Origin of the sequence: Microcoleus sp. CAWBG27 (genome assembly GCF_020883145.1) — a bacterium.
Classification (GTDB): Bacteria; Cyanobacteriota; Cyanobacteriia; order Cyanobacteriales; family Microcoleaceae; genus Microcoleus.
In genome coordinates, this window is sequence record NZ_JAHREU010000001.1 from 153,895 (window position 1) to 269,237 (window position 115,343).

96 protein-coding genes, 2 tRNA genes and 2 pseudogenes (1 of these 100 running past the window's edge) are annotated in these 115,343 nt (G+C 45.0%); 56 read left to right on the forward strand and 44 right to left on the reverse strand.

What is annotated here, in order from left to right:
* Positions 1–421: 421 nt before the first annotated feature.
* The 6 genes from QZ938_RS00560 (at position 422) to QZ938_RS00585 (ending at position 6,581) form a co-directional block, all read left to right on the forward strand.
* Positions 422–1,021: a transposase gene (locus QZ938_RS00560; protein ID WP_293143851.1), complete on the forward strand. Its 600-nt coding sequence runs from the start codon at positions 422–424 to the stop codon at positions 1,019–1,021.
* A 161-nt stretch (positions 1,022–1,182) separates the two neighbouring features.
* A complete protein-coding gene (locus tag QZ938_RS00565) occupies positions 1,183–1,899 on the forward strand; it encodes an OmpA family protein (protein WP_293143854.1) in 717 nt (238 codons plus the stop codon).
* A gap of 125 nt (positions 1,900–2,024) precedes the next feature.
* Entirely contained in the window at positions 2,025–2,900 is an 876-nt protein-coding gene (locus QZ938_RS00570; RefSeq protein ID WP_293143857.1) for an ABC transporter permease, read from the forward strand.
* A gap of 110 nt (positions 2,901–3,010) precedes the next feature.
* Entirely contained in the window at positions 3,011–3,868 is an 858-nt protein-coding gene (locus QZ938_RS00575; protein WP_293143860.1) for an ABC transporter permease, read from the forward strand.
* Between the two features lie 51 nt (positions 3,869–3,919).
* Positions 3,920–4,978, forward strand: coding sequence for a spermidine/putrescine ABC transporter substrate-binding protein (locus tag QZ938_RS00580; RefSeq protein WP_293143863.1), 1,059 nt, complete (start codon positions 3,920–3,922; stop codon positions 4,976–4,978).
* Positions 4,979–5,492: 514 nt separating this feature from the next.
* The gene (locus QZ938_RS00585; RefSeq protein ID WP_293346694.1) at positions 5,493–6,581 is read left to right on the forward strand and encodes an ABC transporter ATP-binding protein; all 1,089 of its coding nucleotides are present in this window, start codon (positions 5,493–5,495) and stop codon (positions 6,579–6,581) included.
* Between the two features lie 274 nt (positions 6,582–6,855).
* Here the strand turns inward: QZ938_RS00585 and QZ938_RS00590 are convergent, their stop codons facing one another.
* Positions 6,856–9,012, reverse strand: coding sequence for a protein phosphatase 2C domain-containing protein (locus QZ938_RS00590; protein ID WP_293346691.1), 2,157 nt, complete (start codon positions 9,010–9,012; stop codon positions 6,856–6,858).
* A 357-nt stretch (positions 9,013–9,369) separates the two neighbouring features.
* On the opposite strand from QZ938_RS00590, the gene QZ938_RS00595 reads away from it, so the two are divergent.
* Both QZ938_RS00595 and QZ938_RS00600 read left to right on the forward strand, forming a co-directional pair.
* Positions 9,370–9,801 carry an NfeD family protein gene (locus QZ938_RS00595; protein ID WP_293346688.1) on the forward strand — a complete coding sequence of 144 codons (432 nt, stop codon included), beginning with the start codon at positions 9,370–9,372 and terminating at the stop codon, positions 9,799–9,801.
* A 177-nt stretch (positions 9,802–9,978) separates the two neighbouring features.
* Complete coding sequence (locus QZ938_RS00600) at positions 9,979–10,947, forward strand: SPFH domain-containing protein (protein WP_293346685.1); 969 nt, start codon at positions 9,979–9,981, stop codon at positions 10,945–10,947.
* 286 nt (positions 10,948–11,233) lie between these two features.
* Here QZ938_RS00600 and QZ938_RS00605 read toward each other — a convergent pair whose 3' ends face one another.
* Positions 11,234–11,626: a Fur family transcriptional regulator gene (locus QZ938_RS00605; protein WP_293143880.1), complete on the reverse strand. Its 393-nt coding sequence runs from the start codon at positions 11,624–11,626 to the stop codon at positions 11,234–11,236.
* Between the two features lie 140 nt (positions 11,627–11,766).
* On the opposite strand from QZ938_RS00605, the gene purS reads away from it, so the two are divergent.
* The 6 genes from purS (at position 11,767) to QZ938_RS00635 (ending at position 20,247) form a co-directional block, all read left to right on the forward strand.
* A complete protein-coding gene (gene purS / locus QZ938_RS00610; protein WP_293346682.1) occupies positions 11,767–12,048 on the forward strand; it encodes a phosphoribosylformylglycinamidine synthase subunit PurS in 282 nt (93 codons plus the stop codon).
* 381 nt (positions 12,049–12,429) lie between these two features.
* Positions 12,430–13,131 (forward strand): phosphoribosylformylglycinamidine synthase subunit PurQ, encoded by a 702-nt coding sequence (purQ, locus tag QZ938_RS00615; RefSeq protein ID WP_293346679.1) that lies wholly within the window; start codon positions 12,430–12,432, stop codon positions 13,129–13,131.
* 162 nt (positions 13,132–13,293) lie between these two features.
* A complete protein-coding gene (locus tag QZ938_RS00620; protein WP_293346676.1) occupies positions 13,294–14,118 on the forward strand; it encodes a DUF4058 family protein in 825 nt (274 codons plus the stop codon).
* A gap of 614 nt (positions 14,119–14,732) precedes the next feature.
* Positions 14,733–16,787, forward strand: coding sequence for an ATP-binding protein (locus QZ938_RS00625; protein ID WP_293346673.1), 2,055 nt, complete (start codon positions 14,733–14,735; stop codon positions 16,785–16,787).
* The gene (locus tag QZ938_RS00630) at positions 16,784–19,903 is read left to right on the forward strand and encodes a tetratricopeptide repeat protein (protein WP_293346671.1); all 3,120 of its coding nucleotides are present in this window, start codon (positions 16,784–16,786) and stop codon (positions 19,901–19,903) included. Before QZ938_RS00625 ends, QZ938_RS00630 begins: the two co-directional genes overlap by 4 nt.
* Before the next feature lie 206 nt (positions 19,904–20,109).
* Complete coding sequence (locus QZ938_RS00635) at positions 20,110–20,247, forward strand: hypothetical protein (protein ID WP_293365322.1); 138 nt, start codon at positions 20,110–20,112, stop codon at positions 20,245–20,247.
* Here the strand turns inward: QZ938_RS00635 and QZ938_RS00640 are convergent.
* From QZ938_RS00640 to QZ938_RS00655, 4 genes are all read right to left on the reverse strand, one after another.
* Entirely contained in the window at positions 20,239–20,508 is a 270-nt protein-coding gene (locus QZ938_RS00640; RefSeq protein ID WP_293346666.1) for a hypothetical protein, read from the reverse strand. The genes QZ938_RS00635 and QZ938_RS00640 overlap by 9 nt on opposite strands.
* Positions 20,456–20,794 (reverse strand): hypothetical protein, encoded by a 339-nt coding sequence (locus QZ938_RS00645; RefSeq protein WP_293346663.1) that lies wholly within the window; start codon positions 20,792–20,794, stop codon positions 20,456–20,458. Before QZ938_RS00645 ends, QZ938_RS00640 begins: the two co-directional genes overlap by 53 nt.
* Before the next feature lie 88 nt (positions 20,795–20,882).
* A complete protein-coding gene (locus tag QZ938_RS00650) occupies positions 20,883–21,158 on the reverse strand; it encodes a hypothetical protein (protein ID WP_293346660.1) in 276 nt (91 codons plus the stop codon).
* 97 nt (positions 21,159–21,255) lie between these two features.
* On the reverse strand, positions 21,256–23,781 hold the full coding sequence (locus tag QZ938_RS00655; RefSeq protein WP_367181814.1) for a PhoD-like phosphatase: 2,526 nt from the start codon (positions 23,779–23,781) through the stop codon (positions 21,256–21,258).
* Between the two features lie 287 nt (positions 23,782–24,068).
* Between QZ938_RS00655 and QZ938_RS00660 the strand changes: the two genes are divergently transcribed.
* Entirely contained in the window at positions 24,069–26,237 is a 2,169-nt protein-coding gene (locus QZ938_RS00660; RefSeq protein WP_293346654.1) for a CBS domain-containing protein, read from the forward strand.
* Between the two features lie 281 nt (positions 26,238–26,518).
* Here the strand turns inward: QZ938_RS00660 and QZ938_RS00665 are convergent, their stop codons facing one another.
* Positions 26,519–26,758, reverse strand: a complete 240-nt coding sequence (locus QZ938_RS00665) for a hypothetical protein (RefSeq protein WP_293346651.1) — start codon at positions 26,756–26,758, stop codon at positions 26,519–26,521.
* Positions 26,759–27,389: 631 nt separating this feature from the next.
* On the opposite strand from QZ938_RS00665, the gene bchL reads away from it, so the two are divergent.
* The 5 genes from bchL to QZ938_RS00690 all read left to right on the forward strand — a co-directional run bounded on the left by bchL (position 27,390) and on the right by QZ938_RS00690 (position 32,569).
* On the forward strand, positions 27,390–28,256 hold the full coding sequence (gene bchL, locus QZ938_RS00670; protein WP_293249824.1) for a ferredoxin:protochlorophyllide reductase (ATP-dependent) iron-sulfur ATP-binding protein: 867 nt from the start codon (positions 27,390–27,392) through the stop codon (positions 28,254–28,256).
* Positions 28,257–28,290: 34 nt separating this feature from the next.
* Positions 28,291–29,727 (forward strand): DUF5331 domain-containing protein, encoded by a 1,437-nt coding sequence (locus tag QZ938_RS00675; protein ID WP_293346648.1) that lies wholly within the window; start codon positions 28,291–28,293, stop codon positions 29,725–29,727.
* A 738-nt stretch (positions 29,728–30,465) separates the two neighbouring features.
* A complete protein-coding gene (locus tag QZ938_RS00680; protein ID WP_293143922.1) occupies positions 30,466–31,875 on the forward strand; it encodes a ferredoxin:protochlorophyllide reductase (ATP-dependent) subunit N in 1,410 nt (469 codons plus the stop codon).
* Positions 31,876–31,959: 84 nt separating this feature from the next.
* Positions 31,960–32,229 (forward strand): type II toxin-antitoxin system HicA family toxin, encoded by a 270-nt coding sequence (locus QZ938_RS00685; RefSeq protein WP_293346645.1) that lies wholly within the window; start codon positions 31,960–31,962, stop codon positions 32,227–32,229.
* Complete coding sequence (locus tag QZ938_RS00690) at positions 32,201–32,569, forward strand: type II toxin-antitoxin system HicB family antitoxin (RefSeq protein WP_293346642.1); 369 nt, start codon at positions 32,201–32,203, stop codon at positions 32,567–32,569. The genes QZ938_RS00685 and QZ938_RS00690 overlap by 29 nt, the downstream gene beginning before the upstream one ends.
* A 50-nt stretch (positions 32,570–32,619) precedes the next feature.
* Here the strand turns inward: QZ938_RS00690 and QZ938_RS00695 are convergent, their stop codons facing one another.
* Both QZ938_RS00695 and QZ938_RS00700 read right to left on the reverse strand, forming a co-directional pair.
* Entirely contained in the window at positions 32,620–33,225 is a 606-nt protein-coding gene (locus QZ938_RS00695; RefSeq protein ID WP_293346639.1) for a HEPN domain-containing protein, read from the reverse strand.
* The gene (locus tag QZ938_RS00700) at positions 33,209–34,258 is read right to left on the reverse strand and encodes a ParA family protein (protein ID WP_293346636.1); all 1,050 of its coding nucleotides are present in this window, start codon (positions 34,256–34,258) and stop codon (positions 33,209–33,211) included. The genes QZ938_RS00695 and QZ938_RS00700 overlap by 17 nt, the downstream gene beginning before the upstream one ends.
* A gap of 194 nt (positions 34,259–34,452) precedes the next feature.
* On the opposite strand from QZ938_RS00700, the gene QZ938_RS00705 reads away from it, so the two are divergent.
* The 3 genes from QZ938_RS00705 to QZ938_RS00715 are packed head-to-tail and all read left to right on the forward strand — an operon-like array spanning position 34,453 to position 36,282.
* Positions 34,453–35,511, forward strand: coding sequence for a hypothetical protein (locus tag QZ938_RS00705; RefSeq protein ID WP_293346633.1), 1,059 nt, complete (start codon positions 34,453–34,455; stop codon positions 35,509–35,511).
* A gap of 55 nt (positions 35,512–35,566) precedes the next feature.
* Complete coding sequence (locus tag QZ938_RS00710; protein ID WP_293346630.1) at positions 35,567–35,785, forward strand: DUF5678 domain-containing protein; 219 nt, start codon at positions 35,567–35,569, stop codon at positions 35,783–35,785.
* Positions 35,782–36,282, forward strand: coding sequence for a retropepsin-like aspartic protease (locus QZ938_RS00715; protein WP_293346628.1), 501 nt, complete (start codon positions 35,782–35,784; stop codon positions 36,280–36,282). The genes QZ938_RS00710 and QZ938_RS00715 overlap by 4 nt, the downstream gene beginning before the upstream one ends.
* Before the next feature lie 129 nt (positions 36,283–36,411).
* Here the strand turns inward: QZ938_RS00715 and QZ938_RS00720 are convergent, their stop codons facing one another.
* Together QZ938_RS00720 and QZ938_RS00725 are read right to left on the reverse strand one after the other, a co-directional pair.
* On the reverse strand, positions 36,412–37,899 hold the full coding sequence (locus QZ938_RS00720; RefSeq protein WP_293346625.1) for a DUF5009 domain-containing protein: 1,488 nt from the start codon (positions 37,897–37,899) through the stop codon (positions 36,412–36,414).
* Between the two features lie 142 nt (positions 37,900–38,041).
* Positions 38,042–38,923, reverse strand: coding sequence for a polysaccharide deacetylase family protein (locus tag QZ938_RS00725; protein ID WP_293346622.1), 882 nt, complete (start codon positions 38,921–38,923; stop codon positions 38,042–38,044).
* A gap of 480 nt (positions 38,924–39,403) precedes the next feature.
* On the opposite strand from QZ938_RS00725, the gene QZ938_RS00730 reads away from it, so the two are divergent.
* From QZ938_RS00730 to QZ938_RS00770, 9 genes are all read left to right on the forward strand, one after another.
* On the forward strand, positions 39,404–40,138 hold the full coding sequence (locus QZ938_RS00730; protein WP_293346619.1) for a glycosyltransferase: 735 nt from the start codon (positions 39,404–39,406) through the stop codon (positions 40,136–40,138).
* Complete coding sequence (locus QZ938_RS00735; RefSeq protein WP_293346616.1) at positions 40,131–40,928, forward strand: polysaccharide deacetylase family protein; 798 nt, start codon at positions 40,131–40,133, stop codon at positions 40,926–40,928. Before QZ938_RS00730 ends, QZ938_RS00735 begins: the two co-directional genes overlap by 8 nt.
* A gap of 5 nt (positions 40,929–40,933) precedes the next feature.
* Positions 40,934–42,562, forward strand: a complete 1,629-nt coding sequence (locus QZ938_RS00740; RefSeq protein WP_293346613.1) for a DUF2079 domain-containing protein — start codon at positions 40,934–40,936, stop codon at positions 42,560–42,562.
* A gap of 184 nt (positions 42,563–42,746) precedes the next feature.
* A complete protein-coding gene (locus QZ938_RS00745; RefSeq protein ID WP_293143955.1) occupies positions 42,747–43,415 on the forward strand; it encodes a DUF3318 domain-containing protein in 669 nt (222 codons plus the stop codon).
* 434 nt (positions 43,416–43,849) lie between these two features.
* A complete protein-coding gene (locus QZ938_RS00750; RefSeq protein ID WP_293346610.1) occupies positions 43,850–44,848 on the forward strand; it encodes a sugar transferase in 999 nt (332 codons plus the stop codon).
* 253 nt (positions 44,849–45,101) lie between these two features.
* Complete coding sequence (locus QZ938_RS00755; RefSeq protein ID WP_293183251.1) at positions 45,102–45,302, forward strand: hypothetical protein; 201 nt, start codon at positions 45,102–45,104, stop codon at positions 45,300–45,302.
* A 93-nt stretch (positions 45,303–45,395) separates the two neighbouring features.
* Positions 45,396–45,833 carry an ATP-binding protein gene (locus QZ938_RS00760; protein ID WP_293143993.1) on the forward strand — a complete coding sequence of 146 codons (438 nt, stop codon included), beginning with the start codon at positions 45,396–45,398 and terminating at the stop codon, positions 45,831–45,833.
* Between the two features lie 160 nt (positions 45,834–45,993).
* Complete coding sequence (locus QZ938_RS00765; protein ID WP_293143996.1) at positions 45,994–47,262, forward strand: WcaI family glycosyltransferase; 1,269 nt, start codon at positions 45,994–45,996, stop codon at positions 47,260–47,262.
* A gap of 359 nt (positions 47,263–47,621) precedes the next feature.
* Complete coding sequence (locus QZ938_RS00770) at positions 47,622–49,037, forward strand: transposase (protein WP_293346607.1); 1,416 nt, start codon at positions 47,622–47,624, stop codon at positions 49,035–49,037.
* Between the two features lie 3 nt (positions 49,038–49,040).
* On the opposite strand, the gene QZ938_RS00775 is transcribed toward QZ938_RS00770, so the two are convergent.
* The 8 genes from QZ938_RS00775 to QZ938_RS00810 form a co-directional block, all read right to left on the reverse strand.
* On the reverse strand, positions 49,041–49,670 hold the full coding sequence (locus QZ938_RS00775; RefSeq protein WP_293336848.1) for a pentapeptide repeat-containing protein: 630 nt from the start codon (positions 49,668–49,670) through the stop codon (positions 49,041–49,043).
* A gap of 78 nt (positions 49,671–49,748) precedes the next feature.
* The gene (locus QZ938_RS00780; protein WP_293346604.1) at positions 49,749–50,516 is read right to left on the reverse strand and encodes a hypothetical protein; all 768 of its coding nucleotides are present in this window, start codon (positions 50,514–50,516) and stop codon (positions 49,749–49,751) included.
* Positions 50,517–50,593: 77 nt separating this feature from the next.
* Positions 50,594–51,874, reverse strand: a complete 1,281-nt coding sequence (locus QZ938_RS00785) for a hypothetical protein (RefSeq protein ID WP_293346601.1) — start codon at positions 51,872–51,874, stop codon at positions 50,594–50,596.
* A gap of 642 nt (positions 51,875–52,516) precedes the next feature.
* Positions 52,517–55,633 carry a CHAT domain-containing protein gene (locus QZ938_RS00790; protein ID WP_293346598.1) on the reverse strand — a complete coding sequence of 1,039 codons (3,117 nt, stop codon included), beginning with the start codon at positions 55,631–55,633 and terminating at the stop codon, positions 52,517–52,519.
* 39 nt (positions 55,634–55,672) lie between these two features.
* Positions 55,673–56,497: a hypothetical protein gene (locus tag QZ938_RS00795; RefSeq protein WP_293346595.1), complete on the reverse strand. Its 825-nt coding sequence runs from the start codon at positions 56,495–56,497 to the stop codon at positions 55,673–55,675.
* Between the two features lie 318 nt (positions 56,498–56,815).
* The gene (locus QZ938_RS00800) at positions 56,816–57,025 is read right to left on the reverse strand and encodes an EamA family transporter (protein ID WP_293156834.1); all 210 of its coding nucleotides are present in this window, start codon (positions 57,023–57,025) and stop codon (positions 56,816–56,818) included.
* Between the two features lie 18 nt (positions 57,026–57,043).
* Entirely contained in the window at positions 57,044–58,282 is a 1,239-nt protein-coding gene (locus QZ938_RS00805; RefSeq protein ID WP_367181815.1) for a Na+/H+ antiporter NhaC family protein, read from the reverse strand.
* 92 nt (positions 58,283–58,374) lie between these two features.
* A complete protein-coding gene (locus QZ938_RS00810; RefSeq protein ID WP_293156840.1) occupies positions 58,375–58,650 on the reverse strand; it encodes a BrnA antitoxin family protein in 276 nt (91 codons plus the stop codon).
* 234 nt (positions 58,651–58,884) lie between these two features.
* Here QZ938_RS00810 and yqeK point away from each other — a divergent pair, with 234 nt between their 5' ends.
* The 5 genes from yqeK to QZ938_RS00835 all read left to right on the forward strand — a co-directional run bounded on the left by yqeK (position 58,885) and on the right by QZ938_RS00835 (position 61,959).
* Positions 58,885–59,523: a bis(5'-nucleosyl)-tetraphosphatase (symmetrical) YqeK gene (gene yqeK, locus QZ938_RS00815; RefSeq protein WP_293346589.1), complete on the forward strand. Its 639-nt coding sequence runs from the start codon at positions 58,885–58,887 to the stop codon at positions 59,521–59,523.
* 138 nt (positions 59,524–59,661) lie between these two features.
* A complete protein-coding gene (gene rsfS / locus QZ938_RS00820; RefSeq protein WP_293156846.1) occupies positions 59,662–60,096 on the forward strand; it encodes a ribosome silencing factor in 435 nt (144 codons plus the stop codon).
* On the forward strand, positions 60,093–60,593 hold the full coding sequence (locus QZ938_RS00825) for a CGLD27 family protein (RefSeq protein WP_293156849.1): 501 nt from the start codon (positions 60,093–60,095) through the stop codon (positions 60,591–60,593). Before rsfS ends, QZ938_RS00825 begins: the two co-directional genes overlap by 4 nt.
* 127 nt (positions 60,594–60,720) lie before the next feature.
* Complete coding sequence (locus tag QZ938_RS00830; RefSeq protein WP_293156852.1) at positions 60,721–61,674, forward strand: asparaginase; 954 nt, start codon at positions 60,721–60,723, stop codon at positions 61,672–61,674.
* A 208-nt stretch (positions 61,675–61,882) separates the two neighbouring features.
* Positions 61,883–61,959, forward strand: a tRNA-Met gene (locus tag QZ938_RS00835).
* Here the strand turns inward: QZ938_RS00835 and QZ938_RS00840 are convergent.
* Complete coding sequence (locus QZ938_RS00840; protein ID WP_293281593.1) at positions 61,938–62,066, reverse strand: hypothetical protein; 129 nt, start codon at positions 62,064–62,066, stop codon at positions 61,938–61,940. The two genes, QZ938_RS00835 and QZ938_RS00840, sit on opposite strands and share 22 nt — an antisense overlap.
* Between QZ938_RS00840 and QZ938_RS00845 the strand changes: the two genes are divergently transcribed.
* Positions 62,030–62,106, forward strand: a tRNA-Met gene (locus QZ938_RS00845). The two genes, QZ938_RS00840 and QZ938_RS00845, sit on opposite strands and share 37 nt — an antisense overlap.
* A gap of 226 nt (positions 62,107–62,332) precedes the next feature.
* Here QZ938_RS00845 and QZ938_RS00850 read toward each other — a convergent pair.
* The 3 genes from QZ938_RS00850 to QZ938_RS00860 form a co-directional block, all read right to left on the reverse strand.
* Positions 62,333–63,529 carry a transposase gene (locus QZ938_RS00850; RefSeq protein WP_293156855.1) on the reverse strand — a complete coding sequence of 399 codons (1,197 nt, stop codon included), beginning with the start codon at positions 63,527–63,529 and terminating at the stop codon, positions 62,333–62,335.
* 182 nt (positions 63,530–63,711) lie between these two features.
* Positions 63,712–63,900: a DUF2949 domain-containing protein gene (locus tag QZ938_RS00855; protein ID WP_293156860.1), complete on the reverse strand. Its 189-nt coding sequence runs from the start codon at positions 63,898–63,900 to the stop codon at positions 63,712–63,714.
* 235 nt (positions 63,901–64,135) lie between these two features.
* Positions 64,136–64,519 (reverse strand): hypothetical protein, encoded by a 384-nt coding sequence (locus tag QZ938_RS00860; RefSeq protein ID WP_293346586.1) that lies wholly within the window; start codon positions 64,517–64,519, stop codon positions 64,136–64,138.
* Between the two features lie 508 nt (positions 64,520–65,027).
* Here QZ938_RS00860 and QZ938_RS00865 point away from each other — a divergent pair.
* The gene (locus QZ938_RS00865) at positions 65,028–67,916 is read left to right on the forward strand and encodes a PAS domain S-box protein (RefSeq protein ID WP_293346584.1); all 2,889 of its coding nucleotides are present in this window, start codon (positions 65,028–65,030) and stop codon (positions 67,914–67,916) included.
* Positions 67,917–67,993: 77 nt separating this feature from the next.
* On the opposite strand, the gene QZ938_RS00870 is transcribed toward QZ938_RS00865, so the two are convergent.
* A complete protein-coding gene (locus QZ938_RS00870) occupies positions 67,994–68,584 on the reverse strand; it encodes a rhomboid family intramembrane serine protease (protein WP_293346582.1) in 591 nt (196 codons plus the stop codon).
* Positions 68,585–69,084: 500 nt separating this feature from the next.
* Between QZ938_RS00870 and QZ938_RS00875 the strand changes: the two genes are divergently transcribed.
* Complete coding sequence (locus QZ938_RS00875; protein WP_293156872.1) at positions 69,085–69,462, forward strand: Mo-dependent nitrogenase C-terminal domain-containing protein; 378 nt, start codon at positions 69,085–69,087, stop codon at positions 69,460–69,462.
* A gap of 545 nt (positions 69,463–70,007) precedes the next feature.
* On the opposite strand, the gene QZ938_RS00880 is transcribed toward QZ938_RS00875, so the two are convergent.
* Positions 70,008–70,190, reverse strand: coding sequence for a hypothetical protein (locus QZ938_RS00880; RefSeq protein ID WP_293156875.1), 183 nt, complete (start codon positions 70,188–70,190; stop codon positions 70,008–70,010).
* Positions 70,191–70,370: 180 nt separating this feature from the next.
* On the opposite strand from QZ938_RS00880, the gene QZ938_RS00885 reads away from it, so the two are divergent.
* Both QZ938_RS00885 and QZ938_RS00890 read left to right on the forward strand, forming a co-directional pair.
* Positions 70,371–70,577, forward strand: a complete 207-nt coding sequence (locus QZ938_RS00885; protein WP_293346927.1) for a hypothetical protein — start codon at positions 70,371–70,373, stop codon at positions 70,575–70,577.
* A gap of 199 nt (positions 70,578–70,776) precedes the next feature.
* A complete protein-coding gene (locus tag QZ938_RS00890) occupies positions 70,777–71,418 on the forward strand; it encodes a Uma2 family endonuclease (RefSeq protein ID WP_293156878.1) in 642 nt (213 codons plus the stop codon).
* A 175-nt stretch (positions 71,419–71,593) separates the two neighbouring features.
* On the opposite strand, the gene QZ938_RS00895 is transcribed toward QZ938_RS00890, so the two are convergent.
* From QZ938_RS00895 to bchB, 3 genes are all read right to left on the reverse strand, one after another.
* Positions 71,594–71,884, reverse strand: coding sequence for a DUF1778 domain-containing protein (locus QZ938_RS00895; protein ID WP_293346580.1), 291 nt, complete (start codon positions 71,882–71,884; stop codon positions 71,594–71,596).
* Positions 71,885–71,983: 99 nt separating this feature from the next.
* Positions 71,984–73,591 carry a serine/threonine-protein kinase gene (locus QZ938_RS00900; RefSeq protein ID WP_293346578.1) on the reverse strand — a complete coding sequence of 536 codons (1,608 nt, stop codon included), beginning with the start codon at positions 73,589–73,591 and terminating at the stop codon, positions 71,984–71,986.
* Between the two features lie 100 nt (positions 73,592–73,691).
* Positions 73,692–75,215, reverse strand: a complete 1,524-nt coding sequence (gene bchB / locus QZ938_RS00905; RefSeq protein ID WP_293346576.1) for a ferredoxin:protochlorophyllide reductase (ATP-dependent) subunit B — start codon at positions 75,213–75,215, stop codon at positions 73,692–73,694.
* 590 nt (positions 75,216–75,805) lie between these two features.
* Here bchB and QZ938_RS00910 point away from each other — a divergent pair.
* Both QZ938_RS00910 and QZ938_RS00915 read left to right on the forward strand, forming a co-directional pair.
* Positions 75,806–76,252, forward strand: a complete 447-nt coding sequence (locus tag QZ938_RS00910) for a KTSC domain-containing protein (protein WP_293336802.1) — start codon at positions 75,806–75,808, stop codon at positions 76,250–76,252.
* A 641-nt stretch (positions 76,253–76,893) separates the two neighbouring features.
* Positions 76,894–82,407 carry an ATP-binding sensor histidine kinase gene (locus QZ938_RS00915; RefSeq protein ID WP_293346921.1) on the forward strand — a complete coding sequence of 1,838 codons (5,514 nt, stop codon included), beginning with the start codon at positions 76,894–76,896 and terminating at the stop codon, positions 82,405–82,407.
* A 279-nt stretch (positions 82,408–82,686) separates the two neighbouring features.
* Here QZ938_RS00915 and QZ938_RS32960 read toward each other — a convergent pair.
* The 3 genes and pseudogenes from QZ938_RS32960 to prfC all read right to left on the reverse strand — a co-directional run bounded on the left by QZ938_RS32960 (position 82,687) and on the right by prfC (position 85,332).
* A pseudogene (locus QZ938_RS32960) lies at positions 82,687–83,370 on the reverse strand (Uma2 family endonuclease).
* A gap of 88 nt (positions 83,371–83,458) precedes the next feature.
* Entirely contained in the window at positions 83,459–83,656 is a 198-nt protein-coding gene (locus QZ938_RS00930; protein ID WP_293156100.1) for a hypothetical protein, read from the reverse strand.
* A 47-nt stretch (positions 83,657–83,703) separates the two neighbouring features.
* The gene (prfC, locus tag QZ938_RS00935) at positions 83,704–85,332 is read right to left on the reverse strand and encodes a peptide chain release factor 3 (protein ID WP_293346574.1); all 1,629 of its coding nucleotides are present in this window, start codon (positions 85,330–85,332) and stop codon (positions 83,704–83,706) included.
* A gap of 103 nt (positions 85,333–85,435) precedes the next feature.
* On the opposite strand from prfC, the gene QZ938_RS00940 reads away from it, so the two are divergent.
* Positions 85,436–85,780, forward strand: a complete 345-nt coding sequence (locus tag QZ938_RS00940) for a DUF4870 domain-containing protein (protein WP_293346572.1) — start codon at positions 85,436–85,438, stop codon at positions 85,778–85,780.
* Positions 85,781–86,133: 353 nt separating this feature from the next.
* On the opposite strand, the gene QZ938_RS00945 is transcribed toward QZ938_RS00940, so the two are convergent.
* The 3 genes from QZ938_RS00945 to infC all read right to left on the reverse strand — a co-directional run bounded on the left by QZ938_RS00945 (position 86,134) and on the right by infC (position 90,875).
* The gene (locus tag QZ938_RS00945; protein WP_293156112.1) at positions 86,134–86,610 is read right to left on the reverse strand and encodes a Crp/Fnr family transcriptional regulator; all 477 of its coding nucleotides are present in this window, start codon (positions 86,608–86,610) and stop codon (positions 86,134–86,136) included.
* Positions 86,611–87,031: 421 nt separating this feature from the next.
* Positions 87,032–90,088 (reverse strand): HEAT repeat domain-containing protein, encoded by a 3,057-nt coding sequence (locus QZ938_RS00950; RefSeq protein WP_293346570.1) that lies wholly within the window; start codon positions 90,086–90,088, stop codon positions 87,032–87,034.
* Positions 90,089–90,341: 253 nt separating this feature from the next.
* Positions 90,342–90,875, reverse strand: a complete 534-nt coding sequence (infC, locus tag QZ938_RS00955) for a translation initiation factor IF-3 (RefSeq protein WP_265239585.1) — start codon at positions 90,873–90,875, stop codon at positions 90,342–90,344.
* A gap of 417 nt (positions 90,876–91,292) precedes the next feature.
* Between infC and QZ938_RS00960 the strand changes: the two genes are divergently transcribed.
* Complete coding sequence (locus tag QZ938_RS00960) at positions 91,293–92,324, forward strand: alpha/beta fold hydrolase (protein ID WP_293346568.1); 1,032 nt, start codon at positions 91,293–91,295, stop codon at positions 92,322–92,324.
* 377 nt (positions 92,325–92,701) lie between these two features.
* On the opposite strand, the gene QZ938_RS00965 is transcribed toward QZ938_RS00960, so the two are convergent.
* Complete coding sequence (locus tag QZ938_RS00965) at positions 92,702–92,935, reverse strand: hypothetical protein (protein WP_293156124.1); 234 nt, start codon at positions 92,933–92,935, stop codon at positions 92,702–92,704.
* On the opposite strand from QZ938_RS00965, the gene QZ938_RS00970 reads away from it, so the two are divergent.
* The 4 genes from QZ938_RS00970 to murI all read left to right on the forward strand — a co-directional run bounded on the left by QZ938_RS00970 (position 92,935) and on the right by murI (position 97,869).
* Complete coding sequence (locus QZ938_RS00970) at positions 92,935–93,138, forward strand: hypothetical protein (RefSeq protein WP_293346566.1); 204 nt, start codon at positions 92,935–92,937, stop codon at positions 93,136–93,138. The genes QZ938_RS00965 and QZ938_RS00970 overlap by 1 nt on opposite strands.
* A gap of 622 nt (positions 93,139–93,760) precedes the next feature.
* Positions 93,761–94,846: an RNA-guided endonuclease TnpB family protein gene (locus tag QZ938_RS00975; RefSeq protein ID WP_293156127.1), complete on the forward strand. Its 1,086-nt coding sequence runs from the start codon at positions 93,761–93,763 to the stop codon at positions 94,844–94,846.
* 171 nt (positions 94,847–95,017) lie between these two features.
* Positions 95,018–96,808, forward strand: coding sequence for an N-acetylmuramoyl-L-alanine amidase (locus tag QZ938_RS00980; RefSeq protein WP_293346564.1), 1,791 nt, complete (start codon positions 95,018–95,020; stop codon positions 96,806–96,808).
* Positions 96,809–97,008: 200 nt separating this feature from the next.
* Complete coding sequence (gene murI, locus QZ938_RS00985) at positions 97,009–97,869, forward strand: glutamate racemase (RefSeq protein ID WP_293346561.1); 861 nt, start codon at positions 97,009–97,011, stop codon at positions 97,867–97,869.
* Here murI and QZ938_RS00990 read toward each other — a convergent pair.
* Positions 97,833–97,991 carry a hypothetical protein gene (locus tag QZ938_RS00990; protein WP_293346558.1) on the reverse strand — a complete coding sequence of 53 codons (159 nt, stop codon included), beginning with the start codon at positions 97,989–97,991 and terminating at the stop codon, positions 97,833–97,835. The genes murI and QZ938_RS00990 overlap by 37 nt on opposite strands.
* 204 nt (positions 97,992–98,195) lie before the next feature.
* On the opposite strand from QZ938_RS00990, the gene QZ938_RS00995 reads away from it, so the two are divergent.
* The gene (locus tag QZ938_RS00995; RefSeq protein ID WP_293156136.1) at positions 98,196–98,750 is read left to right on the forward strand and encodes an NYN domain-containing protein; all 555 of its coding nucleotides are present in this window, start codon (positions 98,196–98,198) and stop codon (positions 98,748–98,750) included.
* 552 nt (positions 98,751–99,302) lie between these two features.
* Here the strand turns inward: QZ938_RS00995 and QZ938_RS01000 are convergent.
* From QZ938_RS01000 to QZ938_RS01025, 6 genes are all read right to left on the reverse strand, one after another.
* The gene (locus tag QZ938_RS01000) at positions 99,303–99,551 is read right to left on the reverse strand and encodes a DUF4926 domain-containing protein (protein WP_293346555.1); all 249 of its coding nucleotides are present in this window, start codon (positions 99,549–99,551) and stop codon (positions 99,303–99,305) included.
* 205 nt (positions 99,552–99,756) lie between these two features.
* Positions 99,757–101,442 carry an AIPR family protein gene (locus QZ938_RS01005; RefSeq protein ID WP_293346552.1) on the reverse strand — a complete coding sequence of 562 codons (1,686 nt, stop codon included), beginning with the start codon at positions 101,440–101,442 and terminating at the stop codon, positions 99,757–99,759.
* A gap of 535 nt (positions 101,443–101,977) precedes the next feature.
* A complete protein-coding gene (locus QZ938_RS01010; protein ID WP_293346549.1) occupies positions 101,978–103,183 on the reverse strand; it encodes a glycosyltransferase family 2 protein in 1,206 nt (401 codons plus the stop codon).
* A gap of 472 nt (positions 103,184–103,655) precedes the next feature.
* Positions 103,656–104,969, reverse strand: coding sequence for a precorrin-6y C5,15-methyltransferase (decarboxylating) subunit CbiE (cbiE, locus tag QZ938_RS01015; RefSeq protein WP_293156151.1), 1,314 nt, complete (start codon positions 104,967–104,969; stop codon positions 103,656–103,658).
* Between the two features lie 113 nt (positions 104,970–105,082).
* On the reverse strand, positions 105,083–108,604 hold the full coding sequence (locus QZ938_RS01020) for an AAA-like domain-containing protein (RefSeq protein WP_293346546.1): 3,522 nt from the start codon (positions 108,602–108,604) through the stop codon (positions 105,083–105,085).
* Between the two features lie 29 nt (positions 108,605–108,633).
* The gene (locus QZ938_RS01025; protein WP_293346544.1) at positions 108,634–109,959 is read right to left on the reverse strand and encodes an AAA-like domain-containing protein; all 1,326 of its coding nucleotides are present in this window, start codon (positions 109,957–109,959) and stop codon (positions 108,634–108,636) included.
* Between the two features lie 235 nt (positions 109,960–110,194).
* Here QZ938_RS01025 and QZ938_RS01030 point away from each other — a divergent pair, with 235 nt between their 5' ends.
* From QZ938_RS01030 to QZ938_RS01045, 4 genes are all read left to right on the forward strand, one after another.
* The gene (locus QZ938_RS01030; RefSeq protein WP_293346541.1) at positions 110,195–111,313 is read left to right on the forward strand and encodes a hypothetical protein; all 1,119 of its coding nucleotides are present in this window, start codon (positions 110,195–110,197) and stop codon (positions 111,311–111,313) included.
* A gap of 553 nt (positions 111,314–111,866) precedes the next feature.
* Positions 111,867–112,268, forward strand: a complete 402-nt coding sequence (locus QZ938_RS01035) for a DUF6006 family protein (RefSeq protein ID WP_293363048.1) — start codon at positions 111,867–111,869, stop codon at positions 112,266–112,268.
* A 147-nt stretch (positions 112,269–112,415) separates the two neighbouring features.
* The gene (locus QZ938_RS01040; RefSeq protein WP_293148569.1) at positions 112,416–112,580 is read left to right on the forward strand and encodes a hypothetical protein; all 165 of its coding nucleotides are present in this window, start codon (positions 112,416–112,418) and stop codon (positions 112,578–112,580) included.
* Positions 112,570–113,694 carry a cellulase family glycosylhydrolase gene (locus QZ938_RS01045; protein WP_293346538.1) on the forward strand — a complete coding sequence of 375 codons (1,125 nt, stop codon included), beginning with the start codon at positions 112,570–112,572 and terminating at the stop codon, positions 113,692–113,694. The genes QZ938_RS01040 and QZ938_RS01045 overlap by 11 nt, the downstream gene beginning before the upstream one ends.
* Before the next feature lie 90 nt (positions 113,695–113,784).
* Here the strand turns inward: QZ938_RS01045 and QZ938_RS01050 are convergent, their stop codons facing one another.
* Positions 113,785–114,525, reverse strand: a complete 741-nt coding sequence (locus tag QZ938_RS01050; protein WP_293346919.1) for a DUF1868 domain-containing protein — start codon at positions 114,523–114,525, stop codon at positions 113,785–113,787.
* A gap of 114 nt (positions 114,526–114,639) precedes the next feature.
* Positions 114,640–114,910 (reverse strand): annotated as a pseudogene (locus tag QZ938_RS01055) (RNA-guided endonuclease TnpB family protein); the annotation flags it as partial.
* 163 nt (positions 114,911–115,073) lie between these two features.
* Between QZ938_RS01055 and holA the strand changes: the two are divergent.
* A protein-coding gene (gene holA, locus QZ938_RS01060) for a DNA polymerase III subunit delta (RefSeq protein WP_293148573.1) crosses the window boundary here: on the forward strand, positions 115,074–115,343 show its start. 708 nt of this gene lie beyond the right edge of the window; only the first 270 of its 978 coding nucleotides appear in the window; its start codon is at positions 115,074–115,076; its stop codon lies beyond the right edge, outside the window.

Genomic DNA, 115,343 nt, shown 5'->3' on the forward strand with positions numbered 1-115,343 from the left:
GACTGAAGTCCTGACTACGAACCTCAGATTAAGGTTTGTAGTGAGGACTTTAGTCCGCAAAAAGAAGGACTGAAGTCCTGACTACGAACCTCAGATTAAGGTTTGTAGTGAGGACTTTAGTCCGCAAGAAGAAGGACTGAAGTCCTGACTACAAACCAGGAAGTGAGGTTTGTAGTGAGGACTTTAGTCCGCAAAAAGAAGGACTGAAGTCCTGACTACGAACCTCAGATTAAGGTTTGTAGTGAGGACTTTAGTCCGCAAAAAGAAGGACTGAAGTCCTGACTACGAACCTCAGATTAAGGTTTGTAGTGAGGACTTTAGTCCGCAAGAAGAAGGACTGAAGTCCTCACTACGAACCTGGGAAAGTTATATTTATAATGAGGACTCAAGTCCTTACTACAAAATTTAAAATCAAAATATCATGTACGAGTACCGGACGCTGACACCAGAACAACGTGCTGAATTAGTTCGACAACGCTTAGCCAAAGGCTATCCACCCCACAGACCACCACATTTAATACGCGATCGCACTTTTTACCTGCTGACAGCCACTTGTTACGAACATAAGTATTACATGGTAGATACATCCCGCCGCCAGCAACTCCTAGATCGGCTATTTGAGGCATTTGTAACTAAAGGTATGGAAATACTAGCATGGGTTGTATTACCCAATCACTATCATCTTTTGGTGCAGGTTACGAACTTTAACGACTTAAGTAAATTATTTCATTCGGTTCATGGCGCAACCTCTCGTCAATGGAATCTTGAAGATGGAGCTACAGGTGGTCGAACAGTTTGGTATAGTTACAGTGATAGAGCTATTCGTTCGGAACGCCATTACTATACAACGCTGAATTATATCCACAACAATCCTGTCAAACACCTATGGGTAAAGTCTCCTTATGATTACGAGCAAAGTAGTATTCACTGGTATTTAAAATATTATGGACGGGAATGGCTGCGTCATTTGTGGACTCAATATCCTGTTAGAGACTATGGTCACGCTTGGGATAATATTTAGAAATATATAGGTTGAGGACTCGCATTCCTCACTACAAACGTTCGTAGTAAGGAATGCGAGTCCTTTTAATGCGAGAGGACTCGCAGTCCTCACTACAAACTAATTAACTTTAATGCGAGAGGACTCGCATTCCTCACTACAAACTAATTAACAGTGCAAAAATGAGAAATATATCAGATTTAGACAATGTACCCGAAATAGAAGAAGAGGAAGATTCCAGCGTACTGCTGTCGATCGGCGATTTAATGTCCGGCTTGTTGATGTTATTCGCGCTCCTGTTCATCACCGTCCAAATTCAACTCAGCGCCAAGGCGAAAATGCTCGATGAGAAAATCCTTCAGGTGGAAAAACTGCGACAGGAATTGCAGCAATATCAAAAGGCTTTTGAAGGACTACCGCAAATTATTGTCAATGCTTTAGAGGGGAAAGTTGGAGACAAAGATATTTTTACGGTTGACCCCGGAACCGGAGATGTCAGCATTCGCGATCGCATTTTGTTTGATAATAACAGTTCCGTCCTCAAACCCGAAGGAAAAAAGTTTTTGCAAGCCTTCATTCCCATTTACAGCCAAGTGCTTTTTGCTAACAAACAGTTTGAAAAACAAATTGCTCGCGTTGTCATCGAAGGACATACAAGTTCCGCAGGTTCCGATTCAAAAAATCTGGAACTGAGTTTGCGAAGGGCTTTAGCTGTTTCTAATTATATGTTTTCCAATGAGGTTACTTTTCCTAAAAAAGCTCAACTGGAGCAAAAAGTATTAGTTTCGGGACGGGGAGAATTAGACGCGAATCAGACTCAAAATGCCGCGGGCGATCGCAAAGTCGTTTTCCGCTTCCAATTCCGCCGCGAAAACTTAAATGTTGACCTAAACCGCTAATTACCCTCGCCCGAAGGCAAAAGCCCGAATTCTACCCCTAGATAAATGCTGCGGCTTGACCTGCGGATTTGATATAAAATGTGTGGGATTATTAGTCCTATACGCACGGGTAGCCAGACACCCTTATGAAATCGCTCTTTCCCAATCGAACATCGAACATCGAACATAGAAAACTGTATAACCTGTTGCTGCTATTATTTCCCGCAAGTGCATGGCTAATCGTTTTCTTCATTCTCCCGGTGCTAATTGTACTGTTGTACAGTTTCTTAGAGCGCGGTACTTACGGCGGGATTACTTGGGTATTTACTCTCAGCAACTACCAGCGTTTGTTTAGCTGGGTTTTTTTAGGGGTAATTGGTCGATCGCTCTTTTTGGCTTTTTTGACAACCGCGGCTTGTTTGTTAGTCGGCTATCCCCTAGCATTTTTCATCGCCACCCGTCCTCCCCGCTGGCGAAATGCCTTGCTTTTGCTGATAATTATTCCATTTTGGACTAACTTTTTAGTGAGAACCTACGCCTGGATCATTCTGCTGCGGAGCGAAGGAGTAGTGAACACAGCCCTGCAAAACCTGCAAATAATTACCGAACCGTTAAACTTGCTGTTTACGCCTTTCGCTGTGGCGATCGGTCTGATTTACGGCTATTTACCTTTCATGGTTCTGCCTTTATATTCTAGCATAGAACGCTTTAATTTCTCATTGGTTGAAGCAGCTCAAGATTTAGGAGCAAATGATATTCGCACTTTTTGGCGCGTATTTTTGCCATTGACAACTCGCGGCATTGTGGCGGGTTCTATCCTCGTGTTTGTTCCCGCAGTCGGCGCTTTCATTACACCCGATATATTGGGCGGAGCTAAAACAATTATGGTGGGAAATTTGATTCAAAATCAGTTTATGAAATCTCGGGATTGGCCTTTTGGTTCGGCGCTTTCTATGCTGTTGACGGTAATAATATTAGTTCCTGTTTTAATTTACTTCCGCGTCTCCGACGAAACGGAATAAGTGGTGTGTACTGCGCGCCTTACATTTAGGTTAAGATGAGCTAATGACCAATGACTATTGACTACTAAGAGGGCGGGCACGCACCATCCACCGCCCCTACCTAATGACTGATGACTAAAATAAAACTAGATTTATTTGTTCGGGCGATCGCCAAAAAGTGGCTTTGGGTACAAGCTTCCCTAGCATTTGCCTTTCTCTACTTGCCAATTCTCATCTTAATTATTTACTCGTTTAACAGCTCCAAATTTAACGCAGTTTGGCGCGGTTTTACCCTCGATTGGTACGGCAGCTTGTTTAGCAATGCAGGCGTGAGTCTTGCTACCAGCAGCAGTGCCGGAATTTTGCCAGCACTTAGCAATAGCTTGCTAATTGCAGCTATTTCGACAGCTTTAGCGACTATTTTCGGTACCATGCTCGCGCTAGCGCTTGAACGCTTTCATTTTCCGGGACGCAAAGCAGTAGAAGCTTTACTATTTTTGCCGATTATTATGCCCGAAATTACGATCGGCATTTCGCTGCTAGTTTTCTTTACCCTAGCATTTCGGATCGTAGAAAATCTCACGGGAATCCGCCTCAATCTCGGCTTACCTACAGTAATTATCGGTCACGTTGTCTTTAATATTTCATTCGTAACGATTACCGTCAGGGCGCGTTTGGCGGAACTCGATCCTCAATTAGAACAAGCAGCCTTTGACTTGGGTGCTAACGAGTGGCGGACTTTTTGGCGGATTACTCTCCCTCTAATTTTGCCCGCTATTTTCAGCGCAGCACTGCTGGCTTTTACTTTGTCGCTGGACGATTTTGTCGTGACATTCTTTACCACCGGTGTCGGTTCGATGACGCTCCCGCTATTGGTTTACGGCATGATAAAATTTGCAGTGACGCCAGCAATTAATGCCATCTCAACTTTGATGTTGCTAGCTTCTTTATTGCTGGTTGTATCGTCGCTAAGAGTTAAAAGAAGTTAAAAAACTTGCTTTATGTGTCATAATTAACTTTGCCTACAACCAACAAAACCCATGAAACGCCTGCTGACTTTCTTACTTTTGTTTGTGATGAGTGCAACGATGGTTTTCGGATGCAGCCGCACAGGCAGCAACCAGCAAGTCCTCAGCATTTACAATTATGCAACTTATATCGCTCCCGAAGCGATCGCCCAATTCGAGAAAGAGAACAATGTTAAAATTCAATACGACACTTTCGAGAACAGCGACGCACTCTACGCCAAACTCAAACAGGGAAATCCCGGTTATGATGTCATATTTCCCGCCGATTACATGGTCAGAATCATGGCAGCCGAGAATATACTTGAACCGCTAGATCCTGCAAAAATTGTTAACAAAAATAATCTCGATTCAAAATGGCTAAACCAAACATTTGACCCTGGCAATAAATATTCATTGCCCTATCAGTGGGGAACAATGGGAATTGGCTACAACATCAAAGCAACCAAGGACGAGATTAACAGTTGGGGGGCGATGTTCGATCCTAAATATACTGGAAAAATAGCATGGCAAGATGATGCCCGATACACTTTTGCAGTGGTTTTAATGTATTTAGGATTTGACCCAAATACAACTAATCCCGAAGAAATTAACAAAGCCCGCGACTTGCTGATTAAAAATAAAAATATGATTGCCGCTTTTGTCCCCGACACGGGTCAAACTCTGCTCGATCAAGGAGAAGTCAACCTGACAATGGAATGGAGCGGCGATATTTTTCAGGTGATGAAAGAGAATCCAAATCTCCGCTACGCTATTCCCAAAGAAGGCACAATTGTCTTTTCTGACAACATGGCAATTCCCAAAGGTGCACCGCACAAAGAGTTAGCTGAGAAATTTATTAACTTTATTTTGCAGCCAGAAGTAGGTGCGACAATTTCTAATTTTACCCACTATGGCTCGCCGAATAAAGCAGCAATAGACAAAGGTTTAATTGACCCGAAAGATTTGAAAAATCCCCAAATTTATCCACCGGCTGAAATTTTTGGTAAGATGAAATTCTTGCAGGATGTCGGGAAAGCAACCGCATTGTACGATCGAGCTTCGACGGAAGTTAAAGCAGGAGCAGGAAAGTAAGCATTCGTCGTGCCAACAACCAGGTCAAACTTAACTGGTTCCAAGGAAGAGCATGGTAACGAGTAGAAAGCGAGTAACTAACGAAATGTAGGGTGCGGAGCGGGGGAAAATTATTGAGTATCTCGTCAAAATATTCAGCGCTGACGCACCCTATAATAACTGGGCCAAGGTACGTAGTTGCGATGAAAGCGCTCTTTCCTGATATAAGCGTATAGCGCTCAAGCGCAACTACATACCTAATTTGTGTGACGACAATAAAACCGCTCTGCCTTGTTAAGGGCGATCGGATTCTATGCAAAATGCAAATTCATATAACATTGGTATCAGGGGGAAAATTATTGAGTATCTCGTCAAAACATTCAGCCCGCTCCGCACCCTACAATAACTAAAAATTAAATTATACACAATAGCGAGTAACTAACTGTAGGGTGCGGAGCGGGGGAAAATTATTGAGTATCTCGTCAAAATATTCAGCCCGCTCCGCACCCTACAATAACTACTAGGATAGATCAGAATGCACGCCGTCGAAATTATAGACATTTCCAAAGTATTTAAAAGTGCCCGCAGTCAAGATTTCTTGGCTGTAGACAATATCAACCTGCAAATTAAAGATCGCGAATTCTTTTCTTTGCTCGGCCCTTCCGGCTGCGGCAAAACTACAACTTTGCGAATGATTGCGGGTTTTGAAATGCCCACAGCGGGCGAAATTTACATTCACGGTCAACCGATGCGACATCGCCCGCCATTTCACCGCCCAGTGAATACGGTATTTCAAAATTATGCTTTATTTCCGCACATGACAGTAGCACAAAATGCTGCATTTGGCTTGGAAATGGAGAATTTGCCTCCCCAAACAATTCACGATCGCGTCGTGGCAGCTTTAGCATTAGTACAGTTAACGGATGTAGAAAAACGCTATCCCCGCCAACTGTCAGGAGGGCAGCAGCAGCGAGTAGCGTTGGCGAGGGCGTTGGTTAAAGAGCCTTCTGTTTTGCTGTTGGATGAACCCTTAGGAGCCCTGGATTTGAAGTTGCGAAAAGAGATGCAATTAGAATTAAAAAAGATGCAGAGACTGTTGGGAATTACGTTTATTTATGTAACTCACGACCAAGAAGAAGCGCTCGCGATGTCGGACAGAATTGCTGTGATGGAGGGAGGAAAACTGCAACAAGTCGGGACGCCTGTTGAGATTTATGAATATCCTAAAACGCGGTTTGTGGCTGATTTTATTGGGGACAGCAATTTTTTGACCGGGCGAGTAGTGGAAAAGCAACATGGTAAAATAACGGTGTTGGTTGACCAGCAGTTGCCCGTGTTAGTTGCGACAGCAGAAGATTTGCCGGCTGGGAAAGTTGTTACCCTGGTGTTGCGGCCGGAAAAAGCCACTATTTATCCGGCTAATTATGATGCTGAGCATAGCTGGCCGGGAGTAGTTGAAGAGGCGATTTATATTGGCACTGACACGCGCTATACGGTGCGCCTGACTGCTAAAAGCTCGATCGCCCTTCGCCGACAAAACTTGCACAGAGATGACTTGCAGCGGCACAAAATTGGCGACAGCGTTCGAGTCTCCGTGCCACCGGAAAGTATCTGTATTTTATAGTGACAGGAAGAAGGAAGACACGACAGTCGATTACCATAACAAAAACCGTTCGTAGTGTGGACTTTAGTCCGCATCAATTTCTGCGGACTAAAGTCCACACGTGCGTTCCTTACTTATTAATGGAACTTCTCCATATCGGGGAAGTTCCGATTAATAAAAGTCAAAAAATCATCCATCGAAGATGTCGATCGAGAGGGCCCAAGCCCAACAACGTACCTCATCTTTCTCAGAACCGCTATAGTTATGCACAACAAATTCCCAAACTAGCCAACTTTTAAGGTGCGGGAATTTCCGGCGAGGGGGAAGGCGTGGGAATTTCCGGAGGAGTTGTTGATTCTGGCGACGGCGCGGGAATCTCCGCAGGACTCGATTCTGGGGAGGGCGAGGGACTCTCGGCACCGGGCGAGGGACTCTCGGCACCGGGCGAGGGAATATCCGCAGGAGTTGGGGCGGTAGTTTCCGGCGGTGGCGGCAGTTGTTCGGGATCCGGGTTCTGGTTTTGGAGGCTCCGCACCCACAAACCTAAACCCGCGAAGACTAGCATCAGCACCAACAGTCCCAGCAGCGGCCCCAAACGCTTCGGCTTCTGTTTTTCAACTGGTTCCGAGGCGGAGGCAGTTTCGGGGTACAGCAACTGTTTCGACGATTCAGAAAGTTGAGATTCTGGCATCCTCCCCGTTTTTTGGAGGGATACCGAGCCTGACACCGAGGGTGACATGGGTAGCGACACGGAGGGTGACATGGGTAGCGATATCGACGGCGACGCCGACGGTGCGGAAGCCGTATCGAACAGTACGACTCTCTCCGGTGACATCCGACAGTAAGTCACCACTACAGAGGTGTTGTCGTAACCATTTTTCTCGTTGGCGAGGCGAACCCAAGACTGAGCAGCGGCTTCCAAGGACATTTTGCCCTCAAGTACCTCTGGGCCGTAATTCTGCCAAGATTGCTCTACCCAGTCGTTATCGCTCAAACCGTCGGAGCACAGCAGCAGCAAGCCTTCCTCTTCGACAATAAATCGTTGAATCGTCGGGCGCAGAAAATCGCCGTCCCGCGTCCCCAAAGCTTGAGTCAGGGCTCCGGCATCCGATCGCAATTGAGTCTCCCAGTATAAACTGTGTCCTAGGTGGACTTCCCTAGACGCTACATCGTCGTCCACAGTTAGCCGCTGACAGTAATTGTTGCCAATCCAATAGGCGCGGCTGTCTCCAACATTGACCAAATAAAGTTCGTGACTGTTATTCGCCGGTACATCCTGGGAAACTTTCACTTTTTGAGGCAACTGGAGGGCCATCACCAAAGTGGTTCCCATGCGCTCCCGCAACTCTTTTCCTTGCTCGTTATTTTGAGCAGAAATCACATTATTCACAACTTTCACTATTTCTTCGAGTTGTTTGATGACCATTGCTGGCGCCATCAACTCTTCTTGTTCGGCGATTTCGGCGAGCAAATTTTGGATTAAAGCTTTCAGCGATTGCACGGCTAACTGACTGGCAACTTCTCCTCCTTCGTGGCCTCCAACCCCGTCGCAAACCATTGTCAAGTAAGGAATTAGTTTGTCATTTCCGGCACTTTTTATCGATTGAAAATCAGCAGCAGTCGGATAGCAACTATCTTCATTTTGGGAGCGCTGCGGCCCGGTATCGGTGATGCCGACTACTTCTAAATGCAGGGGCAACTTAGCAGCTTGTTCTAATAGTAAATCGTTAAGTTCCAGGGCGATCGCATCTAAATTCATGCTGCTGCGGCGCATAAACAGACAAATCTCTCCGAGTTTCGACTGTACCTCAGGCTGCGCCGAGTCCACCAAACCAGACCACACATCTCCCAAATCCTTCAGCGTCGGTACAAAATTACCTTGATGCAGTTCCAGCAGACGCACCCGCCAACCTTCCACGCGCAAATTTTCCGGTACCAGCAAACTCGCAGCGACTCCTTGCTCCGACAGTGGCGTCCACAGTTGGAGCATTTGCCACAGCCAGTAAACTTGGCGCGTGGCACTTGTCTGAGCCCAAGCTTGTAGAATAGAAGGATACAGGCTACCGAAATTATTGACCGGCACATTTTCCAACAACAGCACCTCTGTGGCTTCCGCTGCTTCCCCGAGGGAACAAAAGCCGTATACTTCGGGCGAATGGAGCCGCTGGGGATACAAATGCAGGTAAGGCATTATTCTATCCGGCAGTTGTTCGGGGACGCTAGGAGGAATAGACGGACGGCTGTCGAGCCAGATTTGGGGTGCAATGACAAAATATCGATCGGCGATTACCTTACCCGCCGGCACTTCCTCAACTGTGGGGCCCACCGCCCACAAATAGCGATAAATTAAATCGGTTTCGCAAGCTGCACACTTCTGGCTACCAAAGCTATTGCCGGGATCGGAACAGCTCAGATTCGGGCAATAAATGGGTTCGGAGAAACTACTGATCATATCGAAATAGTTTGTGTAAAAACATTCTGAAGATATATGATTGCCAGGCTCAAATTCAGGAACCTGAGAATAAACTGATTTTAGCCCCTATCAATTTCTTAACTGCCTTTGGGGCCCGAGAAATTGTAGTTGCTGCCGGTGGACACCGGCTAAAATTGTAATTTAAGCTACTAAAACTCTGAGTTTGAGTGCGATCGAACTTGCAGCCGAGTGGTTGCAGGCCCAACCTGGTACTGCGACGCAATTTTTCGCTCTCCAAGGGTCAGCAAGTCGCAAACCCTTGCAAACTCAGTTGTTCGCAATTGTTACATCTCAAATTTCAAATCTAAGATATTTCATAGTATCACCAATTGTTTTATGATCTGGACTCCCACGCTCCTTTGGTTGCTAGTTGGGGCTTTGCTCTGTTTGGCAGAGCTATTTCTCCCCACTGCTTTTGTTGCTTTTATCCTGGGACTGAGTGCCTTCGCCGTCGCTGGATGTTCTCTAGTTTTACCTTACGTTAATTTACAAATATTCCTGTGGATGGTATTTTCGACAGTTTTTGTGCTGCTGTCCCGGCGATTGATACCAAAAGGCAAGGCATGGGCGATCGCAGATTCCCACGAAGCTAAAACTTTAACAGAAATTCCCCCAGGAGAATCGGGGCGAGTAATTTATGAGGGGAATTCTTGGCAAGCTCGCTGCGAAGACGCTTCTACCGCCATCCCCCCCAACCAAAACGTGATAGTCGTCGGCAGGAAAGGCACTACTCTGATCGTTTTACCAGAACATTTGCTGCATTCCTAAAAAAATGCGAAATTAGTAGTTAGTAGTTAGTAGTTAGTAGTTAGTAGTTAGTCATTAATTAACTGTCAACTGTCAACTGTCAACTGTCAACTGTTATATGCCCTGTGTCCATGAATACCTCATATAGGAACTCGAAAGGCTATAACATTTAACAGTCAAGAATTATAGGAGGCGACCGTGGAACAATTTTTTTTACTCGTATTTTTAGCACTGGGCGGCTCAGCGATCGCAGGTTCCGTCAAGATTATCAATCAGGGAAATGAAGCGCTGGTAGAAACTTTAGGTAAATATAGCGGCAAGAAACTCGAACCTGGTTTGAATTTTGTCACACCGTTTCTCGATCGCGTTGTTTACGAACAAACCATCCGCGAAAAAGTCTTAGACATTCCCCCCCAAGCTTGTATCACCCGCGACAACGTTTCATTCACCGTTGATGCTGTAGTTTACTGGCGGATTGTGGACTTGGAAAAAGCCTGTTACAAAGTCGAAAATCTTCAGTCAGCAATGGTGAATATGGTGCTGACTCAAATCCGCGCCGAAATGGGTCAACTCGACCTCGAACAAACCTTTACGGCTCGTTCTCAAATTAATGAAATCTTGCTCAGAGATTTAGATATTGTTACCGATCCTTGGGGAGTGAAAGTAACGCGGGTGGAATTGCGCGATATTATCCCTTCTAAAACTGTACAGGAATCGATGGAATTGCAGATGGCAGCCGATCGCCGAAAACGAGCCGCAATTCTGACATCCGAGGGCGAACGCGAGTCAGCAGTTAACAGCGCCAAAGGTAAAGCCGAAGCGCAGGTTTTGGATGCGGAAGCGCGCCAAAAAGCGACAATTTTGGAAGCAGAAGCTCAACAAAAGGCGATCGTCCTAAAAGCGCAAGCAGAACGCCAAAGTCAAGTTTTGAAAGCTCAAGCTACTTCTGAGGCTTTACAAATTATCGGTAAAACTCTACAAAATGACCCCAATGCCCGAGAAGCTTTACAGTTTTTGTTAGCTCAAAACTATTTAGATATGGGCTTAAAAATTGGTAGCAGCGATAGCAGCAAGGTGATGTTTATGGATCCGCGCAGCATTCCCGCTACGATGGAAGGATTGCGATCGATTGTGGGGGAAGCCAGTAATAATGAGGTGAAAAGCTAGTCTAAAAGATATTGTTGCGAGCGATAGATATCTATTTACACGGTGTTCGTAGATACAAGGGGCGGGTTCCACCAACAATAACTGCCAATAATTAACAATCTCTCAAACCCGCCCCCGCCCCACGGTAAATCCTCGCGTAAATTTTTGGCATTTAATAAAAATAAAGGTTGATGTATATTATCCGTGGTGGGGGGCGGGTTTATTTAGATTGTTGGTAGCTGTTAGATATTGTTGGTGAACCCGCCCTTACGACAATTACAGTCAGACTTTCTTCCTTTTTCCTTCTTTAAGATTCTTGAGCGAGAGTACATCGATCGCACAATCCAAAAAATTCCAAAGTATGATAATAAATTTTGAAAGAATGAGATTGTTGTAATTGGCTTTCTAGGTGATGGACGGGGCATTCGTCGATCGTAATAGACGCACCGCACTCCAGACAAGTAAGGTGATGTTGGTCTTGGTGGGCGGCACCATAGAGAGATTCGCCACTAGCAAGCGTTCTGACTTGCACGAAGCCCTCCCGCTTTAAACCGTCGAGGGAGCGGTAAACTGTTGCTAAGCCCATGCTGTGGTCGCTGTTACGCAGTTCTAAGTAGATATCTTGCGCTGAGAGCGATCGATTCAAGTGCTTGAGCAAGTGTAAAATACGCTCCTGACTGCGGGTGCGGTTGGTTCTCATAATTTTGTTGTGTAGTCTGCTGGAATCAAATTTGTCCCTGTTTCTAGGCTAGCTTAATTAGGGTCAGCAAAGGGCGATCGGCTTCCCGCCCGCGTTGTAGAATGAGGTGGCCGTAAATTTCGCATCACCTACACATTGCTGTGACTCAAAAATATTTTGCCCAAATCTATGTTACCCTCCGCCCTTCGGTTTTAGACCCGGCCGGCACTGCTGTACAGTCTGGTTTGCAACACATGGGATACGACAATGTCGATCGCGTGCGGATCGGGAAGTACGTTGAATTGACGCTAACTGCTGCTGGTGAGTCCTCCGCGCGCGAACAACTCGATCGCGTTTGCGATCAACTTTTGGCTAATCCAGTGATTGAAAACTATCGGGTTGAGTTGACTGAAATTCCTGTTGCTGTCGAGACTGTGGCTTAAGTGCGATCGACCGTAGGGTGTGTTTTTCAACCCGGAGACCCCCCTAACCCCCCTTGGTAAGGGGGGGACAAGAGAGTTCTCAAAGTCTGCCTTAAAAAGCGGAGACAAGAGGGTACTCAAAGTCTTTGTTAAAAACATGAGAACTAGAACGATTCAAAGTCCCCCTTCTTAAGGGGGATTTAGGGGGATCTAGACTTCGATACCAACCAAGGTACTATCTGTTTTCTATCTAGTTTCGATCCCCCCTAGCCCCCCTTAATAAGGGGGGGACAAGAGTGTTCCCTCTTCCTTCTTCCTTCTTCCTTCTTCCCTCTTCCCTCTTCCTTCTTCCTTCTTCCCTCTTCCTTCTTCCCTCTTCCTTCTTCCTTCTTCCTTCTGCTTATGAAATTTGGAGTTATTGTTTTTCCGGGTTCAAATTGCGATCGCGATGTGGTGTGGGTAACTCAAGGGTTGCTGCACCAACCGACGCGAATGATTTGGCACGAAGATACCGATATTTCGGATATCGACATCATTGTAGTTCCCGGTGGTTTCAGTTACGGAGATTATTTGCGGTGCGGTGCGATCGCCCGTTTTTCTCCAGCGATGCAAGCGACTGCGGAACACGCGAAACAAGGAAAGCTTGTACTCGGCATCTGCAACGGTTTTCAGGTGTTGACTGAAGCCGGTTTGCTCCCCGGTGCTCTGGTGCGGAATGCGGGATTGCATTTTATTTGCGATCGCACTTCGTTGAAAGTTGAACGCGGTAATACGCCGTGGACTTCCGCCTATACTTCGGGTGAAATCATCGATTTGCCGATCGCCCACGGGGAAGGCAACTATTACGCGGATGCCGATACTTTGGCAGAACTAGAAGAACACGATCAAGTGTTATTTCGCTACTGTACAAGTGCCGGCGAAATTAACACTGCGGGAAATCCCAACGGCTCGTTAAATAACATTGCCGGCATTTGCAATCGGGCTGGCAATGTGTTAGGAATGATGCCGCATCCTGAGAGGGCTTCCGATCCGATGTTGGGCGAAACTGATGGAATGAAATTGTTTCAAGGGTTGCTGATGGCAACAGTTGCTGCTGTTTTGTAACTGTGGAACAGGCATCCTGCCTGTTCTTGACAAGCTTTAACCGGTTCCCAGGCTCCAGCCCGGGAGCCCATATCTCTCTTGCTCTGCCTTGCTTTCAAGCGACGCACCCAAAATTAAAAATGCTAAAATGATTTCAAAGTCAATACATCGGAAAAAAATCCTATGCCTTCACCCTTTCCTGGAATGGATCCCTACTTAGAACACCCCGATTTCTGGCAGGAAACTCACAATCGATTGATTGTCGCGATCGCTGATACCATCATGCCTCAAATTCGTCCTAAATATGAGGTAGCAATTGACAAACGCATCTATGAAGTTACCGATCCAAATGATAGTAACGGCGACTCCCTATTAGTAGGTATCCCGGATGTCGCGATTAAACGTCAACCTAATAGCCCTAATATTCCTAGCAGTTCAGTAGCCACTTTAACCGTCACACTTCCGACTACCGTCAAAGTGCCTGCTCCTGTAAAAGTTACACAAACTTATCTAGAAGTGCGAGAAATGACAACGAAACAAGTTGTTACCGCAATTGAAATCCTTTCTCCAGTCAACAAACGTAGTGGAGAAGGCAGAATTACTTATCTCAAAAAACGCCAGAGTATTTTAGGCAGCTTAACCAATTTAGTGGAAATTGACTTGCTCCGAAAATGGGAATCTATGCCCATACTTAACAATTCCATTGAAAGCGATTATCGGATTTTAGTCAGTCCCAGCAATCGCCGTCCGTTTGCCGAACTTTATGCTTTCAATCTCCGCGATTCTTTACCGATATTTCCGCTTCCCTTGCGCGAGGAAGATGTAGAACCTATTGTTAATTTACCAGAAATATTTGCAGGCATTTACGATCGCGCCGGCTATGACTATCGCATCGATTACGATCGAGAACCCGTACCGTCTCTATCGGAAGAAGAGCAGGTTTGGGCAAGCCAACTTTTGCAAGAAAGAGAAGTTGGACATCAACAGTTGACAGTTGATATTGGATAGTTGACTCTTCGACTAGGCTCAATCAGATTAAATTGATTGTGGGCCCGAAGATCCGCTCAACCCAACCAGCAATCCACATTTACATTAATATTTAAACACAAAAGAATCTTGTAGGGGCGGGTTCGCCAACAATAATCGCCGCAAACAAACAATCTCAAAAACCCGCCCAACCCAACCATAGATTCACATTTACATTAATATTTAAAATTTCGGACAATTTTTGGGTTCATTGGGGTTTTCTGTGGGGTGGGGGCGGGTTTATTTAGATTGTTGGTTATCGTTAGATATTGTTGGTGAACCCGCCCCTACGAATAACCCGAATTTAAAAAATCTCGGACAATTTTTGGGTTAATTGGGGTTTTCTGCGGGGTGGGGCGGGTTTATTTAGATTGTTGGTTATCGTTAGATATTGTTGGTGAACCCGCCCCTACGAATAACCCGAATTTAAAAAATCTCGGCAATCTTTGGGTTGATTGGGGTTTTCTGTGGGGTGGGGGCGGGTTTATTTAGATTGTTGGTTATCGTTAGATATTGTTGGTGAACCCGCCCCTACAATATTTTATGTTATATAATAACAAATCAATGGAATTTGATATTACTCATAAATATTTGCTATGGCAATTAATATTGCAGATACAAAAACTCGGCTAGTCGGCTGTAGTGCCCTATACATCGTCGGCCAGTCTATCTCCAGCGCCCTCACCACCGCCGGCCCCGTAGCAACTGCGGCGACAGGTGTACTCGGCGGCCCAGGAGTGTTCGCAGCTAGTGTTTTAGCAACTATTGCTACTGGCGTTATCGGCAATATGACAGCGGGCGAATGCGGTAACAAGTTGGCGCAGCGAATCGGAAAAAATGCGGATATTCTCAAGAATGGTGATTTGACTGCGGCGGCTGGAGAAGCTATCGGCTGTCTGCTTCACAAGAATATTCCTGAATCTGAGGAATTTAAGGTTATTGTTGAACAAAATAATCTGCGTCATGCTAAAGCTGATTTTCAATATTTAGCTAAGAAAACTGTTGATTACTGGGTAAAAATTGATGCGGAAACTGACACTTCCAAGCCTTTACATTTTACTGACGACCAACTTGCGAAGATTTTTTCGCCAGATCCGAATCAGTTTGTGGAGGTTAAGGGATTGTCGGTGCAGGATTGGCAAGATTTTTTGACTGATTTTGCAGCGAAGGAAAACAAAACTTTGCATCCTGAATTAATTGCCTGTGCGGCGGCAAAACTGCACGAGTTTTTTCCGAAGGCGTTTCGCGAAGTGCTGAAACAAGATGCGGAAACTGGCGGCCGACAATTTGCGGGTATGCAGTTGATTTTGCATCGGGAAGCTTTGTCAGAATTGAAAGATTTGGGGCTGCAAAATGAGGAAATCTTGCAAAAGTTGGAGGCTTTGGCAACGCGGGAGCAAATTTGCGAAGTGATGGCGAAGTTGGAAGTTGTAGAAACTCTGCGGGATGATTTGATGCAGATTCGGGAATTACTGGAAAGATATATCGATCCTGCTGCGCCGAGTTTGCCGATTCCGGTTAAGTCAGAGACGATTATTCAGGACAGAATTAAAGACTTTACGGGTCGGAAATTTGTGTTTGAAGCAATTAATGAGTTTCTGAGGACAAAGCAAAAAGGCTATTTTGTTTTGGAGGCGGAACCGGGTGTTGGGAAAAGCGCGATTATGGCTGCTTGTGTGGTGCTGTTGAAGCGCCGCTGCATTACTCATTTCAACTCGCAACCGGACGGGATTGTCAGCGCTGAAACTTTTTTGGAAAATGCTTGCACTCAATTGATTGAAGGTTTTGGTCTGAAAAATAAGTATCCGCGACTGCCGACAAATGCTATCAAAAACAACATCTTTCTATGCGATTTGCTGAAGGAAGTTAGCGATAAGTCGAGCAGGGACAGAAAAATCATTTTTGTGGTGGATGCGCTGGATGAAGTTGATTGGAAGGCTCAAATTAGGAACAGTAATGTTTCATATTTGCCTAATGATTTGCCGGATAACGTTTATTTTATTGTCTCGAAGCGGCCGGAATTTCTGACAATGCCGACGGCTAACAAGACGGTTTTTGATTTGATGAAATACAGTGCTGAAAGTCTGGAAGATGTCAAGGCTTATCTGGCAAAACGCACGGAGAGAAGCGAGTTAATTCAGGATTGGATTAAGGGTCGAAATTTGCAGCGGGAACAGTTTGTGAGGGCGGTAGCTGAAAAAAGTGAAAAGAAATTTATCTACCTCCGCCACGTACTTGATGAGATTGAAGGCGGCACGTACAATGATGTGAATTTAAATGATTTGCCAGCGGGTTTGGAGGAATATTATCAAAAACACTGGGGACAGATGATGGGGAGGGATGACGATCCGCTGCTGGAGTTGAAGGTGAGGATTATCTATTTCTTGTCGCAAGCAGAGGAACCTGTTTCTTGTCGCTGGTTGGCTAAATCTGCCGGCGAGAAAAATGTTATGAAAGTACAGCAGGTGCTCGGAAAATGGAATTCGTTTTTGCGACAGGAGAAGGTAGGGAAGGAAACTCGATATACTATCTATCACAATAGTTTTCGGCAGTTTCTGGAAGCGGATGAAACTGTGCAGTCGGCGGGCATAACACTGGAAGATATTAACGATGAGATTAGTGATAATGCTACAGAGGGAGCGCCGCTATGAGCGATTTAGGTGTGTGGTTGGCGCAGAAGTGTCAGGAAGATCGAGATTTGCTGTTGAAATATCAACCGAAGAGATTTGTGAAACGGGGGAAGGTTGACCGTTATTGTGCTTGGTTGACGGATTTTGGTTTTATTGAGATGAAACTGGATTTGTTGGGGGTGCAGCCGCTGATTGAGGATTACGATTTGGGGATGAATTCTGATGTGTTGTTGACCCAGGAGCAAAGGGAAACTCTGAAGTTGATTCAAGGGGCAATTCGGAAGTCAGTGCATATTTTAGAAAGGGATAAAACGCAATTAGCAGGGCAATTGTTAGGGAGGTTGTTGGATTTTGAAAAAACTGAAATTCAGGCGATGCTGGAGCAAGCAAAGCAGTGGAAATATAGTCCTTGGTTACGGCCTTTGAGGGCTAATTTAGAGCGGCCTGGAGAAGGATGTTTGAGAACTCTCACCGGTCATAGTGACAAGGTAACAGCAGTGGCGATCGCGCCCGACGGTAAAACAGTGATTTCTGCTTCAGGAGATAAAACCCTGAAAATTTGGGACACCGAGACAGGCAGTGAACTGAAAACTCTCACGGGTCATAGTTCCTGGGTACAAGCAGTGGCGATCGCACCCGACGGAAAAACAGTTATTTCCGCTTCCGATGATAAGACGCTGAAAATCTGGGACACCCAGACAGGTCGAGAACTCACAAATCTCATCGGTCATAGTAACTCGGTAACAGCAGTGGCGATCGCACCCAATGGAAAAACAGCAATTTCCGCTTCCGAGGAGCATACCCTGAAAATCTGGGACACCCACACAGGTCGAGAACTGAAAACTCTCATCGGTCATAGTTACTCAGTAAGAGCAGTGGCGATTGCGCCTGATGGAAAAACAGCGATTTCCGCTTCCGACGATCATACCCTGAAAATCTGGGACACCGAGAGTGGCTCAGAACTCACAACTCTCACAGGTCATAGTGAGTCCGTAAGAGCAGTGGCGATCGCGCCCGACGGCAAAACAGCGATTTCCGCTTCCGATGATAACACCCTGAAAATTTGGGACACCGAGACAGGCCAAGAATTGAAAACTCTCATCGGTCATAGTTACTACGTAACAGCAGTGGCGATCGCACCAGACGGCAAAACTGCGATTTCGGCTTCCTGGGATGATACCTTGAAAATCTGGGATACCGAGAGTGGCTCAGAACTCAAAACTCTCACAGGTCATAGTAACTGGGTAGTAGCAGTGGCGATCGCACCCAATGGAAAAACCGCGATTTCCGCTTCTTATGATAAGACGCTGAAAATCTGGGACACCCAGACCGGTCGAGAACTCAAAACTCTCACCGATCATAGTTCCGCAGTAAGTGCAGTGGCGATCGCACCCGATGGAAAAACAGCGATTTCTGCTTCTTATGATAAGACGTTGAAAATCTGGGACACCCAGACAGGTCGGGAACTCAAAACTCTCACGGGTCATAGTTCTGGGGTAAGTGCAGTGGCGATCGCACCCGACGGAAAAACAGCTATTTCTGCTTCCTCGGATAAGACGTTGAAAATCTGGGACACCCAGACAGGTCGGGAACTCAAAACTCTCACGGGTCATAGTTCTGAGGTAAGTGCAGTGGCGATCGCACCCGACGGAAAAACAGCTATTTCTGCTTCCAATCTCTGGGATGATACCATGAACTACTGCTCGGATAATCCCCTGAAAATCTGGGACACCGAGAGTGGCAACGAACTCAGAACTCTCACCGGTCATACTGAATCAGTAAATGCAGTGGCGATCGCACCCGACGGAAAAACAGCGATTTCCGCTTCGTTGGGTACCCTGAAAATCTGGGACACCCAGACAGGTTGCGAATCGAAAATTCTCACAACTTATACTCACTGGGTATATGCAGTGGCGATCGCGCCCGACGGTAAAATAGCGATTTCTGCTTCGGAGGAGCATACCCTGAAAATCTGGGACACCGAGACAGGCTGCGAACTGAGAACTCTCATCGGTCATAGTTACTACGTAACAGCAGTGGCAATCGAACCCGAGGGAGACGCAGCGAATTTTGCATTGGCGCTCACACCCTACGGACGAACAGCAGTGGCGATCGCACCCGACGGAAAAACAGCGATTTCCGCTTCCGACGATCGTACCCTGAGAATCTGGGATTTGCTCAGCGGTAAAGAGGTTGCTATTTTCAGCGGAGATTCTAGTTTCAATTGCTGTGTAATTTTACCTGATCGAGTGACAGTTGTAGCGGGTGATGATTCAGGTCGGGTGCATTTCCTGCGATTGGAGGGAATGGGCGATTTGGGCGATGCTTCTGGGTTAAATAATCCCGTTTCTTTGTTTTACAGTGGCTTGGCGCTGGCAAAACAAGGGCAATATGAAGCAGCCCTAGCAAAATTAACTGAAGTTGCAGAAATGAGGCCGGATGCGTTGATTGTTTGGTGGGAACAAGGCAAGGTTTTGTATGAGTTGGAGCGCTATGCAGAAGCTGTTGCCAGTCTCGACAAAGCAAGAGAAATAGCAGGGGAAGACCGCGATTTTTGGTTTTGTCGGGGCTTTGCACTGGTGAAGTGTGACAGTCAAGAAGCGGCCCGCGAAAGCTGGGATTTTGCCATTAACATTCAGCCTGATGACTGCGATTTTTGGTTTGAAAAAGCCAAGGCGCTATTCGAGTTGGAACGATACGAGCAAGCTATTTGCTGTCTGGATTTAGCGATTAAAATCGAGCCAAGTGAATCTTATTTATGGTACAATCGCGGCATTGTTTTCCAAATATCGGGACGTGTGGAAGAGGCAATATCTAGTTACGATCGCGCTTTAGAATTGCAGCCTGATGATCCTGGTATATTGGATTGTCGAGCTTACGCTTTACTAACATTAGGTCGTTATGACGAGGCAATAGCTAATTTGGAGCTAGCTTTAGAAATAGATCCAAATCATGCTAATGCTTATTGTAATAAAGCTGTCTATTTTGCCTTGCAGGATCAGGTAGAGTTAGCGCTGGAAAATTTGCGACGTGCGATCGAATTGGAACCGGAAAAATATCGAGAGTCAGCGAAAAAAGATGCGGATTTTGATGGGATTCGGGGTGATGTGCGGTTTCAGGAGTTGTTGTTGGGATGAGGGCGTGTCAGGGCTTAGGGACTCCGACGAAGAAACCGGGTTTTTATTGAATTTCTGGACTAGAATCATTTATCTTTGGAAAAAACCCGGTTTCTGGGGCCTGGGCCACTCAGCCAAGAAACCGGGTTTTTGCCCAAATCTATGGGTTGTAACGAAGTATTTCGGAAAAAACCCGGTTTCTGGGGCCTGGGCGATCGCATTTTTGGGTGGATGGGCGATCGCATTTTTGGATTAATGTGCGATCGCATTTGAGAGAAATGTGCGATCGCATTTTTGGATTAATGGGCGATCGCATTTTTGGATGGATGGGCGATCGACTTTTTACCATCAATTATTTAAACTAACTCTGACACTCTCAGCCGCCCTTCCATCGGTTCATACTCATCCTCCAAAAGCCAATACTGTGCCTCATCATAACTCTGACTAGAAAACACAACTTTATAAGCCTCAGCCGGATCGTATATCCGACAATTTCCCTCAGCATCACTGAGTAACAAAAGCAGATAAGGAGGTGAAAGATTTGGATCGATCCATACCTCTGTAAACTCCCAGTTATTCTTGACTAAATCGGCTTCGAGGGGTAGCGTGGTATCGGTTTTCAGCATCAACTTTTATCTCTCCATAATAAAGTGAAAGATGGCTACCATCCGGGTCAACTCTATAACCAATTGATTCAATAAAGAACATACCATAACGATCGTAGCCACGAATTGTACCTGTAAACTCTCCATTTTCTATGATAGCTTGAGTTACTTGGTTCATGGTAGCCTCATTGTTAAAAACATGAGCAGCACGTCCTTTATTAAGCAATCTTCTCATTTGTGGCGTGTCTGGCAAATGTTTAGCAACGTGTCTGCTGTCAAGGGTGATTTGGCGATGAATTCCACTCATCAATTAATTACTAAGATCACTGGATATAAAGGATGAGTGCGATCGGAAAACCTGAGCAAAATATTCGTATCTACAAGGCACAACATTGCTAAGAATGCTCCTCATAGATGCCTGCACGACTTATGGCGAAATCTGATAACATGGGAACATTGCCTCCCACACTTTTAATAACATCATCAGCCAATTCATCTAAAAGCATTTCAAACTCGCGATCGCTGATTTCTGCATCAGAATCACTTACTGTTGATAACAGACCTGACGTTGACTTCCAAGTTAGAAAATCAACAAAATTAAGAACAACTTCTAGCTGCGGTTTAGCTAAATAACGCAGCTTATCTACAATGCTTTCAATTAGAGCTTCCATACATTTATAGTTGAGCTTTAATTGCGGTATATCTGCCCTCAATTTTACTATAAATATTAAATTTTGTCAAATTCAACCGATTTTAGAAACCGGAAAACTAATCATCCCCATCCAATCCCAGCGGCACAAAATACTGACTGTAAACCACACTATCCGGTGCCCAAAGCGGCCGCCAATAAACACTTTGAATCACCGCCTTCTCCCCATCAGCATCAGCAGGCCACTCAAAACTGACGATCGCCATATTGCCATAACCCACAATCTCATCACCCTCTTGCAGCCACCGATTCCGCCACAACAACGCTATCAAATCCCACAAACGACGCAACACTAATAACAGTTTATTTTTAGGCAATATACTTGACATATTACCGCCTTCATGCTGCAAAAACAGCCGAGATCTTTGCCGCTTCATCCAGTCAACTCGATAACCCCAATCAGGCAAAGATTGCCTATCCCTCACAGCAGCAGCCACAGCCTTCTTCCTGCCGCGTCTCGGAATCTTCAGCAACTCCAGCGGCTCATTCCATCCCAAACATTCGTGCGATCGCTCGGCAAACAGCGACTTAATCTTAGTATGAATTACATGAGTTGTCCACTCCTCATTAATAAAAGCACTAGCCGTTAACTGCGCCAACACAGACAATCTTTGACTCGCAATTTGCATCTCTCCATTCACCCCAGATACAGGCGACAAACGCTCAATCTCAGGGCGAGAATCGCCAAAATGACAATCCGACCAATAACTCAACCGCACAGCACCAGCATAGTGAATATCCCCCGTCAAAACAATCACCCGATCGCGCTGCTTAAAAAACTCCGACAACAGCTTCACAAAAGCCAACTCATGAAAATTCCAAGCATCCCCCGCATCGGTATTAAAAACCTTCCCCTGTTCCACATCCCGCCTTTGCACCGCATCAATAATCCACAAACCCACCAAATTTGTCGGCACCACAACCAGCGTCGCCTCGATCGCAAATTCCCCAGTTTTATTCAGCAACTCAGTCTCCCGCAAAGGCTGCTGAATTTGCTCCTCAAAACCTTTGTGAGTCAAAAGCATCGGCGGATCGATCGCACTTTCCACTGGATAGCCCCGCCAAGTCCGCGTATCTAGCACAATCACCTCATGCTTAAAACTTCTCACGGTAAAATGCCAATTCAAAACCTCATCATCTCGATCCAAAATCAAAACATCATCATCTAACTTAAACTTCGGCAAACCAGTGTCAATATCAACCGCCGGAATCCCCAAATACCTAGCAGCCTCATCCCAAACACTAACATCAGTCCCCGCCGAATCCGACCACTTTTTAGCAGCTTTTAATAACTTATCTCCTACTCTTCCATCCTCAAACTGTGCGGGGGTATTTCCCCAAGCCTGAAACACAGCATAAGCCAGCAAAGCATTCTGCACCACCAGGCGGCCCAGCGGCTTACCCAGCACCCGATAACACCACTCCCGATTCAAATAGCAATCATCGCTAACATCATGGTCATCGCAAATCATATAAGTAGGAATATTAGCCAGCGCCCGCCTCACTCGCCACAAATTGCGACAAAAACCGTCAAGTTCTACAACTTCTCTATCCCAGACTTTTGCCTGCTTAGAATCTTGACAAATATCCTTACCCTTCGGAAAACTATCGCACCACAGCACAGGAGACCAAACTAACAAATACATCGCGCAATATTCGCCCAAACCAAACAAGTGACTTTTAGCCTTATCCGGTTTATTCACCAACATCGCCGTAAAACCGCCAAAATCTCTAGCAATATCGCTGCGAGTCCCCGGCTTTAACTCAATTGGTTTTTTGTATTCAGACTCAGCATCAGACGCTTGCTGAATTGGCGATTCTCTGAAAGTTTCCCTCTCTTGACGAATTACATTTTTCTTTTCCGATTTCTTAGGTATACTGGTACACAAATTCTTTTTTATTTGGGCATCATTCATCAGGGGCAGATTCTCTTCCCAGCCCAATAGTGTATCGCCAGCGTCAGTCAAGGCCCACAGCATCGCATCGGCAACGTCATCGCCGTAAATTTGGTCACCCGTTAAAAACAGTTGGTGGGGCCGGAAATTTGCCATACCTGCAAACTGTTCGATCGAATTATCCAAGATTGGCAGCGCATCTCTGCCGTCTCCGTGGGGCTTGCGACAAGAACCGTGCACTATACGCAAATAGTTTAAATCCCTCGGTGGCAGGGCAAAAGTCGGCAACCCGTGAGCGAAATAACCGATCGTCTGTGGCCCCAAAACTGACAAATCACCAGCAGTCGGCCACAGACAAGAAAGGAGATTTTCCTGCTCATTTTCTGGGACTCCCACCGACGGCGACTCGCGACTCCCCGCAAACTCAATGTCATAAGCATAAACTTGCCCGGATGTCAAGATATCTCTGTCGATTGGTTTAGCAGTCACGGCCGCTACGTGCAGGTATTTGCCAAGCCGCACAGTAGAACTAGCACCTTGCAGCAACGGCGTACCGACAATTTCACCGGTGCCCCCCTCAGTCGCATAAACCTTGAGTTCGACTTGACGGGGTGCTTTCAAAGCCAGCCAAACTGTTACGCCCCCAGTTTCAACTCGGCGCAAAATCGGGCCTGCAAGAATCAGTGGCAAATGATGAATTCGATGATTTAATGGTGTCCACGACATAGGAATTAAACAAATAAAAATTAAATAACGGGTTTTTGGCAAAGTATCTGTCAGCCGATTTGAGATTTTAGATTTCCTCCATATATCAATCTGGAAGCTTGAACTAGGATCTCAAATTTGGAGTTCACCACTATAGGACTACGTGGCACGGTATCCGTTTCTCGGTTCCTTGTTCCACTTAATTAATGCTAAGTCTGTCAACTCCTGTCCGCCAAATTGTAACAATTCATTAAGGAAATTTAATAATCACTATGCTACAAGAACAAGATTTACAACATTTCTTAGATTCAGTCCCCCAGCTCGCAATTAAACCACCAGCAGCCCCTGTAGAACCCACCAGCGCACCGATCGATCTATCACCTTTAGATCGATCGATCGATCGCCATCCCCTGACAGTGGCTCCAGAAACACTGATCGCCGAAGTATTGGCTCTCATGAACCCGATGCGCGTCTCCTGTCAGCTTTGTAGCGAAAAACAAAAGAATCTTAAGATCCCGGCAAAGCGCAGTTGTGTCATAGTCGTGGAGGACGATCGCCCGATCGGCATTTTCACAGAACGGGATATCGTCAAGCTAAGCACCCTCGAAGCTTGTGCGATCGGACTGACAATTGCTGACGTAATGACTCACTCGCCCATTACCCTCAAACAATCCGAGTCTCAAGATATTTTCACCGCTATATTCACCTTGCGCCAGCACTCGATCCGGCACTTACCCGTAGTCGATGACGACTCGCGACTTGTCGGCATCATCACCCGCGAAGCCATTCACGAAGCCCTACAACCAGTGAACTTGCTAGCAAATTTGCGCTGTGCGGGAGATGTCATGACAAAAGAAGTCATTTGTGCCCCAAAGACTGCCTCAGCCCTCGAATTAGCCCAGCTCATGGTCAAACATCGATCGCATTGCGTCGTCATTGTCGAAGACCAAATTCAGCATCCACAGCGGATCGTACCAATAGAAAAGTATCAAATCCCGATCGGCATTGTCACCGAGCGCGACATCGTGCAGTTTCACGCCCTCGAATTAAACCTCTCGGAAATCTTGGCGGCGGATGCCATGAGTGCGCCTTTATTTTCCATATCTGCCACCGATTCCCTCTTCCGCGCCCACCAGGAAATGCAGCGCCATTGCGTCTGCCGTTTGGTAGTAGTTGGCAGTCACGGAGAGCTTTTGGGTGTTGTTTCTCTGACAAGTTTGCCGCAAGTTTTCAACCAATCTGAGATGTACGGGACGATCGAGCTTTTGCAGCAAGCAGTAGACGATAGAGCCGCCCAATTGCAGAAAACCAACCAACTTTTACAGCAAGAAATTTTAGAGCGCCAGCGCGCCCAAGAAGCCCTGCACCAAGCTCACGAAGACTTAAAAAAACAAGTTGAAGAGCGCACCGCCCAACTTTTAGAATCAAATAAATTATTAAGACGGGATATTATTAAGCGCCAGCGAGTAGAAGAAGTGCTGCGGAAAAAGCAAACCTGCTTGAAAAATCAAGCCGAGCAATTAGAGCAAACAGTGCGGAAATTGCAGCAAACTCAAACTCAATTAGTCCACACCGAAAAAATGTCTTCTTTGGGACAAATGATTGCCGGTATCGCCCACGAAATTAACAATCCGGTTAATTTTATCTACGGCAATCTTTCCCACACGAGTCATTACATCAAAGAATTAATTCAACTATTAGAACTTTACCAGCAGCACTATCCCGAACCAGTCTCGGAAATTAGGGAAGCAGCAGCAGATATGGAAATCGATTTTTTGGTGGAAGACTTATCTAAGATCGTGTCTTCGATGCAAGTTGGCACCGATCGCATCCGCCAAATAGTCCTGTCAATGCGAAATTTTTCGCGATCGGATCGAACTAGCGTCAAATTCGTTGACATTCACGAGGGACTCGACAGCACTTTATTGATTTTGCAGCACAGGCTCAAAGCTCAAGGCGGACATCCAGGTATTCAAATTATTAAGGAATACGGCAATTTGCCCAGCGTCGAGTGCTGTGGAGGTCAGATCAATCAAGTGTTTATGAATATTATCGCCAATGCTATTGATGCTTTGGATGAAGCAATCCAGAAGGGCCAATGGGGAAAGGGAAAGGCGAAAAATCCACCGCCGTTAATTCCTAGTTCTCCATTGACTATTCCCGCAATTACAATTCGCACTGAAGTTGTTGGCGATGTTGTAGCGATCCGCATTTCCGACAACGGCGGGGGCATACCGGATGAGATTTGCCGGCAACTATTTGACCCGTTTTTTACTACCAAACCAGTCGGTAAGGGGACTGGCTTGGGACTGTCTATTTCCTATCATTTAGTTGTGGAACAGCATGGGGGGCGGCTGGAGTGCGTTTCGGAAGTTGGACTGGGGACTGAGTTTGCGATCGAGATTCCGATCGTCAGAAGGCAGGTGACAGTTGACAGTTGACAGTTGACAGTTGACAGTTGACAGAAGGCAGTTGACAGTTGACAGTTGGCAGTTGTAGGGGCAGTGCCCCCGTGAGAGCCCTCTTAGTTGACAGTTGACAGTTGTAGGGGCGGTGGATGGTGCGGGCGGGCCCTCTTTAAAAAGATGTTTTTTTAAAACAGTGCTGTCCTCGATCGCGTGCTTGATATTAAATCCGGCAGCACCGGAATTATGAGCGTGCGAGCGAGACGATCGCACTGACTTCATCCAAACAGATGATTCCGATACAACCGGAAACGATTTTACACAGCATGGGAGCGAGCACAGCACCACAAAAAACTGACCGCTAACAACTGAAAATTGTATTGCGCGATCGCACTTGCGCCAAGAGTGAAACCCGGTTTCTTCGGAGATTTCTCGTCACAAAATGCAAAACTCGCAGAAACCGGATTTCTAGCCACCGATGCGTCAACTGCCCACTGCCCACTGCCCACTGCCCACTGCCCACTGCCCACTGCCCACTGTCCACTGTCAATTACCAACTGCCCACTGCCCACTATCGCTCAATTACTAAAAATTCACAATTTTTTACACAACACTCAAAACCCAAGCAAAATCACTCTTTCCTAATCTAAAATCTCAAATCTCAAATCCAAAATCGTCTAATTTTGGCATCCCAGGCCCAATTAACCCAACTTACTTTCCGCTTTGCCTCATCCACTAGCGCCTTTGTTCCCCCTCCACTTACCCCACAAGCCATCAACTGCACCCATCCTAGCCCCAAACCCAAAGACTGAGATTATTTGAGAAGTTAATTTTTGTTTTGTTTTTGTACCTCTTTTTATTAAGAAAGTATTCTAAAACTTAAATAAAATCTAAAATATTTATAAAAATAGATTTGTAAATCAAAAAACCAGCTAAGATGCCCAAAGATGCAAAATAAATAGAATTACTAGCATTTTCATTTCGAGGGCCCCTTTCTTTTCCTCGTAACTTAGCTAATAATGCTTTCAACGAGCTTTCAGCACAGCCAACTCCAAACTTGACAAGAATGGGATTGCGGTAAGGGCACTGGAGGAAAGGTTATTGCATTGGGGCGATCGCAACATCAAAGCGTGAAAGCGTGAAACCCCAGCCCGATCGTTTTGATAGAAACCTATAGGAGAAAAAAGAGTGAAACTCGCAGTTTACGGAAAAGGTGGAATTGGCAAATCGACAACAAGCTGCAACATCTCCGTTGCCCTAGCCAAACGCGGCAAGAAAGTTTTGCAAATCGGTTGCGATCCAAAGCACGACAGCACATTTACCCTCACGGGCTTCTTGATCCCCACAATTATTGACACCCTTCAGGAAAAGGACTATCACTACGAAGACGTTTGGCCCGAAGATGTCATCTACAAAGGCTACGGCGGCGTTGACTGCGTAGAAGCAGGCGGCCCGCCCGCAGGAGCTGGTTGCGGCGGCTACGTAGTCGGAGAGACCGTTAAACTGCTCAAAGAACTCAATGCCTTCGAGGAATACGATGTCATCCTGTTCGACGTACTCGGCGACGTAGTGTGTGGCGGTTTTGCCGCCCCATTGAACTACGCCGACTACTGCATGATTGTGACCGACAACGGATTCGACGCATTATTTGCAGCCAACCGCATCGCCGCCTCAGTTCGCGAAAAAGCCCGAACTCACCCGTTGCGCCTCGCCGGTCTAATTGGCAACCGCACCTCCAAGCGCGATTTGATCGACAAGTACATCGACACCGTACCCATGCCAGTGCTGGAAGTCCTGCCGCTAATTGAAGACATCCGCGTTTCTCGCGTCAAAGGCAAAACTTTGTTTGAGATGGCCGAGTCTGACCCATCCCTCAACTACGTCTGCGATTACTACCTCAACATCGCCGACCAAATTTTGGCAATGCCCGAAGGAGTAGTGCCCAACGACACGCCCGATCGCGAATTATTCTCCTTGTTGTCAGATTTTTATCTAAATCCTGTGCAACCGGTGGTCAAGAAGGAGGAAGATGAGCTAGACCTGATGATGGTTTAATAGGTCTAGCGATCAGGATGAGGATAAAGAGGTTATGGCTTTTTTTGATACTTTTTCAGTTGCTCTCAAACAGAAGTGGTTGGACTACTACCAGGCAAATCGGACTTGGCTGCTCCTGCACATGACGGCTGACAACACGGTCGCCACACCCGACGGCGGGAAAAGGCCTGTTTCTTACCTCATCCTGGGAATTGCGGCTGCCCTGGAGCCGGAACTCCAGCAATTAATGCTGCCCTTCTCAAAACTCAAGCCGGATGCAGATAGCCTGATCGAAGTCTTGGGTCTAAATTTTGACCCGGATCTAGCACTAGGTATGCCTTCAAGTACCGTGCCACAAATGGCCGGTCAACCTCCAACTGCAACTGCTGCACCCGCAGCCGCTCCAACTGCAACTGCTGCACCCGCAGCCGCTCCAACTGCAACTGCTGCACCCGCAGCCGCTCCAACTGCTGCACCCGCAGCCGCTCCAACTGCCGCTCCCACTGCAACTGCTGCACCCGCTGATGCCAAATCTAATAAATTAGGCGGTGCGGCCCTAACAGCAGCCGGAGTAGTCGCCGGAGTCGCCGGAGTCGCTGGTCTGGCTGCTGCTGCTAACGCACTGAGACCGGATGAGGAAGAAGCAGTCTCTGACTTCGACATGGACGAGGACGAGGCAGAAGCAGTCTCTGACTTCGACATGGATGAGGATGAGGAAGAATCTGTCTCCGACTTCGACATGGACGAGGATGAGGAAGAATCTGTCTCCGACTTCGACATGGACGAGGATGAGGAAGAAGAAGCTTCGGCTTTGGACGGTCTCGACCTCGATGATGAGGAAGACGGCATATCTGGCTTCGATATGGGCGAGGATGAGGAAGACGCCATATCAGACTTCGATATGAGCGACGACGAGGAAGATGAAGCCTCAGCTTTGGGCGGTCTCGACCTCGATGATGAGGAAGATGAAGCCTCAGCTTTGGGCGGTCTCGACCTCGATGACGAGGAAGATGAAGCCTCAGCTTTGGGCGGTCTCGACCTCGATGATGAGGAAGATGAAGCCTCAGCTTTGGGCGGTCTCGACCTTGATGACGAGGAAGATGAAGCCTTAGGCTTGGGTGGTCTCGACCTCGACGATGAGGAAGATGAAGCCTCAGAATTTGGGACTTTGACCTCTGGGGATCTCGAAGCGGGGATATCCGATCCGTTTGGGGAAGAAGATGCAGAGTTTGTCGCCGAAGCAATACCCGATCCGTTTGGGGCAACGACCTCAGATGACCTAGATATGGATCTGGGCGACTTGGACGAAGATGGTCTTGACGATTTCTCTGTATCTGATGACGATGACCTCGACGAACTCGGACTAGACGATTTGGGGGAAGCAACTACCGGAGATCCTGATGAAGATGATTTAGATGCTCTAGGTCTCGGTGATTTGGATTCTGATGATGAGGATGAAGAGATTTCGGGCTTTTTGTCGGATTTTAAGTAAGGTTGTTGCGATCGCCAAATTTTATCCCAGTCAGGAGTTTTCCCGCCTATTTGTGAGTTGTGAGTTGCGAGTTGTTAAATTTTAATTAACTCAAACTCACAACCACCAAAATGGTTTTTAGCTTAGCTAGACAGGTGGGAATCCCCAGCCCATAATCTTTGATTTGGGGTGGGATGAAAGACGTGCGAGGATATGAGCGACCCTCCAAGCGATGTTGAGCGTAGCCAACCAATAATGGAGGGTGGCGACGAGACGAGCACTCCTCCGTAATAATTGCGGTAAAATACTCATACCTTAGATCAAAGAATAACAATCTGGGTCTAAGTCAAAAGTTTTGATGTGACAAGTGGGGCGGGACGTGTTCCTCACTATAAAACGCCGTAGAGGGAAACGATTGGAGTACCTTGAAGGAAGATCTTGATATCCTTGACCGGACTCAGATGCCTACAACATACCGCTTGCGGTTGGTGTAGGAGCGTCACCGAGTTGAAAAACACTAAATCCCTGCTGTGAGGGATTACCAGCCCTCGCGCAGAATTTTTGAGCTGGAATTTTAGATGCTGCTGCTGCGAAAATATTCAGTTTGCTGCATCTATTTTTCACAGGAATTACGCCAAAACCAGGTATTTCTATTATTGTTCTGCGATCGTGCGATCGCCAAATACAGGTATTTCCTCGCTAACTATAGCCTGGGAAAGTTCCAGACGAAAAACAATTTAAATGGAGAACATTTGAAATATGACTGCAATTACGACTACTGAGCCAGAAGCTTTAAACTTTGAATGCGAAACTGGTAATTATCACACATTTTGTCCGATTAGCTGCGTAGCTTGGCTTTATCAAAAAATTGAAGATAGCTTTTTCCTAGTCATCGGTACCAAAACTTGCGGCTACTTCTTGCAAAACGCCATGGGCGTGATGATTTTTGCCGAACCGCGCTATGCGATGGCTGAGTTGGAAGAAGGCGACATTTCCGCTCAATTAAACGATTTCGATGAGTTGAAACGACTGTGTTTGCAAATTAAGCGCGATCGTAACCCCAGTGTAATCGTCTGGATCGGCACCTGCACCACCGAAATCATCAAAATGGACTTAGAAGGCCTAGCACCCAAGCTCGAAGCCGAAATTGGCATTCCCATCGTCACAGCCCGCGCTAACGGCTTAGACTACGCTTTCACTCAAGGCGAAGATACCGTTTTAGCCGCGATGGCTGCTAAATGCCCTGAGAAAGCGCCGGTGATGGAATCTCAAAAAGTAGAACGCAATGCTATCTCTCAACTGCTGAACTTCGGCAAGAAAAAAGAGGAAGTTGCAGCAGATGAATCCGAATATGTCAAGCACACACCGCTGGTACTTTTCGGTTCCTTGCCCGACCCGGTTGTGACTCAGCTCACCTTAGAATTGAAGAAGCAAGGCATCAAAGTTTCCGGTTGGCTGCCTTCCAAACGCTACACTGAATTGCCAGTTTTGGAAGAAGGCTATTATGTATCCGGCATGAATCCGTTCTTGTCCCGTACCGCTTCGACGTTGATGCGCCGTCGTAAGTGTAAGCTAATTGGTGCTCCATTCCCGATCGGGCCTGACGGAACCCGCGCCTGGATTGAAAAGATTTGCTCAGTTTTGGGCATTGAACCGAAAGGTTTAGACGAAAGAGAAGCGCAAATCTGGGCTGGTTTAGAAGATTATTTGCAAATCATTCGCGGCAAATCAGTCTTCTTCATGGGCGACAACTTGCTAGAGATTTCTTTAGCACGATTCTTGATTCGCTGCGGCATGACTTGTCCAGAAATCGGCATTCCTTACATGGACAAACGCTATCAAGCCGCTGAATTGGCTTTGTTAGAAAAGACTTGTCACGAAATGGGAGTTCCCACACCTCGGATTGTCGAAAAACCCGACAATTACAATCAGCTACAGCGGATTTACGAGCAAAATATCGACTTAGTGATTACCGGTATGGCTCACGCGAATCCTTTGGAAGCGCGCGGAATCAATACTAAATGGTCAGTTGAGTTTACTTTCGCTCAGATTCACGGATTTGGGAATGCGCGGGATATTTTGGAGTTGGTGACTCGCCCGTTGCGCCGGAATAATTCGCTGAAGGATTTGGGCTGGGGTGATTTGGTGAAGAAAGAAGCCAAGGTTTAGTTTCTGAATTACATCTGATTCATAGCGAGGGTGGGCAATGCCCGCCCTTTTTTATTAGAATAGTATAAGCATCCGTAAAAATTTATGGGCAAGTTAGGAAAACTGGTAGAACAATTTTTAGCAAATCCACCAGAAGTGCGGTTTGACGATGTGTGCTATATCCTAACTGCTTTTGGGTTTGAAGAGAAGCGATCGAAAGGAAGTCACCATACTTTTGTCAATACTGATGGATTAAATATTACAGTTCCTAAAAAAGGCGGTCAAAAGGTAAAAGGAGTATACGTCAAGCAAATTGTTGTGCTATTGAAATTAGAGGAATGGAGCAATGAATCAGAAGATAGAATTGAAGAATAAATCTTTAGAATATTACTTAAGCCTGAGATATGCTGTAAGTTTTTACCCAGATCCAGAAGGAGGCTATACAGTCCTCATCAAAGACCTTCCAGGTTGTATGTCTGTAGGAGAAACTTTGCTAGAAGCAATGGAGAACATTGAAGAAGCTAGGGAATTGTGGATAGAGACTGCTTATGAGTGCGGACATGAGATTCCTTTACCTACCACGGAAATTGAGTATAGCGGAAGTTTATCGTTGCAAATTCCGAAATCTCTACATTTAACTTTAGCAGAAAAAGCGGAAAGGGAAGGAGTTAGTCTTGACCAGTACATTCTGGTTGTGTTAAGTAAGGCTGGCTAAAAGTTAACTCTTTTTTTATGAACTGCCGAGGAATTATCGATAGTCGCGGGTTACAAAATCTTGTGTATGCTCTCAACAACTTGCTCAAGAAAATCAACCGCTTCATTAACTAATAGTTCATCAATAGGCCAGCGATCGCCTATTGGGTATGAAGGATCTATATCTGCTTCGTGTGCTATCTTATTTCTGCGATCGACAATCCGACTTAGTTGTTGTTTTATATCTTTAGCAGGGCTACCCATGTTACTAGAGACTTCTTCCCACAACTTTTTATCGCAAATCAGCCGGACAGCATCAGCTATAGCATTTGGCTGCTGAAAACTTTTGTAGCTGTGGCGTTGGCGAATTTCATCTTCTAACCAGGAATCAATATTCTGTCCTGCGTTTATACCTGCACGAGCGCTACCCAGTGAAATTTGAAACCCCGAAAATGCTGGCGGTTCAGGACGTTGCCCGCGATGGATTTCTAACATTCCTATCCTGACAACTTCGTGAATATAGTAATCCAAAGCGCTAACCGCTAGAACAAGTGAAGCTCTCAGCATATCTGAAAGATCCAGAACACTGCTAGCTTGAGCTTTTAAAGAATTATGCACAGCAATCAGATCCCGAACGCGAGCAATACTGATGCGAAATAGATCAATTGCTGACTGCATGGCTCGTTAACTCAATAACTCTGTCCGCCAGTGCGGAAAAAACTTTTTTAAACTCTTCTTGCGATCCTAAAGTATTTTCCCAAACTATACCAAACTCCTCTATTTGCTTTGGGGTGAGAGCAAAAACTGGTGTTTGATGATCTTGATACTTAGCAATCAAGCTGTTAAAGTTAGAAATTTTTGCAAGGCATAAATCACTCCCAATTCCTTGAGAATTGTACATCTGATTACTTAGTAGCATATTATTTTTTCGCAAAGATGGTACTAATCTACTAGAAACAGCTTCTTCAATTCCATCTATCCACTTCTGAAAATCAGCGGCGGGTTCTTGACGTATTATTCGATAGTTTTGAATTACAGTCCCAAGCAAGCGCGGTGTAACTTTGGGAAATGGATAGTCGGCATCTTTCAAAATCCTCATTTCTGAAGCTTTCTGAGCCCAAGCATACCATTTTGGCAAAATTTTTGCCAAAGAATCGATCGCCATTACTGAAAAGAAGTCTGCACTGGTAGGAAGTATAAAAAAATCACTGGTCATCATTAGATTCTGATTGATTGAGCTTAAAATTGGACTCATATCAATCAAAATATAATCAGCCTCAAATTTATCTGCTGTTTTTTGCAAAAGATATGAAATTGAACCAGGTAAGTTTTGCAGTGTTTGAATTGAACCGCTTAGCTCTTGTGCAATGCCTAATGTTACCTCATATTCACCAAATCCCACATGACCGGGCAACAACAACAAACCATCGCACCCTTCTACTGGCAAACAATCTACAGCCTCAATTAGCTTAGGCCTTGATTCAAACGCAGGTGCTAAGCCTGATTTAATATTCTGTTCTTTTTTATATACTTCCTCTAGCTCTTCCCTAGTTGAAGACCCCAGAACCATCCCTGTCAGGTCACATTGCGGATCGGCATCCACTAAAATTACTTTTTTACCTTTTGTGGCTAACATCCATCCCAGGTTGAATGTAGTGGTTGTTTTGCCAATGCCAGCCTTGTGATTAAATAGAGCTATTTTCTGAACCATATTTTTTATACTTTTGGGAAGTCAGTACGTGAGCCTTATAACTAAGCTTATGACTATTATAGAGTCAGGGATGAAAAGGCGCACTTTTGCCCCAAGCCTTCCAGAATCGCAGCCCACACCCCCGTAACACGATCGCACAAAACGCCGCCTATAATCTAAACTAGCCCCACACTCTCATCAATTGAGAAACCGCCATGAGTCAAGATAAGGAAAAAATCAGCTATTCAGAGAAAACAGAACGCCTCAGAGTCATCGCTCAGTTTATCAAAACCGTGACACCGATGATTTGGACAGTTGTAATTCTAGTAGTCATCATTCCCCTACTAGGCAACTTTCTCATCTCCCAGTCGCTCACAAATACTGCAACCACAACCGTTGTAGTCTCCCCGCCCCACGACTTCAGCAAAGTCAACCAAGACATTAAAAACGCCATCCAAACAGCCCATACAACAGCCGAGACTTTCGCATCAAAAGAATTGGACAAATGGGAAACCGAAGTAATAGCACGAGTAGACAATAGCTTCCTCGATTGGTACTTCGATTACTTCAATCAAAAAAAGATGGAGTTTACAGTCCCTTTCAACTTCGTCAAATCAGCCGTACTCAACCGATTTGACATGAGCGCAGCATCTCGTGCGGTTTCCGAAAAATTAACCGAAGACTTCCAAAGAGAATTTGCTAACCGCGTGCTGGTTCCTAAAAACGCTCAATTGAAATTTCAATTAATCACTCAAGATACTGCTAACTTGTACATAGCCGAAGTCAGCAAAAATGTCAAAGTAGTTCAAAACAACTATAACATCCCACAAGTACAGTGGGACAAATATCTGAACGATATTGCCACCACAATTAGCGACAAAGGAAGCATCTCAAATTTATCCTTAAAAGCATTAGTTGGCGGCAGCGGTTACTTAATCGCTAAACCATTAATATTGGGAGTGGCAACCAAAGTCGGCAGCAAAGTTACAGCAAAAGTTGCCAGCAAAGCCGCCGCCAAAGTAGCAACAAAAACAGGCGGTACAGTTGCCAGTCAGCTTGGAGTAGGTTTAATCGACCCGATTGTCGGCATCGGGATTATTATCTGGGATTTGTGGGATTACAATCATACAGTCACAGTAGAAAGACCAATTTTGCGCGAACACATTGTAGAATACTTGAAAGATGTAAAAAAATCCCTGCTCACACATCCTGAAACCGGAATCATGGCAGCAATTTATCAGTTAGAAAGCGGCATTCTTAAGTCACTTTCATAAGCGGTAACTCCCTAGGTTTGCCAGCAAATCCCTCTAGCCAATCATAGCATCATCTATGAATACAACTTCTGCTAAAAACGAAAGCCGTGCCATGCTGAAATGGCTAAACCGGAATCGCCAGCACTTGCAACAGTATGCCCATCAATATATTGCTTACAATGCTAACGGTATTATCGCAAACAGTGAAAACTTGCGCGAAATTTTACAGTTAGCTGAAGCATCAGGAGAGATTTTTTCTATTTACTTAGTTTCTGATTTACAGCCTCTATTGTGATTTTACCGATTTATTTCCGCACTGTCAGCACCCATGAATGGTCGCCTACCTATCAAGTAAATCTCAAGCATAAAGAGGTAATAATGAATGCTACCATGATCGTCGATTCAGGAGCAGATTTTAGTATAATTTCATTGAAAGCAGGTCAAGATTTGGGATATGCCTTAGCGGATGGAGAACACATATCAATATGTCAAACAATTGGAGGAACAGTTGAGTATGTTTTGCGACAGATTGAAATGACAATTGACGGATATAATTTGATGGTTCCTACTGCTTGGATACAAAATAATACAGCAGATGTCATGCTTTTAGGGCGAGAAGTTGTGTTTGATAAGTTTAATATTGAATTTCGGCAAGCTGATGAGGAAATTATATTTATACCAATTTTAAAAAAGAATACAACAATACTCTTGTCCCCCCCCCTTAGCAAGGGGGGGTTAGGGGGGGTCAAAGATTGTTGCACGATTTTAGAGAAATGGTATTACCAAACGTGAAGATGCTCTCGGCCTTTAATTATATAGCCTTTCTCAAAAAGATGAGGTATAAATGATAGCTTATACAAGCACTAAACTAAGAAGGGCTGAAGCCCAACAACATACCTTATCTTTCTGATGGCCGTTATATCACGTCCTCAAAAATAGTTTTAACCTCGTAAACGCCACCACAATTAACGCTAAAACCGCTGTATATCCAAAGCCCCTCAAAAAAACCATAAACGGATCGGTGGAAGTCATCTCAATAATCATCGGTTCCCATTCATTTAATACCAGAATCGGCCAGATAATATTGGCAAATCCTGCATACCCAATCATCGGATTCACCCCGTTATCAATAAACAACTGCAAAAACCATCTCTTCTGAAACACATCGATAATTATCGTCAACCCAATTAACATAAAAATCGCCATTCCAGTCGTTACAAAAAAGTAACTCATCGTCGCCGAATCTTTCTTAATTCCGCCTTCATAAGGCTCAAACAGCAAACCCAGAACCAGCCAATAAAAACCCCATTTGTAAAGGCGGTTCAATACATTTTCCGTGACATTCCGTGGCTTCCTCAACAAAAACAAACCGCACAAACACAGTACCACCGTCACTAATGAAACCTGCCACACCAATCTAGCTTGCAGTCCAACTAACAAAACTAAATTGACAGCCAACATCAAAATCATAATGCTAAAATAGCGCCAACTTTTCCAGCTAGCATAACTTGCCTCTTCCGGCGAACGATACTCTATCCACCTTGCAAGCAAATCTCCAACAATCGTACCAGGAATCACTACAAACAAATACTTTAAATAATCAAATTGAAACAGCCAAGGTGCAGGAGAGTACAGCCAAACAGACTTAATCCAACCGTCAGCATTAGAAGACATCCGCGCCGCCAATAGCAAACCCAAAAATCCGACTCGCAACCACACATTTGAACGAGTAAACAGCCAAATTATAGAACCAAAAACCGCGACATTTGCCAGTACCATCAAGATAATATCGTTGCGTTCAAAAGAAATTCCCCTACCCTCAGGATATTTGATATGAGAGATGAAGCTAATCCCCGCACTCCAACCAACAACTGTCATCCCTCGCCACAGCCAAGTTGACCATTTTTGTGGCCAGCGAACGTACATTAAAAATAATAGAAAAAAACCGCACAAAGCCAGCCACCACTTTTGCGGGCTGGGTTCGTTTGGGTTAATTGTAGTCGGGCGAATGTGCTGGAGAAATATCGCAAATGACGCTAACAAAAAGCCTCTTTGCAAAATAGAAAAAATCACTTTTTTGGTATCCTGTCCCTTGGCGATGCGTCGCGACAAAGCTAGCGGTATTGCGGCGCCCATTGCAAACAAAAAGAAGGGGAAAACTAAATCAACCCAGGTTAATCCTGGTAGCTTATTATTAAAAATATGGTCTGGTGGTGGTAATTGGGCGTGATACATCCACGCTGGTAAGGTTTTGCGGGCTATTGTACCTGATAAAACCATTGCTAATACTGCTAGTCCGCGCAGCGCATCAAGGGCGTCGGCGCGTTGGGAAACGGCAGCAATTGCTAAGGGTTTTTGGTTTTCGATGCTATTTTGTGATTCCAATCTTGCGTGTTCCAATGCACTCACCAATTCTTCATTGAATAACTGTAAAAGCTGTATATAGCCTTTCTCACAAAGATGAGGTATGGCTGATAGCTTATATAACGGCTGAAACTAAGAGGGCTGAAGCCCAACAACGTACTTCATCTTTGCTCAGAAAGGCTATAGCTTATTTTTTGCCAATTAGTTTGTGCAGCCAGCTTCCTGAAGCTAGTCTGCTGAGTCTTTCTGCGGAGTGTTTTTTGTTGACTGTTAATCTCGAAATTCGGTATTTATTGGGTGGGAAAAACCGCAATTTTAATTTGAGACTGTCGTACAAGTATCCTGATGAGAAGTATTTGATGAGGTATCGATCAACTTGTTTGTTGACGGCGCCAAAGGGGTAGGCTATGTGAGACGCAACTATTTGATTTGGATCTAAGTCTTTGGTGCATTTTCTGAGTCTAATTTGGTCTTGAGATAGTTCTCTGTCTAATGCTGTCATAGAAATTTTTGTAAGATTTTCGTGGTTCAGTCCGTGGGATTGAATATCATAAAAACCTTTTTGCATTCCGTCTCTTAAGTCTTGACAAGTTACCTTTTTTATGAGTGAGTCTTGACGACCTAAGAAGCCGGAGTTGACAAATACAACTACTTTAGTTTTTCTGCTGTATTTATTTTCGAGTCTTTGTAAAATGGGGAGTAAGTGCGTATAAATGCTTTTGTTGCCATCGTCAAAGGTAATCATAACTTTTTTGCGATCGCGATATTCACTCGGCACCGGCTTTTTGGGATTGGCGATGAAATGCTCGTACATCTCTTGGGTTGACAAAAACCAATAGTTCTGCCTAACTAAGTCATCTAAAAATGGTTCCAAGTTTTGCTGGCTGTAGTCGCCGGGAAAGTCTCGCCGCTGCGGCGGTATTTCCTGGGGATTCCGCAAATCTACTATATCGTGAAAGCCGAATATCGGAATTTCTACTGTGATAATTTCTAAGATTGCTTGATAGGTGATGAAAGTTAGGAGGAATGCTAGTAAAAATCTAATAATACGTTTTTTTCGGGGCGTCATACCGGGTTTAAAATACTCGGGCCATTTGTTAACTAAATAATTTATCATTGACAATTACAACCTCATAAGGTATATAGTTCAGGCGGTAGTATGACGGTTTTTCCAGTTTAGATGTTGGGAGTGTCTAGATTGTCGATCGCCCGTGTCGCCCCTAAAGATGAGCTAGGCCAAGTCTAGCATGATACAATTTATGGCGATCGTACTTTTCCCGCAACCCCCCCCTTAAAACTTGACAAGATTTATTTTTGGCTAACTTTTTTACACACAAAGAATTGGTTGAAAGCCCCAACCCCTTGAGGGAGAAATTAAAATCGGACTATTCATTACTCCATCCCTCTTCCTTTTAGGTAGAGGTCGCTCTCTTGGATCAACTGTCAACTGTCAACTGTCAACTGTCAACTGTTGAAACCTGATGTCCTGTACTTGTGATTTCTTGCCCGAGGTGGTAGCATACTTCTGCGAAAGCCCGATCGAACAATCATGATGAAAATCGCAGTAATTCTGCCTGTTTACAACGAAGCAAATTGCATAGAGCAAACCTTTGACAGAATTTTAGAATTCACTCAAAAAAATCATGCTTACAATTTTATCATTGTTAATGACGGCTCCACCGACAATACCCTAGAAATTATAGACAATAAACTCAAAGATTTCCCCACACATCACATCAAACTAATTTCTTACAGCAACCGTCAAGGTAAAGGGTATGCCGTCAAAAAAGGATGCGAAGATGCAGATGCAGACGCAGACTGCATTTGCTTCATGGATGGCGACTTAGCATACTCCCTCGAACATCTCGAACCCTTAGTAGAAAAATTAGAAAAATTTGATGTCGTAATTGGTTGCCGCAATCTCGATCGAGAAAACTTCCGAAATCTTACCTTACTTAGAAAAATAGCCGGCAAAATATTTAACTTTATTTCCCGAGTTATCCTCAATTTAAAATATAAAGATATGCAAGCTGGACTCAAAGGCTTCAAGAAAATACCAGCCAAACAAATATTTAAAAGACAAACACTTACCGGGTTTTCCTTTGATGCAGAACTGCTTTTCTTAGCCAAAAAGAAAGGATATACAATTGGTGAGATACCAGCCAGAGTTTCACAAGAACATCTCTACAAACTTTCTCAAGTCAATATATTGAAAGATTCCCTAAAAATGCTGAGCTGCTTGTTTAAGATTAGATCCAACGACCGCGCAGGCTACTATGAATAAATCAATATTGTTGAGTTTCGATCTAGAAGAATTTGACATCCCCGAAGAATACGGTCAACACCTGGAAGAGGAAATAAAATTTGAAATATCTAGCCGAGGATTGTCAAATATTATAGCACTTCTTGACAGATTAGAGATTAAAGCCACATTTTTTGTGACAGCCAACTTTGCACTCCACCACCGAGACACAATCAAGGAACTCTCAAAACATCACGAAATCGCCTCCCACGGCTTTTACCACTCTCAATTTTGCGTCGAAGATTTGCAAAAATCTAAGCTAACCCTAGAACAAATAACCAATACTCAAGTCACCGGATTCAGAATGGCAAGACTTCAGCCAGTTGACGATATAGAAATAGAAAAAGCAGGGTACGAATACAACTCATCCATGAATCCCACCTATATCCCCGGCAGATACAACAATCTCTCTAAACCCAGAACGGCATATTATACGAATCAATTACTGAATCTTCCCATGTCAGTGACTCCTCTGATCCGATTTCCGTTATTTTGGTTGAGTTTTAAAAACTTTCCTCTGTCAATGATACAATTAGCCACCAAGCTAACGCTAGAAACAGATTCGTATCTCAATATCTACTTTCACCCGTGGGAATTCACAGATATTTCCGAGTTTAAATTACCCGGTTACGTCAAAAAAGACTCAGGCGACAAAATGGTTGACAAACTTGAAAAATACCTGGAAATTCTGAAAACTCAAGGTAAATTTATTTCTATTTCCGAATTCAAACACAACTTCAGTCAATCTCAGAAAAAATATCGGGTTCAGTAAAAACTATGAAATTTAAACCTATTGATTCCTGGAACAGTCAAACAGGATTGCGTCAAGCTACAATCCTAGCAACTATATTTTTTATAATAGTTTTAACTTTTAGTATCATCCGTTACGAAAGCTTTTTATCCACCTACGATCACGGTCTCTTTAACCAAGTATTTTGGAACAGCGTACACGGGCGATTTTTTCAAAGTTCAATGTCATCAGCCGCCTCTAGCGCCTCGCTGATAGACCGACAACTGTCATACCCATCTTACATCCATTTAGGGCAACACTTTGTCATCGATTTTCTGATTTGGCTGCCGATTTATGCTTTGTTTCCATCTCCTGTCACCCTGATTGTTCTGCAAGTAGCTTTAATTGCTGCCGCCGGAATAGTGCTGTATTTCTTAGCAAGACACTATCTATCTGTTCCGATGTCAGTAATGATAGTTGCTAGCTATTACGGAGCAAATGGTGTCATCGGCCCGACGCTGGGAAATTTTTACGAACACTGCCAGATTCCTCTATTTATGTTTAGTTTGCTCCTAGCTTTAGAAAAGCAGCGCTGGTGGCTGTTTTGGCTGTTCGCAGTGTTAACATTAGGTACTCGCGAAGATGCTGGAATTAGCTTGTTTGGCATCGGATCGTATTTAATTGTCAGCCGTCGCTACCCTCGTGCTGGCATGGCTTTGTGCGCGCTGAGTTTTAGCTATGTGGTGTTTATAACTAATACAATTATGCCGAGGTTTTCGGTTGACAATTCCCGCTTGTACATAGCAAGTTACTTTAGTAAATTTGTCAAAACAGAGAATCCGTCAACACTAGAACTGTTGTGGGCAATTATCACTCAACCTCAGATAATTATTGAAGTATTTTTCAAGGATGCAAGCAGGCGGATTTTATATATTTTCGGTCATTGGTTGCCGCTAGGATTTGTGCCTGCGATTGCTCCTAGTGCCTGGTTGATGACTATTTTTCCTTTGCTGGTTCTGTTGCTGCAAGTTGTTAATAAGTCGGCTACTTCTATCAACACCCGCTACACATTTGCGATCGTTCCGGGGTTGTTTTATGGTACAATCCTGTGGTGGTCGCAAAATCAAGGTAAATTTAAACCAAGGTTCCATCGCTTCTGGATTGGATGTATTGGTTTGTCGATCGTACTTACCTACACTTCTAATCCGAGTAAAGCTTTGTATTCTATTTCTCCTTATTCTTTCCAACCTTGGGTTTATCAATCTTTGCCTGCTCAACTGGGCCATGCAGCTAATGTCAAAAAAGTCTTGAGTTTGATTCCCCAAGATGCTAGTGTTTCTACTAGCGGTTATATAGTTTCTCACCTTTCTGGTCGCCGAAATCTGATTCGTTTAGAGGTGATGCAGATGAAAGATGAAGAGGGAAAAGTGGTCGATGTCGATTATGCGCTGTTAGATTTGTGGCAGTTGAAGCAAAATAATTTGAAAGCTGAGGTTGACCGAGGTAGAGTTCGGGGGGGAGTGCGTTTTACCGATGCAGCTCTGCGGAATGGCTTGTACGGAATTGCTGAAGTATTGGACGGGGTGGTTTTGGTTCAAAAAGGGATTACTTCTAAGCCGGAAGTTTTGGCGGCTTGGTCGAAATTGCGGCAGGAAATTCAACCGTTGATGAAATAGTCGGAAGAAATCGATCGCCCACAACGCGATCGCCCACAACGCGATCGCCCACAACGACTAAAATCAAATAAAATTGCCAAAAGGTCGATCGACCCCCGCAGCTCGGCTATATTTGGATTCAAGGTTTGCTATACTCCAGAATATAGACACATATTAACCTTTGGAAAATCAATAGGCCGGAGCTATGACATCCTATGCAACCTCTACAGCAAGAGCCGAGATGAGTGAGATCCGGCGCTTGAAAAATATACTGCCCCCAGAACTCCAAAGTTGGGTAACAGTAGAAAAAACAATAGAAGTTAATCCCACCCTAATCCGTAGCGAAGAGATAGGCAAAGACCAGGTAGAAATACAGATAGACCTGATCCGCTGGGAACAGCTAGCAATGGATCAGCGCAACCTCCTATTTTGGCATGAAGTCGCCCGCATCCAAAACGACACCATCCCCAGAGACGGTTGGGAAATGGCGGCTCTGGCGATCGGTTTAGGCGGCGCCGTCGGCGAACTTTGGGTGCAAGATGGCTTGCTACTGGTATTGGCCCTAGCCCTGTGCGGCGTCTCTGGCTGGAGACTTTACCAAAAAAATAACGGAGATAAAAGCTTAAAAGAAGCAATAGACGCTGACGAAAAAGCTCTCACCCTCGCCACTCGCTTCGGCTACACTCTGCCAAACGCTTATAAAAGCCTCGGTAGCGCCTTAAAAACCTTAATCGAGCAAACCTCCAAAAAAACTCAACGGGCTAAATACGAAGCTCGTCTCCAGGCCCTGAAACGCAACGCAGCCAAAGCCAAAGCCAAAGTCCAACCCATCAGCCGCGAAACCTCCCAGTCAGAAAACGTCTACAATTCTTGACTTACTCACTCCTCAGACTTTTGGTGCGGGGTTTTCAACTTAGGAGCGGAGCGCAAATTAAATAATTTACACTCTTGAAAGTGGGATGGGCGTCCCGCCCGTCATGAAAAGACGGGCGGGACGCCCATCCCACAAGAAGCATAAAATTGTAATTTATTTAATTCTCATTCCTTAACTGTCAACAGACTATTCATTACTCGAATCGTCGGACTTAAGAATAGAGGTTGCTCTCAAACCATCAAGCGGTCAACCCTCAAGCGGTCAACTGTTGAACTTTGTCTGGGATACCGGGATGCTCGGCGGCCACATTTTCGGGCGCTTTTGTAAAGTTTGTATAAAGCTGGGCTTTAGATCGGAACAATATTTGGTAAAGGTGGAGCAGCTAGGACACAATAGGCTAAAGACATCAGCTTGAAATTTGAAACTAGGACTTCATGGTCAGCCAAACCCCAGAGACAGATTTTCGGGTTACATACTTGGACGAGATTCCCTCGGTTCACATACCCGTGCGCTTGAGCGTACTTGAAGCCGTAAACTTCAAGACAACCTGCCAGCAACTTTTCTCTGAAAACACCGTTCCCAGCAAAATTGTCCTAGACTTCAGTCAGACTACATTCATTGACAGTAGCGGGATCGGTGCTTTAGTCAGCAATTTGAAATTTGCCAGACAGCGCGGCAGCGACTTGGTACTCCGGAACCTGAAGCCGCAGGTAATGGCAGTATTTGCTCTCACCAGCCTAGATCAAGTGCTGACAATCGAGCAGCCTTCTGCAAACTCAACTCCTGCAAAGACAGACCCCTCCGACAATCAGCTACCGATGACGCACCCCTCGGTGCAGTCGTTGGTGAAACGGGTGATAGATGTTGTTGGGGCAATCGTCGGTTTGATAATTACAGGAATTTTGTTTGTACCCATAGCGGCAGCCATCATGATTAACGATCCGGGCCCGATATTGTTTGCACAAACCCGCTGCGGCTGGATGGGCAGAAGATTTCGGATTTGGAAATTTCGATCGATGTGTACTAATGCCGAAGCCATGAAAGCCGAAATTAAAAACCAAGCTTCTGGCGCATTTTTCAAAAATGACAACGACCCGCGGATTACCAAAGTCGGGCGCATCTTGCGGAAAACGAGTCTCGACGAACTGCCACAGTTTTGGAACGTGCTCAAAGGCGAAATGAGTCTAGTCGGCACCAGACCGCCTACTCCAGACGAAGTAGAGCGCTACGAAGTCCCTCAGTGGCAGCGTTTGGATGTCAAACCTGGAATGACAGGCGAATGGCAAGTCAACGGTCGCTCTAAAGTCCGCGATTTTGAAGATGTCATCCGTTTAGATTTAAAATACCAACAAGACTGGAGCCTGATGTATGACCTGAAACTAATTGTTAAAACGATAACTGTGCTGTTTAACAAAAATAGTGGCGCTATGTAGAGCGGTCAACAACCGATTGCTGAACTTTTAGTTGCTGTTAATTCCTCGACAGCCGGAACTCGAACTTGATACTTAGTCAAGCAGGCGATCGATCGCGATACTTACGTTAGGATTAAGTGTTAAAATTCACACGCCCAGAAAGTGTGCATCTATTTGCCAGCTCTGCGATCGGAGCATTAATTAGCAATTGGCGAGTTCGAGGTCGTACTCGAATGACTCCAGCAGGGTTTTCGAGGACGACAAGAACTCAGGTGTGTTGAGAAAAGTACCGACTGCTAACACGGTCGAAGCTGAAATAACTCATCGCAAGCTGCTGAGTCGGGAAATTTTCCGATTTAAACGTCCTACCGAAGCGGGTTACAGTATCGGAAGTCTCTCATTTTCGCGATCGAGTAAATGGTGCGAAAGGAATGCTCACCTTGAGGCAAAACGGGCTTCTTCAATTCAAGCTTGACTAAACTAATATGTTGCCAAGACCTTGCCCTCCTTTTCCTCTCCAACCTGCGCTGACTACAGCGGTGGTGGGGGGCGACCAGGGAGAAGAAAAATGAAAGACGAGCAACCAATTGCCGAGTTTGACCTTCAGGTTACAACAGACCTGAACGCTCTGACACAAGTTTCGGAATGGTTGGAGAATATTGTTCTGCCGCTGATACCACAGGACTTGTGGTGGCAGTGCAGCCTGATTGTTAATGAAGGGTTTACAAATGCTGTCCGCCATGCTCACCAGAACTTGCCCCCCGAGACGCCGATCGACATTGACGTAAAAGTGTTTGCAGACTACTTAGAAATTAGGATTTGGGACAAGGGTCAACCCTTCAATCTGGAATCAAAGCTGCGCTCGATCCTGCAAGAGCAGCGCGATCCCTTGGATAGAGAAGGAGAAAGGGGACTGGTGTTTATGTACAAGCTCACCGACGAGCTGCACTATATCCGTACCGACGATCGCTCCAACTGCCTGGTAATGCGGAAAAACCTTATCTGAGGGCGCGATGCCCGCCTGAGCCTGGGCGGCTTCTGGCGATCGTCGGCCCTGGCGGGCGCCGCCCCTGAGATGCCCCTGACACCCGATCGCATCCTCTGCAATTCACCGGGTGGACGATCGAGTTAGTCGCGGCAGGACTATTTGCTTCAAACTAAATATTATGCGTATTCTAATTTATTCCTATAACTACTATCCAGAGCCGATCGGCATTGCCCCCTTGATGACAGAACTAGCCCAAGGCCTAGTCAAGCGCGGACACCAAGTCCGAGTCGTCACCGGAATGCCGAACTATCCCCAGCGCCGGATTTATCCGCAATATCGGGGCAAATTCTACCTCACCGAAGAACACAACGGCGTCACTATTCAGCGCAGCTACCTGCGCGTCAACGGCCCTCACCCCAGCCTGCTAGACCGACTTTTGCTAGACGGTAGTTTTGTCGTATCCAGCGCCGTTCAAGCCTTCAGAGGCTGGTGTCCGGACGTGATTTTCTCAACAATGCCACCTTTACCGATTTGTGTCCCAGTGGCCTTTTACGGCTGGATTCGCGATATCCCGATCGTCCTGAACGTTCAAGATATCGTCTCAGAAGCAGCCGTGCGCGTCGGCTTAGTGAAAAAAAATGGAATGCTAGTTCGCATTGCTGACGCTTTAGAAAAATTGGCTTACAGCACAGCTAGCCAAGTCAGCGTTATCGACAGCGGTTTTGTCAGCAAATTGCACTCTCAGGGAGTACCCCCGGAAAAAATAGTTTGCGTTCCGAATTGGGTTGATGTCAATTTTATCCGCCCTTTACCAAAAGAAAATAACCCCTTTCGCGCAACCCACAAACTAAATGGCAAATTTGTGGTTCTTTATGCTGGAAATATTGCCCTTACCCAAGGCTTACAAACAGTTGTCAAAGCAGCAGCCCGTTTGAAGCACATACCCGAAATAGCTTTTGTAATTGTGGGGGAATCAACAGCACTGACGCGCTTGCAAAAAGATTGCGAAACTTACAAAGCTACTAATGTAATGTTACTGTCGTTTGAACCGCGAGAAAAATTGCCCGAAATGTTAGCTGCTGCGGATGTTAGTTTAGTCGTACAAAAGCGCCGGGTAACTAACTTTAATATGCCTTCAAAAATTCAAGTGCTGCTGGCGAGCGGCCGGGCAATTTTGGCGTCGGTTCCCGAAACGGGTACGGCGCATAAAGCAGTGCAGCAAAGCGGTGGCGGGGTGGTGGTAGCGCCGGAAGATCCGCAGGCTTTGGCTGATGCTGTGGAGGATTTGTTCTTAAATCGCGATCGGGTGGATGCGTTGGGCGAGCAAGGTAGAAAGTATGCTGTGGAGAATTACGGATTTGAGGAAGCTTTGAATCATTATGAGGCTTTATTTGCGGCGGTGGCGGCAAGTCATGCTGAGAAAATCTTAGAGCCTTTGCCGAAATGAGCGGATAATTAGGTTTGCGAGCTGTGAAAACAACTCTTAAGAGTTATACTGTCTATTCCTCGGTTCAGCTATCTATGTTATTGCTGTGCAACTTTCACCGAATCATAGCAAAAGAGCTTTGACAGAAATTGCTACAGTTTGATGAGAAAAAAATCATCAAATTAATACGGGATGCGGGAAACGAGCGAGACTTCAGTCCTTCCTAGGGAAGTGGCACGAGGGACTTCAGTCAAGAGTGTTCTTTCTTTCTTTCTTTCTTTCTTTCTTTCTTTCTTTCTAAATATTTTGTCGCTCAAGCTTGAAATATCTAGTATAATCGCTAAAAGTAGACAAATCAACCAATATTCAGGAAAATAGAGGTGACTAAAAGCCAAAAAACAATGGGAGTTCAGCAAGTATTACTGTCTCCAACCAAAGAAGTTAAAGCATTGTTGGAGTATCTCTGCCAACAATCAGGTAAACTTTACAACAGTGGGGTTTATTTGGCTCGTCAAACTTTTTTTAAGACTGGAAAACTGTTGACGGGAAAGTTTGACTTATCTTTTGAATCGTCAGTTGCCAAATCAATGGTTGCTAAGTCGTTGCCATCAACACCAATGCAGCAAACATTGATGTCAGTCACAGAAGCCTTCAAATCTTTTAAAGAATTAAGAGACTTGTACATCAAAGGTCAATTGCATTTTAAGCCCAAGCCACCGGGATACCTGACAGGTTCTAAGTTGTTCAAAGTGGCTTATCCTAATTCAGGAGGTTTAAGACCGAAACTTGTTGGCAATCAGTTAAGATTCTCCTTGGGCTTAACCGTGAGGCGATGGTTTAGAATTCCTGAATTCTTTTTACCTATGCCATCGAATCTTGATTTTTCCCAAGTGAAAGAGTTTACGATTCTCCCTAAAAATGGCGCTTTTTATCTGGAAATGTCCTACGAGGTTGAAAAAAAACAACATAATCTGGACATTAATCAAGCGTTATCAATTGACTTGGGAACTGCTAATAATCTAGCAGCTTGTGTCGATACATTAGGAAGCTCCTTCTTAATTGATGCTCGTGCTATGAAAGCGATGAATCAATTGTGGAACAAGAAAGTAGCCACTAGAAAAGAAGGAAAGCCAGAAGGTTATTGGGATAGTTGGTTAGACTGTATTACCCGCAAACGCAATCACCAAATGCGTGATGGCGTTAATAAAGCTGCAAAGTTAATTGTCAACCATTGCCTAAAATTCGGAATTGGCACACTGATAGTTGGGTGGAATGAAGGTTTCAAGTCTAACAGTAATCTCGGTAAAGTGAACAATCAAAAGTTTGTTCAAATGCCTTTGGGAAAGCTGAAAAATAGGTTAAAAGAACTGTGTGATTTGCACGGCATCAGATTTGCTGAAACAGAAGAAGCGTATACCTCAAGAGCTAGTTTTCTAGATGGTGACTCCCTACCCAAATATGGTGAAAAACCATCGGGGTGGAAAGCATCTGGAAAACGGATTAAACGTGGCTTGTATCAGTCAGCTAATGCTTCGATGGTGAATGCAGACTTAAATGGTGCTGCTAACATTCTGAGAAAAGTAGCCAGTAAGTTAGGTGTAAACCTTGACCAACTGGGTAGACGTTGTTTGACGACCGTAGCGAGAGTTAGACTTTGGGTATTACCCAAACCTATTCTGTCCGCAGAATCTCAGTGTATGAAAGACCTGAGAGTGTCAATTCACTCCTTTGGCTGTCGCGGATTGAATAACTCAATAAAAAATATCCGATCGCAACAGTCAAAGGGAAAAATATAGAAACTAACTCTCGTTATGCTCTTTGCGCGCTTTTTTGTGGTTGATGACGTACACGCCCCAAGGAAGTCGAATTCCAGTAAGCGCCGTCAATCCCAAGCGAGCGTGTTGGGGATTCGATGCCTTCAAATCCGTCCAACTGAGGTTAGTTTTTTGCAAATTTGCCTCAGCTAAATTAGTACCGTTGAGATTCGCCCAACTCGCATCAGCATAGCTGAGATTTGCACGGCTTAAATTGGCTCGTTCTAAATCTCCTCGACTTAAGTTAGCTCCTTCTAAATCAGCTTTGTGGAAGTTGCAGCCAATGGCACGAATACCGTGCAAGTCAGCTTGATGCAATTTGGCGCTCGCGAAGTTTGCACTTTCGGCGCGAGCCAAACTCAGCACCGCCCAATTGAGGTTGGCTTGGCTGCAATTAGCCTCTTTTAAGTTAGCTTTTGAAAGGTTTGTTCCTTCTAAATTAGCTTTCCACAGTACAGCAGCTTGAAAATTAATTTCTGATAGATTCATGCCGCTTAAATCGACTCCTGTGAGATTCGTATAGCTGAAATCCCTCTGTCCTCGATCGAATTCGTCGCGAAACTGCGAGGTATTCATTTGTTTGCGGTTAGAAGTTGCGTTAAAAGATGTCATCATGGCTGTTTTCCTGAGTTATTTTGAGTTTATTGAGTTCGCAGCCACTCTGGGAATTGGAGAGTGGCTAAAGGTGAGAAGTTATTGATATGATTTGGGAGTCACGAACTTAGTACCGCCTGCGATTTTGCGCTGGAGTGCTTGCTGGAGGAAGTTACCTAAAAAGTCAGCGGCACTGGGAGCAAATTCGAGGTATTTGTGCAGTCGGTGGAAGTTCCCGATTTTGCCTTCTGCCGGCACAAATTCTTCGATTAGTTCGCGAACTTGCAGGTGTTCCGCGAGGTACTGGCGGATGTATTTGAGGTCGTTGATAGATTTGCGAAGGTTTTCGGCCTCTATTTCTTCTGGGGTCGATCGCGATTTCCAGAATCGGAACTGTGGTTGAACGGCGTGCTCTTCGGCGGTATCGAGGAGGCATTCTGCGGCTTTGAGGAAACGCTGAGTTTCTTGGCGGATGCCCGATCGCACTTGTTGTTCGATATCGTCTGTGAGGTATTTCTGGGTAAGTGCATCCGCTAATTCATTTAGTAGAATTTGAATTGCTTCAGAAGCTGTCAGGATGTCAGCTTGTTCGCGTTGCAAGTTTTGCAGGAGAATGTCGCAGTGATTTGGGAGGATGGACGATCCTTCGGGCGCATTTTCCACTTCGTAAACTTGGTCTAAAAACTGTACCAATTCCGGGTAATCAATGCGTCCGGTTTGCTGCAACTCAGCGATATAGAGGCTTAGCAGGCGGATTTTGTATTCTGAGTCGGATGTAGATCGCGGCTGCTGCACAACCGGGTTTTCTGAGTCGGGAACTAAGGAGATGCGGGTTTTGGCGGAGCTGGGATGTTGTGAGTTGATCATGTTGACCTCTTTGATGGGCGATTGCTAATTTCTTGGGTGAGGGGCGCGGCGAAAGGAAGTTGTCGCGCACCCTGCAATTAGTTGAGATGGCTGTCGCTGTCAGAGTGGGGGCGGATGTCAGCCAAGGTTTCTACCTGGGCTGTGAGTTCCCGGCGGCGGGCTTCCAGCCAAAAGTCTCGCTGATTCTTGACTGTATCGCTGAAGGATTTTTGGGTATCTTCGCGGAAAGCAAGGGCGATCGTCATCGCGCAAGCATAGCCGCTAGTAATGACTGACAGCAGCAGCATGAATAAGGGGAAACCCATTCCTGCGATGTCGCCGCTTAGCAGTTTGTTGGTGCAACTGAGGATTGCCATTCGCGTTGCTTCAATCCCGGAAGCAATTTCACCCGCTGGGGTAAAGTGCTGTTGGTAAACTAGGGGCATTTTTTGTTTGAGAAATTCCAGATCGTTGCCCATTTGGGAACGGATTACCAGCAACAGTCCGATATTTTTCTTGGCAGTTTCGTAGTTTTGAGAGGCTTCTGTTTCCAGCCGAACGACTTGGCGGCAAGTAGGAAGTTTTTCTAAGGGAAGTTGATTCCAATTGGTACTGCGATCGCCCCAGGTTCCGTACAGTTGCACGTAAAGCGATTCCCATCGCGGATTGGTTCTGTCGAGTTGATTTAATTGCTGTTCTCCCTCTTGGCAGCGTTGCCGAGCTTGTTGATATTGGGGGCTATCAAATTGCTTGAGGGTTTCGACTTGCTGTACCTGTTTTTGAATTGATTCTGCTGCTTTGAGCTGGCTCAGACCCGATTGATTGAGCATTAATTCTGTGCCGACTAGAGAGGCGATCGACTGGAGGATATTGATTGATAGGGAGGCATAGATCGCCCATAATTGCCATGTTTTGTTGTATTTTGTACGGGATGAAACAGCCGTCGTCGTGTCGTTAGTGAATTTCAAAATCAGGATGTTGCACAACGAAGTCAAAACCACACCACAAAAGCCCATGTCCTTAAAGGCAAAGAACAGTAAGGGATAATTTGTGAAGAAGTTAAATAGGCTGCTGACAGTGACTGTGCCGGCAGTCAGTGTTGCTTGCTTCGCCAAGTCTTCGGAAACGACAGCCGTTCCGTGAAAGGCTTTTGGATCGGCGATGAGTAATTCCTTTAATCTGTTCAGAAGTTTTTGGCAGAGATTTTTCGGTTTTTCGGTAGTAGGTGGATTTTTTGCCTGTTCGCGGAGATGGGCATATTTAGGGTCTTGCTCGATGTATACTAATATTTCTTCTATAGCTTTGATGGCATTTTGAGAGTTGGTGTTGTTGAGGGCAACTACGTTAGTTTGAGAGGGAGAACTGGGTTTTGTGCTCATGTTTGCAACCTGTTTACTTATTTTTACTTAATTCGTTGACAAGAAAGGAGATTTATGCAGTCAACCCGGAACCGGTAAAAAATTGGGACGATCGGGTTTTTGTTGGTTAAACATCTCTTCGTATGGCCTGTTAGTGCCGATATCTAGCAGCAGGAAGAAGGCTTCAGTTATGTACGAGATAAGGAAAAGGCAATCCTGGCAAGGGTTTCAGAGATAGAGAATGTCTCGATAGGCTTGGCGGTTGCTATATCTGTAATCTCCCACAGGCAACACAAATAAAACAGCGGAGAAGAGGGAGAAATAAAAAAAAGTTAACTCCCTTAACTCCCCTTTTGTGACCCCGATCGGAATTTGAGCCTAAACTACGGAGATCCGCCACAGATAGGCAGTTGCGCCGCTAGCACATTTGTTCTGGCTGGGACATCTCGCCATAACAGAGTGTGTTGCCTGATGTTTCTATATCTGCGATCGCACCAGCTTTTATGCAAAATGGGAAAATTTTTTGATGGGTGTATCGGCGAAGTTATTCAAAAGTCAAGGATTTTAGTGCGATCGTATAGGTTGAGTCAAGCAACGAAACCCAGCTATAGCCCTTGTTGCGGTTGGGTTGAATGCAGTGAAAGCCAACCTACTAATTCTTAGTTACTTAAGTTTGAATTCACCAACCGCAGAGAAAGCTGCCCAATAGAAAGGATCTTGAAAGGGCTTAGAGTTATCTTGAAATTTATGAAACATACGATGCAAAGCCATTTTTTGTGCGCTATTCAAAGGTAACTGTTTTCGATCTATCCACAGTTTCAGTTCAGCCATAGTGATATCTCGCAGCCATAATTGAGCTTGACAAAGTGCTGTAGCTACGGATGTTTTACTTTGCAGATTTTCGTAAAACCTAATCATTAAAAAACTTGTAGAAAAGTCGTTGACTGCCCAAAGGCTACTGACTACACTCGAACTGCCTGCAAGCAGGAAGCCGCTGGGAAAACCCATGTACTCATCACTTTTACTGGTGAAGTCAATCAACCCACTTTCACAAGCTGAAAGAGTTACTAGGCAACATTGGCTGAGATCTAGGTTAAGGATTTCTTCCAATGTCAGGCATTTGTCTAAATTAATTTTTGTACTGTCTAGTGAACGATTATTTTCACTTGCAGTTACCTGTAATTGTCCGTTAGAACCTCCAGCCTCAGCTAGAATCAAAGCCGACTCCAGAGGTGATTCAAAGTTAAAGTAGCCGTGACAAGAGAAATGGACGCAATTAGCATCAAGAAAATGCTTGTTATCTAATATCTCTTTTTTACTAGCAGCTTCTTTCACTAAGACATAATCGTTAGGAGCAAAGTAACGCCTAATATTTTCAACTTCAATATCACTAAAATTTAGGTCTTGGGTAGGGTTTTGAATAGCAAATAAGTGGATCAAATCGGAAGGTTTTTGAGCGAGACTTAATTGCAGAAGTTGACAACTAGGAGCATAACTCACACCTCTCAAGAAATGGTCTAGGATATTATGGTTTTGACCTTTATTTAGAGGCAAAGCATGGAGAGGTAGCAGGTGCAGGAAGCGATGGGGTACAAAAATTATTCGGTCACAATCCGCAGGCAAATAGTTGATGACTCGATCGATATGTAGTATTTGAGCGAGATGCTGAAGACGGGCTGAAAGTTGCTCTTGCCATTGTCTCGTGTTCTGCCCATAATCCTCCAAGTATTCCCCAAACCAAGTAAGTAAGTTTTCTATATCCTCATGGGAGGATTGCACAACTATAGGACTCTTACCTTGACTGGTAATTATAAAAGTGAAGATTTTATTGCTAACAATATACCATTCTATGATGGCTGTGTTTTCATCAAACTCAAATTTTAGTAAAGCTTGAATTCGATCGAACGAGATTAATTTAACATGGTAACTGAATCTTAAATCATTGTCAGTTGGAATTTTTTTTGTTGGGTAGAGCCCCCGACTGGATAGAATATCCACAAGATTACGGGCTTTGCTGCGTTCGACATATTCAATAGCTCGATCTGGTAGATCGATATTAACGTAGCTTTGGACTATTTTTTCATAAATATCAATGGCTTCTTCAAGAATTTCTTGTCTTCTAAATTCAGAAGCCGCCCAACTCCGACTTTGTTCTACGGCTTCAATTGCTACCGCAAAGCTTTCTATTGCTATGTGCCATAATTCAGCATCAAAAGCTGTATTACCCATATTTTTTGCTGTTTTCAAACAGTCTAAAGGAAATGCTTGGGGTGTGAAAATTTCTAAAGCTCTTTGATAAGCTTCAATTGCTGCTGCAAGATTTTCCGATTTTTCATATCTAATTCTCTCCGAGTATGCCTTGCCTAAATTATTCTGAGTCATCGCCCATTCATAAGGAAATGTCTCGCGAGTGTAAACTGTTAGGACATCATGATAACAAGAGATGGATTTTTCAATATTCTCTGCTCTATTACCTTTGATTCTATCGCTGTAAAATGTAGCCAAATTGTTTTGAGTGGCGGCCCACTGTTCGGGAAAAGCTTCACGGCTACGGACTTCTAAAGCAGCTTGATAATAACAAATAGCATTTTCCAAATTCTCGGCTCTTTCTCCGAAAATCCTGTCTTGGTAAACAATACCAAGATTATTTATAATCATGGCCCAATCCGACGGAAAATTCTCGCGCGTGTAAACTTGTAAAGCCCTTTCATAGAAAGAAATAGCTGTTTCTAAGTTGTTAGCCCTATCTCCGAGAATTCTATCTCTGTAAACTGTAGCTAAATTGTTTAGAGTGGCAGCCACCTGTTCGGAAAAATCTTCACGACTATGGACTTCCAAAGCAGCTATATAATAACGAATAGCATTTTCTAAATTTTGTGCTTTATCTTCCCGTATCCGGGATTTATAGGCTGTTCCTAAGTTGTTTTGGGTCGTAGCCCATTGTTCGGGGAAAGCGTCGCGACTGTACACTGCTAAAGTGCTTGTATAAAGCTCGATAGCTTTTTCTAAATTGTCCGATCGCACTCCTAAAATGCGATCGCTGTAAGCATTAGCAAGGCTATTTTGCAAGCTAGCCCACTGTTGAGGAAAAGCGGCGCGAGTGTACACAGCTAAAGCTGCCGAGTAACACTGAATAGCTACTTCTAAGTTTTCACTTCTTTGGCCTATAATCCTATGACTGTATGCCCTACCCAAATTCGTTTCACAAAGCGCCCAATTTTCCGGGTATAATTCTCTAGTAAAAAAACTCAATCCAATTTGATAAGCAACGATAGCTAATTCTATATTGACATTTCTACTTCCTAAAGGAAACTGCTGAATTAAACTACCAAAATTACAAATTATTGAGACTACATCTTCAGCTTCGTCGGCATTCGATTCAGAGAAGAAAGTAGTTGCCCATCGCTGTAAAACAGCAATTAATTTGACATCCAATTTGTCTAAATTAGATTGTAAAAACTGGTAAAATAACCGAGGGTCAGCACCTGTATCGGAAACTATTTGTAAACCCTGCAACAAAAAAGTTAAACACTCTTGTGATTCAGCTATTGATGGTTTTTCTACTAACTCTATTATTTCAGTAGCAACACTTTCCAGGAAATCCGCAGCATTTTTATCTCCATTTTCAGCGAGATTTTCTGCTACTTGTGTCATCACCTGAACTAAGCCAGCATCAAGAAGTTCTGAGTTAGCATTTAAGATAGCTGCTTCTTCTCCACTTGGACAGCTTAGCAGTGCTTGTACGAGATGTCGGTAGCCCTCTAGATGCTGCTCGTTCATTCTTGATGCTCGCTTACGCTATTGTCGGATTTGATTTGGTTAATGGGTATCTCCAAAATTCAGGAGGATTGCCACAACAAACAAAAATTGTGCCAGATACAATTTTACCACGGCTATCAGTTTTTTGTCTTTGATAGCTCGATTAAAAAAAGAACTAATCGAACCAATTTTGACATCTGCACCAATTTTGGCTGACAAATTGTCAGATATTTCCTGCCAAGTGTATCCATCTAACCAGAGAACGAATATTTCTTGCAGAGCAATATCTGGGTGTATTCTCATGGGCTTGCTGAAAATATTTTCAGGATTTTCTAGCGCTATTTCCCGCATTTTTTCCAGAAAAGAAGGTTCGGAGATATCGGACGTAAATTGGTCTAAGTAGGTCGTCTTGGATTCATCACCATCTGCCGATCGAGCATTGCTGATTTGTCTGTCGGCTGACAGTACGATATCAGTGACTTTTTTTCCTTTTTCAGTTCTCTGATGAATACCTTGGTGACTAGCAATAAAATCGATCTGTTTTTTGGACTGAGTAAACCTCGCGTAGTTTAATACGTTTCCTTTTTTCGGGTCGAACTTCTCCTTTTGTATAAACTCGAAAAGTGCCAAGTCTGTTTCTTGCTTAATGTCTTCCGAAACTTGGTGGTTTTCGGCGAGAGATAAGCTGGGTGAATGTTTTGGGAGTGAAACGCGGCTGGGTTTCCTGAGCTCTGAAACCAATCTAGTCAAGGCTAACTGGCGATCGGGACTTTCAAGGGGATGCCTTTGGGCTTCCAAGGCCAGATCGTTCAGGTGGTTATTCAGTTCGGCTTCGGTGAACTTTTCGTTTGCTTCTGGAGATGGCTGCTTTTCTTTGTCGTCCATAAATCAATACTCCTCTGAGAGTAGAAGTTTTTGAGAACCACCAAAAAGGTATCAAGCCCTTATATCCGCTTGTTGTTTATAGGTTAGCCACTACGGGTTTTGCCTGACAAGAGTCCGATCGACCTTTTAGTCCCGCGTTCTGCATCACTCTACATACTGTAGTGGTGTGGTTTCTTATTCATCTAGAAATATCGCCAAATTTCTGCAAGTTACTAAAATTTTTTTCTGCTGTGGGAATCCCTGATGGCTGTATCTGGCTGCAAGCCTTACACCATAAAGCTTTTAAGTAGGTACTCACAAGCAGTTGACAGTTTACAGTTACGTATGAGAATCAAAAGGAATATATTTTTGCACCAATTTCCAATCTTCAACTGTGGATTGTACGGCGAATGGTGCTAATGTTGCTACGGCAATCGCCCATCGCCAGAATGCCAGACCGATCGGCAAAATATCCTGATTTAAAGCTCTAGCAACGATGAAGTTTCCCGCCCAAATAACAGTCGCAGCTACTCCTAAAAAATAACCCATTGATATTTTCTTATTCATTTAGTTGGGTTGATTTTTATGACTATTTTTGGCCAGCTTCATTTGAATTAAGCTAAATAAAGGAACGAGATACAAATAAAAGGCATAGGGGATAAAATCCGAATTTACACTCAAGACAGTTGCCGGAACTAAGCCTGCAATATTCCAAGGAATTAAGGGAGAAATCACAACAGCGGTATTTTCTAAGTCTACAGCAAGTTGAGCGCCATCTAATTTTTGTTGGCGGTACTTTGATTCGACTAATTGATGAGTCAAGATAATTGCGATCGTCTGCGTGCAGCCAAATGCTGCTGAGAAAATGCTAATTACTGTCGTTCCCAAGAATAAATCTCCTCTGGTTCGAGCTTTATTGAGATACACTTCTACAAATTCTAAAATTCTGGTGCCGGCAAAAATTCCTGCAAATGCTGTCGAGACAACTACAACTAATGAAACCTTAGCCATAGACAAAATCCCTCCTCCCGCCACAATGTCTTTTAAACTAGAAGTTGGCGCTAATTTAAATCCGCCGATCGCAAATTGCAGAATCTCGATCGCCGAATAACCTTGAACGAAAAAGGCGATCGCACTTCCGGCAACGATACTAACAGCCATCGCGATTTTGACTTCGACTCGCAGTACACAAAGTATGAGAATTGTCAAGGCTGGCAGCAAAGTTATCGAATTAAGATTGAAGGCTGTGCCTAGTTCCAAAGCCAAATTGTTGCCGGAAAGTTCGACGGGATTTGAAGCGGATAAAATTAAATACAACAGGCTGGAAACGAGGAAGGGTAATAAGCCTGTCACCGCCATGTTTTTGAGATTGGTATAAATTTCGGTTTTGGTAAGGATGGCAATCAAAATAGCGCTCGAAGACATCGGAGAACACCGATCGCCCACATAAGCTCCCGCCACAATTGCCCCGGCGATCGGATTTGGATTTACACCGCTGCCGTTGGCGATTATCATTAAAGCAATGCCGATCGTACTCGCAGCACCAAAAGATGTTCCCAGCAGTACAGAAAAAACGCTCGTTAACACAAACGCCCAAAAAATGAAATACTGAGGGTCGATCGATTTAATTCCCCAATATACGAGCACCGGAACCGTCCCCGCAGCCATCCACACAGCCATGACTGCGCCGATTAAAAGTAAAATAGCGATGACTGAAAAAGATTTTTGACTGCCAGCAACAGCCATTTGTATCAAGCTTTTTAGCCCAAATCCCCTCCGCAACAAAATGACCGTCAAAATTGCCATCGAAGCTAGAAGCGGAGCAACTATAAAATAACCTTTGATGGCACTGATTAAAAGTAGAATAAATGAGAACGATACAAAAAATAGCAAATCCATTATTGATGGGCTTTCATGTATTCTCGCAGTAACGTGTTAATCTGAGTTTGATAACCGCGACCTTGGGATTTAAACCATTCCAAAACATCACTGTCAATGCGTAAGGTCACTTGAGCTTTCGTCTTAGGGTTGGGCAAGCCTCGCCGAACTACTGCTTTAGCAAACATTTCAGGCGTAATTTCAGGGCAATCGGAGAAATCAATATCTTCATCAGTCATGGCATCTAGGCGTTGCCAGTCAGTTTGAGATTTGCTCGAAGTAAATTCGTTGTTCATATTTAGTTGCTTTGGGAGCATCTCATTTTTGCTTTGGGATCGCGCACGGTTGCACCATCATAATAATATATTTGGATGATATGCAGTGCGAACGTCTCGCTCGCGGCATAGATCGCGAGCGAGACGTTCGCACTCCTAAAAAACGCTTTTTACCAAATTGGGATGCGTACCCGACACCGCAGTCCATTAAAACAAAACGCTAAAATAGTAGATCCTACAATTTGGAGTTAATATTTGACACTTGCACTCGATCGCGAAAAAGTCCTAGCTTGGCTCTCACAGCGCGTTCCTGCCGCCCGCATCACACACATCCTCGGAGTCGAACAAACAGCAGGAGACTTGGCCCGCCATTACGGCCTCGACGAAGCAAAAGCCCGATCGGCAGGACTGCTCCACGATTTGGCAAAATACTTTAAACCCCAACTGCTGCTACAAATGGCTCAGAAGGAAGGTTTAGAGTTAGACTCAGTGTTGGAAGCACACCCGCATTTGCTGCACGCAGACGCGAGCGCGATCGTCGCTAGAGACGAATTCGGGGTGGTCGATCGAGAAATTTTGGACGCAATCGCCAATCATACCCTCGGCAGACCAAACATGAGCCAGCTCAGTTGTACCGTTTTTATAGCAGACACTATAGAGCCGAGTCGCGGCAACACAGCCTCTCTAGAAGCACTGCGCGAGGCAAGCGTGCAAAATCTTTATGCAGCCGTGTGGCAAACTAGCGATTATTCTCTTAAATATTTGCTAGAAACTCGCTGCTACATCCACCCCCGCACCGTACTTACGCGGAATTGGGCGCTGCAAATGGCCCGCGCCCAATCGCCCGAAATAGGAAATTCGACGGGAAAGTCGATCGAACAAATCACAAGTTAAACGTAAAATTTACCAGCAATCCTGTACTTACTTTTGACTTGAATTTAACTCCTATTTCCAGTCTCAAACTGCCAACAACCGAAAGCCAATAGCGCACCACTTCCCCCTTACCGTATCAATTAGGAACTTAAACACTTAATGTCAGATCTAACCCAACTCGAATACTCCCGGGCCGAGTCCACAGTAACGGACGCCACCACCCCAGACGAAGCCCGCGGCCTGATATTGACCGCTGCTGCCGCTGCCGATGACCGCAAAGCAGTTGATATTGTATTGCTCGGCGTAGCAGAAGTATCCTATCTTGCTGACTACTTTGCGATCGTCACCGGATTTTCCAACGTCCAGGTACGAGCCATCTCCCAAGCCATCGCCGACCAAGTAGAAGAAGAATGGGGACGCTTGCCGCTGCGTACACAAGGGCTATCAGACGCCAGTTGGGTCGTCATGGACTACGGCGACGTGATTATCCACATTTTAAAACCTCAAGAGCGCGAATTTTACAATTTAGAAGCGTTCTGGGGACACGCCGAACGAATTGAATTTTCCACTGCGCCGAGAGGATCGCTAATGTGAAAGACACTTCTGTTTCTATTTGTCCTGTTCCGCAGGAACAACGCCCGGTTAATGAATACCAAGAACTGACAGAATCCGGTTTTTTTAGCTGGGTAACTCTCGATTGGCCCGCATATCTGGCAAAACTCGCTTGGGTATGGGGTTGGAGTTGCTTGGTATCCGGGCCCTTAGCAGCAGCCAGCTTTGCTCCTGGTAAGTATCCAGTTCAGTTTGCCCTGTGCGCTACCGCTGGTGCCGGTTTTATTCTAGGATTAGCTTTGCTGCGGCTTTACTTGGGTTGGTTCTACGTGCGATCGCGCCTTGCCAATCCCACAGTCGTCTACGAAGAGTCTGGCTGGTACGATTGTCAATCTTGGCCTAAAACTCCCGAAGTTTTAGCTCAAGACCAATTGATAGTCAACTACGAACTAGAACCAATTCTCAGGCGTCTGCGGCAGACATTTTATGGTTTGACAGTATTGCTGGTTGCCGGGGGACTAATTTGGACTTGTGTGTAATCGGAAGCGGTAACAGGGAAGTTTTGAGTAGTAGGGGCGGTGCCCCATGCCCGCCCCGTTGCGACATAGGGATCGAAACTTCCACCGGCCCCTATCTAAAATCTAAAATCTAAAATCTAAAATTGATATGACAAGGGGAAAACGAACCCAAGCTCCCGAACTCGAAGTCACGCTGTTGCGCGAAGGTATTCCAGAATCTAGGCATCGCGCCCAGGCGGCTGTTTGCGACAAGCGCGGCCGCGTTCTTTCCGTTGCCGGTAACTCGGAAACGGCGACATTTGTCCGTTCTTCACTCAAACCTTTTCAAGCTTTGGCTGTGACGGCGAGCGGCACTTTGGAACGCTACGAATTGACCGATCGAGATTTAGCGATTATTTGCAGTTCTCATCAAGGTACGATCGAGCAATCGCGACAGGTGTTTAACGTCCTGTGGCGCTGCGACATTGACCCATCTAAACTTCAATGCCCCATTCCCGAAGGCAAAAAGAGCCCCCTGCAATACAACTGTTCTGGCAAACACGCCGGAATGCTGGCTGTCTGTCAACAACTGCACTGGCCTCTAGAAACTTATTTGCGGCGCAAACATCCCGTCCAGCAGCTTATTTTGGGAAAAGTAGCTGACTTGCTGGCCATGCCTGCCGAAGAGTTTATCAGCGCTCGCGACGACTGCGGCGCTCCTACCTATCTGTTGCAGTTGGGGCAAATGGCGTCTTTGTACGCTAAATTAGCCTCCGGCGACAATGTGGATATGGAGCGGATTGTCCGCGCTATGACTCATCACCCGATGATGGTTGCTGGTGAGGGGAGATTTGACACGGAACTGATGCGCTTGACTCAAGGCGAATTGGTGAGCAAATCCGGTGCTGAAGGGGTTCAGTGCATCGGCCGGGTTGGCGAAGGTATGGGCTTGGCAATTAAGGTGACGGATGGAGGAAAGCGCGCTAAATTTGCTGTGGCGATTCACTTGCTAAAACAGTTGGGCTGGATTACTGCGACGATCGCCGAAACTCTTTCTGACACTTACCTAACTCTCAGTGATTTTAAGCGTTTGGAGGTAGTCGGCGAAGTTTCGATGCTCTGAGTTGTTCCGCATTACAATTCTCTATCTAGATAACCAGATCAAAAATCCCCTCCCCCTCTCCCACTCTCTCCCTCTCCCCCTCTCTCCCTCTTCGATCGACACTTCTTCGCCAATTTCAGCAACCCCTACCACAATCTCAAAAGTTTTTTTGATAGAGGGGTTGCAATTTCCAGAAAGATGTGTTTATATTAGAGAGTAGACAAAGCGACGCGGGATAGAGCAGCCTGGTAGCTCGTCGGGCTCATAACCCGAAGGTCAGTGGTTCAAATCCACTTCCCGCCACCAACTTGAAACAATCCCTGCAATCTTTGAGGATGCAGGGTTTGATTTTTGAGAATAGATAGACAGACAGCGACGCGGGATAGAGCAGCCTGGTAGCTCGTCGGGCTCATAACCCGAAGGTCAGTGGTTCAAATCCACTTCCCGCCACCAAATTCAATCGAACAAGCCCCGGCAAACCTAAAAGTTGCTGGGGCTTGTTTTATCGCGTCTGGAGCCATAACAATAGGGACACAGCAGTGCTGTGTCCCTATCGCATATTTAGATCTTACCCAAAGGTAAAAAATCAACCTCAACCTCAACCTCAACACTCAACCCTATACTTTTAGACGCCCGTTTGTTTGACACTCCCCGGCTTGAACGCGCAGGGATTCTTGGTTCAACCAGTCGGCTTGCCCGTTGATGTCACCACCAATGGGTAGAGGTCGGTCTGTTCCCAAGCGTTAATTCCGGTGTGCCCCACCGTATTTAAATTAATTCCTGCACGGGCTTTCAATCCTTTAGCCAAAATATTCTTCGCTGCATTGTGGTCGCGGTCTAACACCGCACCGCACAGGCAAATATGAGTTCTGACCGATAGGGATTTCTGAACGCGATTGCCACAACTTGAGCAATCTTGGGAAGTGTACCCAGGTGCTACAGCAACTACTGTTTTACCGTACACTTTCCCAAAATATTGCAACCATTGGGCAAACTGTGACCACGCTGCATCGCTAATTGATTTGGCAAGCTTATGGTTCTTCACCATATTTTTCACCTGAAGGTCTTCGTAGGCTACGAAATCGTTAGATTTCACTACGCACAACGCCGTCTTGATGGCGAAGTCTTTACGCTGCCTACTGACTTTTAAGTGCTTTCTGCCTAACTTATTTATCGCTTTCTTGCGATTACTCGAACCTTTCTTTTTCCGAGAAACTCGTTTCTGCAAGCGCTTTAAAGCTTTTTCACTTTTACGCAAATGCCGAGGATTTGGAACTGTTTCTCCTGTACTATCGGTGTAGAAATGGTTCAATCCCACATCTATGCCAATCGTTTTCCCCGTAGGAACTATTTCTTCTGTTCGCTCTACATTGATGCAAAACTGAGCGTAGTAACCATCGGCTCGACGAATTACTCTGACTCGTTTAATCTCAGTAGGTGCATAGAAGTGCAAGTCTCGACTACCGAGTAACCTAAAGGTTCCAGCAGCAAAACCGTCCGTGAATGTTAGACATTTTTTGTCGATCGAAAGCGCCCATCCGGAAGTTTTGTATTCTACGGAGTGAGTGTTTTTTTTGAATTGTGGGTATCCTTTTTTTCCTGGTTTCTTAGCTTTGCAATTAGAAAAGAAACGTTGAATAGCAAAAATGGCACGCTCAGCCGAAGCTTGACGCGCCATTGAGTTAAGTTTTCCGGCCCATTCAAACTCTTTCGCCATGATGGCGCATTGTTTGTATAAATCCGATAGCTTAACTCTGGAATTGTCGATCCAATATCTGAGAGCTTTGTTTCGGACAAACTGAGCTGTGCGGATCATTTCGTCTACGATCCGGTATTGCTGTAGCTTGCCTTTTAACTTGAACTCTAGTACAATCATGGAATTATTCTATGACGCTTATGGGCAATTGTAGCTATAAACTTGATTGGAAAGTAATCTTTAGACTTTGAATTCAAGCCGTCCTATAAGGACGGGGTTGTAGACCCAATCTTTTGGTAAGCTTTATTTCTCAAAAATCTGGAATCAGATATCCATATTTTAAAATTCGGAATTTTAAATTATTAAGCCGACTGAGTTTCCAGCCAATCAAAAATCAGGTCTAACTCTTCCAGGGTAACTAACCCGTACTGCCACAGAACCATTGGCAGTTGGCCGGCATCTTGTTCGTCGTGTCTCAGAGCAACGGCGATCGCAGAATTCGATATCGCCAACTCTCCCCGCAAATAATCGATTAATTGAGCCTTTCCCATGACCTTCACCGCCAGTTTTATGCGCTATTGTAAAGATACGTATCTAATTGGGATGCGTCTGATGTTTAATAGCCCCAATTGTAGGTGGAGAATAAAGACTCTCCTGTGATGGAAGCCGCACAAAACTTGTGATAAATTTCATAGAAACGAGCGATCGCAGTCACAAGAGCTTATAGCCTCAAAAATCGGGCTGTGCGATCGCTCGTTTGCTAGACCTCAATTCCATTAAATATTGCTAAAGTCCTAGCTGAAGCTGAACTCCAGCTTCTGTCCCGCTGTCGCTGGGTTTGATAGGAACGGGATTTCCTTGGCGCTGGGCGTCAGAAGGAGTAGTGATAAATTCCAATTCGGGGCCGATTTTGAGGCGAAATGTATCCCCCAAGCTGCGTTCCCGAGTAGCAGCATTAGCCGCCGTTTCTCGTTCGCCAATCAAGTTTTGGTAGTCCGAGTCTACGGTTCTGTCCTCCACACTTCTGAGGGAATCCCCTGATAAAGTCGTTTCCGAATTTTGGGGTGCTGGTTGCGGTCTTTGTTGGGCTATAACCGCTGGAGTAAAACCGATAAAAATTGAACTCAGTCCGAGAGCAGTGCCAAGAGTAGCAATAACTGCGTTCATCATCCATGCCTCCGCTAGTTGCATCCTACTATACTTATTGTACCCAGCCGGAATTAACTTGCACTCTATCAAAAGTAACTGGTTATGAAGATATTAATTAAAGTTACCGCGAAAACTTGTAACTGGCGATCGTGCTCCGACTCTCAGAAACCAGTTTGAGACTTCGCGGCAACTGAGGGCGATCGAAGTTCAACTACCAGATTTGTAAAAAAAATCGGTTTCTGGAGAAGCGAGTGCGATCGCCAACTACCCAATCTCAAATGTAAAATCTCAAATAGTATCACCGCCTACATTCCGTCCAGGAGTGATACTCGATTAATCTCGATCGCCCTTACCAAGCACGCGATCGCGCTAAGATGACGGTGGCAGTCGTTAAAAATTAAGTTAGTAGCGGCAGATTCAGAGTTTTTAACAGCACTTTGCCAGATAAAACGATCTCAACGTTAAAATCTGCGCTCATCAGGTTGTACTTTACCGAAACTTTGTGGGTTCGTAATATTTCTGCTTCAATATGCCAATCAGATATCTGAGCGACCATATTTTAAAAATGTCGCGCCAAGTGCCAATTCGCCTCGTCCTTGTAGTGCCTTTTGCCATCCAGACTTTCGCTGCGGTGGGGCTGACGGGGTGGCTGTCCCTGCGCCACGGGCGCATAGCTGTCAACGATGTTGCCGCGCAACTGCGGGCCGAAGTCACATCGCGCATCCAGCAACACATTTATAGTTATATCGAAAGGCCGCACCAAATCAATCAACTCAATCTCGATGCCATCCGTCTGGGTATTTTGAACGTGCAGGATGAAGCCAGTTTACTCAGCTACTTCTCCAAACAACTCGAAACCTTTAATACAATTAGCTACATTCAATTCGGCTCCGAACAAAAAATTTTTACGGGAGTTGAAAGGCTTGACGATGGCAATTTGCAAATTCGGATTTCTAATAAGTCTAGTGGCTATAATTTGCACAGCTACACGCCGTCTAAGTTCGGCGAAGCAACTAAGCTTTTAAAAACTACTCCTAACTACGACCCTCGCACCCGACCTTGGTATGTAGCTCCGGTGCGGGCAGGCAAGCCCACATGGACTAAAATTTATACTTATTTTGACAGTCCCAAACTAGCAATTACTGCTGCTCAACCCGTTTACGGAAAGAATAATAAACTGATTGGAATTCTTGGTTCTGATTTGACACTCTCTGATATTCATCAATTTTTGGAAAAACTGAAGATTGGTAAATCAGGACAAACTTTTATTGTCGAAAGGTCTGGAGAATTGGTTGCAAATTCAACTCCAGAAGCGCCATTTATTGTGAGCAAAGGCGTTCCACAACGGATTGGGGCAGCGAATAGCAAAAATGTTCTAATTCGATCGACAGCCCGCTATTTGACACAACGGTTCGGGCATTTGAGCAAGATTGACAGCTCTCAGCAGTTAGATTTTACCATCGACGGTCAACGGCAATTTCTACAGGTAACGCCCTTCTCAGACAGGAGGGGCCTCGATTGGTTGATTGTAGTGGCGGTTCCCGAAGCCGATTTTATGGAAGCGATTAACGCCAATACTCGCTACACAATTTTGCTCTGTTTCGGTGCTTTGGTGCTGGCGACGGCTCTAGGATGTGTGACTTCGAGGTGGATTGTCATGCCAATTCATCGTCTGAGCAAGGCTGCGGAGGCTTTGTCGCGGGGAGAATGGGACTCAATGGCGGTAGATCCCCGCTTGATGGCGTCTGTAGAGCGGGAGGATGAGGTGGGTGTCCTGGCTCGCTCTTTTAATACGATGGCAGATCAATTGGAAGAGTCGTTTACTACTCTCGAAGAGCGGGTGGAAGCTGCGATTGCTGATAAAACTCAATTAATTCGCTCTCTGAAACTATCTCAGGAAAAACTCGCTTTTCACCTCTATCAAACTCCTTTGGGGGCGATCGAATGGAATCTCAATTTTGAAGTTGCCGACTGGAATTTGTCAGCAGAAAGAATTTTTGGATTCAATCGCTTGGAAGCAATCGGACGGCACGGAGTCGATTTAATAGTTCCTGAAAATACTAAGGAGTATGTCAGGCAACTATCTATAACTTTGCTCACTAATCAAGGAGGAATTAGTAGCATTAATGAGAACATTAGAAAGGACGGGCAAATTATTCTTTGTGAGTGGTACAATACGACTTTGGTTGATGCTGACGGCTGTATAATTGGGGTTGCATCGCTGGTTCAAGACGTGACGGAGTTTCACCGTGCTGTGGATCAGTTGCGCGCCAGTGAGGAACGGTTTCGCCAGTTGGCAGAAAATATTCATGAGGTATTTTGGATTAGAGAACCGAATCAACAGCAGATAATTTATGTGAGCCCTGCTTGCGAGAAAATATGGAATTTAAGCTATCGGAGTTTGCTGTCACATCCGGACGCTTTTTGGGATGCTATTCACCGAGACGATCGCGATCGCGTTAAGGCAGCCTTTGAAAAACAGGTGCAGGGGGATTATGATGAGGAGTATCGGGTAGTGCGATCCGACGGTTCAGTTTGCTGGGTGCGCGATCGGGCTTTTCCAGTCCGCAACGAAACAGGAGAAATTTACCGTATAGTCGGCATTGCCGAAGACATTACCCAACGCAAACTAGCAGAAGAATTCCAACAAGTCGCTCAAACCGCTCAAGCAGCCAGCCAAGCCAAAAGCTCATTCTTAGCCAATATGAGCCACGAATTGCGAACTCCCCTCAACGCCATTATCGGTTACAGCGAGATGCTCAAAGAAGACGCCGAGGATTTGGGCTGCGAAGATTTTATCCCAGACTTGCACAAAATTCAAACTGCCGGCAAACACTTGCTATCTTTAATTAGCGACATTCTCGATATTTCTAAGATTGAAGCGGGGCGGATGGAACTTTATTTAGAAACTTTCAACCCGGTTAATTTAATTGACGAGGTAGTTTCTACAGCCGAACCATTGGTAGAGAAAAATTTTAATAAATTTGAAGTTAATTGTGCTAAGGACTTGGGAATGATGTATGCTGACATTACCAAAACTCGTCAAATATTGCTCAACCTGCTGAGCAATGCAGCAAAATTTACGGAAGGCGGGACTATTACCTTGTCCGTTGAAAGAGTTAAGCATGACAGCTTAACAACTCAAGAAATAGCAGAACCTTCCGATTTAATAATTTTCCGCGTAGCTGATACAGGCATTGGTATTCCCCCCGAACAAATGCAGCATTTATTTCAAGCTTTTATGCAGGGTGACGCCTCAACTACGCGCAAGTACGGCGGCACGGGTTTGGGATTGACTATTAGCCGTCACTTTTGTTTGATGATGGGCGGTGATATGCAAGTTCAAAGCCGGTTAGGGGGCGGTTCGGTTTTCACTGTGTGCTTGCCGGCGCAAGTAGAATTATTAAAAGGTACGTAGTTGCGCTTTAGCGCTCTTTATCTATAGAAAAGAGCGCTGAAGCGCAACAACATACCTAAAGCAGGATAAGTATTATTTTAGTTGATTTGCCGTTTCTGCCGCCCCAAAAGTTGAGCTGCTAATACGCCGCCGACAAAGCCAAAGAAATGCGCTTGCCAGGAAACTCCAGGCTGCGAGGGCAAAACTCCCCAAATTAAACCGCCGTAGAAGAAACCGACAATTAAAGATATCGCAATAGACGTAAAGCTGCGTTCAAAAAAGCCCCGCAACAGCAAAAATCCGAAGTAACCAAAGATTAATCCGCTGGCACCAATGTGCACGGAATTGGGCGCGCCTGTCAGCCAAACTCCCAATCCGCTGATGAGTACAGTAACGGCACTTACGACAAAAAAGTCGCTTATTTCTTGCAACATTATCAGCCAACCAAATGTCAGAAACGGGAGGGTATTGGCGGCTAAGTGAGCAAAACTGCCGTGCAGAAAAGGCATGAATAGGATGCCTTCAAGTCCGTCGATGCTGCGGGGGCGGACTCCGTAGGAATTCAGCGCGCCTCCAAATATGAATACATCGAGAATCTCAATAATCCAGAGGAGGGAGACGAAGCCGCCGAGAATGGCGGCGTGGCTTTGCAATTCACGGGTGATAGATTGGGTTTCTGGGTTACTCATGGGTTGGGAGGGCGGTAATGCCGATTATTTTTAATTGTAGGAGTTTCTGCCCGATTCCCTACGGGATAGCTACGCACGCGCGGGCGCAGCGACACTTGGCGCTGGGTTTCAGGGTTTTTTGTAGCGCCGTGCTTATTTGAAACTATTATAACTTTGATTGAAAATTCCGCATTTTCACGCATGGAATTATTCACCTCGATGCGTCATTATCGTAGAGGAAGTACAAAAGGAGAGTTAACTGAAGGTTAAACCTTGAAGGTTTAAGGCAGAGTTTTTACCCCATAGATAAATCCTTGGGCTGGCAATGAGGACACTTTTGCGATCGCACACCGTCTCTCAAAAAAAATCAGGAACTACTTTTCTCGGATTAAGTCATTAATTCAAGAAGTTTCATCCGGTAAAGCAAAACGAGCTGCTGTAGGTACTTATTGTAGACAAAATCTCGTACAAGCTCTACAAAGAGTTCTTGGCACCTCGTTGTAAAAGAGGAACAGAGAAATATGAACGTATTTGAGAATACACAGTCCGATCGAATTCTGCCAATTTGGGTATGGCATGGCAAAGAAGAAACCCCTGTTAGTGTCGCTACAAATCTTCAACCTTACGGCAATAAGCCGCGCTTTGACTTGTTGCATCCGCTGAAACAGTGGCTTGACAATAGTGCAATTAAAAGTCAAAAGTTAGCTCGGTTTCTGTGCAAGTTTATTCCCAGCCAGTGCCCGTTTGAGCGGGAAGTCAAAATTTGCGATCGCACTTTATTTCACATTCCGCCGCTGTGCAAGTTAAATCCGCTTTACGAGCAAGTGGTGGGGCTGCGCTTTCGTGCTTTGTGTTATTTGGCTGACGAGTGCGGCGAGGATGTGACTCATTATTGTTAATTTTGCAAAAGCCTGAATTTCTAACTCTATTTTATGTGCGCCCTCCCTTCTCCTTGTTGGGGAGGGTTTTTTGGGTTTTGGGGATTAGTTGAAATATGGGCGAGTTGCGATAGACATGGGATGTATACCGCAATACGCCTGGGTTAAAACTGTTTACTCCGAGGAGTTCCCCCTAAATCCCCCTTAAGAATGGGGACTTTGAGAAGATTCCGGTTCCCCCCTTAAGAAGCTCTGCGTTATAAGGATTTTTCTTAACATTTGAGAGCGAGCGCGAGCGAGGCTATCAAACCCTGATTCCTCGATTGCCAATTCTCAATAAACGCAAGCTGCTTTCAATAAATAAAGTTGTTAAATTGTCAAGGCTTGTGTCACAACTTCTCCTGAAATTTTTGCTGTACAAAGCTTTCAAGATTGTCAAGAAAGATGTTTATAAAGCATAGCTTCTTAAGGGGAGCTAGGGGGGGATCTAAGTTTAATACTTAAACAGCAGTCTGTCGATGGGTTTGAACTTAAGTTGCCACCAATGTAACCCACGAGGGAACTCTTTACTTGTCACTTTTGGGATCTTCGGGCCCAGGGGGTACTTCTCCCTTTTGTTGGGCTTCCAATAAAGCCGTTTCCACGAGAAAGGCTATCAGGTTAGCCGTGGATCGGCCTTGTTTGTCAGCCCATCGATCCAAAGCTTCATATACGTAATCAGGAAACGTAACGTGAACGCGCTTGCTCAATGTAAATATTTGTTGGTTTACTAACGCTTTTAATGGTACAAGCTTACGCTCCCGATCGTGTTGTTGCCCTGTTCTTCAAAATGATTGACACATATTTGGGCTTATTATGTTATAATTCCTCTAATCCAATCAATACACAGTCAAAAGCCAGTCCCCCGCCATGGAAAGCAAGGACTGGCTATGGCTCCAATTAACAAAGGAGATACACCTATTATGCCGTATGAGAAACGTCTCAGACCGTGGATCGTGGTTCGTTTGCTTCCGAACCTGCAAAGGGTCGTTGTGGGTCGGTTTCGCAGTTGGTCTGATGCAGAGGGTCATTTGCGAGTGATCAAACAACTGCTTCCGGCTGCGAGATTGACTTTAGTTTTCGATCCGATCGACTAATTTCGGTTGCGAGTTATTGAAGTGCGATCGCCCGCTTGTTATTGAAGGGCGATCGCAGATGTTGGAATCTTATCGAGAACAGGCAAGATGCCTCTTCCACAAAAAATGGTTTTTGTTGTGGGGTGGGCATCCTGCCCGCCCGCAATTTAGGGCAATGTTAAACTAGATGCAAGATATCAATTGAGTTGGGGAAAAAACCGTGACGGCTATTCTACAAGTAACAGAACAGCAAACAGCACAAGACTACTTCACTCCCGAAGAATATCTCGCCCTGGAAGAAGCAGCAGAGTACAAAAGTGAGTATCGCGATGGAGTAATTATTCCCATGACAGGCGGAACTACAAATCACAATCAAATCGCTGGCAATATTTATATTGCATTAAGTCTTGGGCTCAAAAAACAGGACTATCGAGTTTTCTTCGGTGACGTGCGTTTGTGGCTGCCGAAAAAGCGATTTTATACTTATCCCGATGTGATGGTAATTCCGGGTAAACCTGAGTATTACAATAATCGCCAGGATACGGTGATGAATCCGCAAGTAATTGTGGAAGTTTTATCGAAATCTACGAAAGCTTACGATCGCAGTGATAAATTTAAGTTTTATCAAACGCTGCCGGCATTTCAAGAGTATATTCTGATTGACCAATCTCAGGTTTATGTAGAACAGTATTGCAAGTTGGCTAACAAGCGGTGGTCGTACCATCAGTACGATGAGGAAGATGCGGCGCTAGTTTTTAATTTCTTTCAAGTTGAAGTGCCACTGGCTGATGTCTATGAGAAGGTGGATTTTGCGGCGGAAGATGAGCCCGAAAATGAGCCAGAAGAAAGTGAGGTGGAATAAGGGCGATCGCTTTCTTATTTATTCAAGCACTTTAGTCAAATTGGCTGAGAGTTAACTCTATTTTTGTTTGGGTGTCGGTTGCTGTTGACATTGTTTTGTTACCAAATAGCGATCGACTAATTTTATTGTAGCAATTTACCCTATCATCTATAGAGCAAAAAATCCATTCCATTATTTATTTGCGATTGTATTTTTGTCGATACCTTTCGATCGCTGCTTTCAGCTTAGAGTTAAGTTCTGGTGGATTTTCTATCGCTGAGGTAACAATTTTCCAATTTGGTTCGGAAAGAACGATCGCTTCTGGTTTAAGTGGCATTTCTTGGGCTAGATTTAGAGCAACTTCGAGCAGATATTCGCTCAGACTAATACCCCACAGGGTAGCTGCTTTTTCTAACAGTTCTTTTTGTTCCTGATCGATAGTTATCTCAAGGGTGCTTGTTTGGGGGGTTTGTGTAGGGGTTGACATATTTTTTCACTTAGAGCAAGGTTGGCTCATTTGATATTATAGCAATTTTTCAGATGGGCGATCGCACACTTGTTGGAGAACGGCGATCGAAGATAGAACCTAGAATTTACAGACATCTGCAAATTGCGGTAATGCCTTACCCTTTACTAAGCCAATTGTAACAGGTAAATGTCCAGGGGAAGGATTTTGAAAATCTGGCTCCATCCCCGATTTGTATTTTAACCTTCGGGTGGGCAAATCAAGTTCTCGGTCAACTGTCTTGGTAAACACTGTGCCTTTTAAACTTCCCCAACCAACTTCAGCATACATTTTCTGCCAGTTGAGTCTCTGCTGTTCATAAATTAACTGTTGAGCGCTAAAACCTAACTTACCTTCACTTGCTGCACGCCAAAGGCGATCGATTGTTTGTAAGTCAGTACAAGATAAATTGGCAACCTGAATTTGATCTATGTAGCCTCGTGCTTCTGATACTTTTCCCCCACTCTTCAGCATTATTTCATAAGTTTCTCGATCGGCAGCCTTCCAGTTTTTATCTCGTAAATAGTTAACTAATTGGCTGTAGCTTAAATCTTGGCTAGAAACAATTTTTACTTGATCCACTGCGTCCGCTGTTGCCTTGCTACCATCAGGTTTAAAAAGAGCCAAAACACCAGTTAAAGCAGCTATTACGGCAGCCAAAATACCTGCTTTTTCCCAAACTGTTATTTTTTTCTTCGGATTTTGTTGCTTTATTGGTGATGATAATTCAGTTATATCTTTTAAAACTTCACTAGCTGATTGATAGCGATTATTCACCGCAGGTTGCAATAACTTATCCAAAATTTTACTTAGCCCTTCACTAACCTCTCCAATTAAGTGATGTCGCCAATCCCAAGAGTGAGTTCCACTGTTGAAGAGTTCACTAGGAGCTTTTTTTGTCATTAGACAAATACAAGTTACTCCCAAGCTATAAAAATCGCTTGCGAAACTTTGTATACCCATAGATTGCTCGGGAGCTATGTAACCAATAGTTCCAATGTTTGCTGTAGCAAAATTGTTAGTATGAACTCTTTTAGTAACGAGTTTAGAAACGCCAAAATCAACAAGAACTAATTTTTGATTAACTTTTTGTCGAAGTATATTATCTGGCTTGATATCTCGATGAATTACATGGTTGTCATGTATAAATTTCAAAATAGGTAGCAAATCAGCAAGTAATTGCAAAATTTTAACCTCACCGAATGCTCCTTGTTGATTTAATTCTGTAGCCAGATTATCGCCTTCAAAAAATTCTTGCACCAGGTACAAGAAACCATCTTGTTCAAAACTATCTACTAATGCTGGGATTTGAGGGTGGCTTCCTAACTGTTCTAGTCTTTCTATTTCTTGACGAAATATGTCTGGCAGTTGTTCAATTGCCTTCGATCCAGGGATTGTAGGATTTGAAACATTTATCCTACTTCTTTGAATAGTTGTTGGATCTTGAGGATAAAATTGCTTAATTACGCGCAATAGCTTACCAAGGCTGTTGTTATCTACAGCTAGGAAAGTCCGGCCAAACCCTCCTTGACCTATCATCTTAATTGAGCGGTAGCGATTATAATTTAGTAGCAATCCAGAGCCACAGGCCTGACAATACCTAAGTGTGTCAGGGTTTTGTGGTGCGGGGCAAGCAGGATTCACACAATAGCTCATATTAATGCTAAACTCATCTTTCTTGGGAGTCATCTGCTAGTTTAACAAAACAAAGCTGTATTGTGGGGATATACATCTCTACTAGGTATAAGGAGTTGCAGTAAGGTGGGCAAAAAGCCCACCCTACAACTAACTACGCCCCGACAGCTTCCTTGGCCGCGTACAACACCTCAGCATTGATGAGAGCAATCCCTCGTTCCCGCGCGAACTTCTCAGTATTCCGCTTGACTTTCCCGCGCACAAAACCAGGAATTTTATTCAACTCAGCTTGTCCGTCCTTCGTCCAATTCATATCAGAATCAGCCGAAATTCCCTTGGTAATCACTTCCTTAGTATCGTGGCCGCCGAAGATTTCCAGCAAGTGGTCTTCCATGCCCAAAGTAAAGGAATTGTAGACCAAATCTACACACTGATTTGTGCCTTCATAACCCAAAAATGGCTTGTAGCCGATCGGGAAATTTTGCACGTGAATCGGCGCAGCAATCACACCGCACGGAATATCAAGCCTTTTACCCACGTGGCGTTCCATCTGCGTGCCGAAAATTGCCGAAGGTTCCGCTTTGGCGATCGCATCTCCGATCGCCCCATGATCCTCTGTCACCAGCACTTCATCACAATACCCTTTTACCTCTTCCCGGAACCAATCAGCATCGTGTTTGCAGTACGTACCAGCCCACACAACGTGGATTCCCATCTCGCGAGCCAAAATCTTCGTCATCGCCGCAGCGTGCGTATTATCCCCAAATACGACGGCTTTTTTACCCGTTAAGTTTTGGCAGTCGATCGACCTTGAGAACCAAGCAGCCTGAGACACAAACCGCGTTTGTTGATCGATGAAATCTTCGTAATCAACATCCGCACCTTGAGCATTCAGAACTTCCTGAATCTTCCGAATACAACGCGCCGTTTCCACCACACCCATCGGCGTAATATCCACCATCGGCGTGCCGAATTCTTTTTGCAAATACTCCCCGGCTGCCATCCCCAACTCCCGATAAGGAACGAGGTTAAACCAAGCCCGCGGCAATCTTTTTAAGTTGTGAACCGAAGCACCTTCGGGAATAACTTCGTTGACTTCGATTCCCAAATCTGCCATCAAACGCTTCAATTCGGTGCAGTCGTGATGGTTGTGGAAACCCAGCGTAGACATACCGATAATATTCACCGATGGTTTTTCGCTTTTACCTTCCAAATCGCCTTTTTTGCGGGCTTTGTTGATGTAAAGTTGGACGATTTGATCCAAAGTGCGATCGGCAGCTTGGAGTTCGTTAAACCGATAATGATTAACATCCGCCAGCATCACATCGCCTTTGGCATCCAATTGAGCTCGGTTGACAAAGTTTTCCAAGTCTTCTTGCAGAATGCTAGAGGTGCAAGTCGGGGTAAGTACAATTAAATCGGGGTGCTCTTCTCTGTCTTTGCGGGTGATATTGTCCACCACCCGTTCCTGCGAGCCCCGTGCCAGTACGTGTCTGTCAACCACGCTGGTAGTTACCGGAGTGAAGTCCCGTTCCCTCTCCAGCATCGATCGCATGACGTTAAAATAGTCGTCTCCAATCGGTGCGTGCATGATCGCGTGGACGTTTTTGAAGGAAGTCGCAACGCGCAGAGTGCCGATGTGGGCTGGGCCTGCGTACATCCAATAAGCCAATTTCATAGGTATTTTTCCTTGGGGTGGTTGAGAATTGTGCGATCGGGCGATTACTGCTAAATTTTAAGGTTGTTTGAGATTTTCTCACCAGATGAATCCTTTAGAAATAGTAACTTTCTGAAGATTTACAGATGGGAAAAATTCTCAAACGCTTTTGCTGGTTGGGCTTTGACTCGCCATAGCCACAACTTTACCTTTGTTTTATGGCAATAATTCTTAATTTATTGTCAAGTTTCGTTAAGAAGCTGACACATCTTATCAAAGTAGGTGCTTATGGCGAACCCTAACTCAATACAGCTTTTGCATAAGTCTGCGATCGACACACAAACCGCAGATTTCAGGCAGATAAATACAGATAAACGCAGATAATTTTAGGGTAGGAAAGCTTAGGAGTGGAAGAGGTCTAATTTCCTTAAGCAACAGACAAATCATACCAAATTAGGATGCTAAATTCACACTTTACACATAAAAGATACGCTAGTTGACTTTTTAACCAATGCAGTATACACTATTAATTAATCCACTATTTCCTCGACACCGAAACTTGCAAAGATCGGGAAATATTGACGTAAAACAAATCCTTGTTGACAAAACCCATGAAACTATCCAAAATAGACTTGAGCAATGTCTTAGCAGTCGGTCACTCTAACGGCCAGCTAGGACTGTTGATCGATCGCGGGGAATGCCTCGAATTTATCGAAATTGCCGCACCCGAAGCTGCAATGCACGGCCTGCAAATGGTTGATTTCATCGCCAATACAGATTCTACCGAACTCAGTGGCAGTATTGAATCAACAGAAATCGCTCCTGGCGGCGAACCCATTGCTATGATGCCGGTTGATTCGGCAATGGCTAGCGCGATCGGATACAATGAAGAGGCTCAAGTTTTGCAAATAGAATTTAGCAGCGGGTCAGTCTATCAATACAGCGACGTAGAACCAGAAATTTGGGAATCTCTGCAAGAAGCTGATTCTACAGGCCGATTTTTTAACTCCGAGATTAAAGGTTATTATTCCAGCCGGCGCGTAGATGACTCGCTCTAAAACGGATACAAGCCCTCGACTCCTATCCTGGAGAGATTAACATTTTACACTTAAGTTCGCGATCGGTGATTCACAGCGCTGCAAGTAAATCTCAAATTGAAAAAGGGAAAATCGACTTACGGGCCTGTAGTTAGCAGTCGCGTCGCACAGTGAAGTGGTTTGATTGAAGTGTGAATACTTCCGTAATTTGACCGAAAACATAGATGTGAGGCTAAATTCAAGCAATCTGACTCTCAGCAATCAACTGTAGATAAGTTTAGCAAACTATTTGCCACTTAAGTCTTGCTCCTAAAAGCTGAGATTGTTTTTTTGTCAGCCGTGCGATCGATCGCCACACCAAATCATTGCACAAATCCTGTATTTGTGCTTTTGTTTACCTAACTGCTGAGGTGACAAAGCCCCAAGCCCCTGCAAGTCAGCAGCAGCTCTTTGCTGGATACGGCGTGTCTTCCCACACATCCCAAAACATAGCTCTTGAGTGATAATGAAGAATAACATAGGATTTACGGAAAAACCCCGGTTCATAGGAAAAAATCTTGAGTTTGTCAGCAACTACCAACAAAGAAACCGGGTTTCTAGCCCGCCGCGCGTAAGTCCTGTAATATTGACCAACAAGAACACCTAATTTGAGAGAACCAACTATGATGGCAATTCCCGGCGTTGCAGTTCTCGCTCTCATTTATGAAAGCAGCACTTCCCTGGTTTACCGCGGCCGCAACGAGCAAGACAACCAACCTGTTATTATCAAAATTCTCAAAGAAGACTATCCGACTCCCGAAGAACTGAATAGATACAAACGGGAATATGACATCACTGCCAACTTAAACCAGCTCGACGGAGTTGTTAAAATGCACAGGTTGCAGCAGGTTAGAAATAGTCTGGCAATGATTTTAGAAGATTTTGGTGGCGAATCTTTAAAAATATTTATGGCTACCCAAAAATTTACATCTTTGGGATTTTTGACCACAGCCATCAAAGTTGCTGAAACTTTGGGAGAGATTCACGCAAAAAATGTAATTCATAAAGATATAAACCCCTCTAATATAGTTTTTAATCCCGCAACTGGACAAGTTAAAATCATAGATTTTAGCATCTCAAGTGACTCAAATCAGGAAAACGTTGCCAATAAAAATCCCAACTTTTTAGAAGGGACTTTAGCCTATATGTCGCCGGAACAAACTGGCAGAATGAACCGGGTAATCGATTACCGCACGGACTTTTATTCTCTTGGCGTCACCTTCTATGAAGTCCTGGCAGGACAGCTCCCTTTTACCACTACCGATCCCATGGAGTTAGTTCACTGTCACATCGCCAAACAGCCAGTACCTCTCGCTGAACTTTCACCAGAAATTCCTCAAGCTATTTCAGACATTGTGATGAAATTGCTAGCAAAAGCGGCTGAGGATCGCTATCAAAGTGCTTGGGGACTGAAAGCGGATTTGGAATCCTGTCTGTTTCAGTTGCAAACATCTGGGGTTATTTCCGAGTTTGCTCTCGGCAGCCAAGATATTTCGGACAAATTTCAAATTCCTCAAAAACTTTACGGCAGACAGCGAGAAGTTGAAACTCTTTTAGCGGCATTTGAACGGGTAGCAGCAACAAATAATCGAGCCTACCGCATCGAACAGTCCCAAATTTCTGTCATCAAGAAAGAGAGCAAATCGCGCAAAGAAAGTTCCCTGTCAGTGCTCGCGAGAGGACAGCATAAATCCCGCAGCGAGATGATGCTGATTGCTGGTTATTCTGGCATTGGCAAATCTGCAATGGTGAAGATTTTAGACAAACCTATTACCCGCAGGCGCGGCTATTTTATTTGGGGAAAATTTGACCAGTACAAGCGGACTATTCCTTACTCAGCAGTTGTTAGCGCCTTTTCGGAATTGGTGCGGCAACTGTTAACTGAAAGCGAAGCTCAATTGGCAGTTTGGCGCGAAAAACTCCGTACTGCTTTCGGGCAAAACGGGCAAATTATTATTGATGTAATTCCCGAAGTTGAACTCATTGTCGGAGCTCAGTCTCCTGTAGCTGAATTGGGGCCGACGGAATCTCTCAACCGCTTTAATTTACTCTTTCAAAATTTCATTCGCGTATTTTGCCAGCCCGAACATCCGCTGGTGATTTTTCTCGACGATTTGCAGTGGGCAGATTCTGCCACACTCAAATTGATCGAATTGATGATGACAGATGAAGCTACTCAATATCTGTTTTTAATTGGCGCTTATCGGGATAATGAAGTCAGTCCCACTCATCCTTTAATGATGACTGTCGAGACGCTGCGAAATCAGGAAGCCATCATTAATGAAATTGCTCTGTCGCCGCTGGGGGTGGACAACATCACTCATTTGATTGCCGAGACTTTGCACAGCGATCGCGAATCTGTCAAACCCTTAGCCCAATTGGTTGTCAGTAAAACAGACGGCAATCCTTTTTTTGTTAATCAATTCCTACAAACATTGTATCAAGAAAATCTGCTAGTTTTTCATCCGCCACAGTTGGGGAGCAAGGGCGGCTGGCATTGGGATATGACTCAAATTGAGCAGTGCGCTATCACTGACAATGTAGTAGATTTGATGGTGCAGAAGTTGAGAAAACTGCCAAGTTCAACGCAGCAGGTTTTGCGTTTAGTGGCTTGTTTGGGCAACGAATTTGACTTGAATACTCTTTCTTTAATCAATGAGAAAGAAGCGTCGGAAACTTTTTCTCACCTGTTGCCGGCGATTAAGTCGGGGCTGATTCTGCCGACTTCGGAATTGGAAAGCAAGTCATTAGATTACGTGCTGTTTCCGCTGTTAATTCTCAATTATAAATTTTTGCACGATCGCGTCCAACAAGCAGCTTACGCTTTAATTGACGATTCGCAAAAAAAAGACGTTCACCTGAAAATCGGCAGGCAGATCCTCGAAAATACTCCTGCTGAATATCGCGCTGACAGAATCTTTGAGTTAGTAGATCACTTGAATGTAGCGCGATCGCTAATTCGAGACGAGCGAGAACTAATTGAACTGGCAACCCTGAATTTAGACGCCGCCCGCAGAGCCAAAGATGCCACAGCTTACGTTGCTGCGTTGCAGTATTTAACCGCAGGTATGGACGGTTTAACCGCCGATATCTGGGATTCCCACTACGATTTAGCCTTTGCTCTGCACATGGAGCGGGCAAATGTTGAGTATCTGAACGGCTATTTCGAGCATTCAGAAGAATTTATCAACATAACTTTGCAAAAAGCGCGATCGCCTTTAGAAAAAGTAGAAATTTACAACCTCCTGATCGTGCAGTACACCCTGCGAGCCAAATACGAGGAAGCAGTTAAAGCTGGAATCAAAGCCTTGAACTTGCTGGGCATTGACTTGCCACTAGACGGGCTGCAAAAAGTCATAGCCGAAGAATTTGCAGCAGCCACAAACTTTTTAGCAGGTAGAGAAATAGCTTCCCTGATTGACGCTCCCGAAATGACAGTACCCGACAAAAAAGTCGCAGTCAAATTAATCACCAACTTCTTAACATCAGCTTACCTCAGCAATCCCGACTTATGGAAAGTCAGCGTTTTAAAAGGAGTCAATCTTTCTCTCACCTACGGTTTAGTACCCGAAGCATCTCTCTGCTACGCAGGCTACGGTATGTTCTTAAACGCTGTTTCGGGAGATTACAAAGCCGCGTATCAATTTGCCATGCTATCGCTAAATTTGAGCGAAAAATCTGGCAATATCGGCTTGAAGTGCAGAGCTTGTTCTTCGCTGGTTAGTATTTTTCATTACTGGTTCAACCATATTAAAGAGGCACACGCAATCAGTAATGAAGGATATCAAGCAGCTTTAGAATCAGGAGATTTAGAATATGCCGGTTATATCCTATCCAACCGCATAGCCAATTACTTTTTTCAAGGCAAAGAAATATCGCAAATTCTGGCAGACACGAGCAGGTATTTGCAGTTCAGCCAAAAAACCAAAAATCAGCTTGTTACCGATACATTATTAGGAGTGGATCTGATACTGCGTAACTTGAGCCAACTCACTGTTGACAAGTTTGTCTTTGAAAGCGACGATATGAGCGAAGCTGAATACGTACAAAACTGTCAAGCTCATCAAAATTTGTACTCGCTTTGCCTTTACCAGATTCGCAAATGCCAGGTAATGTACTGGTATGGCAACTTCAATGAAGCACTACAACTAGCATTGGAAGTAGAAAAGCAACTATCTTTTATTACCGGAGCGATACCCGCTACCGAGTGGAATTTTTTCTTTTCTCTAGTTTTAGCTGCCGTTTTTCCCAATGTTTCAAAAAGCAAGCAAAAACAATATCTGGAAAAGTTAGAAGCCAATCAAAAACAGATGAAAATCTGGGCTGATAACTGTCGTGAAAACTTTCTGCACAAGTATCTTTTAGTACAAGCAGAAATAGCGAGAATTACCAAGAAAGATTCAGAAGCTGTAGAGCTTTACGATTTCTCGATCAATTTAGCTCAAGACAATGAGTTTGTCCAAAATGAAGCCCTCGCTAACGAACTAGCCGCCAAGTTTTGGTTGAGTAAAGGCAAATATCAATATGCCAAAATCCACTTGCGCGAAGCTCACTCGTGCTACTTGCGCTGGGGTGCAGTCCGCAAAGTTGAAGATTTAGAACAGAAGTATCCCCAGTTGCGGGAAATGACGCCGCTCAACGGCAGTTTTCACAACAATCAAACTACCACAACTATTCATACTTCTACTGGAAGCGATGCGAGAGTGCTGGATTTAGCAACTGTAATGAAAGCATCTCTGGCAATTTCCAGCGAAATTGTCCTAGACAAGTTGCTGGCTTCTTTGATGAGGATCTCGCTCGAAAATGCAGGCGCACAATCCGGGTTTTTAATCTTGGTGAGAAATGAAAAACTGTTAATTTCTGCCAAAGCGTCAGTAATTGCTGAAGATGTAGCAGTGATGCAATTTACGCCTGTTGAAGAATGTCAGGATTTGCCTGTTACGGTGATTAATTATGTGGAAAGGACTCGATCGGACTTGGTGTTGAGCAATGCTGTGGCTGAGGGGCGATTTACTGCCGATCCTTACATTGCCAAACACCAACTCAAATCTCTTTTGTGTACGCCGATTGTCAATCAAGGCAAACTAATTGGGATTCTTTATTTAGAAAACAATTTAACACTGGGGGCTTTTACAGCGCATAGATTGGAAGTTTTAAGGCTGCTTTCTTCGCAAGTTGCTATTTCTTTGGAAAATGCTCTGCTTTACAATTCGGTGGAGCAGAAAGTGCAAGAGCGGACGTATGAGTTAAATGACAAGAATGAGCGTTTAGAACAAACTTTGCTGGAGCTGAAACTAACTCAAGCTCAATTAATTCAAACTGAAAAAATGTCGAGTTTGGGGCAAATGGTGGCTGGTGTTGCTCACGAAATTAATAACCCTGTAAGTTTTATCTACGGCAATCTAAATCCAGCTAGCGACTACGTGAAAGACTTGCTGAAGTTGATTGAGCTTTACCAGCAGCACTATCCCGAACCTGCTGATGAAATCATCGAGGAAATAGAAACAATTGAACTGGAATTTTTGAGCGAAGATTTGCAAAAGCTGCTGGATTCTATGAAAGTCGGAGCGGAAAGAATCCGGGATATTGTGTTGAGTTTGCGGAATTTCTCGCGCCTGGATGAAGCGCAAATGAAGTCGGTTAATATCGATGAAGGCCTAGACAGTACAGTGATGTTGCTGCAACCCCGCCTGAGAAAAGAAGGTGGCCGTTTGGGAATTGAGGTGATTAAAAATTACAGCAAGCTACCGTTAATTACTTGTTATGCGTCGCAGTTGAATCAGGTATTTATGAATATTTTGACAAATGCGATCGATGCGCTGCTGTTGGCAAGAGATTGCCCGAAAAAATCTCAAAATACTCCTACAATTACAATTTCTACGGAGGTGACCGATCGCAATTCTGCTATTATTAGAATTGCTGATAGTGGGCCTGGGATGAGCGCTGAGGTACTGCACAAGATATTCGATCCGTTTTTTACAACTAAGCCGGTGGGTTCGGGAACTGGTTTGGGATTATCGATTTCGCACTCGATTGTTGTGAGTTCTCATGGCGGAAAGTTGAGTTGTGTTTCTGCACCTGGAGAGGGGACTGAGTTTGTTATTGAAATTCCGATCGCCCCACGGCAAGTTGTGTAAGGAAGAAAGGGGGAATATTAGGTGAATATCGGGTGAATATTGGGTGAATATTGGGTGAATATCGGGTGAATATTGGGTGAATATTGGGTGAATTTCCGTTGGATACCGGCGAATATTGGGTGAATATTGGGTGAATATTGGGTGAATTTCCGTTGGATACCGGGCGAAGGTCATTCGCGGCTACACAAACAATGTCCGCCTCCGCGGACTAAGAAAGAAAGAAAGAAAGAAAGGGCGAAGGTCATTCGTGGCTACACAAACAATGTCCGCCTTCGCGGACTAAGAAAATTGTATTTGGCGGTATAAATCGCCGATCGCAATTTCCACACCAACCGATTCAAGTGTCAAAGAATCGCCCAAATTATATTCTGAGAGCACCCATTGTCCCTGTTGATTGCGCCGAAACATTTCTAGTCCCGGCTGTTCTACTTGCACCAAGACATACTCTTGCAGCGTTGAGAATTGGCGATATTTAGCAAATTTTGTGCCGCGATCGACTGCTTCTGTGGAAGGTGATAAAACTTCGACAATCAAGGAAGGAAATTGGGCGTTGCTTAATCATGGTATGAAAAAAATAAGTTTAAAATCCAAAACCTTTGTGGATACTGGTTTCTATGACAGACCTATTTAGCCTTTCATACCGTAAATCAGCAACGCCGGAAATTGCACCAATTGCGGATCGTTATCGCGATCGTCACAAGTTACTACAACATCAGGATAAAAATACTTTCGCCCTGGTTCGACTTGGACTTTGACATCGGCGATGTAAGGTTCGCAAGGGCGATCGACAAGGGCATCATCTAGTATCCTGAAGAAATTTCCTGAAATCCGATTGTGATTGCGGGTGCCGCCACTCATGGCGACGACTTCGCCATCCCAATACTCGTAGCGTTCTTCTTGGGTGGGTTCCCAAGCCAGGTATTCTGATGCGCTCATCGATAGGCGATCGGGTAAAGCAACCATAATGCGATGGAAACTAGATACCAGTTGTTTCCTTATGCCATTGTATCACCTCAGCGCACAATTAATTGACCGAATAAACCGCTTTCGATCATTCTTTTTCCAGCAGACAGACTTCTAATTCAAACAAGCGGCGGTAGTTGAAGGAATAATTTGTAACTGGTTTGCGGGATTCGTACAAACCGATCGATTTGCGACAGTCGGGGGAGATCGATCGAATTCGATCGCCCGGAATGTCGAAATCTGCTTGCACTTTGCGCTGCTTGGGGTTGATTCCGGGCGATCGCACTTCAAAAAATCATGATTTAGCCACCATTAAAGGTAATCACGGTAATCTCACTCTGCGGTAACGGCCAAACCAGAAACCACAGGCGCGATCGCATTTAACATCAAAACAGGATGCTCGCCTTCCACCTGACGGCAATTCCAGTCATTCCTAAATAACAAAACAGGCCTTCCCCAACAATCCTTTACCGTCACAGTATTAAACAGCCGTCCCACCTTTGCCAGCGCATCCCAACCGCCATCAACCCAACGAGCTACACTGTAAGGCAACATATCGATCGTAGTTTCGACATTATATTCCGACTGCATTCGGAACTGCACCACCTCAAATTGCAACTGTCCCACAGCCGCCAAAATCGGTTCGCGTTTCGACTCATCAACCGAATACATAATTTGCACGGCGCCCTCTTCCTGCAACTCCGAAACACCTTTGCGGAACTGCTTAAACTTAGAAGGATTCGGATTTCTTAAAAACGCAAAAAGTTCCGGCGAAAAACAGGGAATCCCTTCATATTCGACTTTTTGACCGGTGAAAATAGTATCCCCGATCGCAAAAACCCCCGGATTGTTCAAACCAATCACATCGCCCGGATATGCAACCTCGATCGACTCCCGATCCTGAGCAAATAACTTTTGAGGTCTTGACAAACGCACCGTTTTACCAGTCCGAGCGTGAGTGACGTTCATGTCCTTTTCAAACTTGCCGGTACAAACCCGAATAAACGCCACGCGATCGCGATGTCTCGGATCCATATTGGCTTGCAACTTAAACACAAACCCGGTAAAATCTTCATAAGTTGGGGGCAGTTCGCCGGCGCTGCTGTTGCGGGCGATCGGCTTCATCGCGTAATCTAAAAACGCATCCAAAAACAATTCAACCCCAAAATTGCTCATCGCGCTGCCAAAGAAAACCGGAGTCATTTTCCCCGCCCGAACCGAGTCTAAATCGAGTTCAGTTCCCAACTCATCTAGCAGTTCCAACTCTTCTTTGAGCTGATAGTAAAGGTCTTGTTCCAGCAAATCCTCAATGCGCGGATCGCCTAATTCAATTACAGTATCAACCGCCGCCCGAGAACCGTGTTGGGCCCGCTCGAACAAGTGAATTTTGCGCCCCCTGCGATCGAAAACACCTTTAAAGCGATCGCCCGTACCAATAGGCCAATTCACCGGATAAGTCTGCAACCCCAATTCCTTCTCAATTTCGTCCAACAAATCCAAAGGATCTCTGCTAGGGCGATCGAGCTTATTAAAGAAAGTAAAAATAGGCAAACGTCGCAACTTACAAACTTCAAATAACTTGCGAGTTTGCGGTTCCAAACCCTTAGCAGCATCCTCAAGCATCACAGCATTATCAGCAGCAGCCAGAGTGCGATAAGTATCTTCACTAAAATCTTGGTGTCCGGGAGTATCGAGCAGATTAATGTGATATTTTTTATACTCAAACTGCAAAACAGTAGAAGTAATCGAAATTCCCCGCTGCTGTTCCATCGCCATCCAGTCAGAGGTAGCGTGTCGTTGAGCTCGCCGCGCTTTCACAGAACCTGCTTCGTGAATTGCACCCCCGTAAAGCAGCAGCTTTTCTGTCAAAGTAGTTTTACCCGCGTCAGGGTGCGAGATAATAGCAAAGTTGCGCCGGCGCTCAACAGCAGTTAGCAGTTCAGTTTCGAGTTCTGTTGTCATTACAAATTAGGTAGGGGAATCATCACCCGATCGCCATTATAGCGTGTGCTACAGTGACTATTAAAGGTAAACTTATTGCTAAGGTCAAGGGAATAAAAGCCATATGTACGACTCCGACAAGCGGAAGCTGCTATCACTGGTGTGTCACGGGGCAATTTTTTTCAGTACGTTACTGTTCTCGATCGGAGCGCCGATCGCAGTATTGTTAGTATCTGATGACCCAGTTGTCAAAGAAAACGCCACGGAAGCCATCAATTTTCACTTAAATGTATGGCTGTACAGCGTTGTGATTGTAGGCATAACAGTAGTTACTTTTGGGCTGGCCGGGCCCATCCTAGTGCCGCTAGGTTATCTCCTACATTGGGGACTGACAATCATGGCTATTATCCACGTGTTGCAAACTCCTAACGAACCTTACCGCTACCCTTTTATTTTCCGAATAGTTTAGACAGCAAATCGCGCTTCATTATCGATTTTAAACAACCCGGTTGTGTAAAAAGCCGGGTTTTTAATTGTTTGATATCTCACGTAAACATTATCCAGGTTCGTAGTGAGGACTTTAGTCCTGAGATTTTGATGAAGAAGGACTAAATTCCTCACTACAAACGAATTCTCCAGGTTCGTAGTGAGGACTTTAGTCCTGAGATTTTGATGAAGAAGGACTAAAGTCCTCACTACAAACGAATTCTCCAGGTTCGTAGTGAGGACTTTAGTCCTGAGATTTTGATGAAGAAGGACTAAAGTCCTCACTACAAACGAATTCTCCAGGTTAGACCAAAACACAATTCCAGTTCTCAACATTTATCGCATTTCAGGAACTCTCACAGCATCAGGAGGCGGCATAACCGCTTCCTTAGCATTCAACTTGATATTCAACTCGCGAATCCGGCGCGACAGCAAGCGAATAATATTAACAGCAATTCCCGGCGTTTCATCGATCGCATCATAAAGCTGCATTTGAGTCAGCATCAAACACTCCGATTGTTCCAGAGTCGAAATAGAAGCCGATCGAGGTTCCGCATCAAATAGCGACATTTCCCCGAAACAAGCCCCCGCCTTCAACTGTGCCAAATCCCGATCGCCTATATGCACCCGCACCGTACCCGATACCAAGATATAGAGCGATCGGCCTTCTTGTCCTTCCGTAAAAATCCTGTGCTTAGAAGGAAACGAAAGTTCGTCCATTACCGATGCTAGACGCACAAGAAAATCATCCCGCAGTTCCTTAAAAATCGGAACTTCCCTGACAAACAATAGGCGTTCGACGCTAGTTAACATAATGCGATGCAGTGATTAATTTATACTTTCAAAGGAGAAGGAAAAGGAGAGTGGGAGAGGGGGAGAGGGGGAGAGGGAGAGACTGGGATAATGGGGTAATGGGAAAATATGCCTTCTTCCCTCTTCCTTACAGCAAGCATCTCAGTTTTGATTTTATAGTGCGAGCGTCCCCGCTCGCGATCTATACCAACACTCGCGAGCGGGGACAGCACTGTCAAGAAACTGCTTTTTTGCAGGAGACGCTCGCACTGTCAAGAAACTGCTTTTTTGCAGGAGACGCTCGCACTGTCAAGAAACTGCTTTTTTGCAGGGGACGCTCGCACTGTCAAGAAACTGCTTTTTTGCAAAAGTGAGATGCTCCATCCTTACATCCCGTACATTGCTCGTTACTGAACGAACTTCCTTCTTCCTTCTTCCTTCTTTACCTTTTCCCCCCAGAACCCAACTCTGCCATCATTTCTTCAACTTGAGCTGATACTAAATTATCGGGGTCATTTTGCAGCCTCGGCAACAATTCGAGCAAAGCCCGCGGTGAAGCTATTTTCAAATAGGCTAACACTGCTTCGCGGACAAAACCCGTCGGGTGTTGCAGACAGACAAGAGTTTGTTGGGCGGTAAGGCTCCAACGCGCTTCCCTCGCCAAGTGAAAACAGCAAGCTAAAGTCCAATCAGAAAGGAAATGGCGCAATTCCAGCAAGCGGCGCAAACGATCGCTCGGGGATAGAGGTTTGTACACCATTAATTCCGAGAGATTGCTCAATTTCTCTCTTTCCGAGTGCTGATCCAACAAATTAATCAGCGATCGCTTCTTAGCGATATCCACAGTATTGTCGAGAATTTCCAATCCCCTAGCCACCAAAGAAGGTTGGCCAGAAGCAATGTTGAAAGCAGCAGCTTGTACGGTGTCCAACGGATAAAGAAACTTCATCAGCAAAAAACATCGTTCCTTAGCATCAGCTTCCAAACCCGCCAGAGCGCGCTGCAACAATTGAGCCGTATCGTTCTCGGGTGCACCCCTGCTGGCATCTCGATCGGCAAAATTGCCATAGGTTGTTACACCAGACAAATCCACCATAGCTGCATAAATTTGACCGATAAACATCAACTCCTGTTCGATGAGAGTTTCCAATCCGCTGCGGCCGATGCGGTCTAGAATCCCTTCTATACCCGCTTCCGATGGCATTTTCAACAGGATGCGGAGGATGTTGCGCCTGGTAGTTCCCCAAGCCGTCATCAAATTGCTGACCAAAATGTCGATCGCCTCTACAGTCCCTATTTGACCGAGAGCCGTCCAAGCTTGCAATCTGACCAAATCCGACTTATGGATGTCCTCAGCCAAATAGACGAGCAAAGGAATCGCATCATTGTGAAGTTTGACGATCGCCTGCAAAGCCGCTTCCCTAGTCGATTTGTAACCGAGTCCGCGCAGCAGGGAAGGATAATATTCTTCAGAATGAGTAGACGAAATCACGTCTAACAGAGCACAGCGTACTCGCAGAGATTCATCTTGCAACAGATTGGGGATATAAAGCCGCAGTCCTTGCAAATAATCAGCCTCTCCCAGAGCCCGCGTTCCCATCACCCGTTCTCGTTCCATCTTGTGGGTAAGCATTTGGCGCAGCGTATTAGTAGCCTCTGCCTTTTGCTGGCGATCGCCCCTTCTCATAATTAAAGCAGCAGCCGTACCCCGCACCACCGGATCGACAGTCGCCTGCAAGTAAGGGCGCAAGCTGTCAATATTCGGTTCAGCCTCCGTCAGCCAAATGTAACGCAAAGCCAAGGCCAGCACCTCCGGCGGCAAGGATTGCTGCGAAAGCGCCCGTACAGCTTCTAAATATTCCGGATTCGGGTGTTGCAGCATTGTTTCCAAGCTCTGGCGCTGCAACGATGCCGACAGCGAATCGAGAAGCGGAGCAAGAACTTCTCCGACATTTTTGGGGTCAATTTGCGTCAGGAGTTCTATGCAAGAGCGCTTTTCATCTTCGCCTCCCGGCTTTTCCAGAGTTTCCACCACCGCGCGCTTGAGAGCTTTGAGGTCAACGTCTGTGACACCCAAGCGCCCCCGTTCAGCACTTTTGACCAACAAACCGACGTATTGAGAGCGGATCAGCCACACTACAAACAGCCACACTAGGGCCAAAAGTACGATCGCCCCGATGAATACCAAGCTTTGGTTATCGTGAAATACCGTGTCTTTTTCGTCTTGGTGGGGCAGTACCTTGTCTGTCACCCACAGCATAATCAGGATGCCAACTCCTGTCACTCCGCAGGACATAGGTTCGCCCACACCGTTGACTAGAGTTTGAATTCCCGATCGAATATTGTCAGGAATCGGTTGGAATAAAACCGGGCTCACAGTTTCCAACAGCGTGTAGTGCAGCAGTTCGTCCAGAAATCTCAGCAATATCAGTCCGATGAACACAGATACTAGCTGGCCCAGGGATGCTCCTATCGTCAGCACGCCCAGAATCGCGATTCCCGCAGGCAAAATCATCGCCGTTACGAATACACCGATTCGTTCTACCAACCGGCTGGAGGCGAACCACTGAGTCGCCACTTGAAACAAGCCTTGTATGCCTTCGTAAATCCCCAGGAAGCTAGCAATCCAACTAGCTCCACTAGCGCCGTCCGAAGGATTTTGGTATTCTAACTGGCTGTAGAATTGAAAATCTACCAACACATAGAGGACTTCTGCAAGGACGAAAAAACTAACTAGAGGTATGGCGTATTTTTGGAGAGGGCCTGTTACTTTGCGGGCGGCAAATTCTTGTTGGTCGTCGTCTTCATCGTCATCTGTCCAGTGAGCCGTTTCCGGGAAAGCTTGGCGGTATTTTTCTGTCAGGTAGTACAGCAACAGCGAGCCTGTCGCCACCATTAACCCCGATACTAGAGTAACGTTTTTGAGTCCGACTACATAGAGCAAAACCGGCAGAGAAAACCCGCTAACTACTCCAGCCACTAGATAACCACTACTGACTAGCGGATAGGTGCGCTTGATTTCTCTAATATTAAACAGTTGGTTGGAAGTAATGGAAGTATTGAGGTCGTTGAGGACATAGCAAGCTTCCACCCACAGCCACATCAAAAAAATAGTAATAAAAGCGATGCTGATGCCAGCTATCTTAGTATTTTCGTAGCCGATGCCGAATCTAAACAAAAATAGCGGTACCGACATCATTCCCAGAACCACTACAACGGTGCGTCTCAGGGGCAGGATTTTTTGCAGCCACGAGTAGACAAATCCCAAACCAGAACCGATAAAGGCGCTGGCTATATAGATAAAGGGCATTTTGTCCGCACCGAATTCGTCTAAAAACAGACCTACCGTGCTGAGTTCCAGCCAGATCAGCCCGACGGATGTTAGAGTGTAGACGAGGAACATCAGTATGGTTCGCTCTACTTCTTCCGATCGCAGGTTGAGCGATCGCAGCACTCCTTTTCCTGCTCCCGCCCAAGCGCTGATTTGAAAATTTTCCATGCTTAAGAGTGCGTAGATATCCCGATTTTAGATTTTAGATTTTAGATTTCGCCTAGCGCGAGCGCCCTTACGATTTTAGATTTGCTCCACAGATGGAATCTAGGAGCTGGAACTAGAGTCTAAAATTTTTGTTTTGACCCTCGACGACTAGAGTCGGAAACCTATATCCATTTTTGGGCATAGCAATTAGTCTACCGTCACCAGTCTATTACTATTGACTGATGACTGATGACTGATGACTAATTGCTCATAACTATTTTTTCGGCGACAGCAGCATCATCATACTGCGGCCTTCTTTTTTCGGCGCTTGCTGCACCTCTGCGATTTCCTGCAAATCTGTGGCCATGCGCTTGAGCAAGTCCTCTGCTAGGTTACTGTGTTGGATTTCCCGACCTCTGAACATGATCGTGGCTTTTACTTTGTCCCCAGATTTGATAAAGCGGTCTGCTAGTTTGAGGCGCACTTGGTAGTCGTGTTCTTCAATTTTGTAGCGCATCTTAACTTCCTTCACGTCAGCAGTGTGTTGCTTCCGTTTGGCTTCTCGCGCTTTCTTTTCCTGCTCAAATTTGTACTTCCCGTAGTCCATAACGCGACATACAGGTGGGTCAGCTTTGTCGCTGACAAGTACGAGGTCGAGTTCTTTTTCTTCTGCCAGACGCAGCGCTTCTGCGGGTGTCAATATCCCTAGTTGCGCGCCGTCGGTATCGATCACCCGGATTTTGGGGTATCGAATATTTTCGTTGATCTGGGGTAGGTTGCGATTTTGTCTTCTTTCAATCACAGGCATGAATGGTTTTACAATCAGTAGTTTAATATTGAAGCTTCTTGATAGTTACAGGTTCGATCGACCAATCTTTTATTTTGTTCGATCGAGCTATTGTGTAAGGTGTTACCCTTACCGGACGTACTATCGCGCCCTCTCTCCCCTCAGCTCAAGCCTTAGAGAATATTTGGACGATCGTAAATGAATTCTTACAATACCTGTTATTCTACTCAGTCTGGCCAAGTTTCTGCTTAGTTTTATTTTAACTTCACACACGATCGCCCGCCCCCGTGCCAGATTTGTGGTAAAACCGTCGCAAATTCCCGGTAAATCGTTAAAAATCAGGTAAAACGCCTTTTATTAGCTAATCTCGCCCAGTCCCATCCGTTCCCCAAGTCCTCTGAGTTGCCTTGTAGAATAGGTATAAGCAAATGTAAATTTATGTTGCGAACAGAGGCAAAATTGACAAATTCTCTGCACTGGCACCAACGGGTGGGAACTCAACGAGACTGGGTGTGGCGGGGTTGGCAAACTCGCTACAGCTATTTGCGGCCGGCTTTAGAACGCGATAGAGGCGCGATCGAATTTCAAGATTCCCAGGCCGAACCAATCCCCTCAAAGCCATCCACCACACCGATTATTTTACTTCACGGATTTGGAGCTTCGATCGGTCACTGGCGTCAAAATCTCGGCCCCCTCGCCGAAAAACATACAGTTTATGCCTTGGATTTGTTGGGTTTTGGCGCTTCCCAAAAAGCTCCCGTTAACTACGACGTGTCTCTGTGGGTCGATCAAGTGTATGATTTTTGGCTGACTTTTATCAGAGAGCCAGTAGTATTGGCAGGAAATTCGATCGGTTCCCTGATTTGTCTGGCCGCCGCCGCCGCTCACCCGGAGATGGTAGCCGGCACGGTGATGATTAGCCTCCCAGACCCCTCTGTGCGAGCCGAGGCGGTACCCGGATGGCTGTTACCGGCGATCGAAGCTGTCGAAAGCTGGTTTGTTTCTCCGCTCATCCTCAGGCCTCTGTTTGCTTTCGTCCGCAAACCCTCAGTTGTCCGCCGCTGGGTCGGCTTTGCCTACGCCAACCCGGAATCTGTTACCGACGAATTAGTGGACATTCTATCAGGGCCTGCGGGCGATCGGGGAGCCGCCCGTGCCTTCTGCGCTGTATTTAAAGCTGTAGGCAGTTCACAATTCAGCCCCGGTGTCAAGACTGTACTGCGAAATTCCACAATCCCGATGCTGTTAATTTGGGGCAAACAAGACCGGATGATTCCCCCTAAATTCGCCCGCCCCCACCAATTTGTCGAATGCAATCCGCAGTATGTAGAGCTAGTTGAACTAGACAATGCCGGCCACTGTCCCCAGGATGAATGCCCGGAACAAGTAAATGAAGCAATTTTGAACTGGATCGATCGAAATTTTGCAGCTACGGGCGAGAGTCAATTACAGGTACATTTAACCAGGTAATTCCTGGTAAGCCAAGGTTACTGAGTATGGTGAAACTTGGAAATCATCAATAATTCCACCCCAATCCCCACATCTCAAATCTCAAATCTCAAAGATGGATTTACTTCGATAGCAAAACTGAGATGCTCCCTGAGAGTCAGTCGATTGGAGATTTTCTCTTTTCGATTTGAGATTGACAAGAGCACCGCTCATTGGGGTTTTAAGTAACCTAAACCACTTTTTGGTTCTGGGCAACTTTTGTGTTCCAGCAAATCTCGCTCTTTAGGTGAGATAATTTATTGCATTTCATTGTCGCTTTTTTCAGCAATTTAGAGATTGACACAATCGCCAAGATACTGTATCTTCTCTAACTGGTAGTATAGGTGCGAGTTATGCAGTTAGTCGAAAGGCAGGCCATCAACCCAAATCGCAGGTTTTTGCCAGAAGCCGATCGATTGTTTTTGGTGTCGAGAAAACTTTACAACTGTGATAACAATATCTCCGGTCAAAACTTTTCCTGGGTCAACTAACCAACCATCTGGCGGTCGATCCCGCGCGTTCAAAGAGTTTTGGTGACAAAGCATTGCCCACCAAGTTGAGACAAAACACTCTCCGGTTACAGTTAATAGCATTGACTAGCGATCGTGGTTTAAGATTAGCGATCGCCCGAACCCAGCTAACAACTAAGTTTCCAGTAGTACCGGAAATGCCTGACTGTCCCAATTGCGATCGAAAAAGACGGAAGACGCGCTATGTAGTTATATGTCAGGGTCAAGCTGTCAGAGAAAATGATTTTCTAAAAGGATATGCTAGTCGGTCGGGAACTAATATTTAGGTGAATTCAAAAGTGATTTCAATCTTGGAAATCCTGATTGCGATCGAGATAGGTTGTTAAGTTATCGAGGTAGCCTATGAAAAGTTAGAATACAATGCAAATGTCAAACGGATTATTACCTTAATGTAACTATCTCTATCCATTAAAGACCTGTACAACAGATTTCTTGAAGAGCGGTAAAATTCCAACTTCTAACTTCAAGAAATTAGGTGTTCATTGCTCTTATAAATAGCAGCAGCACCAGACGGGCCGGATGTTCGGAATTGCTGAAACCCTTGATTTTATTACTTGTGAGTTCTTTCGCGACTATAACTAAAGTTTTATAACCGATCGCATCCTTGAAATCGCGATCGCGCGATCGTCGCCAAACTTCCTTCTTCCTTCTGCTACAAATACCTTTTCTTGTGCCAACAATTTCTCAGTCAGCTTATAATCGATCGCCCCCAAGTATGCGGGCTAGAAACTGTAACTAGATTGTTAGACAAAGTTGCCCATCTTTGCCCGATCGTGGGTAGCTTTTGTCTCCTGTTAAGTTTTCCATACTTGCTGCGGTGTCTGATATTGGTCACAATAAGACAGTGCAAGCAAGAAATATATGCCACGATCCAAATAAAGGAATGCCATGCTAGTCGGATTTAAAACCGAATTAAAACTCAATGCTCGACAGCGAATACTGCTAGCTAAACATTGCGGGGTAGCGCGTCACGCTTGGAATTGGGGACTGTGGTTAACTAAAAACATTCTCGATCACAATCAAGCAAACCCCAAGGAAAAACTCAAATTTCCCACAGCTATTGATCTGCACAAACTGTTGGTAGCTTTGGTGAAATCAGAAAATGCTTGGTATTACGAGTGCAGCAAATCTACACCGCAGAGCGCATTAATAGCATTGCGAGAAGCATGGAAACGGTGTTTTAAAAAGACTGCTGGCGTACCAAAGTTTAAGAAAAAAGGAAGGCGAGATTCTTTCACATTAGAAGGGACAGTCAAAATCAGCGGGAGTAACAAAATCCAAGTTCCTGTAATTGGCGTCCTCAAAACTTATGAAAGGCTACCACAAGTATCAACTAAGTCTTGCGCGATATCCCGTATTGCCGACAGGTGGTTTATCAGTTTCAGGTTTGATGTAGAACAGCAAGAGTCATGCAAAACAGACATCGTAGGAGTTGACCTCGGTATTAAAGCATTGGCTACTCTATCGACAGGTGAAGTAGTTATCGGTGCTAAATCCTACAAAAAATATGCAGCAAAACTATCAAGGATGCAATGGTTGATTCGTCATAAAGTCATCGGTTCAAGTAATTGGCAAAAAGCACAATTCAAGATAGCTATATTGCATAGAAAGATAGCTAACATCCGTAAAGATACGTTGCACAAACTAACGACATTACTTGCCAAAAACCACGGTGTAATAGTCATAGAGGATTTGAATGTATCCGGGATGATGGCTAATCATAAACTAGCTGCATCAGTTGCTGATATGGGTTTCTTTGAGTTACGACGCCAGCTCACCTACAAATGCAAGTTGTACGGTTCAAAGTTGGTAATAGTTGACCGTTGGTTCCCAAGTTCAAAAACCTGTTCTAATTGTGGAACAAAAAAAGAAACACTCTCTATGAGTGAGCGAATGTTTGAATGCAGCCATTGTGGTTTTAAGATTGACCGCGACTTAAATGCAGCAATCAATTTGTCAAAAACCGTCAGTTAGACGGGGATAGCCTGCGGACTGGTCTAGTGCCGACACTACCAGGTTGAAACAGGAAGTAAGATTCCCCAGGACAGCTTTGTATAAAGTTGGGTAGCTTTGGGTAAGTCTTATGTAACGGCAAGCAGCACCCTTCCAGCTTTTAGCAGTAACGCAAACGAGGAAAAAACTGTCGTGAAATTCCACTGGCTACTACCAAGTTTTTTAAGTGTATTTTTGCTCGCCGGAGCCGCCGAAGCAGCTAGACTGCAATCTTGGCGGTTTGATGCTTCAGAGAACCGGCTCTACATTAGAACAGAGGGGGGAGTCCAACCCAAGGCTCAACTGATTTTCAACCCCACGCGGTTAGTAATCGACTTACCGGGGACGAGTCTGGGCAGTCCCTCGGTCAACAAACCGCTCTCAGGGGCGATCGAATCTGTGCGAGTAGGACAGTTTGACAGCGATACCACCAGAATAGTCGTCGAACTCAAAGACGGGTTTACCATAGACCCCCAGCAAGTAAAATTTCGGGGCATTTCTGCCAGCGAGTGGACAGTAGATTTACCCGCACCGGTACGGGGAGGAACTCAAAATTCGATTTCAGAACCCGGGGGAGAAAGATTATCGGTTGAACCTTCAGCAAGGGAAACCCAATCTGCTGAAGCGACTGTAGTTCAGAACGTTCAGGTGACGGCGGACGGTTTTTTGATCCGTACTGCCGGTGGCAACCCCCAAATTAATTTTCAACAAAGTCGGGCCGGGGACATCGCCACCCTCGATATTGAAGGAGCTACTTTAGCTCCGGGCGCAGGCGGGCAACAGCCTCAAACCAATGGCAAGCACGGAGTTGACAAGATTGAAGTCCGGCAACTGCCAACAGATCCGCCCGTTACCCGCGTAACTTTGCGGATGAAGAGTTCTAATACTCAGTGGCGGGCTTCTGTCGGCAATTCTGGCTCGGTTGTGCTATCGCCAGGAGGCACGAGTCCGCCAATCCTGACGCGCTCCCAACCTTTAACTGTTGGGAGACCAGCTCAAGGAAGTTTAGCGAGAGTTCAATCCATTGATTTATCGAGCAACGGCACGCAATTCGTGGTGAGAACTGACCGCCAAGTCTCCTATACCAGCGGCTGGGATCAATCATCAAGAGCTTACTGGATTCGGCTTGCTTCTAGTTCCCTGGCGGGGCAAATTCCTCAGCTCGATGGCAACAGTCCTGTATCGTTTACCGCCAGCCAGGAAGACGCGGAGACTGTGGTGATTTGGGTGCAGCCGCGATCGGGGGTACAGGTAGGCAGGGTGACGAGACCTAACCCGCAGGTGCTGTCCTTGCAATTGCGATCGAGTAGTAGCGCGCAGTCACCTTTGATTCGCGATCCAAATCCGCAGCCGTTGCCGCCGAGAAGCAGTATAGGAGCGGGTGATTTGCCCCAAGGTTCTAACCGCCGCGTCGTAGTGGCGATAGATCCTGGCCACGGCGGCCGCGATCCGGGTGCCGTCGGGATTGGGGGCATTCAGGAGAAGGAGATTGTTTTAGATATCTCATATCAGGTGGCAAGGCTGCTAGAACAGCAGGGCGTGCAAGTGGTAATGACTAGGACTGACGACAGCGAAATTGACCTAGAACCGAGAGTTTCTTTGGCATCGCGAGTGAATGCTGCTTTGTTTGTCAGCATTCACGCCAACGCGATTAACATGAGTCGCCCGGATATTAGCGGGATTGAGACTTATTATTTCGATAGCGGGGAAGATTTAGCCCGGGTGATTCACGCCAGTATTTTGGATGGGACGGGGGCGAAAGACCGTCGGGTGCGGCAGGCAAGATTTTATGTTCTGAGGAAGAGTGCTATGCCTTCTGTGTTGCTGGAAGTCGGTTTTGTTACAGGTGCTGAGGATGCTGCTAGACTTTCCGATCCAGCTTACCGGAGTCAAATGGCGGCTTCGATCGCTCGTGGCATTTTATATTATCTTCAACAAAGATAATGGGCGGTTGACAGTTGACAGTTGACAGTGGACAGTTGACAGTTGATTAATGTTATTGGTTATTTGTTATTAGCCACAGAAAACGATTAACAAATGACAACAGACAACTGCTTTCCTGCCAACAGTTAACAGACAAATGACAACAGACAACTGCTTTCCTGCCAACAGACAACAGACAACAGACAACTAACTATTAACAAATGACAACAGACTCCAGACAACAAAGAATCGGTATATTTGACAGTGGCGTGGGCGGTTTGACTGTTTTGACGCAGTTATACAAACAATTGCCCAACGAATCAATACTTTATTTTGGAGATACCGCAAGGCTGCCTTACGGCACTCGGGCTGCGTCGGAAATTGTGCATTTTGTCCGCGAAATTATGGCCTGGTTCGTGGAACAAGATGTAAAAATGGTGATTATGGCCTGCAACACCAGTTCTGCTTTGGCGATGGAGATGGTGCAGGCTGAGTTTGATATTCCTGTGCTGGGAGTAATTCTGCCGGGGGCCCAGGCGGCGGTGCAGCAAGGCAAGCGGATCGGGGTGATCGCAACTCCGGCTACGGCTGCTAGCAATGCCTATCGAAATGCGATTTTGGAAATGGACGATTCTTGTCGGGTATGGCAGGTTAGCTGTCCGGCTTTTGTGCCTCTGGTGGAGCAAAATCGGATTCACGATCCTTATACTTCTGAGGTGGCTCGGGAATATTTGGCTCCTTTGATTCAGCAGCGAATTGATACGCTGATTTACGGTTGCACTCATTATCCCCTGTTGGCTCCCGTGTTGCGATCGCTCTTGCCTGCTGGGGTGAATTTAATCGATCCTGCGGTGCGCGTGGTGGCTGCTGCTGCAAGAGAATTAGAAGTTTTAGGGCTGCGAAATTCGGGTGCTGCGCTGCCGACTCGTTTTTGCGTTAGTGGGGCCCCGCAGCAGTTTGCGGACTTGTCGGTGCAGTGGCTGGGCTGTACTCCTGCGGTGGAGAAAATATCTCTGCCCGTGGTTGTCCATAGCGAAGCGGGGCGTCAGCCATCGCCCGTATCCGTCGAATCTGTCGAATAAGCGGGAAAATTTATCGATCGTTCGTAAGCGTTGCTTGCAGAAGACGATCGCACAAATCCCAAACCAATTTCCCATAGGAATGCAACTTTAAGCAAACTCCAAACCCTTATGTGACAAGTCATTCCCCATTCTTTAATCAAAAATCGAAAATCGAAAACCGACAATCGTATTGCCCTCCAGATCCCAGACGCCTAGGGATTTGGGGGGTTTAATTATTGCGATCGGAGGTAGCAATCAATCATCAATCTGTAATAAGATTTAACAAAAGCTTTGATGAACAATGCAAATAACGTCCTCTATCTGCTGGAGCTCTTCAGCCTTGAACCATGTCACCCTATATATCGCAAGCAGTGTTACTTGTAGACGGCTATAACATGATTGGACTTTGGCCTCGACTCCGAGAGAAGCGCGATCGCGACGAACTCGAAACAGCCCGCCGCGAGTTGATTGAGGTTTTAGTTAACTACAGCGCTCTTCAAGATTTTGAGGCCAGACTCGTGTTTGACGCTCACTATCGAGACACTCCGAGCGTTAAAGAAATTATTACTAAAAATTTATCAGTGCACTACACTGACTTTGGTCAGACGGCAGATACTTATATTGAAAAGTCTTGTGCTAGTTTGCGCTACGAATTGCGATCGGTCAAAGGCAAAGGGCGGATGATTGTCGCCACATCAGACCGAGCGCAGCAATTGACAGTAGTCGGCTACGGCGCCGAATGGATGTCCGCCGAACAACTAGAGGCTGACGTAGAATCCACCGCCCGCCGTAGCGAGCGCCAGCACAAATCCCGCAAACAGAACCCCAGTCGCTTTCTGTCCAATTCCCTCGATCCAGAATCGCAGCAGCGCCTCGCCAGAATGAGAATGGGGCTGCATTAGCAGTCCAAACCCGCTTTCTGTATGACAAATAAAAAAGTTTGTCAAAGGCCTTGCCAAATCGAATCAGTTCAGCTACTATTAGTAAATGTGGGTGACAAAAACCACGCAATCCTCGGTAGCTCAGTGGCAGAGCGATCGGCTGTAATGAATCCAAGCCTTTGGTATCAACCAAAAGCCCTAGTGACATAGCAGCTTTATCCGGTAACGGGTACTGAAAAATCGGGTGAATTCAAGGAAACCGCAGCACTTTGGGTGGCGGCAATCTTGAGCCAAGTCCAGCGAAAGGCAGTGGTTTCGACCGCAAGTAGCCGGAAAGGTGCAGAGACTAGAGATGAGGAGCCTAACCAATAAATCTCACAGCGCCCGACATCCCGCGATAGATGATAAGTCTTCGTTTTAGGGATGATGATATAGTCCGCGCCCTTCGGAAACGTTGGGATAAGTGTAACCGATTGGTCGTAGGTTCAAATCCTACCCGGGGAGTTAGTAAAAGTCTGAAGTTGGAAATTTCCAGCTTCAGATTTTTTTTGTTTTTATTTTCCGATATGTTTTTTACGCTGTAACCATCTCAGGCTTGAGATCGGGTGATGCTGGCTCGAAGTGCAACACCATGATTTTCTCTCTGAGCAATCCGACAGATTCATAAGTGCACCGGTTGCGATCGCTAAATTCAACCTCAAATGCTGCACCATCAGCCAACAGTTTGATCGCTGTCCCAACTTGCCCGCGCCGCAGGTTGTATTCAGGAAGGTCAACAGTTAAGGCAACAACATCTAGAAATTTGACTGTATTCTTTGCCACTCTTATCACCTCCAGGCACTATAGAGGATAGCAGGTTGTTAATCTCGGAATCTTTTTTATATCCTGACTTGCGAAATTAAAGTTGAAATCGCCAGCCGAATTTCCTCAAGCTACCAAAATTTGTAGTGTGACACGCAATCGGGTGAGGAATGTGGGCTTCAATGAGGTGTAATTAAAAGTGACATTTTTAGGTCAAGTGGCATTTTTAGGTAGCCAAATTAGTGTGTATTATTTTTTTCAGTTCTTCCGCATAAGATTTCGCCTTTAATTTATCGCGATCCACTTCTCCAGCTTGCTTGATAACATCTTCTACTTGCTTAAAGTAATTCAAGCTTTCATCATTCAAATTTTTACAGACTTCTATAATTCGTTTACAAAATTTTTCAAGATTATTAGATGTTAAATCGGGGCCTTTATTGCCGCAGATTAAGTACTTAATACACATTAACATATGCCACTTATACTTGCCAAAGTTATACGGAAATTTATTATTACCAATAAGCAATTGAATTCTATATAGGGCAAGGGAAGCAGTATAAAAAGCAATTTCTTTATTGCGCTCATCAAAAAGTTTTTCATGTAACTCCTCAAGCATTTGAGTCGGATATCTAGCAGCAAGATCGGGGCGTTCTAAAAACATTGATACAACTGCTCTTGAACACTGCTTAATATCAAATATTCTCTTATCAGGTATACCCTGTCCAACAAATTGACGGTCTCTTCGCTCAAAATATAGTTTAATTTCTTCATCACTATCTTCTGCTAATGCTTCAAAGAAATCCTCAACCTTACGTATAATTGGCTTGAGTGATAGAAATTGAATGTCTTCAACTTTAGTTTGGCTATTAGTTGCTCTTACAATCTCACTAATCACATCAGGATCGGTAGCTTCAACTACCTTGATAGTTAGCATGGTTTCATCAGATAAAATGCTTTTATTTTCATAAAGTACGTTACTTGTCTGACATCCATTAACAATTTGAAAGTTTTCAATATATATTGAATCACTTTGTACTTTAACATTGGGGGAAATAATTGTAATTCCATTATTAAGAATACCAAATCTCGCTCTTCCGCTTCCATCAACGAGCGTTTGTTTAATCATCTTGTTAACTGGATTATCTTGCCCTAAAAACGATCTAACGTTCTCTTGAAATATAAAAGTACGTAGTTTCCCATCTTCATCGGATAAAACATTTTTAATAAAATTCTGAGCTGGCACAATAGCAAGATAAGCTTCTTTAATACCAGCAATTTCCGGATAGGGTGTGTACCCTTTTACTTCAAATTTCGCTTCTACGCCTGAGTATGTTAGTGACCAGAGCTTTACCAGTTCGTCTCTATCTACTGGAAGAACTGTCACTTGTTTGAAATATCCAGATTTTTTTATTATCTGTTGAATATTCTTAAAAGTTCCTTCTATTTCTTTTGCATGGGGATATGTTCCTGTTGTTGCATAAAACAGATGGCAATTTGGTTTGCCGTGAGTTATTTTATGAACATTTTCAATTACAGTATTAAACAAATCTTTTGAGTTTTGGATAAATTCTCCTTGAGGCAAGTTAGGTGAATCATTTAAAAAGTCTGATACACCATCACCGAACTTGAGAATTTCACCTCGTTCAAATTTTTCCGATCTTTTTGATTGAATGAAAACAATATCAACTACGACATTCTTCTTAGGTCTCTTGAATATACTACTGGCTTCATCACGAGTCGTAACTAATTCTCCATCAACAATGAAAGATATCCCATCAATTCCACAATCATCATCTTCGCTGGTAATAGCACTAATATCAAAGCGAGTTGGATAGAATTTGTAAACAATACAAAAGTTACTAAACCTCTCAAATTGCTTGCTTTCATCAAGCTCATCAAATGACTGCTCCAAGACGAATCTCTTGAGATGGGATGATACGATTTTATGCATATTCAATCAGCTATTAAGCTAAAATAAACTTCCGTTGATTATAACATATCCAAGGCAATTTTTCGGAAAAAATGCCACTTAAAATTACAAGATATTAATGTCTTTCGGGTGAAAGCACTCTGAGTGATTCTCACTAAACTCTCGAAAAAAACGCAGAACGGGAACTTGGAGGTGATCGCACCGTAGAAAAAAACTCAGGCTTTTAACTACCCCAACTGTTAAGCTAAACAGACTCGAACACTCAACATTGGACAAAACTGCTACCACCTAAAAACGGCTATCTAATTATCTAGCTAAACCGCAGCCGCTACGTTGCACGGTTAACTTTTTTCGCTGCTTTTGCTGTCAGTTGCAGCGCAGTGTTATTTAGCCAAGCTGTGTAATTATAGCATATCATGTCAAGTACCAATTTATTTATTGTAAGGTGCGTCAGAAACGAGATTTTTGAGTAGTATCAACTATCTGGCTGACGCACCCTACCGAATATTACCGAATACTAAACATCGCGTTCTGTACGCACCCATTTAGTTTGACGTTTCAGGATAAAACCCAGATACAAAGGGATTTTCCACAGGATGTAAAAAGGTACGGATAACAAAGTTGCGCCGGAAATGTCGGCACGCCCAAATTTTGCCCAAGCGCTGACAATTGAAACTAAAATTAGCAATCCTTGCACTCCTAATAATATGGCGGGAATCGCGGATGCTCCGATCGCTGCTGCTACTATTGAGGCGGCAAAAGCGGCTAGCCAGATAGCAACTAAAAGCGATAGGGGAGGGACGGATAAGTCGAGGGCGATCGCCATTAAGTCAAAACGCTGTTGCTCAATGGAGGCTGTCGCCAGCCTGGGAGTTTGAGTTAGCAAGGTTTGTAAGTGTCCGTGTTCCCATCTGGTTCTTTGAGTTTTAGCTACTTGTTGCTGCTGCGGCAAACATCCGGTGACTCGGGCTTCGGGGCAGAATACCGTTGGATGTCCGGCGATCGCCAAATCCAAGCTCATTTGCATATCTTCGACGATATTGCTGCTGGCTAAGGGAACATCTCGAATGATTAACCAGGGAAAAGCCATGCCCGTACCTGTTAGCAATGAGGGGAATCCTAGCTGTTTTAATCCGCTGGGCCGGACTAGGTTTTTCACTAGAAATGCTAAGGCTGAAATCGAATCTTTTGGGGTAGGATTGGGCGGTTGTTCCATTAAATATGTTGCTTGCACCGGTCTTTGTTCTGCCATTGCCACCCGGGCTAATTTATCGATCGCGTCTGGCTGACAAATGCAGTCGGCGTCAACCATGATGATTACTTCGGGGGGGTCTGAGGCGATCGACTGCAAGCCAAAATCTAGGGCGTATCCCTTCCCCTTGCGTTCTGTGTCGTGGCGCTCGATCGCGCTTGCACCGCTGTTACGGGCGATTTCTGCTGTGGCGTCGGTGCAGTTGTCAGCAATCACTAACAGCCGGTCTTGGGGCGTTAGCTGTGGCAATATAGTGGAGATGGTGGCGGCTATTCCTGCTGCTTCGTTGTAGGCGGGAATTAAAACTGCTACTTTGGGGCGGGGTTCTTGAGTTTCCGCTGTAGTGCCAAAGCTGGACAGGAAAGCTGCACAGCATTCTAGGAATAGGACTGCAACCGGAATTAGAACGATCAGGGCGATCGCCGAGAGTACAACATCAACAAATAGGAACCCTAGCTGATTTATTTGCACAATTCTAGTACCTTAATTTAATTTAATTTACTGCGGTCATGGAGTTGATTTAATCAATTTGCACCTGGGTCAACGAGAGCGAACAACGCTATCTCAGCTATCATATCATGTCCGAAAAAATCAGCATTATTGGTGCGATCGTTCGGACTAAAGTCCAATTAGACTGCTCGGTTCATTCAGTTGACAGTTGACAGTTGATAGTTGTAGGGGCGGTGCCCCCGTGCCCGCCCTATGAAAGTTGACAGTTGACAGATGAGGGCGACCTCTACCTGGAAGTCCGAGGATTGGAGTAATGAAAAGGTTAAGATATTAAAGCGATGGCGTTGCTTAATCATGGTATGAAAAAAATAAGTTTAAAATCCAAAACCTTTGTGGATACTGGTTTCTATGACAGACCTATTTAGCCTTTCATACCGTAAATCAGCAACGCCAAGCGATTTCTCTGCGTTCATCTGCGGTTAAAATTCTAGAATTAATTCAAATGTCGATCGATCGTCACAATCGAAATTGGATTCAACGCATCAAAACGAGTCAAACTGCCCCCAGACACAGAACGCGACAACTGCACCTGCACGATGCGGTAACTCCAGTGGGGTTCCCGGCGCACCCGATCGCCAATCCAGCTTAAAACAGTAGCAATATCCTCAAAAACATCCAAAGCTAGGACGATCGACCCTCCAGCGAGCAGCCGCAGAGCGCAAACGCCCAAAATTTTAGTCAACCCTCCACCGCTACCCCCGATAAAAATCCGGTGCGGCGGACGCAAGCGGTGCAAGATTTCCGGGGCGGTTCCGTGAATCGAAAACACATTTTGTAACTCAAAACGGCGACAATTGAGTTCGATCGCAGAAGTACCAGAAACCGTTTGTTCGATCGCGTATACTTCGGACTGCGGGAATAAACGAGCAATCTCGATCGACACAGAACCGTTACCAGCACCTACATCCCAGACAACTTGTTCGGGTTGCAAAGCCAATTGTGCCAGTACCAACACCCGCACTTCCCGTTCCACCGTCAAACCAGGCCTGTCGCCACAACCGATAAAAGCTGCATCGGGAATACCCAACAAAGGCAACTTTCCCAAATCCAAAGCTTCTGTCGGCGGGGACTGCCGCAGCATCACCACCACGCTCAGAAGTGCAAAATCCTCTCCCAATAAAGCTTCCAGAGACCTGTAACCCACGCGCTCTTCGGCGGAACCCAAATTTTCGCCAACCCAAAACTGGTAGCGTGTGGGCAAATCCAGAGCTTTCACCAAACTTGCTATGGCCGCCGGAGTGCGAGTTTCGTCTGCGAGTACCGCAATTTTCTCAACACCCAGCTTGAGTTTGGCCGTCAGTTCCTCAAAAAAACGTCCTTGGGAACCCACAAAATGAGCATCCTGCCAAGGGATGTGCAAGCGGTTAAAGGCCAACTGCACGCAGCTTACATGGGGGTGAAAAGTCAATTTATCCGGCGGCAGTTGGGAAATGAGCAACTTTCCCCAGCCGTGGAAGAGCGGGTCTCCGGCTACTAAAATTACAATCAGTTGATGCGAGGGGGTGGAGGGGGGCGAAAAAGTCCCTGCATCTGGCTCTAAATTCGCATCTGCGGCCAACCAACGCCTAATTTCCAGAATTGCTTCGGTTAAATCTTCCAACGCCCAGCGCTCGCAGGATTGCTGGGGAAAATAGCTCAAATGGCGATCGCTCCCGATGAGCAGAGCGGCCATTTCTACAACCTGCCGCGCCGATTCGCTCAGCCCAGCAGCTCCATCTAAACCAATACCAACAACGTGTACAGTCACTTTTGCATTAAAAAGTAAAAAACCAGAATTACTGATTTTTTGTCAATAATCATAATTATGGATTGAAAGCAACTGCCCAGCGATATTCTGCGTTTGGACGGTACGATCGCCCTTTATGGGATGCGATCGCAAATCTGCCGATCGCCCCGGTCTACTCTAACATTGTGATGAAGGTAATCCTCCATCCAGTCGCAACCTTCTGGAATTAGCTGCTTTAATAGCAACGTTTCGGCATTCCAAAGCTCTACTTTGGCATCATCGCTAACAGTAACAAGAGTTTTACCATCCGAACTGAATTCAATATTCCAGAAAGGATAGCCGCGCCCTTGGATTGTTTGAATCTCTTGCCCTGTCTCGATATTCCACAACCGAATTCTGCCCTCAGCACTGCTAGAAGCAAGGGTTTTACCGTCAGGACTGAAGCTGAGTCCTGTTATACCAGCAGAATGTCCGCTCAATGTTTTCAATGCACGACCCTCTAGCGTCCAAAGTTTAATGGTTCTGTCATGACTTGCCGAAGCAATTGTTTTGCCATCGGGACTAAACCGCACACGCACAACATGGTTGTTGTGTCCGTGAAACGTTTTCAGGTGTTGTCCCTGAAGGTTCCAAAGTTCGATCGTACCATCGTGATGACCGGAGGCAAGAAACTTACCATCACGGCTGAAACTCACACTCCAAACTTTACCTGCATTTGCCCTGAGCGTTTTTACTTCTCCATTGCCAATCTGCCACAGTTTGATGGTGCGATCGTAACTGGCAGTTGCCAGGGTTTGACCATCGGGACTAAAACCCACATCAGTGACTTCTTTGCTGTGTCCGTTGAATGTTTTCAGTAGTTGACCGTTGATATTCCAAAGTTTGATAGTTTTGTCGTAACCAGCCGCCGCGATCGCCCTACCATCTGGACTAAAACTCAGACTCCCGATGCGGTTCCATTCTTGATTGCTTTTAGCATTAATTATGGCTAGTGCTTTCCCCTGCCAATTCCACAGTCGAATTGTCCGATCGTCTCCGGCTGTGGCAATGATTTTGTCATTGGGACTAACGCTCACACTCCATAGAGAATCGGTATGTCCGTGTAATATCTGATGGTTTTGGTTGCTCAGATTCCACAACCTTACCGTATCATCCCCTCCAGCAGTAGCAATAGACTGACCGTCGGGGCTAAAACTAACTGCAAAAACTCCAGTATGGTGCCCTTTGAACGTTTTGAGTTCTCTTCCTTCTAAGTTCCACAATTTGACAGTCGCATCGGCACTTGTCGAAGCAATGGTTTGACCGTCTGGACTGAAACGCACCCCAATGGCAAAATTATTGTGTTTGCCGATCGTCCTAATTTCTTTTCCTTCTAAATTCCACAATTTGACCCGTGTATCTCCACCTGCGGTGGCAATTAACTGACCGTCGGGACTAAAACTAACACCAAAAATCGATTGCGAATTTGCCTGGAAACTTTCAATCTCTTGCCCATCCATGTTCCAAAGCTTCACCGTTCCTCCCAAATCTGCGGAGACAATCTTTTGAGCGTCCGGACTGCAATTGAGACTCCACACATCATACTTGTGTCCTGTGAGAGTTTTAACTTCTTGTCCGTCGATTTGCCAAAGTTTGACTGTATGATTCGCACCAGATGCAACAATTACTTGACCGTTAGGACTGAAACAAAGGTCAGCCATAAAACTCTCTTCATCGCCACCAGGAAAGGTCATCAATTCTTTGCCATCCACAGTCCATAGCTTGACCTTTTTGTCGGCACTGATGGCTGCAATCTGTTTACCATCCGGGCTAAACTTTACATTTCTAAAAAGTTGATTTTGTCCCGACAACCGTTGGAGTTCTCGTCCATCCACACTCCATAACCTAACGGTGTTATCATCACTTGCTGTTGCCAGGGTTTTACCATCTGGACTAAAGTCTACGCTTCTGACTTTATCGTTGTGTCCTTCTAAACGATTGCGTTCCCTAATTTGGAACATGACTCGCTGCAATGCCAATTGGACGGACGATCTAGTTTTAGTATCTACCCGAGGTGCAACATTCAACTGAGTGGCGGCTTTCAAGGCGGCGAGTAAAGCATCCAGTTCCTGATTAGCATTCAGTGAGGCTGTGGAAGCTAGGCTGAAGGATTTTATTCTCTCTTGTTGTGCAGTTTGGAGCATTTCTCTAGCCAATAATCCTGCTGCGATCGCACTCAACAAAGCCACAATTAGGATGACACTCCCTAATCGGATGCGTCGATTTGCTTTGCGGTTTGCTTGTTGCAGGACTTGATTCGCATCCGACAAGACTTCATTCGCCTCTGCCAGGATTTTAGAAGCTTCGGCTTCTGTCTCAAGTTTTTGTTGCAAATCGCGTTGTTCTAAAGCTCGACTTGCTGACAAAAAGTGATAATCTTCATCGCTGAGGCTTTTATCCTCTGCCCACTCTAGGGATTGCCGCAATACCTGTCCCCGCAACAGCCATGATTCTTCTTGTCCGTTAGCTGCCAACCAACCCGATAAAGCAGTGGCATAAAAATCAGGACGGAGGCTAGTGGATTCTTGTTGAACCCAAGCCAAGTTAAACACCGTCGCATAAATGCGGTTATAAACGCAGAGTTTGTCTCGTTGCTTGACCACCAATCCTGATAATTGCAGCTCCAGGCGATCGGGACTGTCTTCTACAGGAATTGCGTTGAATTGTAAAATTTGCTGGTATAGCCCGAGTAATCTACCTCTACGCTGTCCGCTGCCACGAATGCGATCGCGGATTGTCCTCAGATGCGGTGGGTTATCCTGAGATTCCCAATTTTCAACAATATATTGTTGCACCAATTGCTCAATATTCGGCTTGCAATTTTCGGCTTGTTCTGCTACCAATTTACATAACTTTTGAGTTAGAAACGGTTGTCCGCCCGTCCAATCTAAAATTTCTTGTAAAACGGCTGTTGGATTCGCTACTTTTCCGACTAATCCCTGAGTTAATGGTGACTTAGCTTCTGCCAACTTAAATCCGGTCAAATCGATCGATCGACCAATATTAAAGGGAGTTATTTGCTTGTCAACCATCAAGTCGGATGGTGTGGCAACTCCCAACAGACAAAAGGTCAAGCGATTATAGATGGAATTGTGCGATCGTTGCTCGTAGCAAGCGCGAATTAAAGCAAATAGATCGTCCGTTGAAAAATTTAAGCTCTTGACGTTATCAATTTCTTCTAAAAAAATACAGACTCTAGGACTAGCAACTTTGACCAATAGAACATCTTCAATAAATAGACTGAGTTGTTGGATTGCAGAAAGTTCCGCTTGTTCTTTTCTCCAAGTCTTCAAATCAAACGTTCCTGAAAGCTTGAAAACTCTGACCAATTCCACAACTAACCCTTTATACCATTGGTCAGCCGTCACTTGCTTAGCACCCAGCTTGGTCACATCCACCGCCGCACAAGCAATTTTCTTCGCCTCTAGCAGTTGCATAGTTCTTGCTTTTAAGCTCGACTTCCCCATCTGCCGAGAGTTAAATACATAGCAAAATTCACCCGCTGCCAATGCCTCCAATAATTCCCGATCTGCCTGCCGCGTTACATAACAGAGTGCATTTGGCGGTAAGCTTCCTCCCACTTTGTATTCATAATTTTCGTTGTAGGTTGTATTCATTATTTTATTCGGATTAGAAGATTCAACCCTCAAACAAGATTGGTACTGAAATACTGACGATATAACTCGCAACTTGGTGTTACTTGGTTGCCGTTAAGATGCACGAGTCCCATGCTATCCAACTGATAGACAGTTAGGGATTCTAACTGAATAGGACTTTGTGCAGTCACGACTTGTTTCAAGGCGAATGCTAATTCTGGTTGCTGTTTTAAATTGCCTAAACAACACCGCAAATGGTCGCTATAAACTCCAGCATGGGTTGGAGCATCTTGCAGCAATTGCTGAAGTGTCATATCCTGACGAGCAAGGTGATACAAGGCCAGTCGAATCAGATAGGGATGCCCTCCAATCATCGCCGTTAACGATTGGGTCGTTTCAACAGTCCAAGTTAAGCCATGTAACTGAGCTAGCGTCTGGACTTGCTGTTGATTAAATGGCGGCAATCTCAGGGGTAGCCCAACATTAAATGGAGATTGATGGATATTTAAGGAGATATATACTTCTGTTGAGTGAGCGATGACTAATCGAAGTTTTCGCCAACTTTCTTGGAGTGTGGCTTCTTCATGCCATTCTCGCAGCAAAGCTAAAAAATCTTCAGCAATATCGGGATAGTTAAAAACTGTATCAATTTCGTCTAAGCTGAGGACTAAATCCGTCTCTAACTGTTCTAATAAATGGGTTTCAAAGTATCCAGTACAGCTTACCTTACTACCAATTTCTTCATCCCAGTAGTCATCAAGCTTTGGTTCTAGCTTGAGTTCTCGACTCACATTCAAACAAAACCATCGTAAAAATTTATTTAAGCTTGTAAAGACTGTTTTTTCAGCTTTTCGCAGGTTCATGCGAACAACTTGATAATTTTGTTGAGTCGCATAAGCCAACACTCGATTGAGTAAAGAGGTTTTCCCCATTTTTCTAGGTCCTCTGATCCGAATCAGAGAACCGGGCTTCAAAATCTCCTTGTAACAGTCAGATTCGATCGGAGGACGTTCGACATAAAAAGGAGAATCCGGTGCTAAAAATCCTTCTGGAAATTCTAGGGCCGTGCAATTCGATGTTGGTGTTGACGCAGTTTTTTGCCATTCTCGCTTGAGTGCTTGTCGGAAGTTCTTCTTTGTTACTTCTTCGCCTAATGCTGCTGACAGTTTTTTCCACAAGCGATATCCCACGTCTCCACTGATGTAGTTCTCAGTCAGAAATAACTGTTCGGCAATCTTTCCATAACTTTTACCTTCCCACGCGCCTCGAAGCACCTCTATCTCAACATCACTGAGGTGTTTTTCAGTATGTTTTAATACCAGTGTATTAACGAGATTTTGGGTTTGTTCCCAAGACAGTTCTGTTTCAGCATTCATGGCTTAGAGTAGCAAGATGAATACCTTTGATTATATCACGAATTAACGGGTGAATCAATGGGGTTGCTGCACCTGACTTTTCCAGACTTTTTGATTTAAATGTAATTTGCAATCCTGAACTTTTCCTGTTTACTATCTCCCCTTTTCCTGATTTTTTTGATAGTAAACTCCAGAAGTTTACCAGTGGTCGTATCGACTTGCGATCTGTAAATATATAAACATGAAGCACAAATGAGTGCCAATAACAGACAACACAAAAAAACTAAAAATTATGCACAGTTGCGAACAGAAATGCGAACAAGTCGATACTTACAGCGACAGCCGATCGATTTTGCAAGAACAAGTACCAGAGTTGTTACCACTTGCTCAAGAAATTGTAAATGCAATCGAGTTAACCTTTCTCAAAGTTACAGCAAATTTTGCAGATCCTGGAACATTTCCATTAGGAGAATTTCATGAAGGTAGTCTTGAGATGCTACTGTCAAAGCGATTATCAGCACTAAGCGATCTCAAGAAAAAAATTGCGATTAACAATGTTAAGTCGGCAATAGAAAATTTGGATCTTCTTCGAGAAGGAAAGTATTCAAATCTTTCTGCAGCGGGTGTTATTGACAAACTCAAGCAACCAGAACCAATTTTTGAAAGTGCATCGGATTTATTTCTGAAGCATGGGAAGATCTTTCGGAAAAAAATCAAATTTTTTGGTGAAGTCAATGAGGATATATTCATACGTATGCGTCCGGAGTTTGATAAGATTGCTCTCCGCATTCACCGTGTCAAATGTCTGGTAGAAACTTCTGGAGGTGGTGATGATGAAATCGAGCTTGCAGCAGTAATCACACAACCCAGTGGTGCAACGAGTAAATTAGGGCCTCAAGTAATCTCTAATGATTTTGATGATGGAGAAGAAGTCTACTTCGGAAATTGGTATTACGCCTTCTACGATCTCTGGAATCCAAACCACTTTCTGGGGTTCCCGAAGCTTTGTCAATGCACATTTATCTTATCTGAGGTTGATAATGGTGGTTTGCCAGACATGGTTCAAACTATTTACGACAAAATTAAAAGGGAGGTTGTTGCTGCTATAGCTCGTAAGGCTAATGAAGGCGGATCGCTTTCAGAATTGCTCGGAAAGGCTGTTACTGTCGTAGTAAACGAGGGTCTTAAGGCATTATTTCAACTGTTTAAAGATTGGTGGGAAGATGATTTGTTTCCACCTGCTACGGTTGGTGCGATGATTCCATCGTTTGACGCACGTTGGAATGGCAGCACGATTAGCCCGCAGTATTCATGTTACTTTAAGGATTATGGAGGGTTATATCGTATCGATTATTCTTGGCAATTTGTGAAGTAGTTTACAACTGTCACAGCAGATGTATGTTGGGTTGACGCAAGGAAACCCAACATCAAAAATCGATGGTTTTGTTGGATTTCGCTATTGAGCTTAAGAGTAAAGAGGAAAATTCTCAATTGAACAAGGCGGACTGTATCAATGATGAGAAAACCGGCCCCTTTCAGACTGATGTAAATCAGAGAATTCAACGGGTTAAATAGAATTATTTTCGATAGCGCCGAACTTTCTTGTAAAGGGAAGCAAATCAATCAGAGTTCCAAAATTTAAGGTGCATATCAAAAATCAATTCATTAACTGTCCGGTTAACTTAAGCGTTGAGTTGAAGAATCTCATGGAACACAGATTGCCGACCCATAACTGCCTAAGTTCTCATACCGTATAAAACATCTACCCGACACTTTATGGAGCGATCGACATGGCAGCATATAACATTGCTTCTTTGCCTGTTTACCCACAATCAAGTTTATAAAAAATCTGGTGCAGACTGCTGAGTAATAAATAAAGAGTCAAAAGAGAGGTTCCCAACATGAGGAATAATTCTATGACGACTATAATGCAACGTTCACTAATTACGATATCCTGCGGCATTGCTTTATCCCTTGCCGTTTCCAGTTCGACTATCGCTAGCCAAGCCGTCGGCTGGTGGGGCGGCGATTGGAATTGCAATATCGACGGGCGATCGGCCCGGATGAGATGGAATGTGGTTGATGATAGCCAAACCACCTGTAACGGTAACATCTGTAGCAGCACTTCTGGCGTGCGTTGGAATGGCAGTTTTTCTGACAATGGAGCTCGCTGGGTGCCGCTGACAAATCCGCGTCAGGCCGATCGAGGCGGATTGTACTTCCGCCATGCTGATGGCAATCAATGGTATTTGCCTAAACCCACAGGCAATAGAACCACGGGTTGGACGACGTGGAACGGTAAGCGATATCCGCTTTCATGCTGGAAATAAGTAGAAGGAAGAAGTCCGAGGGAAGTCGGAAGAAGGAAGAAAAGCCAGCCAGTAAGCTTTTGAGAGAAGGAGATCTTGGTTTTAATTAAGTGGACTTACTTAGTACAGTCTCGTTTCTTTTCTTCGCTTTCTATAAAAAAGCAAGAAATGAGGTTAGGTCTAACCTTCAAACATTTAGTGCGATCGCCGATTTTAATTAGGTTAGTTTTCCCGATCGATCTCACAAGCCCAATTGTTTTTGTCGATCGGGCGATCGCCAGCTACATCTCAAATTACTCGAAGTTCTATTTATGGAGAAAACATGATGTCTGATGAGCTTTGCCGCCGTCAATTTTTGAAGGCAGGTGTCGGTTTAATTGCTGCAATAGGAAGTGCAGTTATGTTTGGCGATCGCCCCGTCGTTTTAGCCCAACCCGCTAGGCAGCCTTCGCAAACCAAGAATACACTTTATACAAAGGGACGCTATCTTTTTGATTCAAGCGGGCAGAAGATAGTCCTGCGAGGAATTAACCTACCCCTCCTGGATGACTGGAATTTTCCTCAAAGCGATCGACTGGCAGAATTGGAAAAAACAGGAGCCAATGCTGTCAGAATCCAATGGTACAAGGATTACGGTCAACTGACTCGCCCTGCCTATTCGCTGCAAAACTTGGATAATTTTCTCGCCAAATGCAAGGCGAACAAAATTATTCCGATCCTGGGGTTGTTTGACTTAACCTGTCAGCCCGATACCACCCTCCTCAACACCCAGTTGATTCCTTGGTGGACTTCCGAACCTGTTTTGGCTGTATTGAAAAAACATCAGCGGTATCTGATTGTTAATCCTGCTAACGAATTGGGTGTCTATCGTTGGGCGAGCAATTCTGTGGCAGCATTGGAGGCGTATAAAACCTCATATAAAAATGCAATTGCTAGGATTCGACAACACTTGCAAGTTCCGATCGCAATTGATGCACCTGATTGCGGTAGTTCGATCGAAGTGTTCGCCAAGATAGGTCGGGAATTAATCGATAGCGATCCAAATCGCTATCTTTTGTTTAGCGGACACGCTTATTGGGCTGGTTATGATGGAATGTCGCATCTTAATGCAGTCATCAAAGCTAATTTACCGATCGTCTTTGGTGAAATCGCCAACAAACAAGATGAATCGATCGCGGGAAAAACCGCATACTGCTACTACGATATCGATGGCCGTAAGGAAAATCATTCACCCCAGAATAATTTTACCTATCAAGCGCTTTTGAAGGTGCTAAAAGAGCAGGAAATTGGTTGGCTGGCTTGGTGTTGGTGGAAGGATGGTTGCGATCGCAGGGAAATGACTCGGGACGGGAATTTCTCAGGTCTTACGCCCTACGGCAAAGATCTGGTAAATAATCCTATCTACGGCTTGAAGGCGACTGCTCGGCGCTCCACTGCTTTTGAATAGTTAATAGTTAACCGACAAGTATTAGACAATTGACAGCATATTTGATTTTTATGCTGCCAAATGCCCAACACTAAATATTTGACGATCGGCTCAAAACTCAAAAACAGGCCAGTCTGGTTGCCGCACGTAGCTAGTCATGTCGTCAAACTTCCGCAGTTCGGCTTTGTGCACCCACAAATCCTGGGGCGTGTCGAGCCATTGGTCGTTTAACTCAGCCATCAGGGCAGAAAAATGAGCGCGGTTTAGGTTCGGCCCGGTGTCCCCAAAATAAGCCAGAGTAATGTGTGCCGTAAAATGATATTGCTGTTCAATTCCCAAAGCAATTAAATCGGGATTTTGATAGATCGATCGACGAAACTCCAGAATTTGCTTGTAAGAGTTTTCGTCCGTCGGTGCCAAACACACACCTACAGCTCTAGTCATCACCATCAACCCCAGCACCGTCCAGCGTATGGGAGAGCCGCCCGCCAAGGGTTTGCAGGCCGCAAAACCATCTTTCATGCGATCGCGCAGTTGCCCCTCAAATTCTGGATTTTTCTGGGAGGCATCTTGAAAAGCGCTGCTCCAAATCAGATCGGCCACGGTTAAATGGAAGCTATCAGGAGGCAGTGCTACGATCGCACCGTCCGCGATTTCCTGCAATAGCCGTTGTTGGACCGAGTGTAAATTAGTATAAAGTGCAGTATTGTCTGCATCTTCTCCCGCAGGTGGCGTAATCACCGAATAACCCGGAAAAGGTACAGGAGTTCTGTGACCGACTTCATCAGGTTTAAATTTTGGAGATTCCTGAATGTGTTCCACCTGGGACTTGTAGGAGTCCAGCAGCGTCATTCGCGCCACCCGATTTACGTAAGCTTGATAAGTATCATCCAATCTTGATTTCCTCGCGGTGAAATACTGCCACACCAAATTTTATATTATCGTGCGGGCTTCCAACAGATACATTTAACCCGGCAAATCCAGGACTAAGCCTGATACTACCGTGTATGGCAATACAGAAAAAGCTGCAAGCTCTCCTGTCAAGGAGGTATCTCTCAAAGCTTTCAACAAGATATTGAAAGCGCCATTTGAATTTCTGTCCACACTTTGAACGGGTTTTTGATGTGTATTCTTCCGTTATGCCTACTACAAAACTGCCATATTTAACAGCAGCTTGATGCTTCAACATTTGCTGGAAATGATAATGACTCTAAGTGACCATGGTCTTAGCTGTTTTAATCGCTAAAGCATTTTTTTTTCTCAATCTACACTACCAGCTTTTACCTAATTATTCAAGAATTTTCTAGAAAATCATTTACTTTGTATCAACAGTCTGATTCAGGATATGTTGGACTTCGGGATCGTGCAAATCTGATTTTTTGGCCTGCTGAACTTGAAATATGCCAATTTACCTGTTTTGGGGGGAAGACGACTTTGCGATCGCGCAAGCAGTCACAAGTTTGCGCTCCTCAGTCCTCGACCCCAACTGGGCTAGTTTTAACTATGACAAGATTGTTGCCGATCGACCCGACGCTGTGGTTGAAGGACTCGATCGAGCTTTAACGCCACCCTTCGGCACCGGCAGCCGTTTTGTCTGGCTCGCAAATACTACTGTAACGCAGCAGTGTTCTGCGGAACTTTTAGCCCAATTGGAACGCACTCTGCCAGTC

Excerpts from the sequence above, each read along its gene's own strand:
- QZ938_RS00830 (WP_293156852.1), top strand. The coding sequence starts at position 60,721 with ATGACAAGGGGAAAACGAACCCAAGCTCCCGAACTCGAAGTCACGCTG.
- QZ938_RS00710 (WP_293346630.1), top strand. The coding sequence starts at position 35,567 with ATGAATACAACTTCTGCTAAAAACGAAAGCCGTGCCATGCTGAAATGG.
- QZ938_RS00630 (WP_293346671.1), top strand. The coding sequence starts at position 16,784 with ATGAGCGATTTAGGTGTGTGGTTGGCGCAGAAGTGTCAGGAAGATCGA.
- QZ938_RS00865 (WP_293346584.1), top strand. The coding sequence starts at position 65,028 with ATGCCAATCAGATATCTGAGCGACCATATTTTAAAAATGTCGCGCCAA.
- QZ938_RS00765 (WP_293143996.1), top strand. The coding sequence starts at position 45,994 with ATGCGTATTCTAATTTATTCCTATAACTACTATCCAGAGCCGATCGGC.
- QZ938_RS00565 (WP_293143854.1), top strand. The coding sequence starts at position 1,183 with ATGAGAAATATATCAGATTTAGACAATGTACCCGAAATAGAAGAAGAG.
- QZ938_RS00740 (WP_293346613.1), top strand. The coding sequence starts at position 40,934 with ATGAAATTTAAACCTATTGATTCCTGGAACAGTCAAACAGGATTGCGT.
- QZ938_RS00580 (WP_293143863.1), top strand. The coding sequence starts at position 3,920 with ATGAAACGCCTGCTGACTTTCTTACTTTTGTTTGTGATGAGTGCAACG.
- QZ938_RS00850 (WP_293156855.1), bottom strand. The coding sequence starts at position 63,529 with ATGATTGTACTAGAGTTCAAGTTAAAAGGCAAGCTACAGCAATACCGG.
- QZ938_RS00950 (WP_293346570.1), bottom strand. The coding sequence starts at position 90,088 with ATGGAAAATTTTCAAATCAGCGCTTGGGCGGGAGCAGGAAAAGGAGTG.
- QZ938_RS00780 (WP_293346604.1), bottom strand. The coding sequence starts at position 50,516 with ATGATCAACTCACAACATCCCAGCTCCGCCAAAACCCGCATCTCCTTA.
- QZ938_RS00900 (WP_293346578.1), bottom strand. The coding sequence starts at position 73,591 with ATGACTCCCAAGAAAGATGAGTTTAGCATTAATATGAGCTATTGTGTG.
- QZ938_RS01040 (WP_293148569.1), top strand. The coding sequence starts at position 112,416 with ATGAGGTTAGGTCTAACCTTCAAACATTTAGTGCGATCGCCGATTTTA.
- QZ938_RS00605 (WP_293143880.1), bottom strand. The coding sequence starts at position 11,626 with ATGAGAACCAACCGCACCCGCAGTCAGGAGCGTATTTTACACTTGCTC.
- QZ938_RS01045 (WP_293346538.1), top strand. The coding sequence starts at position 112,570 with ATGATGTCTGATGAGCTTTGCCGCCGTCAATTTTTGAAGGCAGGTGTC.
- QZ938_RS00870 (WP_293346582.1), bottom strand. The coding sequence starts at position 68,584 with ATGAGTAACCCAGAAACCCAATCTATCACCCGTGAATTGCAAAGCCAC.
- QZ938_RS00645 (WP_293346663.1), bottom strand. The coding sequence starts at position 20,794 with ATGAGTGGAATTCATCGCCAAATCACCCTTGACAGCAGACACGTTGCT.
- QZ938_RS00660 (WP_293346654.1), top strand. The coding sequence starts at position 24,069 with ATGCTACAAGAACAAGATTTACAACATTTCTTAGATTCAGTCCCCCAG.
- QZ938_RS00690 (WP_293346642.1), top strand. The coding sequence starts at position 32,201 with ATGAATCAGAAGATAGAATTGAAGAATAAATCTTTAGAATATTACTTA.
- QZ938_RS00685 (WP_293346645.1), top strand. The coding sequence starts at position 31,960 with ATGGGCAAGTTAGGAAAACTGGTAGAACAATTTTTAGCAAATCCACCA.
- QZ938_RS00745 (WP_293143955.1), top strand. The coding sequence starts at position 42,747 with ATGACATCCTATGCAACCTCTACAGCAAGAGCCGAGATGAGTGAGATC.
- QZ938_RS00795 (WP_293346595.1), bottom strand. The coding sequence starts at position 56,497 with ATGGACGACAAAGAAAAGCAGCCATCTCCAGAAGCAAACGAAAAGTTC.
- QZ938_RS00915 (WP_293346921.1), top strand. The coding sequence starts at position 76,894 with ATGATGGCAATTCCCGGCGTTGCAGTTCTCGCTCTCATTTATGAAAGC.
- QZ938_RS01020 (WP_293346546.1), bottom strand. The coding sequence starts at position 108,604 with ATGAATACAACCTACAACGAAAATTATGAATACAAAGTGGGAGGAAGC.
- QZ938_RS00790 (WP_293346598.1), bottom strand. The coding sequence starts at position 55,633 with ATGAACGAGCAGCATCTAGAGGGCTACCGACATCTCGTACAAGCACTG.
- QZ938_RS00775 (WP_293336848.1), bottom strand. The coding sequence starts at position 49,670 with ATGATGACATCTTTTAACGCAACTTCTAACCGCAAACAAATGAATACC.
- QZ938_RS00675 (WP_293346648.1), top strand. The coding sequence starts at position 28,291 with ATGGCTTTTTTTGATACTTTTTCAGTTGCTCTCAAACAGAAGTGGTTG.
- QZ938_RS00960 (WP_293346568.1), top strand. The coding sequence starts at position 91,293 with ATGTTGCGAACAGAGGCAAAATTGACAAATTCTCTGCACTGGCACCAA.
- QZ938_RS00965 (WP_293156124.1), bottom strand. The coding sequence starts at position 92,935 with ATGCTATTAACTGTAACCGGAGAGTGTTTTGTCTCAACTTGGTGGGCA.
- purQ (WP_293346679.1), top strand. The coding sequence starts at position 12,430 with ATGAAATTTGGAGTTATTGTTTTTCCGGGTTCAAATTGCGATCGCGAT.
- QZ938_RS00810 (WP_293156840.1), bottom strand. The coding sequence starts at position 58,650 with ATGAACAACGAATTTACTTCGAGCAAATCTCAAACTGACTGGCAACGC.
- QZ938_RS00885 (WP_293346927.1), top strand. The coding sequence starts at position 70,371 with ATGGCTCCAATTAACAAAGGAGATACACCTATTATGCCGTATGAGAAA.
- QZ938_RS00800 (WP_293156834.1), bottom strand. The coding sequence starts at position 57,025 with ATGGGTTATTTTTTAGGAGTAGCTGCGACTGTTATTTGGGCGGGAAAC.
- bchB (WP_293346576.1), bottom strand. The coding sequence starts at position 75,215 with ATGAAATTGGCTTATTGGATGTACGCAGGCCCAGCCCACATCGGCACT.
- QZ938_RS01035 (WP_293363048.1), top strand. The coding sequence starts at position 111,867 with ATGCAACGTTCACTAATTACGATATCCTGCGGCATTGCTTTATCCCTT.
- QZ938_RS00680 (WP_293143922.1), top strand. The coding sequence starts at position 30,466 with ATGACTGCAATTACGACTACTGAGCCAGAAGCTTTAAACTTTGAATGC.
- QZ938_RS01025 (WP_293346544.1), bottom strand. The coding sequence starts at position 109,959 with ATGAATGCTGAAACAGAACTGTCTTGGGAACAAACCCAAAATCTCGTT.
- murI (WP_293346561.1), top strand. The coding sequence starts at position 97,009 with ATGACAACAGACTCCAGACAACAAAGAATCGGTATATTTGACAGTGGC.
- QZ938_RS00875 (WP_293156872.1), top strand. The coding sequence starts at position 69,085 with ATGAACGTATTTGAGAATACACAGTCCGATCGAATTCTGCCAATTTGG.
- QZ938_RS00640 (WP_293346666.1), bottom strand. The coding sequence starts at position 20,508 with ATGCTGAAAACCGATACCACGCTACCCCTCGAAGCCGATTTAGTCAAG.
- QZ938_RS00855 (WP_293156860.1), bottom strand. The coding sequence starts at position 63,900 with ATGGGAAAGGCTCAATTAATCGATTATTTGCGGGGAGAGTTGGCGATA.
- QZ938_RS00785 (WP_293346601.1), bottom strand. The coding sequence starts at position 51,874 with ATGAGCACAAAACCCAGTTCTCCCTCTCAAACTAACGTAGTTGCCCTC.
- QZ938_RS00860 (WP_293346586.1), bottom strand. The coding sequence starts at position 64,519 with ATGATGAACGCAGTTATTGCTACTCTTGGCACTGCTCTCGGACTGAGT.
- QZ938_RS01050 (WP_293346919.1), bottom strand. The coding sequence starts at position 114,525 with ATGACGCTGCTGGACTCCTACAAGTCCCAGGTGGAACACATTCAGGAA.
- QZ938_RS00910 (WP_293336802.1), top strand. The coding sequence starts at position 75,806 with ATGAAACTATCCAAAATAGACTTGAGCAATGTCTTAGCAGTCGGTCAC.
- QZ938_RS00700 (WP_293346636.1), bottom strand. The coding sequence starts at position 34,258 with ATGGTTCAGAAAATAGCTCTATTTAATCACAAGGCTGGCATTGGCAAA.
- QZ938_RS00940 (WP_293346572.1), top strand. The coding sequence starts at position 85,436 with ATGTACGACTCCGACAAGCGGAAGCTGCTATCACTGGTGTGTCACGGG.
- QZ938_RS00840 (WP_293281593.1), bottom strand. The coding sequence starts at position 62,066 with ATGAGCCCGACGAGCTACCAGGCTGCTCTATCCCGCGTCGCTGTCTGT.
- QZ938_RS00725 (WP_293346622.1), bottom strand. The coding sequence starts at position 38,923 with ATGACGCCCCGAAAAAAACGTATTATTAGATTTTTACTAGCATTCCTC.
- QZ938_RS00585 (WP_293346694.1), top strand. The coding sequence starts at position 5,493 with ATGCACGCCGTCGAAATTATAGACATTTCCAAAGTATTTAAAAGTGCC.
- QZ938_RS00595 (WP_293346688.1), top strand. The coding sequence starts at position 9,370 with ATGATCTGGACTCCCACGCTCCTTTGGTTGCTAGTTGGGGCTTTGCTC.
- QZ938_RS00805 (WP_367181815.1), bottom strand. The coding sequence starts at position 58,282 with ATGGCAATTTTGACGGTCATTTTGTTGCGGAGGGGATTTGGGCTAAAA.
- QZ938_RS00650 (WP_293346660.1), bottom strand. The coding sequence starts at position 21,158 with ATGGAAGCTCTAATTGAAAGCATTGTAGATAAGCTGCGTTATTTAGCT.
- prfC (WP_293346574.1), bottom strand. The coding sequence starts at position 85,332 with ATGACAACAGAACTCGAAACTGAACTGCTAACTGCTGTTGAGCGCCGG.
- QZ938_RS00560 (WP_293143851.1), top strand. The coding sequence starts at position 422 with ATGTACGAGTACCGGACGCTGACACCAGAACAACGTGCTGAATTAGTT.
- infC (WP_265239585.1), bottom strand. The coding sequence starts at position 90,875 with ATGCCTGTGATTGAAAGAAGACAAAATCGCAACCTACCCCAGATCAAC.
- QZ938_RS00625 (WP_293346673.1), top strand. The coding sequence starts at position 14,733 with ATGGCAATTAATATTGCAGATACAAAAACTCGGCTAGTCGGCTGTAGT.
- QZ938_RS00590 (WP_293346691.1), bottom strand. The coding sequence starts at position 9,012 with ATGATCAGTAGTTTCTCCGAACCCATTTATTGCCCGAATCTGAGCTGT.
- QZ938_RS00995 (WP_293156136.1), top strand. The coding sequence starts at position 98,196 with ATGTCACCCTATATATCGCAAGCAGTGTTACTTGTAGACGGCTATAAC.
- QZ938_RS00575 (WP_293143860.1), top strand. The coding sequence starts at position 3,011 with ATGACTAAAATAAAACTAGATTTATTTGTTCGGGCGATCGCCAAAAAG.
- QZ938_RS00750 (WP_293346610.1), top strand. The coding sequence starts at position 43,850 with ATGGTCAGCCAAACCCCAGAGACAGATTTTCGGGTTACATACTTGGAC.
- QZ938_RS00735 (WP_293346616.1), top strand. The coding sequence starts at position 40,131 with ATGAATAAATCAATATTGTTGAGTTTCGATCTAGAAGAATTTGACATC.
- QZ938_RS00990 (WP_293346558.1), bottom strand. The coding sequence starts at position 97,991 with ATGACTTGTCACATAAGGGTTTGGAGTTTGCTTAAAGTTGCATTCCTA.
- QZ938_RS00975 (WP_293156127.1), top strand. The coding sequence starts at position 93,761 with ATGCTAGTCGGATTTAAAACCGAATTAAAACTCAATGCTCGACAGCGA.
- QZ938_RS00705 (WP_293346633.1), top strand. The coding sequence starts at position 34,453 with ATGAGTCAAGATAAGGAAAAAATCAGCTATTCAGAGAAAACAGAACGC.
- rsfS (WP_293156846.1), top strand. The coding sequence starts at position 59,662 with ATGTCAGATCTAACCCAACTCGAATACTCCCGGGCCGAGTCCACAGTA.
- QZ938_RS00895 (WP_293346580.1), bottom strand. The coding sequence starts at position 71,884 with ATGTCAACCCCTACACAAACCCCCCAAACAAGCACCCTTGAGATAACT.
- QZ938_RS00760 (WP_293143993.1), top strand. The coding sequence starts at position 45,396 with ATGAAAGACGAGCAACCAATTGCCGAGTTTGACCTTCAGGTTACAACA.
- QZ938_RS00945 (WP_293156112.1), bottom strand. The coding sequence starts at position 86,610 with ATGTTAACTAGCGTCGAACGCCTATTGTTTGTCAGGGAAGTTCCGATT.
- QZ938_RS00620 (WP_293346676.1), top strand. The coding sequence starts at position 13,294 with ATGCCTTCACCCTTTCCTGGAATGGATCCCTACTTAGAACACCCCGAT.
- QZ938_RS00730 (WP_293346619.1), top strand. The coding sequence starts at position 39,404 with ATGATGAAAATCGCAGTAATTCTGCCTGTTTACAACGAAGCAAATTGC.
- QZ938_RS00695 (WP_293346639.1), bottom strand. The coding sequence starts at position 33,225 with ATGCAGTCAGCAATTGATCTATTTCGCATCAGTATTGCTCGCGTTCGG.
- QZ938_RS00570 (WP_293143857.1), top strand. The coding sequence starts at position 2,025 with ATGAAATCGCTCTTTCCCAATCGAACATCGAACATCGAACATAGAAAA.